The sequence below is a fragment of the Variovorax sucrosi genome (genome assembly GCF_051216635.1).
Lineage (GTDB): Bacteria > Pseudomonadota > Gammaproteobacteria > Burkholderiales > Burkholderiaceae_C > Variovorax.
In genome coordinates, this window is sequence record NZ_JBPJZU010000001.1 from 57,672 (window position 1) to 171,732 (window position 114,061).

At 67.2% G+C, this 114,061-nt stretch carries 99 protein-coding genes, 1 other RNA gene and 1 pseudogene (1 of these 101 running past the window's edge); 57 read left to right on the forward strand and 44 right to left on the reverse strand.

Annotation, left to right across the window (positions count from 1 at the left end):
- Positions 1–220: 220 nt before the first annotated feature.
- From ACSFBE_RS00255 to ACSFBE_RS00270, 4 genes are all read left to right on the forward strand, one after another.
- Entirely contained in the window at positions 221–3,670 is a 3,450-nt protein-coding gene (locus ACSFBE_RS00255) for an autotransporter outer membrane beta-barrel domain-containing protein (protein WP_435488363.1), read from the forward strand.
- Positions 3,671–3,848: 178 nt separating this feature from the next.
- On the forward strand, positions 3,849–5,099 hold the full coding sequence (locus tag ACSFBE_RS00260) for an NAD(P)/FAD-dependent oxidoreductase (protein WP_435488364.1): 1,251 nt from the start codon (positions 3,849–3,851) through the stop codon (positions 5,097–5,099).
- 31 nt (positions 5,100–5,130) lie between these two features.
- Positions 5,131–6,594: an N-acyl-D-amino-acid deacylase family protein gene (locus tag ACSFBE_RS00265; protein WP_435488365.1), complete on the forward strand. Its 1,464-nt coding sequence runs from the start codon at positions 5,131–5,133 to the stop codon at positions 6,592–6,594.
- A complete protein-coding gene (locus ACSFBE_RS00270) occupies positions 6,591–7,028 on the forward strand; it encodes a YybH family protein (protein ID WP_435488366.1) in 438 nt (145 codons plus the stop codon). Before ACSFBE_RS00265 ends, ACSFBE_RS00270 begins: the two co-directional genes overlap by 4 nt.
- A gap of 89 nt (positions 7,029–7,117) precedes the next feature.
- Here ACSFBE_RS00270 and ACSFBE_RS00275 read toward each other — a convergent pair whose 3' ends face one another.
- Positions 7,118–8,095 carry a GlxA family transcriptional regulator gene (locus tag ACSFBE_RS00275; RefSeq protein WP_435488367.1) on the reverse strand — a complete coding sequence of 326 codons (978 nt, stop codon included), beginning with the start codon at positions 8,093–8,095 and terminating at the stop codon, positions 7,118–7,120.
- Positions 8,096–8,177: 82 nt separating this feature from the next.
- On the opposite strand from ACSFBE_RS00275, the gene ACSFBE_RS00280 reads away from it, so the two are divergent.
- From ACSFBE_RS00280 to ACSFBE_RS00310, 7 genes and pseudogenes are all read left to right on the forward strand, one after another.
- Entirely contained in the window at positions 8,178–8,873 is a 696-nt protein-coding gene (locus ACSFBE_RS00280; RefSeq protein WP_435488879.1) for a DJ-1/PfpI family protein, read from the forward strand.
- 31 nt (positions 8,874–8,904) lie between these two features.
- Positions 8,905–10,131, forward strand: coding sequence for an ABC transporter substrate-binding protein (locus tag ACSFBE_RS00285; protein WP_435488368.1), 1,227 nt, complete (start codon positions 8,905–8,907; stop codon positions 10,129–10,131).
- Positions 10,131–10,892 (forward strand): ABC transporter ATP-binding protein, encoded by a 762-nt coding sequence (locus tag ACSFBE_RS00290; RefSeq protein WP_435488369.1) that lies wholly within the window; start codon positions 10,131–10,133, stop codon positions 10,890–10,892. Before ACSFBE_RS00285 ends, ACSFBE_RS00290 begins: the two co-directional genes overlap by 1 nt.
- Before the next feature lie 2 nt (positions 10,893–10,894).
- Complete coding sequence (locus tag ACSFBE_RS00295) at positions 10,895–11,605, forward strand: ABC transporter ATP-binding protein (RefSeq protein WP_435488370.1); 711 nt, start codon at positions 10,895–10,897, stop codon at positions 11,603–11,605.
- A 1-nt stretch (position 11,606) separates the two neighbouring features.
- Positions 11,607–12,485 (forward strand): annotated as a pseudogene (locus ACSFBE_RS00300) (branched-chain amino acid ABC transporter permease); the annotation flags it as partial.
- A 132-nt stretch (positions 12,486–12,617) separates the two neighbouring features.
- On the forward strand, positions 12,618–13,526 hold the full coding sequence (locus ACSFBE_RS00305; protein ID WP_435488880.1) for a branched-chain amino acid ABC transporter permease: 909 nt from the start codon (positions 12,618–12,620) through the stop codon (positions 13,524–13,526).
- The gene (locus tag ACSFBE_RS00310) at positions 13,513–14,130 is read left to right on the forward strand and encodes a YitT family protein (protein WP_435488371.1); all 618 of its coding nucleotides are present in this window, start codon (positions 13,513–13,515) and stop codon (positions 14,128–14,130) included. Before ACSFBE_RS00305 ends, ACSFBE_RS00310 begins: the two co-directional genes overlap by 14 nt.
- A 24-nt stretch (positions 14,131–14,154) precedes the next feature.
- Here the strand turns inward: ACSFBE_RS00310 and ACSFBE_RS00315 are convergent, their stop codons facing one another.
- The 8 genes from ACSFBE_RS00315 to ACSFBE_RS00350 form a co-directional block, all read right to left on the reverse strand.
- The gene (locus tag ACSFBE_RS00315; protein WP_435488372.1) at positions 14,155–14,850 is read right to left on the reverse strand and encodes a DJ-1/PfpI family protein; all 696 of its coding nucleotides are present in this window, start codon (positions 14,848–14,850) and stop codon (positions 14,155–14,157) included.
- 118 nt (positions 14,851–14,968) lie between these two features.
- Complete coding sequence (locus ACSFBE_RS00320; protein WP_435488373.1) at positions 14,969–15,610, reverse strand: LysE family translocator; 642 nt, start codon at positions 15,608–15,610, stop codon at positions 14,969–14,971.
- Positions 15,611–15,614: 4 nt separating this feature from the next.
- On the reverse strand, positions 15,615–16,307 hold the full coding sequence (locus ACSFBE_RS00325; RefSeq protein WP_435488374.1) for a VOC family protein: 693 nt from the start codon (positions 16,305–16,307) through the stop codon (positions 15,615–15,617).
- Between the two features lie 10 nt (positions 16,308–16,317).
- Positions 16,318–17,229, reverse strand: coding sequence for a PhzF family phenazine biosynthesis protein (locus ACSFBE_RS00330; protein ID WP_435488375.1), 912 nt, complete (start codon positions 17,227–17,229; stop codon positions 16,318–16,320).
- Positions 17,230–17,242: 13 nt separating this feature from the next.
- Positions 17,243–17,884, reverse strand: a complete 642-nt coding sequence (locus ACSFBE_RS00335) for a glutathione S-transferase family protein (RefSeq protein ID WP_435488376.1) — start codon at positions 17,882–17,884, stop codon at positions 17,243–17,245.
- Positions 17,885–17,893: 9 nt separating this feature from the next.
- Positions 17,894–19,108 carry an aminotransferase-like domain-containing protein gene (locus tag ACSFBE_RS00340; protein WP_435488377.1) on the reverse strand — a complete coding sequence of 405 codons (1,215 nt, stop codon included), beginning with the start codon at positions 19,106–19,108 and terminating at the stop codon, positions 17,894–17,896.
- A 62-nt stretch (positions 19,109–19,170) separates the two neighbouring features.
- Positions 19,171–20,103 (reverse strand): DMT family transporter, encoded by a 933-nt coding sequence (locus tag ACSFBE_RS00345; RefSeq protein ID WP_435488378.1) that lies wholly within the window; start codon positions 20,101–20,103, stop codon positions 19,171–19,173.
- Positions 20,100–20,699, reverse strand: a complete 600-nt coding sequence (locus tag ACSFBE_RS00350; protein ID WP_435488379.1) for a LysE family translocator — start codon at positions 20,697–20,699, stop codon at positions 20,100–20,102. Before ACSFBE_RS00350 ends, ACSFBE_RS00345 begins: the two co-directional genes overlap by 4 nt.
- Positions 20,700–20,796: 97 nt before the next feature.
- Here ACSFBE_RS00350 and ACSFBE_RS00355 point away from each other — a divergent pair, with 97 nt between their 5' ends.
- A complete protein-coding gene (locus ACSFBE_RS00355; RefSeq protein WP_435488380.1) occupies positions 20,797–22,206 on the forward strand; it encodes an aminotransferase-like domain-containing protein in 1,410 nt (469 codons plus the stop codon).
- On the opposite strand, the gene ACSFBE_RS00360 is transcribed toward ACSFBE_RS00355, so the two are convergent.
- Positions 22,203–23,327, reverse strand: coding sequence for an ABC transporter substrate-binding protein (locus tag ACSFBE_RS00360; protein ID WP_435488381.1), 1,125 nt, complete (start codon positions 23,325–23,327; stop codon positions 22,203–22,205). The two genes, ACSFBE_RS00355 and ACSFBE_RS00360, sit on opposite strands and share 4 nt — an antisense overlap.
- 55 nt (positions 23,328–23,382) lie before the next feature.
- Here ACSFBE_RS00360 and ACSFBE_RS00365 point away from each other — a divergent pair, with 55 nt between their 5' ends.
- Together ACSFBE_RS00365 and ACSFBE_RS00370 are read left to right on the forward strand one after the other, a co-directional pair.
- Complete coding sequence (locus tag ACSFBE_RS00365; protein WP_435488382.1) at positions 23,383–25,470, forward strand: molybdopterin-containing oxidoreductase family protein; 2,088 nt, start codon at positions 23,383–23,385, stop codon at positions 25,468–25,470.
- Entirely contained in the window at positions 25,460–26,578 is a 1,119-nt protein-coding gene (locus ACSFBE_RS00370; protein ID WP_435488383.1) for an aminopeptidase, read from the forward strand. The genes ACSFBE_RS00365 and ACSFBE_RS00370 overlap by 11 nt, the downstream gene beginning before the upstream one ends.
- Here ACSFBE_RS00370 and ACSFBE_RS00375 read toward each other — a convergent pair.
- The 4 genes from ACSFBE_RS00375 to ACSFBE_RS00390 form a co-directional block, all read right to left on the reverse strand.
- Positions 26,564–26,821 carry an acyl-CoA-binding protein gene (locus tag ACSFBE_RS00375; protein WP_435488384.1) on the reverse strand — a complete coding sequence of 86 codons (258 nt, stop codon included), beginning with the start codon at positions 26,819–26,821 and terminating at the stop codon, positions 26,564–26,566. The genes ACSFBE_RS00370 and ACSFBE_RS00375 overlap by 15 nt on opposite strands.
- Before the next feature lie 62 nt (positions 26,822–26,883).
- Complete coding sequence (locus ACSFBE_RS00380) at positions 26,884–27,726, reverse strand: tetratricopeptide repeat protein (protein ID WP_435488385.1); 843 nt, start codon at positions 27,724–27,726, stop codon at positions 26,884–26,886.
- 42 nt (positions 27,727–27,768) lie between these two features.
- Positions 27,769–28,443 carry a TetR/AcrR family transcriptional regulator gene (locus tag ACSFBE_RS00385; RefSeq protein ID WP_435488386.1) on the reverse strand — a complete coding sequence of 225 codons (675 nt, stop codon included), beginning with the start codon at positions 28,441–28,443 and terminating at the stop codon, positions 27,769–27,771.
- Positions 28,444–28,539: 96 nt separating this feature from the next.
- Positions 28,540–29,034 carry a phasin family protein gene (locus tag ACSFBE_RS00390; RefSeq protein ID WP_435488387.1) on the reverse strand — a complete coding sequence of 165 codons (495 nt, stop codon included), beginning with the start codon at positions 29,032–29,034 and terminating at the stop codon, positions 28,540–28,542.
- A 184-nt stretch (positions 29,035–29,218) separates the two neighbouring features.
- Here ACSFBE_RS00390 and ACSFBE_RS00395 point away from each other — a divergent pair, with 184 nt between their 5' ends.
- The 4 genes from ACSFBE_RS00395 to ACSFBE_RS00410 are packed head-to-tail and all read left to right on the forward strand — an operon-like array spanning position 29,219 to position 35,223.
- Positions 29,219–30,436: a protoporphyrinogen/coproporphyrinogen oxidase gene (locus ACSFBE_RS00395; RefSeq protein ID WP_435488388.1), complete on the forward strand. Its 1,218-nt coding sequence runs from the start codon at positions 29,219–29,221 to the stop codon at positions 30,434–30,436.
- Positions 30,433–31,119, forward strand: coding sequence for a glycosyltransferase (locus ACSFBE_RS00400; RefSeq protein WP_435488389.1), 687 nt, complete (start codon positions 30,433–30,435; stop codon positions 31,117–31,119). Before ACSFBE_RS00395 ends, ACSFBE_RS00400 begins: the two co-directional genes overlap by 4 nt.
- Before the next feature lie 25 nt (positions 31,120–31,144).
- Positions 31,145–32,140, forward strand: a complete 996-nt coding sequence (locus ACSFBE_RS00405) for a lysylphosphatidylglycerol synthase transmembrane domain-containing protein (RefSeq protein WP_435488881.1) — start codon at positions 31,145–31,147, stop codon at positions 32,138–32,140.
- Between the two features lie 2 nt (positions 32,141–32,142).
- Positions 32,143–35,223 carry a hypothetical protein gene (locus ACSFBE_RS00410; RefSeq protein WP_435488390.1) on the forward strand — a complete coding sequence of 1,027 codons (3,081 nt, stop codon included), beginning with the start codon at positions 32,143–32,145 and terminating at the stop codon, positions 35,221–35,223.
- An 85-nt stretch (positions 35,224–35,308) separates the two neighbouring features.
- On the opposite strand, the gene gmd is transcribed toward ACSFBE_RS00410, so the two are convergent.
- Together gmd and ACSFBE_RS00420 are read right to left on the reverse strand one after the other, a co-directional pair.
- A complete protein-coding gene (gmd, locus tag ACSFBE_RS00415; RefSeq protein ID WP_435488391.1) occupies positions 35,309–36,433 on the reverse strand; it encodes a GDP-mannose 4,6-dehydratase in 1,125 nt (374 codons plus the stop codon).
- Between the two features lie 8 nt (positions 36,434–36,441).
- Positions 36,442–37,878, reverse strand: a complete 1,437-nt coding sequence (locus ACSFBE_RS00420) for a mannose-1-phosphate guanylyltransferase/mannose-6-phosphate isomerase (protein WP_435488392.1) — start codon at positions 37,876–37,878, stop codon at positions 36,442–36,444.
- Positions 37,879–38,194: 316 nt separating this feature from the next.
- On the opposite strand from ACSFBE_RS00420, the gene rfbB reads away from it, so the two are divergent.
- The 7 genes from rfbB (at position 38,195) to ACSFBE_RS00455 (ending at position 49,282) form a co-directional block, all read left to right on the forward strand.
- Positions 38,195–39,274 (forward strand): dTDP-glucose 4,6-dehydratase, encoded by a 1,080-nt coding sequence (gene rfbB, locus ACSFBE_RS00425; protein ID WP_435488393.1) that lies wholly within the window; start codon positions 38,195–38,197, stop codon positions 39,272–39,274.
- Positions 39,271–40,164, forward strand: coding sequence for a dTDP-4-dehydrorhamnose reductase (rfbD, locus tag ACSFBE_RS00430; protein WP_435488394.1), 894 nt, complete (start codon positions 39,271–39,273; stop codon positions 40,162–40,164). The genes rfbB and rfbD overlap by 4 nt, the downstream gene beginning before the upstream one ends.
- A 15-nt stretch (positions 40,165–40,179) precedes the next feature.
- Positions 40,180–41,067, forward strand: coding sequence for a glucose-1-phosphate thymidylyltransferase RfbA (rfbA, locus tag ACSFBE_RS00435; protein ID WP_435488395.1), 888 nt, complete (start codon positions 40,180–40,182; stop codon positions 41,065–41,067).
- Positions 41,064–41,612: a dTDP-4-dehydrorhamnose 3,5-epimerase gene (rfbC, locus tag ACSFBE_RS00440; protein ID WP_435488396.1), complete on the forward strand. Its 549-nt coding sequence runs from the start codon at positions 41,064–41,066 to the stop codon at positions 41,610–41,612. The genes rfbA and rfbC overlap by 4 nt, the downstream gene beginning before the upstream one ends.
- A gap of 149 nt (positions 41,613–41,761) precedes the next feature.
- Positions 41,762–45,607: a rhamnan synthesis F family protein gene (locus tag ACSFBE_RS00445; RefSeq protein ID WP_435488397.1), complete on the forward strand. Its 3,846-nt coding sequence runs from the start codon at positions 41,762–41,764 to the stop codon at positions 45,605–45,607.
- Entirely contained in the window at positions 45,604–46,560 is a 957-nt protein-coding gene (locus tag ACSFBE_RS00450) for an NAD-dependent epimerase/dehydratase family protein (RefSeq protein ID WP_435488398.1), read from the forward strand. Before ACSFBE_RS00445 ends, ACSFBE_RS00450 begins: the two co-directional genes overlap by 4 nt.
- 997 nt (positions 46,561–47,557) lie before the next feature.
- Positions 47,558–49,282, forward strand: a complete 1,725-nt coding sequence (locus ACSFBE_RS00455) for a glycosyltransferase family 2 protein (protein ID WP_435488882.1) — start codon at positions 47,558–47,560, stop codon at positions 49,280–49,282.
- 9 nt (positions 49,283–49,291) lie between these two features.
- Here ACSFBE_RS00455 and ACSFBE_RS00460 read toward each other — a convergent pair whose 3' ends face one another.
- The gene (locus tag ACSFBE_RS00460) at positions 49,292–49,996 is read right to left on the reverse strand and encodes an ABC transporter ATP-binding protein (RefSeq protein WP_435488399.1); all 705 of its coding nucleotides are present in this window, start codon (positions 49,994–49,996) and stop codon (positions 49,292–49,294) included.
- Positions 49,997–50,006: 10 nt separating this feature from the next.
- A complete protein-coding gene (locus tag ACSFBE_RS00465) occupies positions 50,007–50,810 on the reverse strand; it encodes an ABC transporter permease (RefSeq protein ID WP_435488400.1) in 804 nt (267 codons plus the stop codon).
- Between the two features lie 247 nt (positions 50,811–51,057).
- Between ACSFBE_RS00465 and ACSFBE_RS00470 the strand changes: the two genes are divergently transcribed.
- Entirely contained in the window at positions 51,058–52,056 is a 999-nt protein-coding gene (locus ACSFBE_RS00470; protein WP_435488401.1) for a glycosyltransferase family 2 protein, read from the forward strand.
- A gap of 36 nt (positions 52,057–52,092) precedes the next feature.
- A complete protein-coding gene (locus ACSFBE_RS00475) occupies positions 52,093–53,148 on the forward strand; it encodes a glycosyltransferase family 2 protein (protein WP_435488402.1) in 1,056 nt (351 codons plus the stop codon).
- A gap of 21 nt (positions 53,149–53,169) precedes the next feature.
- On the opposite strand, the gene ACSFBE_RS00480 is transcribed toward ACSFBE_RS00475, so the two are convergent.
- Entirely contained in the window at positions 53,170–53,928 is a 759-nt protein-coding gene (locus ACSFBE_RS00480) for a glycosyltransferase (protein WP_435488403.1), read from the reverse strand.
- Positions 53,929–53,974: 46 nt separating this feature from the next.
- Between ACSFBE_RS00480 and ACSFBE_RS00485 the strand changes: the two genes are divergently transcribed.
- The 3 genes from ACSFBE_RS00485 to argB are packed head-to-tail and all read left to right on the forward strand — an operon-like array spanning position 53,975 to position 57,313.
- Positions 53,975–55,069, forward strand: a complete 1,095-nt coding sequence (locus tag ACSFBE_RS00485; RefSeq protein ID WP_435488404.1) for a glycosyltransferase family 4 protein — start codon at positions 53,975–53,977, stop codon at positions 55,067–55,069.
- Between the two features lie 25 nt (positions 55,070–55,094).
- Positions 55,095–56,423 carry a flippase gene (locus ACSFBE_RS00490; protein ID WP_435488405.1) on the forward strand — a complete coding sequence of 443 codons (1,329 nt, stop codon included), beginning with the start codon at positions 55,095–55,097 and terminating at the stop codon, positions 56,421–56,423.
- The gene (gene argB / locus ACSFBE_RS00495) at positions 56,420–57,313 is read left to right on the forward strand and encodes an acetylglutamate kinase (RefSeq protein WP_286648119.1); all 894 of its coding nucleotides are present in this window, start codon (positions 56,420–56,422) and stop codon (positions 57,311–57,313) included. The genes ACSFBE_RS00490 and argB overlap by 4 nt, the downstream gene beginning before the upstream one ends.
- Positions 57,314–57,335: 22 nt before the next feature.
- Here the strand turns inward: argB and galE are convergent, their stop codons facing one another.
- Positions 57,336–58,352, reverse strand: coding sequence for a UDP-glucose 4-epimerase GalE (galE, locus tag ACSFBE_RS00500; protein ID WP_435488406.1), 1,017 nt, complete (start codon positions 58,350–58,352; stop codon positions 57,336–57,338).
- A gap of 131 nt (positions 58,353–58,483) precedes the next feature.
- Here galE and slmA point away from each other — a divergent pair, with 131 nt between their 5' ends.
- Positions 58,484–59,137 carry a nucleoid occlusion factor SlmA gene (gene slmA / locus ACSFBE_RS00505; protein ID WP_435488407.1) on the forward strand — a complete coding sequence of 218 codons (654 nt, stop codon included), beginning with the start codon at positions 58,484–58,486 and terminating at the stop codon, positions 59,135–59,137.
- A 21-nt stretch (positions 59,138–59,158) separates the two neighbouring features.
- Entirely contained in the window at positions 59,159–61,717 is a 2,559-nt protein-coding gene (locus ACSFBE_RS00510) for a chemotaxis protein CheW (RefSeq protein ID WP_435488408.1), read from the forward strand.
- A gap of 136 nt (positions 61,718–61,853) precedes the next feature.
- On the opposite strand, the gene ACSFBE_RS00515 is transcribed toward ACSFBE_RS00510, so the two are convergent.
- The 6 genes from ACSFBE_RS00515 to ACSFBE_RS00540 all read right to left on the reverse strand — a co-directional run bounded on the left by ACSFBE_RS00515 (position 61,854) and on the right by ACSFBE_RS00540 (position 68,400).
- Entirely contained in the window at positions 61,854–62,912 is a 1,059-nt protein-coding gene (locus ACSFBE_RS00515) for a malate/lactate/ureidoglycolate dehydrogenase (RefSeq protein WP_435488409.1), read from the reverse strand.
- A gap of 37 nt (positions 62,913–62,949) precedes the next feature.
- The gene (locus ACSFBE_RS00520) at positions 62,950–64,476 is read right to left on the reverse strand and encodes a UxaA family hydrolase (protein ID WP_435488410.1); all 1,527 of its coding nucleotides are present in this window, start codon (positions 64,474–64,476) and stop codon (positions 62,950–62,952) included.
- A gap of 19 nt (positions 64,477–64,495) precedes the next feature.
- The gene (locus ACSFBE_RS00525) at positions 64,496–65,890 is read right to left on the reverse strand and encodes a TRAP transporter large permease (RefSeq protein WP_435488411.1); all 1,395 of its coding nucleotides are present in this window, start codon (positions 65,888–65,890) and stop codon (positions 64,496–64,498) included.
- Between the two features lie 24 nt (positions 65,891–65,914).
- Positions 65,915–66,472 (reverse strand): TRAP transporter small permease, encoded by a 558-nt coding sequence (locus tag ACSFBE_RS00530; RefSeq protein ID WP_435488412.1) that lies wholly within the window; start codon positions 66,470–66,472, stop codon positions 65,915–65,917.
- A gap of 154 nt (positions 66,473–66,626) precedes the next feature.
- Positions 66,627–67,634, reverse strand: coding sequence for a sialic acid TRAP transporter substrate-binding protein SiaP (locus tag ACSFBE_RS00535; protein WP_435488413.1), 1,008 nt, complete (start codon positions 67,632–67,634; stop codon positions 66,627–66,629).
- A 52-nt stretch (positions 67,635–67,686) separates the two neighbouring features.
- Positions 67,687–68,400, reverse strand: a complete 714-nt coding sequence (locus ACSFBE_RS00540) for a FadR/GntR family transcriptional regulator (RefSeq protein WP_435488414.1) — start codon at positions 68,398–68,400, stop codon at positions 67,687–67,689.
- Between the two features lie 140 nt (positions 68,401–68,540).
- Between ACSFBE_RS00540 and ACSFBE_RS00545 the strand changes: the two genes are divergently transcribed.
- The 10 genes from ACSFBE_RS00545 to ACSFBE_RS00590 all read left to right on the forward strand — a co-directional run bounded on the left by ACSFBE_RS00545 (position 68,541) and on the right by ACSFBE_RS00590 (position 79,334).
- Positions 68,541–69,275 (forward strand): SDR family oxidoreductase, encoded by a 735-nt coding sequence (locus tag ACSFBE_RS00545; RefSeq protein ID WP_435488415.1) that lies wholly within the window; start codon positions 68,541–68,543, stop codon positions 69,273–69,275.
- Positions 69,272–70,027, forward strand: a complete 756-nt coding sequence (locus ACSFBE_RS00550) for an SDR family NAD(P)-dependent oxidoreductase (protein WP_435488416.1) — start codon at positions 69,272–69,274, stop codon at positions 70,025–70,027. Before ACSFBE_RS00545 ends, ACSFBE_RS00550 begins: the two co-directional genes overlap by 4 nt.
- 44 nt (positions 70,028–70,071) lie before the next feature.
- Positions 70,072–70,920 (forward strand): fumarylacetoacetate hydrolase family protein, encoded by an 849-nt coding sequence (locus ACSFBE_RS00555; protein WP_435488417.1) that lies wholly within the window; start codon positions 70,072–70,074, stop codon positions 70,918–70,920.
- A gap of 179 nt (positions 70,921–71,099) precedes the next feature.
- Positions 71,100–71,783, forward strand: a complete 684-nt coding sequence (locus ACSFBE_RS00560; protein WP_435488418.1) for a TetR/AcrR family transcriptional regulator — start codon at positions 71,100–71,102, stop codon at positions 71,781–71,783.
- 62 nt (positions 71,784–71,845) lie between these two features.
- Positions 71,846–73,642, forward strand: a complete 1,797-nt coding sequence (locus tag ACSFBE_RS00565) for an acyl-CoA dehydrogenase C-terminal domain-containing protein (RefSeq protein ID WP_435488419.1) — start codon at positions 71,846–71,848, stop codon at positions 73,640–73,642.
- Positions 73,642–74,046: a DUF2147 domain-containing protein gene (locus ACSFBE_RS00570; RefSeq protein ID WP_435488420.1), complete on the forward strand. Its 405-nt coding sequence runs from the start codon at positions 73,642–73,644 to the stop codon at positions 74,044–74,046. The genes ACSFBE_RS00565 and ACSFBE_RS00570 overlap by 1 nt, the downstream gene beginning before the upstream one ends.
- A gap of 15 nt (positions 74,047–74,061) precedes the next feature.
- Complete coding sequence (locus tag ACSFBE_RS00575) at positions 74,062–76,461, forward strand: 3-hydroxyacyl-CoA dehydrogenase/enoyl-CoA hydratase family protein (RefSeq protein WP_435488421.1); 2,400 nt, start codon at positions 74,062–74,064, stop codon at positions 76,459–76,461.
- 14 nt (positions 76,462–76,475) lie between these two features.
- Positions 76,476–77,675: an acetyl-CoA C-acyltransferase gene (locus tag ACSFBE_RS00580; RefSeq protein WP_435488422.1), complete on the forward strand. Its 1,200-nt coding sequence runs from the start codon at positions 76,476–76,478 to the stop codon at positions 77,673–77,675.
- 46 nt (positions 77,676–77,721) lie between these two features.
- Positions 77,722–78,552: an acyl-CoA thioesterase gene (locus ACSFBE_RS00585; protein ID WP_435488423.1), complete on the forward strand. Its 831-nt coding sequence runs from the start codon at positions 77,722–77,724 to the stop codon at positions 78,550–78,552.
- 2 nt (positions 78,553–78,554) lie between these two features.
- On the forward strand, positions 78,555–79,334 hold the full coding sequence (locus ACSFBE_RS00590) for an enoyl-CoA hydratase (protein WP_435488424.1): 780 nt from the start codon (positions 78,555–78,557) through the stop codon (positions 79,332–79,334).
- A gap of 19 nt (positions 79,335–79,353) precedes the next feature.
- Here ACSFBE_RS00590 and ACSFBE_RS00595 read toward each other — a convergent pair whose 3' ends face one another.
- Positions 79,354–79,779: an acyl-CoA thioesterase gene (locus tag ACSFBE_RS00595; RefSeq protein WP_435488425.1), complete on the reverse strand. Its 426-nt coding sequence runs from the start codon at positions 79,777–79,779 to the stop codon at positions 79,354–79,356.
- A gap of 39 nt (positions 79,780–79,818) precedes the next feature.
- On the opposite strand from ACSFBE_RS00595, the gene ACSFBE_RS00600 reads away from it, so the two are divergent.
- The 8 genes from ACSFBE_RS00600 (at position 79,819) to ACSFBE_RS00635 (ending at position 87,852) form a co-directional block, all read left to right on the forward strand.
- On the forward strand, positions 79,819–81,660 hold the full coding sequence (locus ACSFBE_RS00600; protein WP_435488426.1) for an ABCB family ABC transporter ATP-binding protein/permease: 1,842 nt from the start codon (positions 79,819–79,821) through the stop codon (positions 81,658–81,660).
- Positions 81,661–81,711: 51 nt separating this feature from the next.
- Positions 81,712–82,653 carry a 2-hydroxyacid dehydrogenase gene (locus tag ACSFBE_RS00605; RefSeq protein ID WP_435488427.1) on the forward strand — a complete coding sequence of 314 codons (942 nt, stop codon included), beginning with the start codon at positions 81,712–81,714 and terminating at the stop codon, positions 82,651–82,653.
- Positions 82,654–82,662: 9 nt separating this feature from the next.
- Complete coding sequence (locus tag ACSFBE_RS00610; RefSeq protein WP_435488428.1) at positions 82,663–83,640, forward strand: LysR substrate-binding domain-containing protein; 978 nt, start codon at positions 82,663–82,665, stop codon at positions 83,638–83,640.
- A gap of 350 nt (positions 83,641–83,990) precedes the next feature.
- On the forward strand, positions 83,991–84,890 hold the full coding sequence (locus tag ACSFBE_RS00615) for a transporter substrate-binding domain-containing protein (protein ID WP_435488429.1): 900 nt from the start codon (positions 83,991–83,993) through the stop codon (positions 84,888–84,890).
- 94 nt (positions 84,891–84,984) lie between these two features.
- On the forward strand, positions 84,985–85,713 hold the full coding sequence (locus ACSFBE_RS00620; RefSeq protein ID WP_435488430.1) for an amino acid ABC transporter permease: 729 nt from the start codon (positions 84,985–84,987) through the stop codon (positions 85,711–85,713).
- 1 nt (position 85,714) lies between these two features.
- Complete coding sequence (locus ACSFBE_RS00625; RefSeq protein WP_435488431.1) at positions 85,715–86,383, forward strand: amino acid ABC transporter permease; 669 nt, start codon at positions 85,715–85,717, stop codon at positions 86,381–86,383.
- 12 nt (positions 86,384–86,395) lie between these two features.
- On the forward strand, positions 86,396–87,133 hold the full coding sequence (locus tag ACSFBE_RS00630; protein ID WP_435488432.1) for an amino acid ABC transporter ATP-binding protein: 738 nt from the start codon (positions 86,396–86,398) through the stop codon (positions 87,131–87,133).
- A 305-nt stretch (positions 87,134–87,438) separates the two neighbouring features.
- A complete protein-coding gene (locus tag ACSFBE_RS00635) occupies positions 87,439–87,852 on the forward strand; it encodes a GreA/GreB family elongation factor (protein ID WP_435488433.1) in 414 nt (137 codons plus the stop codon).
- Between the two features lie 28 nt (positions 87,853–87,880).
- Here ACSFBE_RS00635 and ACSFBE_RS00640 read toward each other — a convergent pair whose 3' ends face one another.
- The 10 genes from ACSFBE_RS00640 to ACSFBE_RS00685 all read right to left on the reverse strand — a co-directional run bounded on the left by ACSFBE_RS00640 (position 87,881) and on the right by ACSFBE_RS00685 (position 98,739).
- Positions 87,881–88,918, reverse strand: a complete 1,038-nt coding sequence (locus tag ACSFBE_RS00640) for a DctP family TRAP transporter solute-binding subunit (RefSeq protein WP_435488434.1) — start codon at positions 88,916–88,918, stop codon at positions 87,881–87,883.
- A gap of 32 nt (positions 88,919–88,950) precedes the next feature.
- Positions 88,951–90,249, reverse strand: a complete 1,299-nt coding sequence (locus ACSFBE_RS00645; RefSeq protein ID WP_435488435.1) for a TRAP transporter large permease — start codon at positions 90,247–90,249, stop codon at positions 88,951–88,953.
- Positions 90,246–90,800, reverse strand: a complete 555-nt coding sequence (locus ACSFBE_RS00650; protein WP_435488436.1) for a TRAP transporter small permease — start codon at positions 90,798–90,800, stop codon at positions 90,246–90,248. Before ACSFBE_RS00650 ends, ACSFBE_RS00645 begins: the two co-directional genes overlap by 4 nt.
- A 117-nt stretch (positions 90,801–90,917) precedes the next feature.
- Complete coding sequence (locus ACSFBE_RS00655) at positions 90,918–92,099, reverse strand: amidase (RefSeq protein WP_435488437.1); 1,182 nt, start codon at positions 92,097–92,099, stop codon at positions 90,918–90,920.
- Positions 92,100–92,151: 52 nt separating this feature from the next.
- Positions 92,152–93,141, reverse strand: coding sequence for an ABC transporter ATP-binding protein (locus tag ACSFBE_RS00660; RefSeq protein WP_435488883.1), 990 nt, complete (start codon positions 93,139–93,141; stop codon positions 92,152–92,154).
- 28 nt (positions 93,142–93,169) lie between these two features.
- Positions 93,170–94,207 (reverse strand): ABC transporter ATP-binding protein, encoded by a 1,038-nt coding sequence (locus ACSFBE_RS00665; protein ID WP_435488438.1) that lies wholly within the window; start codon positions 94,205–94,207, stop codon positions 93,170–93,172.
- Positions 94,204–95,097: an ABC transporter permease gene (locus tag ACSFBE_RS00670; protein WP_435488439.1), complete on the reverse strand. Its 894-nt coding sequence runs from the start codon at positions 95,095–95,097 to the stop codon at positions 94,204–94,206. Before ACSFBE_RS00670 ends, ACSFBE_RS00665 begins: the two co-directional genes overlap by 4 nt.
- 3 nt (positions 95,098–95,100) lie before the next feature.
- Positions 95,101–96,054 (reverse strand): ABC transporter permease, encoded by a 954-nt coding sequence (locus tag ACSFBE_RS00675; RefSeq protein WP_435488440.1) that lies wholly within the window; start codon positions 96,052–96,054, stop codon positions 95,101–95,103.
- 62 nt (positions 96,055–96,116) lie between these two features.
- Positions 96,117–97,778, reverse strand: coding sequence for an ABC transporter substrate-binding protein (locus ACSFBE_RS00680; RefSeq protein WP_435488441.1), 1,662 nt, complete (start codon positions 97,776–97,778; stop codon positions 96,117–96,119).
- A gap of 139 nt (positions 97,779–97,917) precedes the next feature.
- Positions 97,918–98,739 (reverse strand): IclR family transcriptional regulator, encoded by an 822-nt coding sequence (locus ACSFBE_RS00685; protein WP_435488442.1) that lies wholly within the window; start codon positions 98,737–98,739, stop codon positions 97,918–97,920.
- A gap of 77 nt (positions 98,740–98,816) precedes the next feature.
- Here ACSFBE_RS00685 and pyrC point away from each other — a divergent pair, with 77 nt between their 5' ends.
- The 4 genes from pyrC to htpX are packed head-to-tail and all read left to right on the forward strand — an operon-like array spanning position 98,817 to position 102,356.
- Positions 98,817–99,848 carry a dihydroorotase gene (gene pyrC / locus ACSFBE_RS00690; RefSeq protein WP_435488443.1) on the forward strand — a complete coding sequence of 344 codons (1,032 nt, stop codon included), beginning with the start codon at positions 98,817–98,819 and terminating at the stop codon, positions 99,846–99,848.
- A complete protein-coding gene (locus tag ACSFBE_RS00695; protein ID WP_435488444.1) occupies positions 99,845–100,651 on the forward strand; it encodes an NYN domain-containing protein in 807 nt (268 codons plus the stop codon). The genes pyrC and ACSFBE_RS00695 overlap by 4 nt, the downstream gene beginning before the upstream one ends.
- On the forward strand, positions 100,648–101,427 hold the full coding sequence (locus ACSFBE_RS00700; protein ID WP_435488445.1) for a DUF3025 domain-containing protein: 780 nt from the start codon (positions 100,648–100,650) through the stop codon (positions 101,425–101,427). Before ACSFBE_RS00695 ends, ACSFBE_RS00700 begins: the two co-directional genes overlap by 4 nt.
- 53 nt (positions 101,428–101,480) lie before the next feature.
- Positions 101,481–102,356 (forward strand): protease HtpX, encoded by an 876-nt coding sequence (htpX, locus tag ACSFBE_RS00705; RefSeq protein ID WP_435488446.1) that lies wholly within the window; start codon positions 101,481–101,483, stop codon positions 102,354–102,356.
- A 76-nt stretch (positions 102,357–102,432) separates the two neighbouring features.
- Here htpX and ACSFBE_RS00710 read toward each other — a convergent pair whose 3' ends face one another.
- From ACSFBE_RS00710 to ACSFBE_RS00720, 3 genes are read right to left on the reverse strand one after another with little or no spacing between them, the layout of a single operon-like run.
- Entirely contained in the window at positions 102,433–103,398 is a 966-nt protein-coding gene (locus ACSFBE_RS00710; RefSeq protein WP_435488447.1) for a ProQ/FINO family protein, read from the reverse strand.
- A gap of 58 nt (positions 103,399–103,456) precedes the next feature.
- Positions 103,457–104,080 (reverse strand): flavin reductase family protein, encoded by a 624-nt coding sequence (locus ACSFBE_RS00715; RefSeq protein ID WP_435488448.1) that lies wholly within the window; start codon positions 104,078–104,080, stop codon positions 103,457–103,459.
- 18 nt (positions 104,081–104,098) lie between these two features.
- Positions 104,099–105,778: an NAD(P)/FAD-dependent oxidoreductase gene (locus ACSFBE_RS00720; protein WP_435488449.1), complete on the reverse strand. Its 1,680-nt coding sequence runs from the start codon at positions 105,776–105,778 to the stop codon at positions 104,099–104,101.
- A gap of 169 nt (positions 105,779–105,947) precedes the next feature.
- Between ACSFBE_RS00720 and ACSFBE_RS00725 the strand changes: the two genes are divergently transcribed.
- Positions 105,948–106,133, forward strand: coding sequence for a hypothetical protein (locus ACSFBE_RS00725; protein WP_435488450.1), 186 nt, complete (start codon positions 105,948–105,950; stop codon positions 106,131–106,133).
- Here the strand turns inward: ACSFBE_RS00725 and cysK are convergent.
- Positions 106,130–107,059 carry a cysteine synthase A gene (cysK, locus tag ACSFBE_RS00730; RefSeq protein ID WP_435488451.1) on the reverse strand — a complete coding sequence of 310 codons (930 nt, stop codon included), beginning with the start codon at positions 107,057–107,059 and terminating at the stop codon, positions 106,130–106,132. The genes ACSFBE_RS00725 and cysK overlap by 4 nt on opposite strands.
- A 64-nt stretch (positions 107,060–107,123) precedes the next feature.
- On the opposite strand from cysK, the gene rnpB reads away from it, so the two are divergent.
- Positions 107,124–107,465: RNase P RNA component class A (gene rnpB / locus ACSFBE_RS00735), an RNA gene on the forward strand.
- A 133-nt stretch (positions 107,466–107,598) separates the two neighbouring features.
- Here the strand turns inward: rnpB and ACSFBE_RS00740 are convergent.
- A complete protein-coding gene (locus tag ACSFBE_RS00740) occupies positions 107,599–107,766 on the reverse strand; it encodes a hemagglutinin repeat-containing protein (protein ID WP_435488884.1) in 168 nt (55 codons plus the stop codon).
- On the opposite strand from ACSFBE_RS00740, the gene ACSFBE_RS00745 reads away from it, so the two are divergent.
- A complete protein-coding gene (locus ACSFBE_RS00745; RefSeq protein WP_435488452.1) occupies positions 107,708–107,842 on the forward strand; it encodes a hypothetical protein in 135 nt (44 codons plus the stop codon). The two genes, ACSFBE_RS00740 and ACSFBE_RS00745, sit on opposite strands and share 59 nt — an antisense overlap.
- Before the next feature lie 107 nt (positions 107,843–107,949).
- On the opposite strand, the gene ACSFBE_RS00750 is transcribed toward ACSFBE_RS00745, so the two are convergent.
- The gene (locus tag ACSFBE_RS00750; protein ID WP_435488453.1) at positions 107,950–108,228 is read right to left on the reverse strand and encodes a YrhB domain-containing protein; all 279 of its coding nucleotides are present in this window, start codon (positions 108,226–108,228) and stop codon (positions 107,950–107,952) included.
- Positions 108,225–114,061 carry the 3' portion of a two-partner secretion domain-containing protein gene (locus tag ACSFBE_RS00755; protein WP_435488454.1) on the reverse strand. 2,680 nt of this gene lie beyond the right edge of the window, so 5,837 of the gene's 8,517 nt are visible here — the last part of the coding sequence; its start codon lies off the right edge, out of view; the stop codon is at positions 108,225–108,227. Before ACSFBE_RS00755 ends, ACSFBE_RS00750 begins: the two co-directional genes overlap by 4 nt.

The following is a 114,061-nucleotide window of genomic DNA, read 5'->3' on the forward strand; positions in this document are numbered from 1 at the left end:
GCCGGCGATTCTGGGCAGGCGAAAGGCTGACGACCGTCCCCGGAGGGACTGGCGCCATCTGTTGGTAGCGAACTCGCGTGATGGATGTCACGAGATGGTGCGTTGATGCGGTGTTACACGAAGCACAAAGTTCTAATCATGAAAGAATTGAACACTTTCGTATCAATGTGTCTCGCGGTAATTGCACCGTTTCGGGGCACTTCAACAGCAGGAGCCTATCGTGAACAAGTCTTATCGCAGTATCTGGAATCATGCCCTCGGCGCTTGGGTGGCCGTGTCGGAAGTCGATCGGGCGCGCAGTGGCGGCCGCGGCGCCTCCGTCGTGGTGCTGGCTGCCGCACTGCTGACCGGCGGCAGTGCCGGCGCGCAGATCGTCTATGCCGCCGGCAGCGACAACGCGGCCCCCCTGCCCCTCGTTGCCGGGACCGACACCGCGCTGGAAGTGACCGCGGCCGGCACCCGAGCCACGCAGTCCGGCGTGATCAGCGGCGCCGGCAGCAGCGTCACCAAGACCGGGGACGGCCTGCTGGTGCTTGGCAGCCGCGACCTGTCGGTTCCGGAGGTCGTCAACACCTATTCCGGGGGCACGACCCTCGCGGCCGGGGCGCTCGAGGTCACCAGCGGCGGGTCGCTCGGCACCGGCACGCTCACCGTCAACGGTGGCACGCTGCGCGGCGGCGTCACGCTGCAGAACAACGTGGTGGTGAACGGCAACTTTGCCGTCGATCCGCTCGACACGCGCTCCGATTCGATGCCGCGGGCGCGCGAGAACGGGCTGACGCTCAACGGCAACATGGCGCTGAACACCGATGCCACGATCAGCTTCGTCGGCCCGTCCTCGGTGACTTACCTGCTGACGCTGGGTGGGGTGGTGTCCGGCAACCACGGCATCACCTTCGAAGCACCGCTTTCCAATCAGTACTGGGGCGACGTCGACATGGTCGGCAACCAGTCCAACACCTATACCGGCCTGACCACGGTGCGGGGGCGCATGGTGCTGGCCCTGATGCGCACCGGCGGCGCCACCGCCATCCAGGGCGACCTGCTGGTGGAGCCGACCGCGACGGTGGCCCTGCGCGAAAGCGAACAGATCGCCGACACCTCGACCGTGACGGTGAACAGCCCCTTCGGCCCGACTGTCAGCGGTATCACGCTGCCCGGCCTGGCCTTTGTCGCACCCAACCTGGTCGAGACCGTCGGTACCCTGAACGGCACCGGGACCATCGGCCTGGGTTCGAGCACGCTGCGCACCGGCGCGGGCGACTTCTCGGGCGTGATCTCCGATGGCTTCGTCCCGGGGGGCAACGGCAGCATCGTCAAATACGGCAGCGGCACCTTCAGGCTCTCCGGCGCGAACACCTACGCGGGCGGCACGTGGATCGAAGGCGGCACCTTGCAGGTCGGGAACAACAGCGCGCTGGGCAGCGGCCGCGTGACGATGTCGGCCGGCAGCACGCTCGACTACGACAGCACCTCGGTCACGGACATCGCCAACCCCATCACGCTCGCCGGCAATGCCGCGCTGAACGTGTCGGCCGGCCGTGTGCGCCAGAGCGGCACGATCGATGAAAGCGGCGGCAGCCAGGTGCTGGTGAAGACCGGCGCCGGCCTGCTCGAACTCACGGCGGCCAACAGCTACAGCGGCGGTACCGCCATCCAGGGCGGGGTGCTCGACATGAACGGCGCCAATGCGCTGGGCAGCGGTGCGGTGCAGGTCGCCGCCGGCGCCGGCCTGCGCATGAGCAATGCGGCTTGGCTGGCTGGGCAGGCCGTCACCAGCCAGGGCACGGTCGACGTGTCGAACGTCGCCGCCGGGACGGCGATCGGCTCGCTCAACGGCAGCGGCGACGTCCTGCTCGGCGGTCGCATCCTCACCCTGGGGGCACTGAATGCGAACGACGCCATCGGTGGCGTGATCCAGGACGGCGGCGTGGCCGGCGGCACGGGGGGCAGCCTCGTCAAGGCCGGCACCGGCACGCTGACGCTGACCGGCGCCAACCGCCACACCGGCGCCACCACCGTGGCGAGCGGCACGCTGCGCACCGGCGCGGTCGACACGCTGAGTGCGGCGTCGGCCCACAGCGTGGCAGCGGGCGCCACGCTCGACCTGGCCGGCGCGAGCCAGACGGTCGCGTCGCTCGCCAACAGCGGCACCGTGTCGCTCGTCGGCACTGCACCCGGCACGCGGCTCACCGTCACCGGCGCCTACGTCGGCAACAACGGCACGCTGCACCTGGGCACCGCGCTCGGCGACAGCAACAGCGCGACCGACCGCCTGGTGCTCAATGGGGTCGGCGCCAGCGCCGGCGGTCGCACCACGGTGCAGGTGACCAACCTCGGCGGCCTCGGCGCACGCACCACCGGCAGCGGCATCGAAGTCGTGAGCGCGCTCAATGGCGCAACGACCACTGCGCAGACCACCAGGAGCGCGTTTGCGCTGGCCGGTGGCCACGTCGATGCGGGGGCCTACGAGTACACGCTGCATGCGGCGGATGCCAGCGGCAGCGGTGAGAACTGGTACCTGCGCTCGGAAACCACCGCAGCACCGCCACCCGCACCGGCACCCGCACCCGCACCCGCACCCGCACCCGCACCCGCACCCGCACCCGCACCCGCACCGGCACCGGCACCGGCACCGGCACCGGCACCGGTACCTCAGGCCGTCGAAATCGTGCCGGTCGGCGCAACGCCGGTGGCCAGCCCTGCCACCGTGCCGACCTACCGCGCCGAAGTTCCGCTCTTCGCCGCGCTGCCGCAGCAGTTGCGCCAGGCCGACTGGGCCATGCTCGGCAACCTGCACCAGCGCATCGGCGACGAGCCGGTGGCCGGCGCCGCCAGCACCGGCAGGCGCAACGCATGGGGCCGTGTCATCAGCACCGGCATCGAGGTCAAGCAGCAGGGCGACGCCGCACCGGACAGCAAGGGCCGCCTGGACGGCTTCCAGGTGGGCACCGACCTGTGGGCCGACGGCAACTGGCATGCCGGCATCTACGTCGGCCAGCTCGACGGCAATGTCAGCGTGAACGGCTTCGCCCGCGGCGTGTATGGCAGCGTCGGCCGCAACGACCTGCGCTCGCGCTACCTCGGTGCCTATGCGACCTGGTACGGTGACAACGGCTTCTACGCCGACGCCGTGCTGCAGGCCGGCGACCACCGCTACACCGTGCAGCCAAAGGGCAACGCCTTCGCGTCGGGCAAGGGCGACAGCCAGACCGCATCCATCGAAGTCGGCCAGTCGCTCGCACTCGGCCGGGGCTGGACCATCGAGCCGCAGCTGCAGCTCATCTACCAGCGCGTCGACCTCGACGACGTGTCGATCTCCGGCGCCCGCGTGCAGCAGAACAGCGACAACGGCTGGGTCGCCCGTGCCGGTGTGCGCGTGAAGGGCGCGATGAGCACCTCGCTCGGCGCCCTGCAACCCTACGGCCGCCTGAACCTGTACCGCGCCTCGAGCGGCACCGACATCGCGCGCTTCGTCGGCCCGGCCGCGGCCACCGACATCGCCACCCGCACCGGCGGCAGCTGGGGCGAAGTGGCCGGCGGCATGACGCTGGCCCTGAACCCGACCTGGAGCGTCTACGGCGAAGTCGGCCAGATGTTCGCCGTCGGCGGCAGTGCACGCATCAAGAGTGGCGTGCAGGGGTCGATCGGCGTCAAGGCACGCTGGTAGGCACCGGGGTGCGGGGTGTACGGCGGCATCGCCCTGTACACCGTGCGCACCGTGCGCTGCGCGGCTTCGGCAGCAGTCGGAAGCATCCGGCAGCAGGTGGCGGTTATTGACGCGTTATTGTCATTCCCGCCAGTCGTCGGGAGCGGACAATGACCTGTCTTGACACCGATGACTCACCATGCAATCCACCGCGATCGGCACTGACGTACTGGTTCTCGGTGCGGGCATGGTCGGCACCTGCACCGCGCTGCAGTTGGCCCTGCGCGGGCACTCGGTCGCGTTGGTCGACCGACGAGCGCCCGGCAACGAGACCTCCTATGGCAACGCGGGGATCATCCAGCGGGAAGCGGTCGAGCCTTACGCATTTCCTCGCGCCTGGTCGGCGGTGCTCGACGTCGCGCTGAAACGGGGCATGGATGTCGACTATCACTGGAGTGCCTTGCCATCGATGGTGTCGCCACTGGCGCGCTACTGGCATGCCTCGGCGCCGTCGCGCTATGCACCCATCGCATGCGACCACCGTCGCCTGATCGAACACTGTTTGAACGAGCACCAGGCCCTGATCGCCGAGTCAGGCGCCGGTGCGCTGGTGCGCAAGGAAGGCTACCGATTGGGCTTTCGCAGCCAGGCCGCGATGGACAGCATGGCGGCCCGCGCTGTCACGCTTCAGGCGCAACACGGCATCCGACACACCCTCCTGGACGGTGATGCGCTGGCGCAAGCAGAGCCCGGTCTTCATAAGCGGTTGGCGGGGGCGGTGCATTGGCTGGACCCGTGGTCCGTCAGCGATCCCGGCGCTCTGGTACAGCACTATGCCGATCGATTCGTCGCGCTGGGTGGCCATGTCGCCGAGGGCGACGCGACCACCTTGACTGAACGGGCCGGTGGATGGCAGGTGCAGTCGGCGAGTGGCCCGTTGAGCGCACGCCATGCCGTCATCGCCCTGGGGCCGTGGGCGAAGGAACTGACCTCCACGCTGGGGTACAAGCTCCCACTCTTCGTGAAGCGCGGCTACCACCGCCACTACCGCGGCGGAGCGGGTCTGCGGCTTCCGCTGCTGGACGCCGAGCGTGGCTTTGTCATGGCACCGACGGCCCAAGGCATGCGCCTCACGACCGGGGCGGAGTTCGCTCGCCTCGGGGCGCCTTCCACCCCTGTTCAGCTGGAGAAGGTCGAACGTGCGGCGCGCGAGTTGATCGACTTGTCGGAGCCGGTGGAGGCTGAACCCTGGCTGGGCAACCGACCCTGCACCGTGGACATGAAGCCGGTGATCGGTCCGGCACCGAGGCACCCGGGCCTGTGGTTCAACTTCGGGCATGCCCACCAGGGCTTCACCCTGGGGCCGGTCAGTGGCCGGTTGATGACCGACATGATCGAAGGCACGACGCCTTTCGTCGACCCCGCGCCTTACTCGCCGCTGCGGTTCTGAACGCCGACCTTTGCCCATCCCAGGAATGCACATGACCGAGAAGCGTCCCCACTATGACCTGCTGATCCGCGGCGGCAGCGTGATCGACGGCACCAAGGCGCCGCGTTTCCACGCGGACATCGGCATCACCGACGGCCGCATCGCCGCCATCGGCCGGCTCGATGGCCACGGCGCCGACGAGACCATCGACGCCACGGGCCTCATCGTCGCGCCGGGCTTCATCGACTCGCACACGCACGACGACCAGGCGGTGCTGTCGCAAGCGCTTATGCCCTTCAAGATATCCCAGGGGGTCACCACCGTGATCACCGGCAACTGCGGCATCAGCGCGGCACCGTTGCGGGCCGACATGGAGCTGCCCATGCCGCTGAACCTGATCGACGCACCGGCGGAGGGGCGCTTCACGACCTTTGCGGCCTATCTCGATGCGCTGCGACACACGCCGTCTTCCGTCAACGTTGCTGCGATGGTGGGTCATTCGACGCTGCGTGGCGTCACGATGAGCGACCTCGACCGGCCCGCCAGCAGCGCAGAGATCGCGGCCATGCGTGCCCATGTCGAAGAAGCGATGGAGGCCGGCGCCATCGGCATGTCGACCGGCACCTTCTACGCGACGGCCGCGCACGCAACGACCGAGGAGATCATCGAGGTCGGTCGACCGCTCGGTGCATGCGGTGCGGTCTACGTGACCCACATGCGCGACGAGTCCGACAAGATCATGGAGGCGATGGAGGAGTCCTTCGCCATCGGCCGCGCGCTGGGCGTGCCGGTGGTGCTGTCACACCACAAGGCCATGCATGCGCCTAACTTCGGCAAGACGAAAGTGACGCTTCCCTACATCCAGGAGACCATGAAGCACCAGTGCGTCTCGCTCGACTGCTATCCCTATACGGCGGGTTCGACCATGATCCGCGCCGACCGCGGCATGCTCGACGGCCGCGTGCTCATTGCCAGCAGCGAACCCCACCCCGAATGCGCCGGCCGCGATCTCGCCGACATCGCCGCGGACTGGGGTGTGTCGAAGCACGACGCAGCGCTCCGGCTCCAGCCGGGCAGCGCGATCTATTTCATGATGGACGAAGACGACGTGCAGCGTGTGCTGGCTTTCGACGAAACGATGATCGGTTCCGACGGCATCCCGCTGGGCGACAAGCCGCACCCGCGCCTGTGGGGGACCTTTCCGCGCGTGCTCGGCCATTACAGCCGCGACGTCGGCCTGTTCCCGCTCGAGACGGCCGTGTGGAAGATGACAGGGCTGACCGCACGAAACTTCGGTCTGCGCCGCCGCGGCACCTTGAAGATCGGGCAACACGCGGACGTGGTGCTCTTCAACGCCGCGACGATCCGCGATGCGGCGAACTACGAAACGCCGGCCCAGCCGGCCGAGGGCATCGACACCGTGATCGTCAACGGGGCGGTCACCTGGCGGCAAGGCGCGCACACCGGCGCGCGCAGCGGGCAGGTGATCACGCGCATGGACCAGGTGGCCGGATGAATGCGCCGGGCGGGACGAACGAGCACACGATTCGTGCGGCGCGGGCCTTCTCCAATCTGGCGATCGCGAACCAGGACATCGACGGGATCTCGAGCATCTGGATGGCGGACATCCTCGTGCTGACATCGACCTCTGTGCAGCTCCTGGGCGCACAGGCCAATCGCCACTACTACCAGGCCCAGTTCGCGCTCCGCCCCGATACGCTGTGGGTTCGCACACCCTCGTCGGTTTGCGCCCCGTCTTCCTGGCGCATTGCTCAGGAAGAGGGTCACTGGACGGGCCAATGGACCGAGCCCGACGGACGGATGGAACTGCGCGGACGCTACATGGCGCAATGGGTTCGCGCCGAAGGCGATTGGCGCATTCAAGGCGAGCTCTATGTGCCGACGTCTTGCATCGATGGCGTCTATAGCGCCGGACTTCAGGGACGTTAAGCGCAACGCGCAGGTGTTTTTCTGCAGCGATGGGGGCATGCCACCTGCAGGGGATCTTGCAGGCGGAAGCGACATCAGCTGTGCAAAATCTATTCAGCATCGCTGCGGCAATGCAGCTCCCTGAACAGCAGCGGCGTCATGCCGAATCGGCGGTCGAAGGCCTTCGACAACTGGGCACCGGTCGAGTAACCCGTTCGTACCGCGATCTCCTTGAGCGACATGCCGGCCGCGAGAAGGTTGCGGGTCTGGTCCAGTCGCAGGGTCTCCACGAAATGCGCCGGCGTCTCGCCGGTGCTCTTCGTGAACCGTCGCAGAAAGGTGCGTTCGGACATCGAGACCCGCTCCGCCAGGCGCGGCACGTCGAGCGTCTGCGACAGGTTCTCGCGCATCCAGTGGACCAGGGCAGCGAACGGCGCGTCTGCATCGGATTGCGCGCTCAGCACGGCGCTGAACTGCGACTGGTAGCCGGGGCGGCGCGCGTACAGGACCAGGCGCTTGGCGATGGTGTTCGCCACCGCATTGCCCAGGTCGGCGGCCACCATCTCCAGGCTCATGTCGATCCCGGTCGTCACACCCGCGGAGGTCCACAGCCGGCCATCGTTGACGAACAGCGCGTTGGTGTCGACCTCGATGTCCGTGCATCGGTCTGCGAGGTCGTTGCATGCCGACCAGTGCGTGGCAACGCGCTTGCCGCTCAGCAGCCCGAAATGGGCCAATGCGAAGGTGCCCGTGCAGATGGAGCCATAGCGGCGCGCGTTCTTGCTTGCTCGCACCGCCCATTTGCGCACCGCGTCGTTGTCCGCCAGAAGCTTGAGCCCCGATTCGTCACCGCCGGCGATCAGCAAGGTGTCGATGGTGCCGGGCGACAGATCCTCGATCGACTTGGTCACCAGCGCCACCGCGCTGCTGGTCTGAATCGTGCCGCCTTCGGGGGAGCAGATGTGGACCTTGTAGTGGGCTTTGCCCAGCGCATCGTTGCCCGCCTCGAACACCATCGCCGGCCCGGTGACGTCGAGAACCTGGCACCGCGGGAAGCTGAGGATGGCGACGTTGAGCGGCTTCGGCATTGGCGAATATTAGCCTGTGATTGTCATTTACGCCAAGTTCGGCGACTCACACAATCTGTCATCGATTCGACTCTACACCTCAATGAACGACACCATTCACATCGGATTCCTGATCTTTCCCCAGGTCACCCAACTGGACCTCACCGGCCCGGCGCAGGTGCTGAGCCGTGTCCCGGGCGCCAAGGTGCATCTGGTGTGGAAATCGCTCGAGCCCTTGATGACGGATGTCGGGTTCACCATCAATCCGACCGTGACCTTCGACGATTGCCCGCGACTCGATGTGCTGTGCGCACCGGGTGGTTTTGGCGTGGTGGAACAGTTGAGTGATGCCCGCACCTTGGCGTTCCTGCGGGATCAGGGGAACACCGCGCGCTATGTGACCTCGGTCTGCAACGGTTCGCTGCTGCTCGGCGCCGCGGGGCTCATCGATGGCTACAAGTCGGCCTGCCACTGGATGTGGCGGCACTACCTGCCGCAATTCGGTGCCGAGCCCGTGGCGGCTCGCGTCGTGCGCGATCGCAACCGCCTGTCGGGGGGCGGCGTGACATCTGGCATCGATTTCGCTTTCACCCTGGCCGCCGAGCTGGCGGGAGAAGAAGCCGCGCGAATGATCCAGCTGGGCCTCGAATACGACCCGCAGCCGCCGCTCGACTGCGGGTCACCCGAGAAGGCCGGTGTCGAGCGCGTGGCCCGCGCTCGCGCCGCACAGGCCCCCTGGATCGAAGGCGTCGAAGCCCAGATCGCACAGGCGGCACAGCGCCTTTCGCTTCAGCGTTGAACACGATCCTCCACTCTCCCAAGGAAGTCCCATGAAACCCAGCCTCTGCAAATGGACCCTCGCGGCCGCCTCCGTCGCGGCGCTTCCGGCTTTCGGCCAGATTTCCGACGGGGTCGTCCGGTTGGGGGTCATCAACGACCAGTCGGGGCCCTATGCCGCACTGACCGGGCCGGGTTCCGCGCTGGCGGTGCAGATGGCGGTGGAGGACATGAAGCAGCAACTTGGTGCGATCAAGGTGGAGGTGCTCGTCGCCGACCATCAGAACAAGCCCGACATCGGCTTGACGGTGGTGAAGCGCTGGTTCGACGTGGACAAGGTCGATGCGGTACTCGACATCGCGAATTCCGCCGTGGCCCTGGGCGTTCAGTCGGTCATCAAGGAGAAGAACAAGATCGCGCTGTACGGCATCATCGGAACGACCGAGCTGACCGGAAAGCAATGCGCGAAGACCGGCTTTTCCTGGGTGCACGATGCCTATGCGCTGGTCTCGGGCCCCGTCAAGACGCTGACCAAGAGCGGGCTCGACACCTGGTACTTCGTCGGCGCCGATTTTGCGTTCGGCAAGAACATGGTGCAGGAAGCCAAGGCGCTCGTGGCCGCCAGCGGCGGCAAGACATTGGGCGAGGCTTTCCACCCGATGGGTGCCTCGGACTACAGCTCGTACCTGCTGCAGGCGCAGAGCTCGGGCGCGAAGGTCGTGGCATTCGCCAACGGCGGCGGTCAGCTGGTGAACTCCATGAAGCAGTGGAAGGAGTTCGGCATGCAGGACGGCAAGCAACGCCCGGTCGCCACGCTGCTATCGGTCGCGGACGTGCATGCGGCCGGGCTCGACGTGATGCAGGGCCTGTCGGCCACCACCGCGTGGTACTGGGATCTGAACGACGACACCCGTGCCTTCTCGCGGCGCTTCTTCGAGCGCTTCAAGGCGATGCCGACCGAGTCGCAGGCAGGCATGTATTCGGCCACCAGCCACTACCTGAAGGCCGTGGTCGCCACCCAGACCGACGCCACGGACCCGGTGGCCGCGAAGATGCGCAGCACGCCGGTGAACGACATGTTCGCCAAGAACGCGCCCCTGCGCGATGACGGCAAGCTGTCGCATGATTTCCTGTTGGTCACCGTCAAGACCAAGGCGGAGTCCAAGGCGCCGTGGGACTACTACAAGGTCAACGGTGTCATTGCCGCCGGCGACGCCTTCACGCCCTTGAGCGCAAGCGAATGCCCCCTGGTCAGCAGCGCCGTCGGCAAGGCCAAGTGATGGCGCCTGGCATCGAGGGCGCGCCCGCCATCCTCACTGCGCGTGGTCTCACGCGCAGCTTCTCGGGCTTCACGGCGGTCAAGCAGGTCGACCTGACCGTTCGCCGAAACACGGTCCATTCCGTGATCGGGCCCAACGGCGCCGGCAAGAGCACGCTGTTCAATCTGCTCACCCGCTTTCTGGAGCCCGATGCCGGCAGCATTCTCTACAACGGTGCAGACGTCACGCGCACGCCGCCCGCGCAGCTGGCCCGGCAAGGGGTCGTGCGCTCGTTTCAGATCTCGGCCGTCTTTCCGCACCTGACCGTGGCGCAGAACGTGGGCGTGCCCCTGCAGCGACTGTCGGGGCTGCAGAAGGTGTTCTGGCGTTCCACCGCGTGCCTCAGCGAACTCGATGACCGGGTGCATGCGCTGCTGCGCCAGTTCGGACTGAGCGAGTGGGCCCACATCGCGGCCGGGGAGTTGCCTTACGGACGCAAGCGGGCACTGGAACTGGCGACCACCTTCGCCCTCGAACCCGACTTGGTGTTGCTGGACGAACCGATGGCGGGCCTGGGCATCGAGGACGTGACCCGGGTCGCCGATCTCATCGCCGAGCTCGCCGAGCAGAAGACCATCGTCATGGTCGAGCACAACCTCAAGGTGGTCGAACGGCTTTCGGACACCGTCACCGTTCTTTGCCGTGGCGAAGTCCTGGCGGAGGGCCCCTATGAAGAGGTCGCCGCCGATGCGCGCGTCCTCGAAGCCTACATCGGCCACTGACCATGGATACCACCAACACCGTCCTCGATGTCAAAGGCCTGAGTGCGGGCTACGGCGGCAACCAGGTGCTCGACGGCGTCAGCTTCACGCTGCAGCGCGGTGAAGTCGTCACGCTGCTCGGGCGAAACGGGGCGGGCAAGTCCACCACCCTCAAATGCCTGATGGGCTTCATCACCGAGAAGACCGGCGCCATCGACTTCGAGGGCGCGCCGATCGTGCGGTGCCTGCCCGAGCAGATCGCCAGGCTGGGCATGGCGTACTGCCCGGAGGAGCGCGGCATCTTCTCGCAACTGAACGTGCTCGAGAACCTGACCTTGCCGCCGGTGCTCCGCGAAGGCGGACTCACGTTGCACGAGGTCTACGAACTGTTCCCCAACCTCCGCGAACGCGCCGCCAGCCAGGGCACCAAATTGTCGGGCGGCGAGCAGCAGATGCTGGCGATCGGGCGAATCCTTCGCACGGGCGCCAAGTGCCTTCTGCTGGACGAGCCGAGCGAAGGGCTCGCGCCGGTCATCGTGAAGCTCATCGCCCAGACCGTCCATGCGCTCAAGCGCCGCGGCTTCACCATCCTGCTGGTGGAGCAGAACCTTCGCTTCGCCACCGAACTGGCCGACCGCCACTACGTCATGGAGACCGGGCGCGTGGTCGACATGCTGACCCGTGACGACATGCACAACGGCAACGCGCGCGTCGAAGCCTACCTGGGAATTTGAAATGCTCGAATCGCTGGGACTCCTGTCTCCGTCCCCCGCCCTGTTCGGGCAGCTTCTGCTGGGGCTGATCAACGGCTCTTTCTACGCCATGATGAGTCTGGGCCTGGCCATCATTTTCGGGCTGTTGAACGTCGTCAATTTCATGCACGGCGCGCAGTACATGATGGGCGCGTTCACCGCATGGATGCTGCTGCAGTGGCTCGGCATCGGTTACGGGTTCGCGCTGGTGCTGGCGCCGCTGATCGTCGGCGTGAGCGGCATCCTGCTGGAGCGGCTCTTCGTGCGCCGGCTCTATCACCTGGACCATGTCTATGGGTTGCTGCTGACCTTCGGCCTCACGCTGATCGTCGAAGGCCTCTACCGAAAGGCCTTCGGCTCCGCCGGCCTGCCCTATGCGAACCCCATGCCCGGCGGCTTCCGCACGGCCCTGGGGTACCTGCCTTACTACCGGCTGTGGGCCTTGTTCGCCTCGCTCCTGGTGTGCCTCGCCACCTGGTACATGATCGAGAAGACGAAGCTCGGGGCCTACCTGCGCGCCGCCATCGAGCGTCCGGACCTGGTGCGCGGCTTCGGCATCAACGTGCCGCGGATGGTGACGCTGGTCTACGGATTCGGCGTGGGCCTGGCCGGCCTGGCCGGCGTGTTCGCCGCACCGATCTACAACGTCAGTCCGACGATGGGCTCCAACTTGATCATCGTGATCTTCGCGGTGGTGGTGATCGGCGGCATGGGTTCCATCAAGGGCGCCATCATCACCGGCTACCTGCTGGGCCTGGCGGAAGGCCTGATGCGCTATTACTACCCGCCCCTGTCCGATACCGTCGTCTTCATCATCATGGCCGGCGTGCTGCTCATCAAGCCTGCGGGGCTGTTCGGCAAGGGCGTGATCAGTCAGCACGCGGCTGCCGCCATGGAAAGCCGCGCCGGCATCGAGCCGAAGAAGCTGCGTGCGGGCCTGAGCTGGGTGCTCCTGGTCGTGTCGGTGGCAGCGCTCGTCGCCGCGCCCTTCGTGATGTACCCGGTGTTCCTCATCAAGGTGCTGTGCTTCGCGGTGGCCGCGAGCGCAGTGAATTTGCTGCTGGGCTACATGGGCGTGCTGTCGTTCGGCCACGCCATGTTCTTCGGCTTCTCGGCGTATGTGGCGGGCCATCTGGCCAAGGTGTGGGGGCTGTCGCCCGAGTTGGCGATCCTGGGCGCGACGCTTGCGTCGGTCGCGCTCGGCGGCATCGTCGGCCTCATCGCGATCCGCCTGCAGGGCATCTACTTCGCGATGTCGACCCTCGCGCTGGCTCAGATGGTGTACTTCTTCTGCCTCCAGGTGCCGTTCACGAACGGCGAAGACGGCATCCAGAACATTCCACGTGGTGTGGCCTTCGGCGTGTGGGACCTGAAGAGCGACCTCTCCGCATACTTCTTCGTCCTGCTGATCTGCGGCGCTGCCATTCTGGCCATCGCTCGGCTGGTCCACTCGCCGTACGGGCGCATCGTCGCGGCGGTGCGCGACAGCGAACCCCGGGCGATCTCGCTGGGCTACAACGCCAATCGCTACAAGCTCGCGGTCTTCGTGTTCTCGGCGGGCATCACCGGCCTCGCGGGCGCGACCAAGGCCATCGCGGTGCAGATCGCCACGCTCACCGACGTGGGCTGGCAGATGTCCGGCGAGTTTCTGTTGATGACGCTCGTCGGCGGCCTCGGCAGCATCACGGGCCCGATCCTCGGCGCGCTCGCCCTCATCAGCATGGAGACCTACATGTCCGAACTGCAGGACTGGGTCACGGTGGCACAAGGCGTGGTCTTCTTCGTGGTCGTGCTGGCCTTTCGCGAAGGCATCGTCGGGAGCCTGTCCGGCATCTGGCGCAAGCAGGCCGCTGCGCGCACGCACGTGAAGCTGAAACTCGAACCGTCCGATGGACCGACCTAGCGCCGCGCTGCGGCTTCGTCCGCACAGCCGGCGCGAGGACTTCTACGGGGTGGCGCTCGGCATCTTCTTCTGCGCTGTCGGGATCGGTCTCCTTCACCGCGGCGGAATGATCACCGGTGGGATCGCGGGCCTGTCGCTGCTGGTCGCCCTCTTTGCACACCAGCCGGTGGGCGCGCTGGTCTGGGTTCTGAACGTGCCGTTCGTCGCGTTCGCATTCGCCGCCATGGGCCGAGGATTCGGCGCCAAGACGCTGGTCGTCAGCGCTGTCCTGGGTGCATCGATCGAGTTCGTGAGCCGTTCACTGAACGTCTCGGGGATCTCTTCCGCGTTTTCGGCCATCGGTGGCGGCACCCTGCTCGGCACGGGCATCCTTTTTCTGGCTCGACACAACGCCTCGCTGGGCGGAACGGGCGCGGTCGTTCTCTGGCTGCAGAAACGATACGGCCTGAATGCCGGCATGAGTCAGCTGGGGATCGACGCCGTGCTCTTCGTTGTCGCTTCGGCGCTGCTGCCATGGCCGACCGTGGTCTGGTCGCTCTTGGGCACGCTCGCGATGAATGCCATGGTCATCGTCTGGCACAAGCCCGGGCGGTACCACGGCTGATGTCTGCGCGGCTCGCGCCGCCCGTCAGTGGCCGAGCGTGCTGGCGACGCGCGTCGAGACCTCGCGGCGCTGCCGAAGCATCTCCTGCGCCGACAGACGTACCTTCTCGACGAGCTCCGGCGCCGCCACGCGCGGGTGCCCACTCTGAAACGGCGGCGCCGGATCGTATTCGAGCATGAGCTGAAGCGACTTCGCCGCCTCGGCCCCACGGAGCACTTCAAGCACGGTGAAGGCGAAATCGAGCCCGGAGGTCACGCCGGCGCCGGTGATTCGGTTGCCATCCACGACGACGCGCTCGGGCACGATCTCGACGCCGAAGAGCGCCAACTGGTCGATGGAAAGCCAATGACACGTGGCCTTGTGTCCTTGCAGCAGGCCGGCGGCGGCGAGCAGCAGCGAGCCGGTACAGACCGAGGTGACCCACTCGGCGCCGATCGCCTGTCGACGCAGGAACTGCAGCACCTCGGCGTCTTCCATCAAGGGCGTCTGTCCCGGGCCGCCGGGCACCACCAGCACGTCGTATTGCGGCGCGTCGTCGAAGCTCTGGTCGGGAACGATCGTGAGCCCGGTGTCGCCCTTGATCGGCTGTCGATCCTTCCAGACCAGTTCCGCATGGCAGTCCGGCGCGCGTGCCAAGACTTCGAAAGGTCCGAGGATGTCCAGTGAGGTCATCATCGGGAAGACGAGCATGCCGATCCGGGTTTTGGGTTTCAGGTTCATGCGATCACTGTGCCCGGCGCGTCCGCATCGCGTCGGACAAAAAGCAGTTGTTTACCGACAGGATTCGGCTGCTGCGAAGACGGTGCGCTGCGCGGCCTCGATCGCTGGCCCGTTCAGTTCATGCGCTCGCCTTGCGCGTGTCGACCGCGATGCGCACCGCCAGCAGCGCGAGCACGCTGCCCATCACGTAGCGCTGCGCGCGCAGCCAGCCTTCGCTGTGCGAGAGCAGTGCGGTGATCGACGCGGCGCCGAGCACCAGCATCAGGTTGACGAAGCCGCTGACCGAGATCTGGATCGCGCCGAGCGCCGCGCTCTGCCACAGCACCGAGCCGCGCTCGGGGTGGAGGAACTGCGGGAAGAAGGACAGGTAGAACATCGCGACCTTCGGGTTCAGCACGTTGGTCAGGAAGCCCATGCGGAACAGCTTGGCCGGCGGGTCGATCGGGAGCGTGCGCGCCGCGAAGGGCGCATGTCCGCCAGGCTTGACGGCTTGCCACGCCATCCACAGCAGGTAGGCCGCGCCGGCCAGGCGCACCGTGTCGAAGGCGAAGGGCACGGCCGCGAGCAGTGCGGTAAGGCCCAGCGTCGCAGCGACCAGATGCACCAGAAAGCCGACCAGCACGCCGGCCAGCGACACGATGCCGGCGCCGCGCCCCTGGCACAGCGCGCGCGACACGCAATAGATCATGTTCGGCCCGGGCGTCAGCACCAGCAGCAGCGAGGCGAGCGCGAACCAGGCGAGTTCGGCGGCGGTGAGCATGGTGTCAGATCCCTTCCGATTCGAGCGTGACCGGGCCGCGCGGCGTTTGCAGCACAGCCACCAGGTTGGGTGGGCCGGCCTGTACCTCCATCGACGCGAGGCCCAGCGCGGCGAGCGCCTCCTGCAGCACCGCGGGCCGAGGGTGGCTGGCATGCAGCGCGCTCAACGTGACGCCCGACGACGGCATCGTGTCGGTCGGATGCACGGCCCCCCATTCGATCACCGTGGGCAGCGCGCCGTAGAGCAGGCGCTGGCCGTCGTCGCGCACGCTGATTTTCCAGTCGAGCCGGCCGGCGGCCGTGTCGCGCGAGGCTTCGATGAGCAGCCCGCGGTCCAGGGGCGCGGGGCCGGCGGCGAGCGCGTGCAGTGCGGCGGCGGCATCGGGCACGCGGGCGACGAAATGGATCAGCCGCGGCCCGTGCTGCGCAAGCGCGGCCTGGAGCGCCGCGTCGTCCAGGTCGAACCAGCGGTGCAGGCCCGCGGCACGCGTGGGTTGCTTGGCGGGGTCGATGGCGAGGATCTCCAGGTAGGCCCGAGGAAACGCCGCCGTCGCGATCGCGATGAGCCGGTTGTGCGTGCCCATCAGCGGGTGGGTGCCACCCGGGCCGGGCGTCACGCCGAGCGTGGCTTCGCACCACGCGACGCCCTCCTCGAGCGTGCGAGCGGCGATGACGAGGTGATCGATCTGTGCGGACACGGGCCGGGCCTCAGAGATGCACGCTGCCTTCGATGCAGGTGACGGCATCGCCGCCAACCCACACCTGGCCGTCGGCATCGCGCTCGATGTGTACCCGGCCATCCCGCCCCATGCACTGGCCTTGCCCCGCGACGTAGCGTGCCGGCAGGTGGCCATCGGCGATCAGCCACTGGGCGATGCTGGCGTTGAAGCTGCCGGTGACCGGGTCTTCCTCGACGCCGATGGGCGCGGCGAAGGCGCGCACCTCGAGGCCGACCGATGCCAAGGCCGCGCGCTCGCCGAAGGCGCGCGCTTCGCGGTTCGAGCGGCCGATGAGGGCCGGCGCTTCGTCCGGCGCGTTCGTCAGCGCCGCGACACCCACCTTCTGGCGCAACTCCTTGAGGGCGCGGTGGTCGGGCTTGAGCGCCAGCACCGTGTCGACGTCGTCGAGCAGCAGCCCCAGCCATACCGGCCCGTTGTCGAGCATCTGCGCCCCGCGGATCTGCGCCGCCTTCAGGCCGAGCGCGGCGGCCACGCGCGCCAGCACGCTCGGGCTCGGCGCGCTGCGCGTCACCGGCGGTGCCGCGAAGGCGAGGCGCTCGCCATCGCGGCGAATCGGCACCAGGCCGACGGCGCTCTGTTGCACGATGCGGTCGGGCGACTTCGGCGTGCCACCAGCGCGCAGCCAGGCATGGCAACTGCCGAGCGTCGGATGGCCGGCGAAGGGCAACTCGCTGCCGGGCGTGAAGATGCGCACGCGGTAGTCCGCGGCCGGGTCGGTCGGCGGCAGCAGGAAGGTCGTTTCCGACAGGTTGGTCCACTGCGCGAAGCGCTGCAGTTCGGCGTCGTCCAGGTCGCTGCCATCGAGCACCACTGCGAGCGGGTTGCCGCGGTAGGGCACGGCGGTGAACACGTCGACTTGTTGGAAGGGGCGGGTCTTCATCGTCTTCTCTGCATCATTCCAAAGGGAGGTCGAGCACGCCGCGCGCGGTGGAACGTGCCTTCAGGTCGGCGAACCAGCGCTCGACGTTCGGCCATGCCGGCCGGGTGTACTCGGTGGGCGGAAGGCCGAACCAGCGGTGTGCCTCGCAACCGACCGGGATGTCGGCCATGGTGAAGTCGTCGCCCATCATGAAGGCGCGCGTGGCCAGGTGCGCGTCGAGCAGCGCGAACAGCGGCTCGGTGGCGCGCACCGAGCGCTCGATCAGCGCGGCGTCGCGCTCGGCCGCGGGCGTGCGGATCCACTGCTTGAAGGCGCCGCCGCTCGCCGGGTTGAGCGTGGTCTGCTGCCAGTCCATCCAGCGCTCGGCGTCGAAGCGCGCGTACAGCGGTTCGGGGTAGAGCGTGCCCGGCGCATGCTTGGCAGAGAGGTAGCGCACGATCACGTTCGACTCCCACAGCACCTGCTGCGTGTCCCCGTCGCCATCGTCGATGCAGGGCACCAGCGCATTCGGATTGAGCGCCAGGTACTCCGGCGTCTGCACCACGCCGAACTTGCCGCCGGCCTCGGTGCGCTGGAAGTCGAGCCCGAGCTCCTGCGCGCACCAGACCACCTTGCGCACGTTGATCGAACTGATGCGGCCCCAGATGTTGAGCATGGGGGTCCTTCAGGTGGCGGCCAGCTCGCGCTGCACGCGGGCCGCGGCATCGTGCGCCAGTTGCTCGCGCAGCGTTGCCGCGAGCGCGGCGATGGCGATGTCGATCTGCTCGACGCTCGCGGTCACGAAGGACAGGCGCAGCGTGCGTGGATCGCCCTGACCGTCGGCATAGAAGGGTGCACCGGGCACGAAGGCCACGCCGCGTTCGACCGCCTTGGGCAGCAGCTTCACCGTGTCGATGCCTTCGGGCAGGCGGGCCCACATGAACATGCCGCCGATGGGTGCGTTGAAGCTCACGTCCAGGCCCTTCATCTCGCGCGTCAGGGCCGCGGCCATGGCGTCGCGCTGGCGCTTGTACAGGGCGCGGATGGTCGGCACATGGCGCGCCAGGAAGCCGTCCTTCATCACCTCGACCACCATGCGCTGCGTGAAGATCGGCGTGTGCAGGTCGACCGCTTGCTTGGCCTGCAGCAGCTTCGGATAGATCGCCTTCGGCGCCACCAGGAAGCCCAGGCGCAGGCCCGGCGCCAGCACCTTCGAGAAGGAGCCGAGGTAGATGCAGCCTTCGGGGTTGCGCGCGGTCAGCGGCAGCGGCGGCGCTTCGTCGAACCACAGCTCGCCGTAGGGGTTGTCTTCGATGATCGGCAGGTTGGCGGCTGCGGCAGCCGCCGACACGGCGGCGCGGCGCGCCTCGCTCATGGTGCGGCCGGTGGGGTTCTGGAAGTTGGGCAGCAGATAGATGAAGCGTGCCTCCTTCGATTTGGCGATGAGGTCCTCGACGATCACACCCTCGTCGTCGCTCGCCACGCTCACCGGCGTCGGCTCCATCGGCGAGAAGGCCTGCAGCGCTCCGAGGTAGGTCGGCGTCTCCACCAGCACCCGGCTGCCCGGGTCGATCAGCACCTTGGCCACCAGGTCGAGGCCTTGCTGCGAGCCGGTGGTGATGAGCACCTGGGCCGGGTCGACGTTCCACGGCAGCATGTCGGCCACCGCCTGGCGCAGCGGGCCGTAGCCTTCGCTGGCGGCGTACTGCAGCGCGGCCGGGCCGTCGTTGGCCAGCACATGGGCGCAGGCGTCGGCGAAGGCGCTGATGGGGAAGGTCTTGGGCGAGGGCAGTCCGCCCGCCAGGCTGATGATGCCGGGCTGGTCGGCCAGCTTGAGGATCTCGCGCAGCACCGAGGGGTTCATCTTCTCGGCCCGTGCGGCCATCTTCCATGTCGTCATGTTGCTTCCTTGAATGCGAGGCGGTTGTCGTTGTCTTTGCGGGGATCGAAAAGTGTGCCGCGTCAGCGCGCGGGCTGGGAGAGTTTTTTGCCGATCAGCACGGTCGCGACCACCGCGAGCGCGAAGCCGAACGTCACGATGTCAAGCGGTTCGCCCAGCAGCGGAACGGCGGCCAGGATGCTCAGGAAGGGCTGCAGCAACTGCGCTTGGCTGACCCGCAGCGCGCCGCCCATGGCGAGGCCGCGGTACCACGCGAAGAAGGCGATCCACATCGAGAACACGCCGACGTAGGCCAGGCCGACCCAGGCCGAGAAAGCGACCGGTTGCTGCGGCCAGGTCAGGAGCGCGCCGGGCAGCGTGATCGGCAGCGCCATCACGCAGACCCAGCAGATCACCCGCTCGGCACCGAGCGAGGGCGTGACCTGCGCGCCGTAGATGTAGCCGAAGGACGCCGCGAGCACCGCGCCGACCAGCAACAGGTCGGCCCATTCGAAGCCGAAGCCATGGCCCTGCTGATACGCCCGCAGCAGCGAGAAGGCCACCACCAGCAGGCTGCCCACGATGGCGCAAACCCAGAAGCCGAGCCGTGCGCGTTGGTGCAGCACCCACGCCGCCACGGCGGCCGTGGCCAGCGGCAGCAGCGCGGTCACGACCGCCGCATGGCTGGCGGTGACGGCGCGCAGCGCATAGCCGAGCAGCAGCGGATAGCCGATCACATTGCCCAGCACCGCCATGCCGAGCGGCTTCCATTCGTGCGGCTGGGGCCGCGGTGCGCGCATCGCGACCAGCACGACGATCGACAGCAGGCCCGCCAGTGCCGCGCGGCCGAAGGTCACGAACCACGGCGACAACTGCGGCGCGGCCTGCGTGCCGGTGGCCAGGCGCGTCATCGGCAGCGTGACCGCGAAGAAGGCGACGCCGAGCACGCCCAGCCACATGCCGAGCGTCTCGCGGCGCATGCCGAGGGTCTTGGGCTCCGCCGCGACGGCGCTCATACCTTGACCATCCAGAGTGCGGTCAGCACCAGCACCGCAGCCATCGCGCGGTTGAACCACAGCAGCCGCCGGCCGGTGGCCAGCCAGCCGCGCAGCAGGGCGCCGACCAGCGCGTAAGTGAAGTTGCTGGCAAAGGCATACACCAGCATGACCGGCGCGACGATCGCGAAGCGGTGCAGCGCATCGGCATGGCCGGCGATCCAGCCGGCCACTAGCGTCAGGGCCAGCAGCCAGGCCTTGATGTTGAGGAATTGCAGCATCACCCCCTGCCCGAAGCCGACGCGGACCGCGGCGTCGCCGGCCTTGCCGAAGGTGGCGCTGCCGCTCAGCTTGAAGGCCAGCCAGAGCAGGTAGGCGATGCCAAGCCCCTTGATGACCCAGCGCAGCGCGGGTGCCGCCACCACCAGCGCACCGATGCCGGCAGTGCACAGGGCGAGCAGCAGGGTCCAGCCGATCGGCACCGCCAGCACGAAGCGCATGGCGCGCCGCAGGCCGCCGTTGGCGGCGAGCGTGGTGGACAGCGTGGTGTTCGGGCCCGGCGAGAAACTCATCGCCGTGGCCAACGCCAGCAGCGCCGTGAATTCTTGCCAGGTCATGGCACACACTCTAGACTGGTGACCATTACAGTGCCAATACAGTTGAGCAAACGAAAATGTCGACTGTATCGGTCCGATGCGCGACACAGAGACCGCCATGCTGACACGAACCTCGACCCAGTCCCTCACCGCCCAGTTGGCCGACCGCTTCGCCGAGCGCATCCGCACGCGGCTGCTGCCGCCGGGCGCTCGCCTGCCGTCGGTGCGCGAATGCGCGCGTCAGCAGGGCGTGAGCCCGCACACGGTGGTGGCTGCGTACGACCAGCTGCTGGCGCAGGGCCTGGTGGAGGCGCGGCGCCAACGCGGGTTCTTCGTGCGCGATGCGACACCGGCCCACGAGCCTCCCGCCGTGCGGCAACGCCTGCCGTCGCGCGACAGCCTGGCCTCGGGCGTGCCGGCCGATGCCAGCTCGCTGATCCGCGGCATGTTTCACCGCCAGAGCGACAAACCGCAGCCGGGCATGGGCGTGTTCCCGCCCGACTGGATGGACTCGACCTTCATGCCGACGTCGCTGCGGCGGCTGACGGGCACCCGCGCGCTGCAGGAGATCTCGCTGCAGTACGGCGAGCCGGCCGGCGACGGCGCGCTGCGGCGCAGCCTGTCGCAGAAGCTGATGGGCATCAACATCCCGGCCGCGCCGGAGCAGATCCTCACCACCATCGGCGCCACCCATGCGCTCGACATCGTGAGCCGCACGCTGCTGCGCGCCGGCGACCCGGTGATGGTCGAGGAGCCGGGCTGGGCCATCGAGTTTGCCCGGCTGGAGGCGTTGGGCATGCGCATCCTGCCGGTGCCGCGCCGCGCCGACGGACCCGACCTGGCGGTCATGGCGCAGTACTGCGAAACCCACAAGCCCAAGCTCTTCGTCAGCGTGAGCGTGCTGCACAACCCGACCGGCTACAGCCTCACGCCGGGCAGCGCGCACCGGGTGCTGCAGCTGGCCAACCAGCACGATTTCCACATCGTCGAGGACGACACCTACAGCCATCTGGCGCCCGAGCATGCGACCCGGCTGTGTGCGCTCGATGGACTGCAGCGGACCATCTACGTGAGCGGCTTCGCGAAGATCCTGGCGCCCAACTGGCGCATCGGTTTCCTGGCTGCGGCGCCGTCGCTGTTCGGGCGACTGCTCGAGACCAAGCTGCTGGCCACCTTGACCACCCCGGCGCTGTTCGAACGGGCGCTGGCCTGGTGCATCGACCAGGGGCAGTTGCGCCGGCATGCCGAGCGGGTGCGCCTCCGGCTGGACGGCGCGCGCTCGCGCACGGTCAAGCTGGCGCTGGCGCACGGCTGCCGCTTCGAGTCGGAGCCGGCGGGGCTGTTCGGCTGGGTCGACACCGGCGTCGACACCGACGCGCTGACCCAGCGCATGCTCGACGAAGGCTACCTGCTGGCGCCCGGTTCGCTGTTCCATGCGCGCCGGCCGCCGAGCACGCTGATGCGCATCAACTTCGCAACGGCGCAGGACGCCACCTTCTGGAAGGTGTTCGCGAAAGTGCGCGGTTAGGTCCGGATGCGTCCGTCGCCCGTGATCATCGACAGCTCGACGAACTTCGAGCCCACGTGGTTCTTCGGCGAGAAGGACACCTCGAAGCCGCCGAACTGCTGGCGGTCGATGCTCTCCAGGCCCTGGATCAGGCCGTCGCGCGTGAGCTTGCCCGGCGCGCGGCGCAGGCCTTCGGTCAGCACCTTGGCGGCGAGATAGCCTTCCATGCTCGAGAAGTTCGGCTTGGTGGCGCCGCCGGACTTCTTCGCTGCGTCGCTGAATTCGCGCGTGATCGCATTGGCCGGGCTGTACGGCGACGGCACCACCTGGGTCACGACGACGCCGGCGCCTTCCTTGCCGAGGGCATCCGACAGGGCCTGGGTGCCGACGAAGGACACGTTGTAGAAGGTGCCGCCGAAGCCGGCCTTGCGCGCTTCGCGGATGAAGGCGGCGCAGGAGTTGTAGGCGCTGACCTGGATCACCGCATCCGGCTTGGCATCGACGATGGCCTTCACCGCCTTGGCCACGTCCACCGAATTGCGCTCCACCGTCGCCAGCGCGGCGGGCTTGAGGTCGAGCTGCGCCAGCGCCAGCGTGGCGCCGTCCAGGCCGGCCTTGCCGTAGGCGTCGTTCTGGTAGAAGACCGCGATCTTCTTCAGGCCCAGGTTGGTGAGTTGCCTGACGATCAGCGCGGTCTCGTCGTTGTACGACGCGCGCAGGTGGAACACGTTGCGGTTGAAGGGCTCGCGCAGCGCCATGGCGCCGGTGAACGGCGCGATAAAGGGCACGCGGTCCTTCACCGCCAGCGGCAGCGCCGCCAGGCTGGTGGGCGTGCCGATGTAGCCGAAGAGCGCGAAGGCATCTTCAGAGATCAGCTTCTGGGTGTTGGCGACGGTGCGTTCCGGCTCGTAGCCGTCGTCGAGGAACTTGATCTCGACGTCGCGATGGCCCGCGACCGCGTTGTACTGGTCCAGGTACAGCTTGGCACCTTGGTAGAACTGGATGCCCAGCTGGGCCGCCGGGCCGCTGAACGGGGCCGACTGGCCGAGCACGATCGGCGTTTCGCCCTGCGCGCGTGCGAGCTGGAAACCGCCCAGTGCCGCGGCACCGGCCGCCATCGAGAAATGCCTGCGATTGATCATGTGTGGAACCTCCGCGCGTGCTCGCGCTGACAACGACTGGAACTAGACTCGGCCGATGGTCGTCGCCACCGTTTCTTCTTCGATGCCTCCCTCGCCCTCGATCACCGTGCTTGGCGCCTGCCCGCACGACTGTCCCGACACCTGCGCACTGGTCACCACCGTGCAGGACGGCCAGGCCGTCAAGCTGCAGGGCAACCCCGACCACCGGCACACCGGTGGCGTGCTGTGCACCAAGGTGTCCCGCTACCTCGAGCGGACCGCGCATCCCGACCGGCTGCTCTATCCGATGAAGCGCGTCGGCCCCAAGGGCTTCGGGCAGTTCGAGCGCGTCGACTGGGACACCGCGCTCGACGACATCGCACGCAAGTTGCAGAATTTAACCCAAGGTAACAGTTCGGAAACGATTTTGCCCTACAGCTATGCCGGCACCATGGGTTTGGTGCAGGGCGAATCGATGGACCGTCGTTTTTTCCACAAGCTCGGCGCGTCGCTGCTGGACCGCACGATCTGCTCCACCGCCGGGGGTGAGGCCCTAAGTCTTACCTTGGGTGGCAAGGTCGGTATGCGGGTCGAATTCTTCGCCGAGTCGAAGTTGATCCTGATCTGGGGCAGCAACGCGATTGCCAGCAACCTGCACTTCTGGCGGCATGCGCAGGCGGCCAAGCGCGCCGGCGCGAAGCTGGTGTGCATCGACCCGCGCAAGACCGAGACGGCCGACAAATGCGACGAGCACATCGCGCTGCTGCCGGGCACCGACGGCGCCCTCGCGCTGGCACTGATGCACGAGCTGATCGTCCACGACTGGCTCGACCACGATTACATCGCCCGCCACACGGTCGGCTGGGACGCGCTGCGCGAGCGCGCGCTGCAATGGCCGCCCGAACGCGCGGCCGCAGTGTGCGGCGTGCCCGAGGCGCAGATCGTCGCACTGGCCCGCGACTACGGCACCACCCGGCCCGTCGCCATCCGCCTCAACTACGGCATGCAGCGGGTGCACGGCGGCGGCAACGCGGCGCGCGCCATCGCCTGCCTGCCGGCGCTTGTCGGCGCTTGGCGGGATCGCGCGGGCGGCCTGCTGCTGAGCAGCTCGGGGTCGTACCCGGTCGACCGCGCCGCGCTGCAACGGCCCGACCTGCTGGCGGGGCGTCGACCGCGCACCGTCAACATGGTTCGCATCGGGGATGCGCTCACCGGCGATGCGTCCGCGCTGTCGGGCGGGCCGTCGGTGAAGGCGGTCGTGGTCTACAACAGCAACCCGGTCGCGGTGGCGCCCGAGTCGGCCAAGGTGGCCGCCGGCTTCGCCCGCGACGACCTCTTCACCGTCGTGCTGGAGCAGTTCCAGACCGACACCGCGGACTACGCCGACTACCTGCTGCCGGCCACGGTGCAGATCGAGCACTGGGACATCCACACCAGCTACGGCCACACCGACGTGCTGCTCAACCGCCCGGCCGTGGCGCCGCGCGGCGAGGCGCGCAGCAACGCCTGGGTGTTCCGCGAGCTGGCGCGCCGCATGGGCTTCGACGAGCCGTGCTTCCGGGATGACGACGAGGCGCTGTGCGCCGCCGCCTTCGCGCCCGGCGCCATCGACCTCACGCAGCTGCACGCGCAGGGCTTCACGACCGTGCGCCTGCCCGATGCCCCCTATGCCGAGGGGAATTTCCCCACCCCCTCGGGTCGCTGCGAGTTCTTCAGCGAGCGCCTCGCCGCCCAGGGCCTGGACGGCCTGCCCGACCATGTGCCGAACCACGAGGCGGTCGGCACCTCGACCCAGTTCCCGCTGGCCATGATCTCGCCGCCGGCGCGCAACTTCCTCAACTCGACCTTCGTCAACGTGACCAGCCTGCGCGCCATCGAGGGCGAGCCGCTGCTGGAGATCCACGCCGACGACGCAGCCGCCCGCGGCATCGCCGACGGCGCGATGGTGCGTGTGTTCAACCAGCGCGGCGAGCACCGCTGCCGTGCCGAGGTGTCGCGCCGCGCACGGCCGGGCGTGGTCCATGGCATGGGCATCTGGTGGCGCAAGCTCGGCTTCGACGGCACCAACGTCAACCAGCTCACCAGCCAGCGGCTGACCGACATCGGCCGCGGCCCGACCTTCTACGACTGCTTGGTCGAAGTCGAGCAAAGCGATGCTGGCTAAGGCCGTGGCGCGGCGCGTCGTCGCCGCCCTCATGCTGGGGGCAACCTGCCTGCTCGCCGGCTGCGCCGACCTCGGCTACTACTGGCAGTCGGCCAGCGGCCACCTGGGCGTGATGCGCGCGGCGCGGCCGGTGCCGCAGTGGCTCGACGACCCGGCCACGTCGCCCACGCTCAAGGCCAAGCTCGAGCTCACCCAGCGCATCCGCCGCTTCGCCGTGAGCGAGCTGCACCTGCCGGACAACCCCAGCTACACCGAGTACGCGGACCTGCACCGCGGCGCGGCCGTGTGGAACGTGGTGGCCGCGCCGCCGTATTCGCTCACGCTCAAGACCTGGTGCTTCCCGGTGGCCGGCTGCGTCGGCTACCGCGGCTACTACGACGAGGCGCAGGCGAAGGCCGAGGCCGACGCGCAGCGCGCGCAGGGGCTGGAGGCCGCCGTCTACCCGGTGCCGGCCTACTCCACGCTCGGCTGGCTCAACTGGGCCGGCGGCGACCCGCTGCTGAGCACCTTCATCAGCTACCCCGAAGGCGAGTTGGCGCGGCTGATCTTCCACGAGCTGTCGCACCAGCTGTTGTACGTGTCGGGCGATACGCTGTTCAACGAGTCCTTCGCCACCGCGGTCGAGCGCCTCGGCGGCGCGCGTTGGCTGGCAACGCAGGCCGGCGATGCGGCGCGGAGCGACTACGCGCAGTACGACGCCCGGCGCCAGCAGTTTCGCGCGCTCACCTTCGCCACGCGGCGGCGGCTGCAGGCGGTCTACACCTCGCCACAGGCCCAGGCGAAGGACTGGGCGGCGGTCGAGGCCATGAAGCGCGAGGCGATGGCGGCCTTCCGCGCCGACTTCGCCGCCTTGCGCAACGACTGGCCGCCGCAGCGTCAGGCGGCGTACGACGCCTGGGCGGCGCGGGCCAACAATGCGACCTTCGGTGCGCAGGCCGCGTACGACGACCTGGTGCCGGGCTTCGAGGCATTGTTCGAGCGCGAGGGGCGCGACTGGCCCCGCTTCTATGCCGCGGTCAAGCAGCTGGCGGCGCTGCCGAAGGACGAGCGCCACGCGGCCCTGCAGGGCCCGACGGCGCACGCGGCGCAGCGCTCAGGCGCGCAGTGATTCGATCAGGTCCACGTACTTCTGCTTCGCCTCGTCCGCCGACAGGCCCTTCTGCGCCGTCCACGCGTCCCACTTGGCGCGCGCAACCACGTCGCTGAAGCTCGGCCGTTTGGCCGCGTTGTCGCCTTCGGTGGCCTGCTTGAAGAAACCGTAGATCTTCAGCAGCGTCGGATTGTCCGGACGCTCGGCAAGCAGCTTGGAATTGGCCTGGGCGGCCTCGAATAGGGATTGCAGGTCGGACATGTCGGGGCGTTGGCGAAAGGGCTGGGCATCTTAAGTGAGGCCACCGCTGCTGACGGCGGCGCTCAGTCCGTCAGCCCGGCCCGTGCGAGCTCGACGTCGAGGCGCTCGCGCGCGTCGGCCGGCACCACGGCCGCCGCCTTCTCGTAGAGCCGCATGGCATCGGCCAGCCGTGGCTCGCCGCCGAGCATCAGCAGGCCCCGTGCGTATTCCATCCAGCCGCTGGCCGAAGCCGGGTGGAGGGCGACGCCGCGCTCGAACAGCGCCAGCGCGGCATCGGCGCGCACGTCGTACGTCATGCGCCCGACCAGCGCCCCGACCTTGTCGATCACCTCGGCGTGGAAAGCGCCGAGCGCGATGTGTGCATCCGCATGCCGCGGCTCGAGCGCGATCACCCGTTCCAGCGCCACCTTGACCTTGTCGCCGAGCCCTTGCGCCAGAGCTCTCGCCACACTGATGCCCTGGGCGTAGCGGCCGAGCGCATAGGCCTCCCAATAGAGCGCGTGGGCGTTGTCGGGCTCGACGGCTGCCTGCCCGGCGGCGCGCTCGGCGACCTGCAGGAAGAGCGCCAGCCGCACCGCCTCGCGCGGCTCGAGGTAGTTGGCATAGATCGCGGTGGCCTGGTTGGCCAGCATCAGCCCCTCGGCGCCGTGCTGCAGCCCGATCGCCGCGGCACGTTCGAACTCGCCGTTGTGGTAGCAGACCCAGCCGTCGGCCAGCGGGCCCGGCGCGGGCGGCGGCAGGGGCAAGGGATTGCCGGCCCGCAGCCGCGGCCAGGCGTCGAGCAGCCGCTGGGTGTCGAAGCGCGGCACATCGGCATACGGCAGCGAGGCCCATCGACCGCACTGCGCGATCGGCGCGTGGCAACCGGGCGGCAGCAAGGACAGGGGGCGCAATTCGGGAGGCATGGTCGGTGGCTCCTGGTGTGCCGTGCGGTGGGGGAGGTCGCGTCAGGCCGCGATGGCGAGATCGTCGCGCTCGTAGGCGCTGCTCAGCGTCAGGAGATGCCGGCGCTGCTCCGGCCCGAGATAGGGCGCCAGCAGGTGCAGCGTGTGGTGCGCGCCGCGCATCAACGCGCTCTGCGCATGGGCCGGCTCGAGCGCCTCGCGCGGGTTGCGCACGTACTCGTAGCTCAGCCAGTAGGTCAGCACCACCACCATGCTCTGCGCCAGCGTGTCGACCTCGCGCGCATCGATCCCGAGGTGGCCGGCCTTGCCGAGGCCCGCGAGCAGGGTGCGGATCGCCGTCGCCTTCTTCTGCAGCACGAGTTGGAACTGGGTTTCCAGATGACGGTTCTTGCTCAGCAGGTCGTTCAGGTCGCGGTAGAGAAAGCGGTAGCGCCACAGCAGCTCGAACAGGCTGTGCATGAAGAACCAGGCGTCTTCCACGTCGCGCACGCCGTCGCTCGCGTGCAGCAGCTCGTCCAGCTCGGCCTCGTACTGGCTGTAGAGGCGGTTGATCAGCTCATCCTTGGCGGGATAGTGGTAGTAGAGGTTGCCCGGGCTGATGTTCAGCTCGCCGGCCACGAGCGTGGTCGACACGTTCGGCTCGCCGAAGCGATTGAACAGGTCCAGCGCTGCTTCGAGGATGCGCTCTGCAGTGCGGCGCGGAGCCTTTTTGGCCATGTGTGAGCCCCGGTTGTCTCTTGGGGGCCACTCTAGCGCAAAGGGGCGGGTGTTGGGATGCGGGTCGTACCCCGGATCTGGTTCGCAGACGCTTGATCAGGGTTTGTCTGCACGCGGAGTGCGGCGGCGCGATGGCTTCGCAGCCTCGGCAGCTGCGGCAGCCTTGGCCGAGCCGCGGCTCGGCGGCTTGCGTGGCGCAGCCGCAGTGGGCTTCTGCGTGGCCAGCAGCGCCTCCAGTTGTTCGACCCGCGCCTGCAGCGCAGTGAAATCGGCGGCCGAGGGCGCGCCCAAGTGTTCCAGCGCCCGCGCCACCCGTTCCTCGAAGATGTTTTCGAGCTTGCCCCAGCCGGCGCTGGTCTTGGCGCCGAATTCGCTGGCGAGCCCGGCCATGCGGGTCTGGGTTTGGCTCAGCGTTTCTTCGGCCGCCTGCTGCGTCTTCTTCTGAAGGCCGGTGCCGTCCTTCACCAGCGCCTCGAAGGCTTTGCTGCCCTCTTGCTGCATCTTGGCGAAGGCGCCCAGCCCGGCCAGCCAGATCTGCTGGGCCGAGTCCTTGATGGGGTCCTTGGGTTTGTCTTGATCGGGTGCAGCCATGCGTTCGGTTCCTGTGGGGTGCGAAGCTGCGATTTTCGCAGGACTGCGCGGTTCCCGGACTGGCGGATGGCAGGGCGGCTGAGACAATTGTTTCTCTATTCCGCAGTCCGTTATCCTTGCGGGTTCGGCTGCCTCTTGCGGGCCGTGGCCGATGCACGCTCCGTGCCAACGAACATCTGATCCAGTGAAAGACTATCAATACATCATCCTGGGCGCCGGCCCCACCGGGCTCACGCTCGCTCATTCGCTCATCGACGCGGGCGTGCCGAAGGCCGCAGTGCTCGTCATCGAGAAAGAAAACGTCGCTGGCGGGCTCTGCCGCTCCGAGCCCGTGGACGGCGCGCCACTCGACATCGGCGGTGGGCATTTCCTGGACGTGAAGCGCAAGGAAGTGCTGGACTTCGTCTTTCGCTTCATGCCGGAATCGGAGTGGGACACCTACGCCCGCGTGTCGAAGATTCGCATCGGCGGCACCGAAGTCGATCACCCTCTTGAAGCCAATCTCTGGCAGCTGCCGAAGGCCGAGCAGGTCGACTACCTGGAATCGATCGCGCAGGCGGGCTCCGTCCGCGGCGAGCCGATGCCGGAAGCTTTCGCCGACTGGATCGTCTGGAAGCTGGGCACCCGCATCGCCGAAGACTACATGCTTCCCTACAACCGGAAGATCTGGTCGATGGACCCGAACGAGTTGGGCACCTACTGGCTCTACAAGCTGCCGAACGTGTCGTTCCGCGAGACCTTGCGCAGCTGCCTCGAGGGCGCCCCGTTCGGCGCGTTGCCGGCGCATGGCGTGTTCCTGTACCCGAAGGCGCACGGCTACGGCGAAGTCTGGCGGCGGATGGGCGAGGCGCTCGGCGAATCCCTGGTGCTCGACACGCCGGTCAGCACGATCGACCTCGACGCTCGCGTGATCAACGGCACCTGGCGTGCGCAGACGATCGTCAACACCGTGCCCTGGACCCTGTGGGACAAGTTCTGCACGCTGCCTGCCGAGGTCACGGCCGACATCAAGACGCTGAAGAATGCATCGATCGATGTCGACTACCACCCCGAGACGCTCGACAACCCTTCGCACTGGATCTACGAGCCCAGCGAGGAGGTCGCTCACCACCGCCTGCTGCTGCGCGCCAATTTCGCCCGTGGCGCCCGGGGCTACTGGACCGAAACCAACTCGTCGCGGGCGCTGGAGCCGGGTACATGGCGGCACCGCAACGAGTTCGCCTATCCCGTCAACACCCTTGGCAAGCCCGAGGCGGTCGAGCGCATCTGCCGTTGGGCCGCATTGCACGGGATCGTCGGTGCGGGCCGCTGGGGCAAGTGGGAACACATGAACTCGGATGTTGCAGTGGCCGAAGGCCTGGTGCTTGCCAAGACCCTGGCAGAGGGTGGCCGATCGCAATGAAAATCTCTCTTTGCCTCGTCACCTGGAACGAACTGCAGGGCTGCCAGATCGATGTTCCACAGCTGCCACGCGATCAGTTCGACGAGATCTATGCGGTCGACGGCGGCAGCACGGACGGCACCATCGCCTATCTGGAATCGCAGGGCATTCCGGTGCATATCCAGCCGAAGCGGGGCTTGAACGCGGCCTACGTGCATGCGAACGACGTTTCGACCTGCGACCATGTGGTCGTCTTCTTCCCGAAGGCGACGACGCCGGTGGGCGACCTGCTCAAGTTCCGGCCGTTGTTCGAGCGGGGCAACGAACTCGTGGTCGCCAGCCGGCAGATCCGCGGCTCGGTCAATGAGGAAGACGTGAGCCTCTGGCGTCCCCGGAAATGGGCAGTCTGGCTGCTGTCGCTGCTGGCCGCGATCGTGTGGCGGCGCGAGGGCGACTGGGTGCGCGATGTGCTGCACGGGTTCAAAGGATGGTCGCGCAGTGCCTTCGCCCGGATGAAGGTGCTGGACCACGGGCTGTCGATCGATATCGAAATGGTCGTGCGCGCGTACAAGCTCCGCATTCCTCGGACCGAGTTCCCGACCTCGGAGGTCGGGCGCGCCTACGGCACCACGCACTTCAAGATCTGGCCCACGGGCAAGCGCTTGCTCCAGTACCTGAAATTCGAGTTCTTCCGGCGTGATTGACAACGATTCGAATCCGACACCACGGGTGCCGGGCCGGCTGAAGCGCATCCTGAAGTCGACCGCGCTGCGTGTCCTGCTGGCGCTCTTGGTGCTGGCACTGTTGGTGTACTTCAACCGCATCGACTCCCGCGCCTTCGAGGGCATGGGCGGGCGCTGGCCTTGGCTCGTGCTCGCTTTCGTTCTGATGCTCCCCACCTATTTCATTGTCTCGTGCCGCTTCTGGCTCGTGCTGAGGAACCAGGGGATCGACGTGCCGCTGTCGCTGGCCGTGCGCTGGACCATGATCGGGTCCTTCTTCGATCTCGCCATGCCCAGCAACTCTGGCGGCGACCTCATCAAGGGCGCGTACGTGGTCAAGCATGTCGGGCCGGGCGCGCGCACGCGCGGGGTGATGGCCGTTGCCTTCGACCGCATACTCGGGTTGATCGGCTTGTTCCTGCTGGCGAGCTTCGCCGTGATCGGGGGCTGGCGGTATGTGAGCCAGATCCCGGGGAGCAGCAAGCTGCTGGTGCTGCTGCCACTGGTCACGCTCGGTTCGCTTGCGTTCTTCCGCGTCTTCGGCTCGCGACGGCTCTATCGCAACGAACGAATTGCCAGGTTCACGCTGAAGTTGCCGGCTGGCGCCTTGCTGCGCCAGGTGATCGGCAGCTTCAATTCGCTGCGGGAGCGCCCGAAACATTTCCTGATGGTGATGGCGCTCTCCGTCACCAACCACGCATTCTGGTGCGCCGCCTTGCTGTGCATCAGCGCGGCCTTCGGCCTGTCGATCGGTGTGTTCCAGGGCTTCGCCGTTTTCCCGCTGGCCATTTTCGGCAACACCTTCGGGTTCGCTGGCGGCTTCGGCGTGGGCACCGCAGCCTTCGACCTGGTGTTCTCGTCGCTCCTGCATGTATCGGTCGGCGCGGCAGTCGGGCTCACCTTCCAGGTGTTGACGGCCGCATCCCGTCTGGCCGGGCTGCCTTTCTATCTGCACGACCCGGACCGGGCGTCGCGCGCCGAGCCCGATCGAGTTCGCAATTGACCATGAAATCAATGGATGGATTCCGCGCCACAGCCCTGCAATGGGGCCGCGATGCTTCCGGTGCGCTGACCGCTCGTTACTGGGGATTTTTCCTCGCGGCCTTCGTGCTCGCGGCCGGCGTCGCAGAAAAGGTCTACAAAGGTCTGAACCTGCCCCAGCGCTATGCCGAACTGATCGTCGGCAGCATCACCTGGTCTTACGAGAACAAGTTCCACGACTATGCGGTTCTGTATGCGGTGATCGGCGCCTTCCTGGTGGCCGTGGTGGTCATCGGGTCGGTCGCGGCGTCGCTGTCGAGGTGCGTCGGGAGCGGCGGTGCGGACCGCCTGCACGACTTTGTTCTCATCCTGTGCCTGCCGGCCGTGTTGTGGTTGGCAGGCCTGCTGACGACCAAGAACACGTCGCTGGACCTGGTGCACCTGTCGCAGTCGTTGCTCGTCGTCGGCTTGGTACTGGCGGCGGCGCTCGTCTGCCGCGGGCCCGGGTTCTGGGGCGGTGCGCTCGATCGCTTCTCGGCGGCCCTGTATCACGCCCTTCTCTTCATCGTATTAGCGGCCCTTGGCATCGCAGCCCTGGGCGTCGCATGCAATCGCCTCGGTGCCTACCTGCATCTGGAGCGCTGGATGGGTGCTGGCTTGACGGCGCAGGGGATGGCGCTGGCGACGTGCGGTGCCCTGGCCACCTGCCTGTGGCTGATTTGGCGCGCCCCGAGTCCGGAGCGCCTGTTGGTGGCCATGCGCCGGCTTGTCCTGTGTGCGCAATGTTTGCTCCCGCTGTTCCTCCTCTGCCTGATACCGCCCGCTTGGACCACGCCGGCGGTGGGAACGCTGGAGGCTGGCTTTCAGCTCAGCGCTTTCGCGATCCTGCTGGTGATCGGCTGCGTGGCCGCAGCCTACGTGGAACTGTATGTGCGGATCCGGCGGACTGCCGGCGCATCACCGGAGGGCGCGGCACCGCTGCAACTGCTGACGGTCGGCAGTGCCGTCGGCCTGCTGCTGTTCTTCAAAACGACGCCTTACTCGCTGCCCGAGCTGATGTCGGACGACTACCACTTCGGAGAGATGCTGGTGCCTTGGTGGAGCTGGTTCAGGATGGGGCTCGTTCCCTTCTGGGACTATGCCCCCGCACGCGGCCTGATGAATTATTTCCCCGGCCTCCTGGCCTCGTCGTTGTTCGGCGGGGCACCGGCGCCCATCGGCGCGACCTATCCCTTCGTCTACGCCGCGCTGGCAGTCGTCGCGATCCCGGTGCTGCGCCCGGTGCTGGGCATGAGCGGCGTCATGGTGGCGCTGCTGCTGGGCCCCTTCGCCAACGGCATCGGTGAGATCGATCTCGCGGTGTCGATTTTCTTTTTCGCGTTCTGCTGGGGTTGGCTGCACTGGCGGCGCGATCGCTGGCTGGCCGGGCTCGCGGTCGCGACCGTCCTGCTGCTGCTCTATGCGCCAGGGCAGGGGGCACTGGCACTGCTGGCCTGCGCGCCGCTGGCCCTTGCTGCCTTGTGGAATCTGTACCTGACCGATCGCCGACGACTTGGCTTTGTGCTGTTTGCGATCGTGGGTGTGCTGGCCCTGCTGTTCGGCCTGACGCCCCTCGGAAAGATGTTCTACGGGGCGCTGCGCTATGGCGCCGAGCAGTCGCAGATCAATTCCATCGCGCACGGAATTCAGTGGAGTGCGAGCTTTGGCGCCGAGGGGCTCAATCCCTGGGCATTCGAGCTGATGCGCGCCTCCTTCGTCCTGGTCGCGCTGTGGGCCGGCGTTGTGGTGTTCAAGGCCGCTTTCATGGCGGACGTTGCAGCCCGGCGTCGAATCCTGGCCTATGCAGTGCCGGTGCTGCTGGTCACCTCCCTGTTCGTGATTCGTGCGGCCGGTCGCATCGATCCCGGCGGCAGTCGACTTGGCATTGCCAGCGTGTGGGCCCTGTCGCTGCTGTTGCCGATGCTGCTTTTCGTCGCTCAACGTCCACGGGTCGTCCATTTCGTGGTGTGGATCGGGATCATGGGCTTGCTGATGCCCTATGCCGGAAGCCTTTCAGCAGCGGGCTACGCCGGGAACTTCGACCCGCCCGACGCGACAGCGCTGCTGCGTGCGCCGAACGCGGGCAGCATCGAGAACGGCCGACTCGGGAGCGCCCTTGCGAATCCGGCGCACCTTGCGCGCATCGTGGCCGTACGGAAGGTGCTCGATCAGGTGCTGGATCCGCAGGAAACCTACCTCGACCTGAGCGGCCGCCATGCGATGTACTACTACGTGGAGCGCAAGCCCGCGGTGGAGTCCGCGTCGCCCTACAACCTGGTGGGCGAGAAGCAGCAACTGCGTGCGATCCGGGCGTTTCGCGCCGCGCCACCGCCGGCGATCTTGCTGAGCGCCGACAACATCGTGCACGACGGCGGCCCATCGAGCTTGCGGTCCAATCTGCTTTATCGGGACGTCCTGCTGGCGAAAGGGTACAAGCTGGTCAGCATCGACAAGCAGGTCTGGCTGATCCGGCCAGACCGGGTCGGCCGCTTGACTGCAGGGCCGGCCATCGTCGCGGTCGACCTTGATTCGGCGGCAGCCGTGGCGGTTCTGGACCCGATCTTCCACCTACAGAACCTTGAATCCCTGCCGGCGTCCTGGGGCCGGTCGGCAAAGACATTGGAGAACGGGCTGGCGCCGGTCCTGCGTATTCAGGCAGATGCGCCGAGCAGCATGAGCGCGGTCCGCCCGGTGGGCGACGGGCGCTATGCGATCACGGGCGAGGACCCGCATGTGCGCTTCGACCTCTCGGGCAGCAAGCCGAGCGGACGACAGGCGGGGCTTCTCAGCTTCGAGTTTTCCTGCACATCACCGCAGGCGGTGCCGATGGTTGGCGTCTACTGGTCCACGCCCGACCAGCCTGAAGGCGCTACCACGTTCATGACCTTCCGGGGTCGGCAGGGACGGTTGATCGTTCCGGTGGACAGTGCGCCTTCCTGGCTGCTGGCAGAGCGGATCGACACCATCCGCTTCGATGTCGACGGCAGCGTCGCGGGCTGCGAGACCTTTTCCATCCGTGATGTGGCGTTGCTGGCACGCACCGCCACGCAGAAGGCCGCTGACTGAGCTCTCCAACAAAAACAGCGGCCTCGGCCGCTGTTTTCTGAACGCCGGCAACACCGCCGGTCGAGCGGCCGGCCTGCCGCGCGGCTCAGTTCTCCCGGCTCACCGAGACGTTGTATCCGTGCCGCTTCAGCAGCGAATGCTGACGCGACGCTTCGAGGTCGCTCGCCACCATCTCGGCAATCATTTCGTCCAGCGTGATCTCTGGGATCCAGCCCAGGTCCTTCTTGGCCAGGGCCGGATCGCCCAGCAGCGTTTCGACTTCCGCCGGACGGAAGTAGCGCGGGTCGACCGACACGATCACGTCACCGGGCTTCACCGACGGTGCCGCGTCGCCCTCGATGCTGCGGACGACCGCCTTCTCTTCCACACCGGTGCCGACGAAGTCGAGCGTGATGCCGAGCTCGGCCGCAGTCTTGCGCACGAAGTCGCGCACGCTGTACTGCACACCGGTGGCAATCACGTAGTCCTTGGCCTCGTCTTGCTGCAGCATCATCCATTGCATGCGGACGTAGTCCTTGGCATGGCCCCAGTCGCGCAGCGCATCGAGGTTCCCGACGAACAGGCATTTCTCCAGGCCTTGGGCGATATTGCAGATGCCGCGGGTGATCTTGCGCGTCACGAAGGTCTCGCCGCGGCGGGGGCTCTCGTGGTTGAACAGGATGCCGTTGCAGGCGTACATGCCGTACGCCTCGCGATAGTTCTTGGTGATCCAGTAGGCGTAGAGCTTGGCCACGCCATAGGGGCTGCGCGGGTAGAACGGCGTGCTCTCGCGCTGGGGGATTTCCTGCACCAGGCCGTACAGCTCGCTGGTGCTGGCCTGGTAGAAGCGGGTCTTGTCCTGCAGGCCGAGCAGGCGCACGGCCTCGAGCAGGCGCAGGGTGCCGATGGCGTCGACGTCGGCCGTGTATTCGGGTGCCTCGAAACTCACGGCGACGTGGCTTTGCGCGCCCAGGTTGTAGATCTCGTCGGGCTGCACTTGCTGCACGATGCGCGTCAGGTTGCTGGTGTCCGTGAGGTCACCGTAGTGCAGGTGCAGCTTGCGGTTCTGCTCGTGCGGGTCCTGGTACAGGTGGTCGATGCGCTCGGTGTTGAACGACGAGGCCCGGCGCTTGATGCCGTGGACTTCATAGCCCTTTTCCAGAAGGAACTCGGCGAGGTAGGAGCCGTCTTGCCCGGTGATACCGGTGATGAGTGCTTTCTTTGCGGTCATGGGTTGCGTCATTTGGTTTTTGCGGTGATGGGGGTGACACGGCCATAGGTGTCGTCGAAGCGGACGATGTCGTCTTCCCCGAGGTAGCCGCCGGACTGCACCTCGATGACCTCGAGCATGATCTTCCCGGGGTTCTCCAGGCGATGCACTGCGCCCAGCGGGATGTAGACCGACTCGTTCTCGCGGACCAGGATCGTCTCGTCGTCGCGCGTCACCTTGGCGGTGCCCTTGACGACCACCCAGTGTTCGGCGCGGTGGTGGTGCATCTGCAGCGACAGCTTGGCGCCTGGCTTGACAGTCAGTCGCTTGACCTGGAAGCGCTCGGCGGCGTCGACGCTGTCGTAGGCGCCCCAGGGGCGCGCCACGCGGCGGTGCTCGGTCGCTTCGAGGCGGCCTTCGCGATTGAGCATGTTGACCACGTCTTTCACCTGCTCGACGCAGGCGGTGCTGACCACCAGCACGGCGTCTTGCGTGTCCACGATGATGAGGTCTTCCGTGCCCAGGGCGACCACGGGTCGGATCGGCGCGTGCACGAACGTGTTGCGCGCATTCAGGGCGCTGGCCATGCCGCTGAGCCGGTTGCCGTCGTCATTGGCCGGGTAGAGGTTGGCCACCGCGTTCCAGCTGCCCACGTCGCTCCAGGCGCCGGCGAAGGGAATCACTGCAATGTGGTCGTGCTTCTCGAGCACCGCGTAGTCGATGCTGTCGCTGCGGCAGGCCGCGAAGGCTTCGAGGTTCAGCCGCACAAAGCTGCCATCGACGGCAGGCGCGGTGGTCGCTTGCTCGCAGGCGGCCAGGATGTCGGGGGCGTGCTGGCGCAGCGCGTCGATCAGCACGCGTGCCTGCACCAGGAAAATGCCGGCGTTCCAGAAATAGCCGCCCTTGAGCAGCAGGGCCTGCGCCACGTCGGCGGTCGGCTTCTCGACGAAACGGACCACCGCGCGGCCGGCACCGTCTGCCGCACCCGTCAACGTTGCGCCGGACTCGATGTAGCCATAGGCCGTGCTGGGAAAGCTCGGCACCACGCCGAAGGTCACGATGTTGCCGGCCAGCGCCGCCTCGGTGCCGCTGCGCACGGTCTGGGCGAAGAGGGCTGCGTCGGGGATGTGGTGATCGGCCGGCGCGAACAGCAGCAGGTCTTCGGGGTCCGCCAGCAAGGCGGCGGCGGCCATGGCGGCCGCGGTGTTGCGAGCCACCGGCTCCAGAATCTGCCGCCCCTGGACCTTGGCCGCGTCCAGTGCTTCCTGCACCAGAAAACGATGTTCGTCCGACGCCACGCAGCAGATGTCGCCGTTGAGTTCGCGCAGCCGCTCGAGCGTGAGTTGGAGCAGGCTCTTGTTGTCGATCAGGGGCGCAAATTGCTTGGGCAGCGCCTTGCGGGACAGAGGCCAAAGCCGGGTGCCGCTACCGCCGCAGAGAACGACGGGATGAATGGATGTGGTCATGGTGTGAGCCTGGGCCCGCAGGCCCTGGAAACGCCGCAAGAGATCGTGGAAATCACGATGCACTCGACAGCGGGATTAAAACTAAAGCAAACAGACTGTAGCGCGAGATTGTTTCCAATCGTGTTGACCGTTTCACAGTTGAGGACGAAATTTTGTGGCTTTGTACGCGAATCATGCCGCGTGGGTGGCAGCGTTTCTTTCGGCTACATAGATCATAGACACGGCAGGGCAGCGTCCTGTCATGCGTCCGTCATGAGGCATGGATAATCGCATGTTGCCCAAGAGCGGGCTCTTTCAACAGACCACGACCTCTCCAATGATCCTCGTTACCGGCGGCGCCGGCTTCATCGGCGCCAACTTCGTTCTCGACTGGCTTGCCCAAAACGACGAGCCGATCGTCAATCTGGACAAGTTGACCTATGCCGGCAACCGCGAGACGCTGGCGTCGCTCGAGGGCGATGCTCGTCACGTGTTCGTCCAAGGCGACATCGGTGACAGCGCCCTTGTCGAACGGCTGTTGACGGAGTATCGCCCGCGTGCCGTCGTCAACTTTGCGGCCGAGTCGCATGTGGACCGCTCCATCCATGGGCCCGAAGACTTCGTCCAGACGAACGTGCTGGGCACGTTCCGGTTGCTGGAGTCGGTGCGCGGGCACTGGGGCGCGCTGCCGTCGGCCGAGAAGGGCGCCTTCCGCTTCCTGCATGTGTCGACCGACGAGGTGTACGGCTCGCTGTCGGCCACCGACCCGGCCTTCACCGAAGAGAACAAGTACGAGCCCAACAGCCCCTACTCGGCCAGCAAGGCCGCCAGCGACCACATGGTGCGGGCCTGGCACCACACCTATGGGTTGCCGGTGGTGACGACGAACTGTTCGAACAACTACGGCCCGTACCATTTCCCAGAGAAGCTCATCCCCCTGATGATCGTCAATGCACTGGCTGGCAAGCCCTTGCCGGTGTATGGCGACGGCATGCAGGTGCGCGACTGGCTGTATGTGAAAGACCACTGCAGCGCCATCCGGCGTGTGCTTCAGGACGGCCGACTGGGCGAGACCTACAACGTCGGCGGCTGGAACGAAAAGCCCAACATCGAGATCGTCAACACCGTGTGCGCATTGCTCGACGAACTGCGCCCCCGGACCGATGGCAAGAGCTACCGCGAACAGATCAGCTACGTGACCGATCGCCCCGGCCACGACCGGCGCTACGCCATCGACGCGCGCAAGCTCGAACGCGAGCTGGGCTGGAAGCCGGCCGAGACTTTCGACACAGGCATCCGCAAGACGGTCGAGTGGTACCTGGCCAACGGCGAGTGGGTGGCCAACGTGCAGAGCGGCGCCTATCGCGACTGGGTGCAGAAGCAATACGAGGCACCTTCGGCAAAGGTGGGCGCATGAAACTGCTGCTGCTGGGCAAGGGCGGCCAGGTGGGGTGGGAACTGCAGCGCAGCCTGGCACCGCTGGGCGAACTTGTCGCCCTCGATTTCGACAGCACCGAGCTTCACGCCGATTTCAGTCGCCCCGAGTCGTTGGCCGAAACCGTGCGCAAGGTCCGCCCCGACGTGATCGTGAACGCCGCTGCGCACACTGCCGTCGACAAGGCCGAGAGCGAGGTCGAGTTCGCGCGCACGCTCAACGCCACGTCGCCAGGCATCGTGGCCCAGGCCGCGCACGAAATCGGCGCGCTGATGGTGCACTACTCGACCGACTACGTCTTCGACGGCAGCGGCAGCACGCCGCGGATGGAAGACGATGCGACAGGCCCTCTGAGCGTCTATGGGCAAACCAAGCTGGAAGGCGAGCAACTGGTCGCGCAGAACTGCCCGATGCATCTCATTTTTCGCACCAGTTGGGTGTACGCGGCGCGCGGAGGCAACTTCGCGAAAACGATGCTCCGCCTGGCCAAGGAGCGCGACCGGCTGACCGTCATCGACGACCAATTCGGCGCGCCGACCGGTGCAGAATTGCTGGCCGACGTCACGGCCCACGCGATCCGCACCACCTTGAACGATCCAGGGAAGGCCGGTCTTTATCACCTGGTCGCCGGCGGCGAGACCACCTGGCACGGCTATGCACGCTTCGTGATCGAGCATGCCCGAGCGGCCGGTGTCGATATCAAGGTCGCTGCCGATGCGATCGCGCCGGTACCGACCACCGACTTCCCGACGCCGGCCCAGCGGCCGCACAACTCGCGGTTGAACACCACCAAGCTGCAGTCGACCTTCGGCCTGGTTCTGCCGCAGTGGCAAACCGGCGTGGCCCGGATGCTGAACGAGACTCTCGGATAACAAGGGGCATCAAGAATGACAAAACGCAAGGGAATCATCCTAGCCGGTGGCTCCGGCACCCGGCTGCATCCGGCCACGCTGGCCATCAGCAAGCAACTGCTGCCGGTGTACGACAAGCCCATGATCTATTACCCGCTGAGCACGCTGATGCTCGGCGGCATGCGCGACATCCTCATCATCAGCACGCCGCAGGACACACCGCGGTTCCAGCAATTGTTGGGCGATGGCAGCCAGTGGGGCATGAACCTTCAGTATGCGGTGCAGCCCAGCCCGGACGGGCTGGCGCAGGCCTTCCTGATCGGCGAGGAATTCCTTGCAGGGGCGCCGTGCGCCCTGGTGCTGGGCGACAACCTGTTCTACGGACACGACTTCGCCCAACTTCTCTCCGATGCCGATGCACAGCCGTCGGGCGCCACGGTCTTCGCCTATCACGTGCAGGACCCTGAGCGCTACGGCGTCGTTGCCTTCGACAGCAGCGGCAGGGCCAGCAGCATTGAAGAAAAACCCGCGAAGCCCAAGAGCAGCTATGCGGTCACTGGCCTGTACTTCTATGACTCCAAGGTCGTCGAGATCGCCAAGGCCGTCAAGCCCAGCGCGCGGGGCGAACTGGAAATCACCGCCGTCAACCAGGCCTACCTGGACGCCGGCGCGCTCAACGTGCAGATCATGCAGCGTGGCTATGCGTGGCTGGACACCGGTACGCACGAGAGCCTGTTGGAGGCGGGCCAGTTCATCGCCACACTGGAGCATCGGCAAGGTTTGAAGATCGCCTGCCCGGAAGAAATTGCCTGGCGTGCCGGCTTCATCGACACCGAGCAGCTTCGCAAGCTCGCCGCGCCGCTGCAGAAGAACGGATATGGGAAGTACCTGAACCATCTGCTGGCCGAGGGGGTGCGCTCGTGAAGGTGACGCCCACCGCCATTCCCGACGTGCTGGTGTTTGAGCCGAAGGTTTTTGGCGATGCGCGGGGGTTCTTCATGGAGAGCTTCAACAGCAAGGCGTTCGACGATGCCGTCGGCAAGCACGTCGAATTCGTTCAGGACAATCACTCGCGCTCGACGCAAGGCGTGTTGCGCGGGCTGCATTACCAGATTGAGCAGCCGCAGGGCAAGCTTGTGCGGGTCACCCAAGGCGCCGTGTTCGACGTCGCGGTGGACATTCGTGCCTCCTCGTCGACCTATCTGCAGTGGGTCGGCGTCGAGCTCAACGAATCGAACCACCGGCAGTTGTGGGTGCCACCGGGCTTCGCACACGGGTTTCTCGTACTCAGCCAATCCGCCGATTTCCTCTACAAGACCACCGACTACTACGCGCCCCAGCACGAGAAGGTGATTCTCTGGAACGACACGGACATCGGCATCGACTGGCCTGACACGGGTGTCCCTCCGCTGTTGTCTCCCAAGGATGCTGCTGGCGTAGCTTCCACCTCGGCCAACGTCTACCCGTAGTGTGGTTTGGGCGCTGAGGTGATGGTCGCGCTGAGACGCGCAGCCGGCTGGTTGGAGGGAGTGCGTTGTCTGCAAGATGGGCTCGGACTGCGGCCTGCCGAACGAACCCCGCAAAAAAAATGTGCCCACCGGGCCACTGGGACCGAACGATGTCAGATGAATTTTTGTCGGTGAAGACGCTGCTGTCCGACGACCTCGATACCTTTTTCTGGCCGACGTCGCGGCCGGGCGTGATGAGCGCATGGTGGGGGCACGTGCCCTTCGCCCACTGGCTGGTCGGTGCCGCGGAGCCCCGCGTGATCGTCGAACTCGGCACCCATAACGGAGCATCCTTCGCCGCGTTCTGCGAAGCGGTCCACCGCCGCAACGTCGCCGCCAAGTGCTTCGCCGTCGACACCTGGCAGGGCGACGAGCATGCCGGGCACTACGGCGAAGAGATCTATCAGGACCTGGCGCGGTTCGTGGACGCGCGCTACGCCGGCTTCGCCGAACTGGTGCGAAGCACCTTTGACGACGCCCTGTCGTACTTTGAGCCCGGCAGCATCGACCTGCTGCACATTGACGGCCTCCACACCTATGAGGCCGTTAAGCGCGACTTTGAGAACTGGTTCCCGAAGCTGTCGGACCGTGCGGTGGTTCTCTTCCACGACACCAATGTTCGGGAGCGTGACTTCGGCGTCTGGCAGCTCTGGGCCGAACTCCGCTCGCGGTATCCCGGCATGGAATTCAGCCATGCACACGGTCTGGGGGTGCTGCTCGTCGGAGCGCATCCGCCAGGGCCGCTGGTGGAGTTCTGCCGCCTCGCCGCCGCCGATCCGGCCGCACTGCATCGCATGCACGAGCGCTTCTCTCAGCTCGGACTCGCCTTCGTGCAAACGGACATGGCCCGGCGCTACATGGACCATGCCCGTCAACTGGAAGTCGCGAACGTCCATCTGAATGGGGTCACGGCTGAACGCGACAAGACGCTGGCCGATCTGAACCGAATTCTCTCGGAGAAGAACGAAGCCGTCGCCGAGCGAGACAGGTCGCTCGGCAATCTGGTTCAGAAGCTCGAGGCGCAGAACGAGGCCATGGCCCAGCTGAGCCGGGTCGTCGCAGAGCAGGGCGAAGCCGTTGAGCAGCGAGAGGGTTCTCTCCGCTTGCTTCATCTGCAACTGGCGCACGTCACGCAGCAGTTGAATGCGGCGGAGACTCGGCAGCTGGCAGCGGATTCGGCCCTCGGTGTCCAACTGGATGCGGCGCTTGCCGCCAATGATGCGATGCGACGTTCGACGTCGTGGCGCGTGACGCGGCCGTTGCGGGCCCTGAAGCTGAGAAGCTTGGCGACACGGCTCCGTCGGCATCTGGCGCAAAGCCATGACCCCGCTGCAGTGGCGCCGGAGCCGCAGGGCGCTCCGGCAACGGACTTGGGGATCATTGAGCAGAGAGATTTCGCATTGGCGCCGACGGCGCAAGCCACCGACGCGGACGACGCCGCGCTCGTCGAGCGCAGCGGGCTGTTTGACCCCGCCTTTTACGCCGGATCGGAAGACGCGTACCGGCTGGGCCAGTCTCCTATCCAGCATTACCTCGCGTCGGGAGAACCCGCCGGACTCGCGCCGTCCCGGGACTTCAACCCAGTGTTCTACCGCCGGCTCCACGACGATCTCGCGAACGTGCCGCCGGGAGGCCTTTTGCTCCACTACTTGAAACATGGGCAGGCGGAGGGCCGGCTCGGCCGTTCGAAAGTGGAAGGCTTGTCACTCCCGCGTGCCGCGTTCGACCCGTCCAAGCCATGCATGGTGCTGGCGGCGCACGAAGCAACCCGCACCGGCGCTGCCATCCTTTCATGGAACCTCGCGGCAGAGTTTTCGGCGCGCTACAACGTGGTCGTGCTGCTGCGCCGCGGCGGGCCGCTGGCGCAGAGCTTTCAGGAGGTCGCGGCAGCCTGCGTGGTGATGCCGGACGATGCTTCTCTGCATTTCATGGAGCTGGAAATCCTGGCGGAGCGAATGCTCGAGGCGTATCAACCGGTCTTCCTGATCGCGAACAGCGTGGAAAGCCGCTGCTTCGTGCCTGCATTCGAGCGGCGTCGGGTCCCATGCGCCGTGCTGGTTCACGAGTTCTCCGCATCCATCCGGCCGCTCGGTGTGCTCAACGAAATGTTCGAGCAAGCGAGCCTGCTCGTCTTCTCCGCGCAGATCGTGGCCGATGCGGCCCTGCGCGACTACGCCAGCTTGGCCGCCCGCGCCTACCATGTGCTTCCCCAGGGCGCCTCGAAGCTGCCCTTGGGCAAGGATGCGCCGGTCACCGACATCGTCACGGATGGCGTGCCGGCGCGCTTGGCGCCGATGACGAGCGACCTCGGCTCAGTCGATCCGGACGCTTTCCTGGTGGTCGGCCTCGGCACCATCACTGCGCGAAAGGGCGTGGAGTTCTTCATCGCTGCGGCCGACCGTGCGCGGCGGCGCATGCCGGCGCGCAAGGTCGTGTTCGCGTGGATCGGCAAGTGCTATGACTTCGACGCGCCGTACCTGCAGTCGCTCCTGGAGCAGGTCGAGCGCGCAGGACTCCAAGGCGCCTTTGCCTTCTGGGGAGAGCTCGCCGATCTCGATCCGGTGTACCAGCGTGCGGACGCGTGCTTCCTCTGCTCGCGCCTGGATCCACTGCCAAATGTCGCCATCGATGCGTCGCTGGCTGGCGTGCCGGTGGTTGCGTTCGCCCAGGCAAGCGGCTTCTCGGACGTCCTCGCCGAATCGCCGGACACCGCCCGGTTGGTGGTGCCGTATCTCGATGCGGCTGCGGCCGCCGATGTGGTTTGCGCGATGGCGGAAGATGCCTTGCTGCGCGACCAACTCGGTACTTCCGTGCAGCGGATGGCCCGGCAGCATTTCGACATGCGCGGGTATGTGATGCGTCTCGAACAACTGGCGCTGGCCGAGGTCGATGCTGTCACGCGGATGGATGCCGACCAGGCCTTCCTCATGCTGCCGGGGAACTTCAATGCGCCGCTCTATGCGGGCAAAGCGCTCGACAGCCGCTCGGTCGAGGGCCATGTGGCGCATTATTTGCGCAGCTCACGGTTGGTGGCGCCGCGCGGTCGGGCCCGCACCGGGCGGCTGTTGCGTCGACCCTTGGAAGGCTTTCACCCCTTGATCTATGCCGGCGAGGCGCCAGGCTTCGACGAGGCGCGCGACCCGGATCCGCTGGTCCATTTCCTCCAGGCCGGCAAGCCGGAAGGCCGCTGGAAGCATGCGGTCATCCGCCCGATGACGGGGCTGCCGCCCCGTACCGGATTGAGCGTCGCGCTCCATGCGCACTTCCATTACCCGGAACTGTTCCCGGACTTCGCTCGACGCTTGAAGTGCAATGCGACCCCAGTGGCCCTTTACCTGACCGCGACCGGTGAGGCCCAAGCCGCCGAACTGCGCCGCATGGTGGCTGCCGAGGGGCTGCCCGACGCCCATGTTCTGCTCGTGGAAAACTGTGGGCGTGACATCGGTCCAATGCTCATACAGCTGCCGGCCGAGGTTTTCGACGCGCATGAGGTCGTTGGTCACTTTCACAGCAAGCGCAGTCCGCACGTCGACGAGACCATCGGCGGCGCCTGGCGGGACTTCATCCTGGAGCATCTGCTTGGCGACGCCAGCCCGATGCTGGACACCATCCTGAATGCGTTCGCGGACGACGAGCGACTGGGGCTTGTGTTCCCGGAAGACCCGCATTTGAATGACTGGGACGCCAACCGGACGCATGCCGAGGCGCTGGCGGTGCGCATGGCGCTCGATCCGCTGCCGCGGCACCTGGATTTCCCGCAGGGCACGATGTTTTGGGCGCGCGCAGCGGCTTTGAGGCCGTTGCTCGACATAAGGCTCAGCGCCGAGGACTTCCCGAAGGAACCGCTGCCGATCGACGGCACGATGCTCCATGCGCTGGAGCGGCTTCTCCCTTTCGTCGCGGCGAAGGCGGGCTATGCCTACGCCACCACCCATGTGGACGGTCACCGTCGATGAAGAAGCATCTGGTGGTTGGCGGTTGCGGCTTCCTCGGGCGCCATCTTGGCCGGGCGCTGGCAGCGCGCGGCGATTCGGTGCGGGTGGTGGATGTTGTGGCCGAAGGGGCGCCGGCCCTGCCGGGCGTCGAGACCCGCGTGCTCGACGTGGCGCGGCTGGAGGCGCCGGGCTTCGACGACCTCGTGGCTTCAGTCGATGTGGTGCATCACTGTGCTTGGTCGACCATCCCCGAATCCGCCAACCTCGATCCCCGCGCCGATCTCACGGTCAATCTCGGCATCACGCTGGGCTTGCTCGATGCGCTGAAGCGTCGGGGGTACGGTCGGATCGTCTTCTGCTCGTCGGGCGGCACGGTGTACGGCCCGCTGCGCAGCACGCCGGTGTCGGAGGACCATCCACTCGACCCCATCACGGCCTATGGCGTCTCCAAGCTGGCCGCGGAAAAGTACCTGCAGCTCTACCGCCGCCTGCATGGCGTCGACGCGCGCGTGGCCCGCATCGCCAACCCGTATGGCGCTGGCCAGAACCCACGTCGGCCCCAAGGACTGATCGGCACCGTGGTGCATCGCGCGCTGGCGCGACAGACGATCGAGATCTGGGGTGACGGTACCTTGATTCGAGACTTCATCCACATCGCCGATGTCGCTGCTGGCCTGGTCCGGCTGGCGGACGCGGACGACCTGCCAAGCGACACCATGCCGATCTTCAATTTCGGCAGCGGCAGCGGCAGCAGCGTGAACGAGATCGTCGCGCACGTCGAAGCCACGGATGTGCCGCCCCTCGATGTACATCGCGGTCCCGGGCGTGCTTTCGATGTGCCTGCGAGCGTCCTGGATATCCGCAAGGCAGAAGAGCAGCTGAAGTGGCGGCCGCAAATCGCCCTGCAGCGCGGCATCGTGCAGATGGTTGCCGATCTGAAGGCCGATCCCGACCGGGCGTTCTCGTCTTGGTAGCGCGCCCACTCTTACCGGCTCGCAACACGGTGCCTTCCACCCGATCAGACACCGTACCCGAGCGGACCATCGAATGACGAATGAATTCATACTGAACCTGTGCGCGGCGCGGCGAGATGACGGGGCGGCCGCTGCCGTCTCGACCGACGCCGTGGCGACGGCGCTTGCGACCGGGGCGTCACACGCGCGGCGCGTCCTTGGCCTCGGGGTGGGCCTGCACGGCATGGCCAGTCTGTGGCTTGGATTCTTCTCAGCGGCCGAGCGGATCGTTCTCTGCGATTCAGCCGTCGCTTGCGTCTCGGCCGAGCAGGCCGTGGCCGGCGACGGGCGCGTCCTGCTGATAGCCGATGCAATCGACCGTGAGGCTGCCGCCGTCGCGGTGCGCGCATCGAGCCCTGCATTCGACCTCGTGCTCGACGATGGCCGTCGCGGCGACGCCGAGCGACAAGAGGCGTTCGTCCGTTACCTTCCCCTGGTGGCTGCGGGCGGCGCCTACGGTCTGGTCGACATCGGCCCCGCCGTTGTTGCCGCGATGCTGGCACGCCTGGGCGATGGCGAGAGCGCCAAGGTCCGGACGATCGAGTTCGTCGGAGGCATGTGCATCATCAGGACGACGACCGAGCTGGCGGGCGGTGAGGCCGAGCGCCGGACGACGCCGCAGGGTTCGATCGATCCCGTCGAGCGCACGCGCATCGCCGGGCTGCAACGCGAGGCCTTCCGACGCTCCCACGAGCTCCTGAGGCTCCAGACCCGGCTCGAGCAGGTGCTCACGACGTCCGCCCGGGAGGCGGCCGTTCATGCGGCCCAGATCGCGGAGATCCACGCCTCGACCAGCTGGCGCGCGACCGTTCCGCTGCGCTGGGCCGGTGCAGCGCCACGGCGTTTGCGCACCTTGCTGCGCCGCATCCGCGAGGCGAGGCAGCGGCACGGCACCGTCGGCGCCTTGAGCCTCGCAGCGGCGAGGTTGCGCGCACGCGGGCCGGCGCAATCCGACGCGATGCTCGCGCAGCAGGGCGGACGCGACTACGCCGAGTGGGTGCGTCGCTACGACACCATCGGGGAGGCGCAATGCGCCCTGCTGAGCGGGTTTGTCGACACGATGCCGCGCAAACCCCTCATCTCCATCCTGATGCCGGTCTACAACCCGGACCTCGTGTGGTTGTCGCGCGCCATCGCGTCGGTGCAGGCGCAGGTCTATCCGCACTGGGAGCTGTGCATTGCGGACGACGCCTCGCGCGATCCGGGGTGCCGGAAAGCGCTCGACGACTTCGCTGCCCAGGATGCGCGTATCAAGGTGGTGTATCGCGCGTCGAACGGCCACATCTCCGAGGCGTCCAACAGTGCGCTCACCCTCGCGACCGGAGAGTGGACGGCGCTGATGGACCAGGACGACCTGTTGCCCGTGCATGCGCTCTTCTGGGTGGCGCAGGAGATCAACGAGCATGCACAGGCGCGGCTGATCTACTCCGACGAGGACAAGGTCGGCCCGGACGATCAGCGTTTCGATCCCTACTTCAAGTCGGACTGGAACCCGGACCTTTTCTACTCCCAGAACATGTTTTCGCATCTGGGCGTGTTCGAGACCGCGCTGTTGCGCGAGATCGGTGGCTTTCGCACCGGTTTCGAAGGCGCGCAGGACTACGACCTGGTGCTCCGCTGCCTGGAACGGGTGCGCGCGGATCAGATACGGCACATTCCGAAGGTGCTCTACCACTGGCGGGTGCATGCCGAAAGCACGGCGAGTTCAAAGGACGCCAAGCCGTACGCGCAACTCGCCGGCGAACGGGCACTGAACGAGCACTTCGTGCGCGCTGGCATCCGCGGGCATGTGACCTACGCCGGGAACGGCTACCACGCACACTACGACCTGCCCGATCCGGCGCCCCTGGTGTCGCTGATCATTCCCACGCGCAATGCAATGCAGCTGGTGCGTCAGTGCGTCGACAGCATCGAGGCGCGGACGACCTATCCGAACTACGAGGTCATCCTGGTCGACAACGGGTCGGACGACCCGGAATCGCTCGCGTATTTCGAGACACTCAAGCAGCGGCCCAACTTCAGGGTGATCCGCGACGACAGTGAGTTCAACTATTCGAAGCTGAACAACCTGGCCGTTGCGGAGGCCCGGGGCGAAGTCGTGGGACTCATCAACAACGACATCGAGGTCATCTCACCGGATTGGCTGAGCGAGATGGTGGGCATCGCCTGCCAACCCGGCGTGGGCGCCGTCGGCGCGCGCCTTTGGTATCCGGACCACACCCTGCAGCACGGCGGCGTTGTGCTCGGCATCGGCGGGGTGGCCGGCCATGCGCACAAGCGCCTGCCGATTGATCGCGGTGGTTACTTCGAGCGTGCGGCGTTGATCCAGTCGTTCTCGGTCGTTACCGCCGCCTGCCTGATCGTTCAGAAGAGGCACTACTTCGCGGTGAGCGGCCTCAACGAAACCGAGCTCAAGGTGGCGTTCAACGACGTGGATTTCTGCCTGCGCTTGCGCGAGGCCGGGCTGCGCAACGTCTGGACGCCCTATGCGGAACTGTTTCACCACGAGTCCGCTACGCGCGGCGAAGACACCGACCCCGAGAAGCAGCAGCGCTTCGCCGGGGAGGTGCGCTACATGATGGCGCGATGGGGCGACGCACTCACCCGCGATCCGGCCTACAACCCGAACCTGACGCTGGTCCACGAGGACTTCAGCCTCGCTTGGCCGCCTCTGGACCGTTAAAGCCAACCGTCAGGAGACTTCGACGATCCGGCCGTGCTCGAGGTGGATGACGCGGTTGCACTCCTTGGCGATCAGGTCCGGGGAGTGCGAGGCAAGCACCAGGATGCCGGCATTGGAGACGACGTCCTTCATGCGCTTCTCGGCCTTCTCGGTGAATTCCGCATCACCCACCGACAGCCATTCGTCCATCAGCAGGATGTCGGCTTCAACACTGGTGGAGATGGAAAAAGCCAGTCGCATCAGCATGCCGGTGGAGTACGTACGCACCGGCATGTTCACGTACTCGCCCAGGCCACTGAACTCGCAGATCTCGGGCGTCAGCCTGTCCAGCTGTTTCTTGCTCATGCCCATGACCAGGCCGCGCAGCATGATGTTCTCGATGCCCGTGGCGTCGGGCTCGATGCCCAGCGACGGATCGATCAGGCTCGCCACCGAGCCCTGGCGGACGAATTCGCCGCCGGAAGGCTCGTAGACGCCGGCGAGTGTCCTCAGCAACGTCGACTTCCCGGCGCCGTTGTGACCGATCAGGCCCAGACGATCCCCGCTCTTCAGCTCGAGGTTGATGCCGCTCAGCGCCTGCACGACATTGACCCCGGTTTCCTTGCCGAAGCGCCCGCCGGTGACAGATGCAGCCAGTGTCTTTTTCAGGGATACCGAGCCTGCGCCATAGATGGGAAAGCTCACCGAAACATTTTTGAGAGAGATGAAAGTCATGCTCGAATGCTCACAGCCAATAGACGACGCGGCGGCGGTACTTCGCGAAGAGCAGGCCCGCGGCGATCACACAGCCGGCCGTCCAGCAGCCGATGCCGATCCAATCGTGCAGGCTTGCCACGCCGCCCATCAAAGGCTTGCGCAGAAGCTCGAGCATCTGCGCCAGCGGATTCCAAAGAAGGTATTTCGCGCGGCCCGGCAAGCCTTCTGGTAGCCAGAACACGGGGGTCAGAAACATCGCCATCTGCATCACGCTCGTGACGATCTGGGTAACGTCCCGGAAACGCGTGCAAACCAGACCCAAGGCAAGCCCCAGCGCGTGGCCGTTCACCAAGAGCAGCAGGAATGCAGGCACGACGAGCACCGCTGACCAGGACAAGGAGACGCCCGCCCAGAGCGCAACCGGCACGTAGAGCACGATATGGTGGGCAAACTGGATCACATTGCGTGACATGCTGCGCCACACGAAGAGACTGATCGGGAAGTAGCCTTGCTTGAGATAGTTGCCCGCCCCGACGAAGGCGTTGCAAGATTCCGTCACGATGCTCGAGAACAGGCTCCAGAAGATCAGCCCCAATGCAAGGTGGGGGAAGAACTTGGAGAGTTCAGTTCCGAACAGAGAGCTGTACAGCGGCCCCATGCCGGCAATCATGGCCCCCATGCTGAGCGTGATCCACCAGGGCCCCAGCATCGACCGGCGGTACCGCAACACGATGTCGAACCATGCGAGGGTCCACCAGATGTCGGTGCGACGGGTGCCTTCCCACCAGTCACTCCAGGGGCCGCGATGCAGGTTCGAATGGGTTGTACTCATGGATGGATTGCCAGCTACGAGGGTCAGGAGGCTGCGGATCGCCTGTGCGGGCCGCATGGACAGGGAACTGCCCAACCTGAGTCGAAGCCTACTGTTGTTGTATGACGGAGAGGGGCGATTTTAGGCTGCTGCCGAGCGCGTTCCTCGGCGGTCTGCGGCCATCGATAATCCTGGGCGCGACCTGCCAGACCGAGCGGGCGTCCGTGGGGTCCCCAGTCGGATTGCATGCGCCATTCTGCGACTCATGATGACTTCAAACCTGCCGATCTCTGCTGCGCTTTGTACATACAACGGTGCCCGGTTCATCCGTGAGCAGGTCCGCAGCATATGCCTGCAGACCCATCCGCCGGTAGAGATCGTCCTGTCCGACGATGGTTCCACGGACGATTGCGTCGCTGTGGCGCAAGAGGCATGGCGCGCCTGCCACCTCGAAAGGCCAGGGCTGGACATCCGATTGCAGGTCCTGCAGAACGCTCGCTCCCTCGGCGTGACCCGCAACTTCCAGCAGGCCGTGTCGGCCTGCCGCGGCCCATTGATCGCGTTGAGCGATCAGGACGATGTCTGGGACGCGGGTCGCCTCGAAGCCATGTCCCGGGTCTTCTCGGCGCGTGATGACCTGCTTCTTCTGCACTCCGACGCACGCCTGATCGACGAAGGCGGGCGCGACCTCGACCGGTCGCTGTTCGGCGCGCTGGGCGTGCGTGCATCCGAGATCTCATGCATCCATGAAGGGCAGGCCTTCGACGTGCTGCTGCGGCGCAACCTCGCGACTGGCGCGACCATCGTGTTTCGGCGGGAGCTGCTGCAGCGCGCCTTGCCCTTTCCCGATGAATGGCTGCACGACGAATGGCTCGCGGTGATCGCCGCCATCACCGGAGGCGTCGAGGTGCTGGAGCAAGCGACGATCGGGTACCGACAGCATGCGGCCAACCAGGTCGGCGCGCCGCAGGGTTCCGTGCTTCGGCTGGTTCGCAAGCTGTGGACTGCGCGTGGCGACACCCACGGTCGTCGGGCGGCCAGGGCACGTGTGCTGTGCGATCGTCTTGCCACGGAGCCTTCGCCCGCGATCGCGGCACTTCGACAAAAGGCGAACGAGAAACTGAGCCATGAATTGGCCCGTGCCGCACTGCCCGAAGGGCGCCTGGCGCGTGTACGCCCGGTTCTGGAAGAGTTCGTGAAGGGCCGCTATGCCCGGTTCGGATATGGGGTGCGCGGTGCGATTCGGGACATCCTCGAACCCGTATAAGCTTTCGGTCGATCCGACGAGCCACAGCACCAGCCAATGAACGACGCCACAACGAGCCTGCCCGGTAACCCCCCACCGCACATCGCGGATGTGGCCGTGGTGATCCCGTTCTACAACGGGGCCTCGTTCATCGAACGAGCGCTGCGCAGCGTGTTCGTGCAGACGCTTCCCGCGGCGGAGGTCATCGTCGTCAACGACGGCTCGGCGCCGGAACAGCGTGCGGTGCTGGACGGCCTGGCCCAACGCTTTCCATTCAGGGTCATCGACAAGGAGAACGGTGGGCAAGGTTCCGCACGCAATGCAGGCGTGGCCGCCTCGACCGCCGGTTTCATCTGCTTTCTCGACCAGGACGACTTCTATCTCGAGACGCACATCGAGACGTTGGTGAACGCCGTTCCCACTCGTGATCCCCGCTTCGGGTTCGTCTACGGCGATCTCTTCGAGGCCGATGCCGACGGGCAGATCATCCGCATGGCGATGGTCAAGGACCATGCGCGGGATCATCCAAAGCGCTCCGTCCTGGAGATGATCGCCGCCGACATGTTCGTGCTGCCTTCTGCCGCACTCGTCGCGCGCCGGGCGTTCGAAGCCGTGGAGGGCTTCGACGCGCAGTTCATGGGTTACGAAGACGATGACCTGTTTCTTCGGCTGTTCCGCGCCGGGTACACGAACTACTTCGTCGACCAACCGGTGACGGTGTGGTGCATTCACACGGCCAGCACCTCGTTCGGCATTCGCATGAGCCGCAGCCGCTTCAGGTACTTCACCAAGCTGGCCGGCATGTTTCCGGACGAGCCCTTGCGCAACCGCTTTTACATGCGCGACTTTTTGGTGCCGCGCTTTGGGAAGCTTTTCATCAACGACGTGATCAAGCGTCGACTGCGCCGAGACCCCGATCTGACGGAAAGCTGCAAGATGCTTGACGCCTACGGCGCGCTCATTCTGGCCAATCCCTCGATCGGCACTGTCGCCAAGCTGAAATTCCGGATCACGGCGTGGCTGCTGAAATACATGCCAGACGTTGTGCTGCTCGGCACATTTCGCTTGGTGGACGGCCGCATTTTGTCGAGCATCCGGCGCCTGCTGCACTGAGCCACAGCCAGTGCTTCGGCCTCAATGGGGCGTTCGATGCAGGTAGTGCCAGAACGTACGCGAGCACCAGACCTTGAGCAGGCTGCTCACATGCCACCACAAATGTCGCGTGCTCCGATGGCTCGCCCGCTGCGCATCATGCAGCGCTTGCAGGTCTTCCCCCACCTGCAGCCGCCACCCCGCCAGCCGCGTCCGCGCGCAGATGTCGAAGTCCTCCCCATACATGAAGAAGCGCTCGTCGAATCCGCCCACGGCCGCATAGGCCTCGGTGCGAAAGAGCATGAACAGGCCGGGGATCCACGCCGGCACTGCCGGACGCACGTAGCCCGGGCGGCGTCGCCGCAGGATCTCCAACGGCGTGATGATGGCCCGGTGCTGCTCCGGCTCACTTTTGCCGGGCTCCAGGATGCGCGGCGCGAGCAGGCCGCTGCCCGGCGCGGCCTGCGCGACCAGCGGCGCGAGCACGTCGCGGTCGAAGCGGATGTCGGGGTTCAGCACCAGGAACCACGGGGTGCCGCAGCGTCGGAAGGCCTGGTTGTGGTTGGCGCCGAAGCCCTTGGCCGCAGCGTTTTCGATGCGCTCCACCGGAAAGCGCCACGTGGCGTCGCCGAGCACCTCGGCTTCGGGCACGTTGATGGTGAGCACCACCTTGTCGATGTTCGCGTGGCTGAAGCGATCGAGCTGTTCCAGCAGCGGCCGGATCAGCTCCAGTTGCCCATGGCTCACGATCGAGACGGTGATGCGGTGGGGTGGAGGCAGGGAAGGCGACAAGGGCGGCATGGTCTAATTTCGCTCGGGAATTCTAGGTTCCTTCACTTCCCTCTCCATGATTGCCCTGATCGTCATCAGCTTCGTCTTCTCCGCCTTGGCCGTGCTGGTGTTCATGCGGCGCGCGCGCAAGCATGCACGCCGCTACGCAGCCGACATGCCGCAGCGTTTCCACAAAGGCCATGTGCCGCGCCTGGGCGGGGCCGGCGTCTTGCTGGGCATGGGCATGGCGTGGCTTGCCGGTGGCTTGTTCGGCGACCCCTTCAACATCCGCTGGCCCGTCGCTGCCTCGGGGCTGGTTCTGGCGTGCATCGCGCCAGCGGTGCTGGGCGGCATCGCCGAAGACGTGACTCAGCGGCTGTCGGTGCGCTATCGACTGGCCCTGACCATCGGTTCGGCGCTGCTGCTGTGCTGGGCGCTCGGGCTTGGCGTGCACCGAACCGGGGTCGAGCTGGTCGACAGCTGGCTGCGCATGGCGCCCTGGCTGGCGGTGCTGATCGCGGTGCTCGCGATCGGTGGGTTGCCGCATGCCTTCAACATCATCGACGGCTACAACGGCCTGGCGGGCACCGTGGCCGTGCTGGTGTGCCTGGCGATCTCCCATGTGTCGCTGCAGGTCGGCGACCGGCAGCTCGCGGCGATGGTGATCTGCCTGGTGGGCGCAACCCTGGGCTTCCTGATGTGGAACTACCCGAGCGGCAAGATCTTCGCGGGCGACGGCGGCGCCTACGTCTGGGGCATGGTGATCGCGGTGGCCTGTGTCTCGCTGGTGCAGCGGCATCCGACCGTGTCGCCGTGGTTCCCGATGCTGCTGCTGATCTATCCGGTCTGGGAGACGCTGTTCTCCATCTACCGCAAGCTCGCGCGCGGTCAGTCGCCGGGCACGGCCGACGCACTGCACTTCCACCAGCTGATCTTCCGGCGGATCGTGCGGGTCGCCTTCAGCGACGACGAAGCGCGCCAGCTGCTGGCCCGCAACAACCGCACCTCGCCCTACCTGTGGATGTTCGCCGCGCTGTCGGTGGTGCCCGCGGTGCTGTTCTGGAACAACACGCTGGTGCTGATGGGGTGCACGGTCCTTTTCGTCGCCACTTACGTGACGGCCTACCTCATGATCGTCCGCTTCAAGGTACCGCGCTGGTTGCGGCCTTGAGCGCGATCTCGCCGCTCGGCCGTTGATGTCCCTGCGAAGCAACGTGCTCTGGAACCTGGCCGGTGCCGGGCTTCCTCTGCTGGTCGGTGCGGCGCTCATTCCGTATCTGGTCCGGAACATCGGCGTCGAAGCCTTCGGCATCCTCACGCTCATCTGGGCACTCATCGGCTACTTCAGCCTGTTCGATCTGGGGGTGGGGCGTGCCCTGACGCAGCAGGTCGCGCAGAAGCGCGTAGCCGGTCGCTCGGACGAGGTGCCGGCCCTGGTAAAGACCGGGCTGCTTTTCGCGGGCGCGATGGGCGTGCTGGGCGGCGTCGTGCTGGCGCTGGCGGTCGAGCCACTCGCCGCGCGGGGCCTGAAAGTGTCGCCGTCGCTGCATGCGGATGTCGTGCAGGCCTTGCTCATCGCGGCTGCAGCGGTGCCGCTGACGACCGTCACGGTGGGGCTGCGCGGCGTGCTCGAGGCCTACGAGGATTTCCGTGCGGTCAACATCCTGCGCATGGTGCTCGGCATCGCCACCTTCGGCTTGCCGGCCCTGAGCGTGATGCTGTTCGGGCCCTCGCTGACCTGGATCGTCGCCGCGCTCATGCTGGCGCGGCTGGTCTTCGTGGTGGCGCACTGGGTGCCCGTGCGCCGACATCTCGGCCGCGGCATCGGTGGCGTGCGTGCCGGGCGACGGGAACTGCGCCAGCTGCTGTCGTTCGGCGCCTGGATGACGGTGTCGAACGTGATCAGCCCGCTCATGGTCACGGCCGACCGTTTCGTCATCTCCGGCGTGCTGGGCGCCGCCGTCGTGGCGTACTACACCGTGCCGTCCGAAGTGGTGGTGCGGGTGCTCATCCTCCCGGGTGCGCTCACCAGCGCGCTGTTCCCGCGGCTGGCGTCGCTGATGGCCACCGACATGGCAGCCGCTAGGCAGGTCTACCGCCGGTCGCTCCTGCTCGTGGCCGTGGTGTTGGTGCCGATCAGCGGGGCGCTGGCCTTCGGCGCGCACTGGGGCATTTCGCTGTGGCTCGGCGAGGCGTTCGCCGACCGTGCCGCGCCGGTGACTTCCATCCTCGCCCTCGGGCTCCTGCTCAACGGCGTGGCCTTCGTGCCCTTCGCGGCCGTCCAGGCGGCCGGCCTGGCGCGCATCACGGCGCAGTTGCACGTGGCCGAGGCCTTCGTCTACTTCCCGCTGCTGATCTTCGGACTGCATGCGTTCGGCCTGGCCGGCGCCGCCTTCGCCTGGACCGCACGCGTCGGCATCGACCTGGTCCTTCTGCTCATCGTCGCGCGCCGGTCGGTGTTCTTCCGACCACCGGGTGCGCCCATGCGGCACAATTTGCCCACCTCCGAACCGGAACGTCCATGACCGATCCCGTCCTCAATATTCCTCCCCGCGACAAGGCCGAGATCCTGGCCCAGGCGCTGCCGTACATCCGCAAGTTCCACGGCAAGACCATCGTCATCAAGTACGGCGGCAACGCCATGACCGACCCGGCCCTGCAGGCCGACTTCGCCGAAGACGTGGTGCTGCTCAAGCTCGTGGGCATGAACCCGGTCGTGGTGCACGGCGGTGGTCCGCAGATCGAGGCCGCGCTCAACCGGCTCGGCAAGAAGGGCCACTTCATCCAGGGCATGCGCGTGACCGACTCCGAGACGATGGAAGTCGTCGAATGGGTGCTGGCCGGCGAGGTGCAGCAGGACATCGTAGGCCTGATCAACCAGGCCGGCGGCAAGGCCGTGGGCCTGACCGGGCGCGACGGCGGCCTGATCCGCGCGCAGAAGCTCAAGCTGGCCGACCGCAACGACCCGGCGCTGATGCACGACGTCGGCCAGGTCGGCGACATCGTCTCGATCGACCCGAGCGTGGTCAAGGCGCTGCAGGACGATGCCTTCATCCCCGTCATCAGCCCGATCGGCTTCGGCGAGGAGAACGAGAGCTACAACATCAACGCCGACGTCGTGGCCGGCAAGCTGGCCACCGTGCTCAAGGCCGAGAAGCTGATGCTGCTGACGAACACGCCCGGCGTGCTCGACAAGGCCGGCAATCTGCTGACCGACCTGAGCGCCCGCGAGATCGACGAACTCTTTGCGGACGGCACCATCTCCGGCGGCATGCTGCCGAAGATCGAGGGCGCGCTCGACGCCGCCAAGAGCGGCGTGAACGCGGTGCACATCATCGACGGCCGCGTGCCGCACGCGATGCTGCTCGAGATCCTGACCGACCAGGCCTACGGCACCATGATCCGCGCGCGCTGAAGCCGCGCGGCGCCGGCGTCACTCACTCGTAGCCGCGCGGATTGCCCTGCTGCCAGCGCCAGCTGTCGGCGCACATCGCATCCAGGTTCCGCTTGGCGCGCCAGCCCAGCGTGGCCGCGGCCAGCGACGGGTCGCCCCAGTAAGCCGGCACGTCCCCGGCGCGGCGGGGGCCGATCTCGCACGGGATGGTGCGGCCGCTGGCCCGTTCGAAGGCCTTCACCACGTCGAGCACCGACGCGCCGGTGCCGGTGCCCAGGTTCAGCGTGACCAGGCCCGGCGCCTTCTCGGCATGGCGCAGGGCGGCGACATGGCCTTCGGCCAGGTCCATCACATGCACATAGTCGCGCACGCCGGTGCCGTCGGGCGTCGGGTAGTCGCCGCCGTGCACCGACAGCTTGTCGCGCAGGCCGACGGCGACCTGGCACACGAAGGGCATCAGGTTGTTCGGCTTGCCCTGCGGATGCTCGCCGATGCGGCCGCTCTCGTGCGCGCCGACGGGGTTGAAGTAGCGCAGCAGCGCGATGCGCCAGTCGGGCTCGGCCAATTGGAGGTCGCTCAGCGCCTCCTCGACCATGCGCTTGGAGCGGCCGTAGGGGTTGGCGGGACGGCAGGGCGCTCCTTCGGGGATGGGCGAGCGCTCGGGTTCGCCGTACACCGTGGCGGAGGACGAGAAGATCAGCGTCTTCACGCCGGCCGCCTGCATCGCGGCGGTCAGCACCCAGGTGCCGTGCACGTTGTTCTCGTAGTAGGTGATGGGGTCGGCCACCGAGTCGCCCACCGCCTTGAGCCCGGCGAAGTGGATCACGCCTGCGATGTCGCGCGAGCGGAAGACCTCGTCCAGCAGCGCGCGGTCGCGAACGTCACCCTGCACGAAGGCTGGCGCCGTGCCGATGATGGCGGCCAGCCGTTCGAGCACGCGCACGTCGCTGTTGCCGAGGTTGTCGAGAATGATCGGCGTGTAGCCGGCCTCGGCCAATGCGACGCAGGTGTGGCTTCCGATGAAGCCTGCGCCGCCCGTCACCAGAATGTTCTTGCTCATCGGATTCCCGGTCGCGATATCGAAGCCTCTATTCTGCGCGAGGGCGCCGGCCGTCACACGGCGGCGCGCCCGTTGGCACGCGCTCACGTCGCTGTGCGAGAATCATTTTTTTACATATGCGCGCGCCGCCCATGCAAAACGAAGAGTCCAGCGCCCCGGCCACCGATCCTGCCCCGGCGCCGGACGCGCCCGCCGCCCCGGTCGTTCGCAAACGGCCCAAGCCCGGCGAGCGCCGGGTCCAGATCCTGCAGACGCTCGCGGCGATGCTGGAGCGCCCGGGCGCCGAGCGCGTGACCACCGCTGCCCTGGCGGCCCAGCTCGATGTGAGCGAGGCCGCGCTGTACCGCCACTTCGCGAGCAAGGCGCAGATGTTCGAAGGCCTGATCGACTTCATCGAGCAGAGCGTCTTCACGCTGGTCAACCAGATCGTCGAGCGCGAAGGGGCCGGCCGCGAGCAGGCGGCCCGCGTGGTCACGATGCTGGTGCAGTTCGCCGAGAAGAACCCCGGCATGACGCGCGTCATGGTGGGTGATGCGCTGGTCTACGAAAACGAGCGTCTGCAGAACCGCATGAACCAGTTCTTCGACAAGATCGAGTCGACGCTGCGCCAGACCTTGCGCGGTGTGGCCGAAGCCGACGGGTCCGCCACGCCGACGGTGGACGCGCAGGTACGGGCGTCGGCGCTCACCGCCTTCGCGGTCGGCCGGCTGCAGCGCTATGCCCGCTCGGGCTTCCGGCGGATGCCTTCGGAGCACCTGGAAGCCGCCCTCGCCTTGATGCTCTGAAACCGATCGAGCACCTGCCGCATGAACAAGGTGTCCGTCGTCAAAGGGGTTCGCTTCAGCGCCGTCGTGGCGCCGCTGGTGTCCCGCATGGAGCTGGTCAACGACCACCGCGAATCGCTCCAGCGCCTGGAGGACACCTGGGACCAGCTCGCGCTGCTCGGGCAGATGAGCGACAACGGCACCGACATCGCGTCGACCGGCGCGCAGTTCCATGCGCTGACCGGCACGCTGCTCGATTCGCTGGCGTGCCGCCTGCTGCAGGACGCGCAGCGCACGGCGCGCGCCACGGCGCAGACCTGCATCGACATCCTGGTGCGCAATCTCTACGAGCGCACCGCCGATGTCGGCTTCCTGGCCACCGACGATGCCTTGCGTGAACTGCTGGCCACCGCGCGCCGCGGCGAGCCGGCGCCGGTCGACGCGGTGCGCGAGCGGCTGCGCGCCTATGCCAGCAAGTACAGCGTCTACGACGACGTGGTCGTGCTCGACCTCGAAGGCCGCGTCGTGGTGCGGCTCGATGCGCTCGCCGCCGCGGCCGGCGCGGAACCGTCGCTGCTGCGGGCGGTGATCGACAGCAGCACCCCGTTCGTCGAGGCCTTCGGCCATTTCCAGGTGCTCGACGGGCGTCGTGGCCTGCTCTATGGCGCGCCGGTGCGCGCCGCCGGTTCGGGCCCGGTGATCGGCGCGCTGTGCCTGTCCTTCCGCCTGGAAGACGAGATGCGGGCGATCTTCGGGGCCCTGGTGCCGCACGACGATCCGTCCGTGGCCTTGCTGCTCGACGCGAAGCGCACCGTGGTCGCGAGTTCCGATCCGCACCAGGTGCCGGTCGGCACCGTGCTGGCTGCCGCTTCCGGTGCCGCCGGCACCTTGCGTTTCGGTGGCCGCGAATACCTGGCGGTGCAGACGCGGGCTGCGGGTTACCAGGGCTATGCGGGGCCGGGCTGGGACGCCTGCGTGCTGGTGCCGGTCGACCTCGCCTTCCAGGCCGACCCTGCGCGCGCCGCGCCGCCGGTATTGGCCGAGGCGCTGGTTGCCGGCAGCAGCCTGTTCGGTGCCGAGCTGCAAGCCATCCCGGCGCAGGCCCGCAGCATCCAGCGCGGGCTCGAGCGGCTGGTGTGGAACGGTCAACTGCGCATCCGTCGCGACGCCGCTGGTGCCGCCGGTGCCGCCGGTGGGGCGGGCGCGCCCATCGACACGCGCTTCGCCGGGGCGCTGCTCGAACGCGTGACACGCACCGGGCAGCGCATCAGCGCCGTCTTCGAGACCGCCATCGGTGACCTGCAACGTTCCGCGGTGGCGTCGGTGCTCGAAGAGGTGCGTGCCTGTTCGGCGCTCGGCGTCGACATCCTGGACCGCAATCTCTACGAGCGCGCGAACGATTGCCGCTGGTGGGCCCTCGACAGCAGCCTGCAGAACGCAGCGCGTGCCGGCGATGCACGCGCCAGCGCAGAGGCGAAGGCGGTGCTGCAACGCATCCATGGCCTCTACACCGTGTACGCGGAGCTGCTGCTGCTCGACGCGCAAGGCCGGGTGCTGGCGGCGTCGGCGGGCGGGCAACCGGCCGTGTCCGTGGCCGAGCCCTGGCTTCCCGCGGCGCTGGCGCTGCGCGGCGACCAGGCCTTCGTCCGCTCGACCTTTGCCGCCTCGCCGCTTTATGGCGGCCAACCCACCTATGTCTTCGCTGCGCCGGTGCAGGGCAACGGCGGCGGCGGCGGCGCCAACGCGGGCTGCGTCGCCGTCGTGTTCGACAGCGCGGTGCAGATCGCCGCCATGTTGCGCGACGTGTTGCCCGTCGATGCCGAGGGCTGGCCCCTGGCCCAGGCCAGCGGGCTCTTCGTCACCCGCAGCGGGACGGTGGTGGCCAGCACGCACGACAGCTGGACCGTGGGCGCGCGCGTGCCCTTCGCCGATCAATTGGCGGCGCTGCCGCGGGGCGCGTCGCACGGGCTGGCGCTCAGCGTCGACGGCGTGACGCATGCCGCCGGTATCACGATGTCGTCCGGCTACCGCGAATACGAGAGCACCGATGCCTGCGGACCGGAGGACGTGGCCTGCGTGGTCTTGATCGCCATCGGTGCCGAAGGCGGGCGGCAAGAGGCCGGGGCGGTCGCCCGCTTCGTCCCGCCGGCGCCGGTGGCCAAGAGCGCCGAGCGTGTCGTCCTTGCAAGCGTTCGCGTGGGCGACCAATGGCTCGGCCTGCCGGCGGTGCAGGTGGTCGAGGCGGTCGCCATGCCGCCGTCGGCCGGCGCTGCGGCCATCGTGATGCACCAGGAGCAGCCGCTGGCCATCATCGACGTCCAGCAGCTCCGCGGCGAGCGCGTCGGCCATGGCGCACGCGCCGACGGCATCCTGGTGGTGTGCCAGGACGGCGCGGGCAGGCGCTTTGCGCTGCGGGTGGACGAAGTCGGCACCGTGTTCGACCTGCCGCGCTCCGCACTGCGCGAACTTCCGCCCGGCGTGGCTTCGCACGACCCGATCGCCACGGCGGTGGTGCGCGGCGAGGACGGCTCGGAAGAGCGCCTGCTCACCGTCATCCGGCTTGACACCGCGGCCGCTTCGGGTGCACGCGCGGCGCCCTGAAACGTCGTTCGCGGACCGCCGTGCCGGACGGTGCCTGCTCAGCAGGCAATGTGGTGGGAAGCCTTGTGGCGTCAGGCCCCGGCGTCATCGCTCCCGGCCCTACGCACAGCGTTATCCACAGATTCGCGGCACAACTTCACGAAACTGTCACACCGACTTTTCGCCCCGCCTGCACGATTTCGGCCCAGGTGGCGTCGTCGATCGAGATGCCATCGCGATTTCTTTCGGACCGGGCGCGCCGTTCCGGCTCGCCGGCGATCTGCACGGCGTCGAAGCCGGCGCCCGGCGGGCTCTGGCGCAGCCAGTCGACGAAGCTGCGCGCCTCGGCCTCGAAGCGGGCCTGCGTGCCGAGCTTGGCCGGGTCGATCAGCACGGTGAGCATGCCGTTGACCACCGAGCGCGTCGCGTCCGCCGGCCGGTGCCAGGTGCCGCTGCCGGTCAAGGCGCCGCCCAGCAGCTCGCATGCGATCGCCATGCCGTAGCCCTTGTGCTCGCCGAAGGTCATGAGCGCGCCGAAGAGGCCGTTGGACTGCGGCACCACCACCACGCCCGGGTCGTCGGTCGGCTCGCCTTGCGCGTCGATCAGGTAGCCCGGTGGGATGCGCTCGCCCTTGTTGTGGGCGACGCGCATCTTCCCTTGCGCCACGCGGCTGGTCGCGAAGTCGAGCACGAAGGGCTCGGCGCCGGCCAGCGGCACGCCGATGCAGCAGGGGTTGGTGCCGAAGCGCCCGTCGCCGCCGCCCCAGGGCGCGACCACGGGTCGCGAGAGCACGTTCACGAAGTGCATCGACACCAGGCCTTCGGCCGTCGCCATCTCGGCGAAGTGGCCGATGCGGCCCAGGTGGTGCGCGTTGGCGAGCGACAGGATGCAGCTGCCCTGTGCTTTCGCACGCGCGATGCCGAGCGCCATCGCCTGCACGCCGACGACCTGGCCGTAGCCGCGCTGGCCGTCGAGCGCGAGCATCGCGCCCGCATCCATCTGGACTGCGACCGCGGCGTTGGGCGTCAGCCCGCCTTCGGCCACCGCATCGACATAGCGCGGCACCATGCCCACGCCGTGCGAGTCGTGCCCGCTCAGGTTGGCCAGCACGAGGTTCGCCGCGACCTGCTCGGCCTCGGTGGCTGAACTGCCGGTGCCGGCAATGACGGCGGCCACTTGCCGGCGCAGGTCGGCCGCTTGAAGAATTTTCGACATGGGTGCGGGGTGCTCGATGGTTCGTTTCAGGAAAAGGCTACATCACCGCGCCGACTTGCCATGGCACGAACTCGTTCTGGCCATAGCCGTGCCGTTCGCTCTTCGACGCTTCGCCCGAGGCGGTGGCCAGCACCATCTCGAAGATGCGCTGGCCCATTTCCTGGATCGAGACCGTGCCGTCGACGATCTCGCCGCAGTTGATGTCCATGTCGTCTTCCTGCCGCTTCCACAGCGCGGAGTTGGTGGCGAGCTTGAGCGACGGCGAGGGCGCGCAGCCGTAGGCCGAGCCGCGGCCGGTGGTGAAGCAGATGAGGTTGGCACCGCCGGCCACCTGGCCGGTGGCGCTCACCGGGTCGTAGCCCGGCGTGTCCATGTAGACGAAGCCGTGCGCCGTCACCGGCTCGGCGTACTCGTACACCGCCTCGAGGTTGCTGGTGCCGCCCTTGGCCACCGCGCCCAGCGATTTCTCCAGGATGGTGGTCAGCCCGCCCGCCTTGTTGCCGGGCGAGGGGTTGTTGTTCATCTCGCCTTCGTTGATCTCGGTGTAGTGCTCCCACCAGCGGATGCGCTCGACCAGCTTCTCGCCGACTTCGCGCCGCACCGCACGGCGCGTCAGCAGGTGCTCGGCGCCGTACACCTCGGGCGTCTCGCTCAGGATGGCGGTGCCGCCGTGCGCCACCAGCAGGTCGACCGCCGCCCCCAGGGCTGGGTTGGCGCTGATGCCCGAATAGCCGTCCGAGCCGCCGCACTGCAGGCCGATGGTGATGTGCGCCGCGCTGCACGGCTCGCGCTTCACCGCATTGGCGCGCGGCAGCATTTCCTGGATGAGCGCCACGCCTTTCTCCACCGTCTTGCGGGTGCCGCCGGTGTCCTGGATGTTGAAGGTGCGGAAGTTCTCGCCCTCGGCCAGATGACCGGTGGTGAGCCAGGCGTTGATCTGGTTGGCCTCGCAGCCCAGGCCGACCACCAACACCGCCGCGAAGTTCGGGTGCGTGGCGTAGCCGGTCAGCGTGCGTTCGAGGATCTGCATGCCCATGCCCTGCGTGTCCATGCCGCAGCCGGTGCCGTGGGTGAGCGCGACCACGCCATCGACATGGGGGTAGTCGGCCAGCGCCGCCGGGTTGGTCTTGCGCGAGAAGTGGTCGGCGATGGCGCGAGCCGCGGTGGCCGAGCAGTTCACGCTGGTCAGCACGCCGATGTAGTTGCGTGTCGCCACGCGGCCGTCGGCGCGCCGGATGCCCATGAAGCTCGCCTCGCGCGGGGCGGGCGCGGGCTTCACGTCGGCGCCGAAGGCGTAGTCGCGCTCGAAGTGGCCCTTGTCCGGGCCCATGTCGAGGTTCTGCGTGTGCACATGCTCGCCGGGCGCGATCGGCCGGCTGGCGAAGCCGATGATCTGGTTGTAGCGGCGCACCGGCTCGCCCGGCGCGATGGGGCGCATGGCGACCTTGTGGCCGGCCGGGATCAGGCCGCGCACGGCCACGCCTTCGACCGTGGTGCCGCCCACCAGCTGGGCGCGCGCGATCACCACGTCGTCGGCGGGATGGAGGCGAATGAAGGGAGTCATCGTGGTTCTCGTTGTCGGGCTAGAAGAACATTTTCGGCAGCCACAGTACCAATGACGGCACATAGGTGATCACCACCAGCGCCAGCAGCAGCGGTATCAGCCACGGCAGGATCGCGATGGTGGTGCGCTCGAAGCTCAAGCCTGCCACGCGCGCCAGCACGAACAGCACCATGCCCATGGGCGGGTGCAGCAGGCCGATCATCAGGTTCAACACCATCACCAAACCGAAGTGGATCGGGTCCACGCCGAGCTGCGTGGCGATGGGCAGCAGGATCGGAACGAGGATGGTGATGGCAGCCGTCGGCTCCAGGAAGCAGCCGACGAAAAGCATCAGCAGGTTGGCCAGCAGCAGGAAGACCCAGGCCTCCTTGGTGAAACCGAGCACCCAGGCGGCGATGTCGGTGGTCACGCCGGTGGCGGTCAGCATCCAGCCGAAGATGGAGGCGGCGGCCACGATGAAGAGCACCGTCGACGTGGTCTCGATGGTGTCGAGGCAGACCTTGACGAACATCTTCCACGACAGCGTCTTGTACCAGGCGAAGCCCAGAATGAGCGCCCACACGCAGGCCGCGATGGCGCCTTCGGTCGGCGTGAACAGCCCGGTGGTCATGCCGCCGATGAGCAGCACCGGCGTCATGATGGGCAGCAGCGCTTCGAACTTGAAGATCTTGTCCAGCACGAAGAGCGACGCCAGGCCTGCGAACACCGTCAGCTGCGGCGGCGTGCCCAGCTTGTCGACCAGCAGCCAGATCAGCAGCGGCCAGCCGATGACGACCGCCAGCTCGGTCAATGCCTTGAACAGGCGCGTGCTCGAAAACTTGACGTCGGCGCCCCATTTGTTCTTGTGCGCGAAGTAGGCGACCGTGATCATCATCAGGATGGCCAGCATCACGCCCGGCAGGATGCCGGCGAGGAACAACGCGCCCACCGACACGTTGGCCATCATTCCGTAGATCACGAAGGGCAGGCTCGGGGGAATGATCGGCCCCAGCGTGGCCGACGCGGCCGTCACGCCCACGGCGAACTCGGTCGAGTAGCCGTGCTCCTTCATCGCCTTGATCTCGATGGTGCCCAGGCCGGCCGCGTCGGCGATGGCGGTGCCGCTCATGCCAGCGAAGATCACCGAGCCCAGCACGTTCACGTGGCCGAGCCCACCCTTCATCCAACCGACGAGCGCGAGCGCGAAGTTGTAGATGCGCGTGGTGATGCCGGCGTTGTTCATCAGGTTGCCGGCCAGAATGAAGAAGGGCACGGCCAGCAACGGGAAGCTGTCGATGCCGCTCACCATCCGGTGGATCACCACGAAGGGCGGCAGCGAGCCGGTGAACAGGATGTACACCAGCGAGGCGCCGGCCATGGCGACGGCGACGGGGATGCCACCGGCCATGAAGATCAGGAAGAATATTTTCAGCATGTCGTGGGCTCGTTCAGTGGTCGGTCACTGGTCGGTCAGGGTGGATTCGGGGCGCTCGAGCACGCTGTAGCCGCGGCGCCAGTGTTTGAGCGCGACCTGGGCCGAGCGAAAGGTCATCGCCAGGAAGCCGAACAGGCAAATGCCGTAGACGATGTTCATCGGCGCATCGACGATGGTCATGCGCGTCTGGTTGCCGATCTTTTCCATCATTTGCCAGGTCATTACCACCGCTGCGGCGAAGAAGGCGGTGCGCAGCACGTCGACCGCACGCGACACCCAGCGGCCCATCGCTGCCGGCATGTGGCGGTAGAAGAAGTCGACCTGGATCTGGCTGTTCTTGGCCACGCCCACGGCAGCGCCGACGAACACGACGCTGACCAGCATGTAGCGTGCGATCTCCTCGGTCCAGGCGGCAGAGTCGTTCAGCACGTAGCGCGTGACGAATTGGTAGAAGACGGTCAGGCCCAGCGCCCAGAAGAGCGCCAGGGAGATCCAGCCTTCGGCGATGGTGTCGGAGAGGTCGACGACCTCGTCCTCGGCATGGAAGTGCCCCTCGTCGTCAATGATCTTCTGATCTGTCATGTGAAGTCTCGTGAGTAAAGCGGCCGCAGCACAAGCGCAAGGCCCGAAGCCGCAGTCCAGAAACACCGCGGCGCCGGCTCAGCCGGGCCGCTGGTGTTGCCCCCGGCAGGGGCTGGCGAGGGCGAAACGCAGTGCGCCGCAGGCTGGGGGCGAGCTATTTGATGGCGATGATGCGGTCGTAGTCCGCTTGCCGGTAACCGTGGTCGGTCGGCTTGGTGTTCTTCAGCACCGCCTCGCGGAAGGCCGCCTTGTCCACCGTGATCACGTTGTTGCCGCGCTTCTTGAACTCTTCCACCAGCCGCGCTTCCGACGCGATGATTTCGCGGCCGGTCTTGTCGGCGGCTTCTTCCATCACGTCCGAGAAGATCTTCTTTTCATCGGCCGACAGCTTGCCCCACAGCTGGCCCGACACCACGGTCAGCAGCGAGTCGACGATGTGGCCGGTGAGCGAGATGTTCTTCTGCACCTCGAAGAACTTCTTGGCCTCGATGGTCGGCAGCGGGTTCTCTTGCGCGTCGACCGTGCCGTTCTGCAGCGCGAGGTAGACCTCGGCGAAGGCGATGGGCGTGGCGTTGGCGCCGAGCGCCTTCGGGAAGGCAAGGTAGGCCGGCGCGTCGGGCACGCGGATCTTCAGGCCCTTCATGTCTTCGGGCTTGCTCACCGGCTTGGCCGCGCTCGACGTCACATGGCGCGCGCCGTAGTAATTGAGCGCAGTGATGTGGTTGCCCGTCTTGTCGTCGTAGCCCTTGGCGAGTTCCTTGAAGACGTCGCTCTTCGCGTACTTCAGCTGGTGCTCGGCGTCGCGGAAGATGAAGGGGAAATAGGAGATCGACAGCGGCGTGTAGCTGCGCCCGGCGAAGCTGGCACCCGTCAGCACGATGTCGACCGTGCCCAGCGTCATGCCCTGGTTGATGTCCGCTTCCTTGCCCAGGCTGGAGGCCGGGAACACCTGGATGTCGTACTTGCCGTTGGTGCGCTTCTTGATCTCCTCGGCGGCCCACACCGAATACTTGTGGAAGGGCTCCGAGGTCTCGTAGACGTGGGCCCATTTGAGCTTGGTCTGCGCGTTGGCGATGCCTGCGGCACCGAAGGCCGTGGCGGCCATGGCGCCGAGCACCAGGGTCTTCAGGGCGAGTCTCTTGCTCGTGGTCTTGCGGTTCATCGGTTTGTCTCCGTTGTGGCTGAAGGAAGGAAAAAAGAAAGGTGCTGGCGCGTCAGGCGGACCTTCTTGCGCGGCGCCAGCTCGCGCTGAATCGTTGGTGGGCCTTGTCCATGTGGGTGTGCATCGCTTCGCGGGCGCCCGCCACGTCGTGCGCGGCGATCGCGTCGCGCACCGCCTCGTGTTCGACGATGGCGGCGCGCCAGGAGGGCAGCGTCTCGAAATGGCCACCCAGACGCGAAAAGATCGGGCCCTTGCGTGAGTCCCAGAAGCTCTGCACCGTCTCTGTCAGCACCGCGTTGTCGCAGGCCTCGACGACGGCCAGGTGAAAGGCGCGGTCGCCTTCGAGCGGCATGACGTTCCGGTCGGCCAGTTCGCGCATCTGCAAGATGGCTTGCGTCATCGCGTCGACATGCTTGCGCCGGCCCAAGGCAGCGGCCAGCGCCGCGGTCTCGCCTTCGACGACGCGCCGGGCGCGGATGAGCTCGAGCGGGCCCCACTCGTTGCTGGCTGTGGTCGGTGCGGCCTGGCGCTGCGACCGGTCCTGCACGTACACGCCCGAGCCGGTGCGCACTTCGACCCAGCCTTCGACTTCGAGCGCGATCAGCGCCTCGCGCACCGACGGGCGACTCACGCCGAATTGGCCCGCCAGGTCGCGCTCCGCAGGAAGACGCGCGCCTGGGGCGAACTCGCCCTGTGCGATGAGCGCGCGCAGCTGGTCGGCGATCTGCCGATAGAGGCGCTGCGGTTCGATGGATTGCAGGGGCACGAGAGGAGCAGAGGCTTTAAGGGTTGTCCTGAATTGGACAGGTGGTCAGGCCAATTCAGAATACGGCGCGCATACCGCAGCGGCCATCCGGCGAAACCCTGAACACGCTGCACCACCTTCCAACGACACCAGGACACCGCATGAGACTCCAGGGAAAGACCGCCCTCATCACCGCCGCCGGACAGGGCATCGGCCGCGCCACCGCACTCGCCATGGCGGCCGAAGGCGCGCAGGTCTGGGCCACCGACGTCAACGCCGCGCTGCTGGAGAGCTATGCCGGCACGCCCAACATCCAGACCGCGGTGCTCGACGTGCTCGACAAGCAAGCCATCCACGACCTGGTCGCGCGCATGCCGGCCGTCAACGTGCTGTTCAACTGCGCCGGCGTCGTGCACAACGGGCCGATCCTGAGCGCGACCGACGACGACCTCGACTTCGCCTTCCGCCTCAACGTGCGTGCGCAGTTCTGGTCCATCCAGGCGGTGCTGCCGCGCATGCTGGCATCGGGCGGCGGCAGCATCATCAACATGGCGAGCGTGTGCTCGAGCATCAAGGGCCTGCCCAACCGCAACGTCTACGGCACCACCAAGGCGGCGGTGCTGGGGCTGACCAAGAGCGTGGCGGCCGACTATGTGACGCAGGGCGTGCGCTGCAACGCGGTGTGCCCGGGCACGGTCGACACGCCCTCGCTCGGTGAGCGCATCAACGCCAACCCCGACCCGGTCGAGGCCCGCAAGGCCTTCATCGCGCGCCAGCCGATGGGCCGCCTGGCGCAGGCGCACGAGATCGCGCCGGTGGTCGTCTTCCTGGCCAGCGACGAATCGATCTTCGCCACCGGCCAGTCCTTCTCGGTCGACGGCGGGATCACGATATGAATCGGCTCGACTTTCAAGGCCGCCATGCGGTGATCACCGGCGGTGCGACCGGGCTGGGCTATGCCATCGCGGCGCGCCTGCTGGCCTCGGGCGGCGTGGTCACGCTGTGGGACCGCGACCTGCCTGCCGCCGAAGCGGCCGCCGGCCGGCTGGGCGCCGGTGCCAAGGCCGTCGGCGTCGACGTGAGTGACGCGGCGGCGGTGGCGCAGGCCGTTCAGGCCACGCTGGCGCAGGGCGGCGCACATGCGCAGGCCGATGCCCTGGTCAACTGCGCCGGCATCACCGGGCCGAACACGAAGCTGGCCGACTATCCGGTCGAGGCCTGGCAGCAGGTCATGGCCGTCAACGTCAACGGCGTCTTCCACTGCTGCCGTGAATGGACGCCACACCTCACGACGCGGCCGTGGGCGCGCATCGTCAACATCGCGTCGGTGGCCGGCAAGGAGGGCAATCCCAACGCCAGCGCCTACAGCGCCAGCAAGGCGGCGGTCATCGCGCTGACCAAGTCGCTCGGAAAGGAGCTCGCGACCGGCCCGGTGCGCGTGAACTGCGTGACGCCGGCTGCGGTGAAGACGGCCATCTTCGACCAAATGACGCCCGAGCACATCGCCTTCATGCTGTCGAAGATCCCGATGGGGCGCTTCGGCACGCCCGACGAGATCGCGGCCATGGTGGCCTGGCTCTGCACCGAAGACTGCGCGTTCTCGACCGGCGCGGTGTTCGACCTCTCCGGCGGCCGTGCGACCTACTGACGCCGACCCGCGAGAATCCACGTTCAACTGAAAGGAAGCTACCCATGAAACTTGTGCGCTACGGCAACCCCGGCAAGGAAAAGCCCGGCCTCATCGACGACAACGGCCAGCTGCGCGACCTGAGCGCCGTGGTCAAGGACCTGGGCCCCGATCAACTCGGCGATGCCGCGCTGGCCAAGCTGCGCAAGCTCAAGACCGACAAGCTGCCGCTGGTGCGGGGCAAGCCACGCTTCGGCAGCCCGATCGCCAACGTCGGCAAGTTCATCGCCATCGGCCTGAACTACGCGGACCATGCGGCCGAGTCGGGCCTGCCGATCCCTGCGGAGCCGGTGGTCTTCATGAAGGCGACCAGCTGCATCCAGGGCCCGAACGATCCGGTCATGTTGCCCAAGAACTCGGTCAAGAGCGACTGGGAAGTCGAGCTCGGCGTGGTCATCGGCACGCGCGCGCGCTATGTCTCGCAAAAGGATGCGCTCAACTTCGTGGCCGGCTACTGCACCATCAACGACGTGAGCGAGCGCGAGTTCCAGATCGAGCGCGGCGGCACCTGGGACAAGGGCAAGGGCTGCGACACCTTCGGCCCGCTCGGCCCCTGGCTGGTGACGCGCGACGAAGTGCCCAACCCGCAGAAGCTGTCGATGTGGCTCGACCTCAACGGCACGCGCATGCAGACCGGCAACACCAAGACCATGATCTTCAGCATCGCCAAGATCGTCAGCTACCTGAGCCAGTTCATGACGCTCTTGCCCGGCGACGTCATCACCACCGGCACGCCGCCCGGCGTCGGCCTCGGCATGAAGCCGCCGCTCTACCTCAAGAAGGGCGACGTGATGACGCTGGGCATCGAAGGCCTAGGCGAGCAGCGCCAGGAAGTCGTGCCTTTCAAGCTCTGAGCCAGGCAGAAAAGCGTCTCGACGGGGCACGGTGCCAAGGCGCCGTGCCCCGTTTTTCATGGTCGTCCGACCCGGCGATTTTCGGGCAAGCCCTGAAGCGGCGCGGGACATTCCGCTTGCCAGCGCCTGCGGAAGTCCTGCAAAATAGAACGATCGTTCTTTTTTAACGCAGGCCGACCATGACCTTCGCCGCATCGACCAAGCCCGCCCGTGCCCCGCAGAAGGGCCAGCAGACCAAGGCCGCCATCATCGATGCGGCGCTGGGGCTCGCCGCACAGATCGGGCTCGAGGGCCTGTCGATCGGCGCCATCGCCGAAGTCACGCAAATGAGCAAGTCGGGCGTCTTCGCCCACTTCGGTTCGCGCGAAGAACTGCAACTGTCGGTGGTGCGCGAGTACCACCACCGCTTCGAGCAGGAGGTGTTCTACCCGGCGCTCGATGCACCGCGCGGCCTGCCGCGCCTGCGGGCGATGTTCGCCAACTGGATGAAGCGCACCTCGGCCGAGATCGACTCCGGCTGCATCTACATCAGCGGCGCGGTGGAATTCGACGACCGGGTCGGCCCGGTGCGCGACGCGCTGCTGGAGTCGGTGAACATCTGGCTCACCGCCATGACCCGCGCGGTTGTGCTGTCGCGGGCAGAAGGCCATCTGCGGCCGGATGCCGACGAGAAGCAGATCGCCTTCGAGATCCACGCGCTCATCCTGGCGTTGCACTACGAAGCACGCTTCCTGCGCATGCCCGGCTCGATGGAGCGGGCGCGGCTCGGCTTCGAGAACATCCTCACGCGCCATGGCGCGACCCCGACAGCGGAACCGGCCGCGCCGACGCCGGTGCCGCGCCGCCTGAAGCCCGTGCGCTGATCACTCCCTCCCTCCGTTTTTCGTCTCTTCCTCCTACTCTTTTTCCCTCATCGGAGTCATCGATGCCGCTCTACACCCCGCCGCTGCGCGACATGCAGTTCGTCCTGCACGAAGTCCTTCGCGTCACCGACGAATTCAAGGCCTTGCCGGCCCACGCCGAGACCGATGTCGACACCGTCAATGCGGTGATCGAGGAGGCCGGCAAGTTCGCGGCCGAGGTCACCTTCCCGCTGAACATCGGCGGCGACGAAGAGGGCTGCGTGCTCGACAAGGAAACGCACGAGGTCAAGACGCCGACCGGCTTCAAGGACGCCTACGCCAAGTTCGTCGAAGGCGGCTGGGCCGCGCTGTCGTGCAAGCCCGAGTTCGGCGGCCAAGGCCTGCCCTTCGTGCTGAACCAGTGCCTCTACGAGATGCTCAACAGCGCCAACCAGGCGTGGACGATGTACCCGGGCCTCTCGCACGGCGCGTACGAAGCGCTGGTGGCGCATGGTACGGAAGCGCAAAAGAAGACCTACCTGCCCAAGCTCGTGACCGGCGAGTGGACCGGCACCATGTGCCTGACCGAAGCGCATTGCGGCACCGACCTGGGCCTGCTGCGCACCAAGGCCGAACCGCAGGCCGACGGGAGCTACAAGCTCACCGGCAACAAGATCTTCATCTCCGCCGGCGAGCACGACATGGTCGCCAACATCGTCCACCTGGTGTTAGCCCGGTTGCCGGACGCGCCGAAGGGCAGCAAGGGCATCAGCCTGTTCGCGGTGCCGAAGTACCTCGTGAAGGCCGACGGCTCGCTGGGCGAGCGCAACCCGATCTACTGCGGCGGCCTGGAGCACAAGATGGGCATCCATGGCAATGCCACGGCGCAGATCGTGATGGACGGTGCGGTGGGCAGCCTGGTCGGCGAGCCGAACAAGGGCCTGGCCGCGATGTTCGTGATGATGAACGCGGCACGGCTGGGCGTGGGCAACCAGTCGCTCGGCCTGACCGAGGTGGCCTATCAGAACGCGCTGGCCTACGCCAAGGACCGCGTGCAGATGCGCTCGCTGTCGGGCGTGAAGGCCAAGGACAAGGAAGCCGACCCGATCATCGTGCACCCCGACGTGCGCAAGATGCTGCTCACCGCCAAGGCCTATGCCGAAGGCGGCCGGGCGCTGCAGATCTTCTGCACGCTGCTGCTCGACAAGGAACACCACCACCCCGACGAGAAGGTGCGCAAGGACAGCGGCGAACTCGTCGCCCTGCTCACGCCCATCGTCAAGGCTTTCATCACCGATAACGGCCACATCGCGACCAACGCCTGCATGCAGGTCTTCGGCGGCCACGGCTTCATCAAGGAATGGGGCATGGAGCAGTTCGTGCGGGACAACCGCATCAACATGATCTACGAGGGCACCAACACCATCCAGTCGCTCGACCTGCTGGGCCGCAAGGTGCTGGGCAACAACGGCGCCACGCTGAAGAAGTTTGGCAAGCTGGTGGGTGCGCTGGTTGCCGAAGAGGGCGTGAACGAGAAGATGAGCGAGTTCATCACGCCCGTCGCAGTGCTGGGCGAGCAGCTGACCAAGTTCACGATGGAGATCGGCTTCAAGGGTTCGCAGAACCCCGACGAAGTAGGCGCGGCCGCGGTCGACTACCTGCGCGTGGCGGGCCACTTCGTCTTCGGCTACCTGTTCGCCCGCATGGCGCAGGTGGCGCTGCGTGAGATCGCGGCCGGTAACAACGACCCGTTCTACGTCGCCAAGCTGCAGACCGCGCGCTTCTACTTCGCCAAGCTCTTCCCCGAGACGGCGACGCTGATGCGCACCGCCCGTGCCGGCAGCAAGGCGCTGATGGACACCAACGAGGCGCTGGCGTGATGAAGGCCGGGTTCGCGTTCTTGGCCTTGCTGCTGCTTGTGAGCGCAGGCGCGGCGATGGCACAGACGTCGCCTGTGGGCCTGTGGCGCAGCATCGACGACAAGACCGGCGAGGCCAAGGCCGAGATCCGCATCGAGGAGGCCGGCGGCACGCTGGCCGGGCGCATCGAGAAGACGCTCAAGAAGGACACGAAACCCGATGCCGTCTGCGACGAGTGCACAGACGACCGCAAGGGCAAGCCGATCGTCGGCCTCGAGATCATTCGCGGCAACAAGATCCTCGACCCCGAGAACGGCAAGGAATACCGCGCCGGCTTCACGCCGATCGACGGTGGCCGGAAGCTGGAAGTGCGCGGCTACCTGGGCCCGTTCTGGCGCACGCAGGTGTGGACGCGCGTGCAATAAACACTGGAAGAAGCCATGTCCCGATTCAATGTGAAGAAAGTCGCCGTGCTCGGTGCCGGCGTGATGGGCGCGCAGATTGCGGCCCACCTGGTGAACGTGCGCGTCCCTGTGGTCTTGTTCGACCTCGCCGCGAAGGAGGGGCCGAAGAACGGCATCGTCCTGCGCGCCATCGACAACCTCAAGAAGCTGAAGCCCGCGCCGCTGGGCGACGTGGCCGATGCGGCGCTGATCGAGGTGGCGAACTACGAAGACGACCTCGCCAAGCTCGGCGACTGCGACCTGGTGATCGAGGCCATCGCCGAGCGGATGGACTGGAAGCTCGACCTCTACAAGAAGATCGCGCCGCACGTCGCGAAGAACGCCATCCTGGCCTCGAACACCTCGGGCTTGTCGATCACGAAGCTCAGCGAAGCACTGCCGGAAGCACTCAAGCCTCGCTTCTGCGGCATCCACTTTTTCAATCCGCCGCGCTACATGTTCCTGGTCGAGCTGATCGACACGCCGACCACCGAGCCGCAGGTGCTCGACCAGCTCGAGGCCTTCGTCACCAGCACGCTCGGCAAGGGCGTGGTGCGCGCGCACGACACGCCCAACTTCATCGCCAACCGCGTCGGCATCGCCGGCATGCTGGCCACGCTGAAGGAAGTCGAGACCTTCGGGCTCACGCCGGACATCGTCGACGACCTCACGGGCAAGAAGCTGGGCCGCGCGAGTTCGGGCACCTTCCGCACGGCCGACGTGGTCGGTCTCGACACGATGGCGCACGTCGTGAAGACGCTGCAGGACACGTTGAGCGCGGAGACCGATCCGTTCTACGGCAACTTCGCCACGCCGCCGGTGCTCGCCAAGCTGCTGGAGCTCGGCAATCTGGGCCAGAAGACCCAGGCGGGCTTCTTCAAGAAGGTCGGTCGCGACATCCTGCGTTTCGACCTGCAGAGCGGCGACTACGTGGCTGCCGGCGAGAAGGCTGACGAGGTGTATGGCCGCATGCTCAAGCGCCCGGCGGCCGAGCGGCTGAAGCTGCTGCGCGACAGCGAAGGGCCGCAGGGCCAGTTCCTCTGGGCCATCCTGCGCGACGGCTTCCACTACGCGGCGGTGCACTTGGCGACCATCGCCGAAAGCGCGCGCGACATCGACTTCGCCATGCGCTGGGGCTTCGGCATGCAGCAGGGTCCGTTCGAGCTGTGGCAGGAAGCCGGATGGACGCAGGTCGCCAAGTGGGTGCAGGAAGACATCGATGCGGGCAAGGCGCTCAGCAGCGCGCCGCTGCCGACCTGGGTGTTCGAGGGCCCGGTGGCCGAGGCCGGTGGCGTGCACACGCCGGAAGGCTCGTGGAGCGCTTCGCTCGGCAAGTTCGTGCCGCAGCGCCGGCTGCCCGTGCATGCGCGCCAGCTATTCCCCGAAAGCATGCGCGGTGCCAGCGCGGTCGATCCGACGACGGCCGGGACCACGCTCAGCGACGACGGCGACGTGCGCGTCTGGACGCTCGACGGCGATGTGCTGATCGCCAGCATCCACTCGAAGATGAACGCCATCAGCCCGGACGTGGCCGAGTCGCTCGCCGCTGCGGTCGAATTGGCCGAGGCCGAGTACCAAGGCCTGGTGATCTGGTCGCCCGACGACAAGTTCTCCGTCGGCGCCGACCTGCAGGCGATGCTTCCGGCCTTCGTGGTCGCGGGCATCGGCGCAGTCGAAGGCGCAGAGGAAGAGCTGCAGAACACGATGCTCAAGATCCGCTATGCCAGCGTGCCGGTGGTCTCGGCCATCCGCGGCCTGGCGCTGGGCGGTGGCTGCGAACTCGCCGTCTACTCGGCGAAGCGCGTGGCCGCGATGGAAAGCTACATCGGCCTGGTCGAGGTCGGCGTGGGCCTGGTGCCCGGCGCGGGCGGCCTGACCTACATCGCGCGCCGCGCGGCCGAGAACGCCGCCGCCACGACGGGCACCGATCTGTTGCCCTTCCTCACCGAAGGCTTCACCGCCGCGGCGATGGCCAAGGTCGGCACCGGCGCGCTGGATTCGAAGAAGCTGGGCTACCTGCTCGACGGCGACGTGATGGTGCCGAACAAGGACGAGCTGCTCTACGTCGCGCTGCAGCAGGCCAAGGCCATGGCCGACGCCGGCTACCGCGCCCCGCTGCGCCGCAGCTTCCGCGTCGCGGGCCGCAGCGGCGCCGCAACCATCAAGGGCCAGTTGGTGAACATGCGTGACGGCGGCTTCATCAGCGCGCACGACTTCCACATCGCGAGCCTGATCGCCGAGGTGGTGACCGGCGGCGACATCGACGCGGGTTCGCTGGTGACCGAGGAGTACCTGATGGCGCTGGAACGCAAGGCCTTCTGCTCGCTCATCGTGCATCCGAAGACGCAGGAGCGAATCATGGCGATGCTCAGCACCGGCAAGCCGGTCCGGAACTGAAGAAAGAACACATCATGAGCAAGCAAGTTCAAGACGCCTACATCGTCTCCGCCACGCGCACGCCCATCGGCAAGTCGCACCGCGGCTACTTCCGCAACTACCGCCCGGACGACCTGCTCGCCACCACATTGCGTGCCGCGCTGGCTGCCGTGCCGCGGCTCGATCCGAAGGCCATCGAGGACATCATCTGCGGCTGCGCCATCCCGGAAGGCAGCCAGGGCCTGAACATCGCGCGCATCGGCGCGGTGCTGGCGGGGCTGCCGAACAGCATCGGCGGCATCACGGTCAACCGCTTCTGCGCCTCGGGCCTGTCGGCCGTGCAAATGGCGGCGGACCGCATCCGCGTCGGCGAGGCCGACGTGATGATCGCGGCCGGTGTCGAGAGCATGAGCATGGTGCCGATGATGGGCAACTCGCCTTCGCTGTCGCCCTCGATTTTCGAACGCGAGGGCGACGTGGGCATTGCCTACGGCATGGGCCTGACGGCCGAGAAGGTCGCACAGCAGTGGAAGGTGAGCCGCGAGGCGCAGGATGCCTTCGCACTGGCCTCGCACCAGAAGGCGCTGGCCGCGCAGGGAGCCGGCGAGTTCGCCGACGAGATCACGCCGATCGAGGTGACCGACCGCACGCCGGACCTGGAAACCGGCGAGTCGATCGCGAAGAGGCGCACCGTGGGCCTGGACGAAGGCGCGCGGCCCGACACCAGCCTCGAAGGGCTGGCCAAGCTGCGCACCGTCTTCGCCGCGCGCGGCACGGTCACCGCGGGCAACAGTTCGCAGACCTCCGACGGCGCCGGGGCGCTGATCCTCGCGAGCGAGAAGGCGTGCCGGCAGTACGACCTGACGCCGCTGGCGCGCTTCGTGAGCTTCGCGAGCAAGGGCGTGCCGCCGCACATCATGGGCATCGGCCCGATCGAGGCGATTCCCGCGGCGCTGCGTTACGCAGGCCTGAAGCACGAGGACATCGACTGGTTCGAGCTCAACGAGGCCTTTGCCGCGCAATCGCTGGCCGTCATCAACACGCTGGGCCTTGACCCGAGCAAGGTCAATCCGATGGGTGGCGCCATTGCGCTGGGTCATCCGCTGGGCGCGACCGGCGCTATCCGCTCCGCGACAGTCGTGCATGCCTTGCGGCGCAAGAATCTGAAGTACGGCATGGTCACGATGTGCGTGGGCATGGGGCAGGGCGCGGCAGGCATCTTCGAGCGGGTGTGACGAAGGAATCTGCGGCGCTGGGTACAGGAGCCAGAGGAGACAGGCAGTGACGCAACACATCTTCGACGAGGCGCTCGCGCTGCACCACAGCGACATTCGCGTGGGCCATTTCACCGGCATGACGAGCCCGGACTACTGGAACATGGTCGGCCCCTTCGGTGGTACGACGGCGGCGGTGGTGCTGCAGGCGGTGCTGCGACATCCCGATTTGCTCGGCGCGCCGATCGCGCTCACGGTGAACTACGCGGCCGCCATCGAGGCCGGCGCCTTCGACGTGCAGGCGACGGCCGTGCGCACCAACCGCTCGACCCAGCACTGGACCGTGCAGATCACCCAGGCCGGCGTCGGCGATGTGCCGCAGCTGACGACCACGGCCACCGTGGTCACGGCGGCCCGTCGCGAGACCTGGAGCACCAACGACCTGCCGAGGCCGCCGGTGCCCGGCCCCGCGCAGGCCGAGCGCATGACCATCGGCCCGAAGGGCGTCGCCTGGATCGGGCAGTACGACATGCGGCCGGTGCGCGGCAGCATTCCCACGCAATGGGATGGCGGCGGCGACCACAGCGAGACGATGCTCTGGCTGCGCGATGCGCAGCCGCGGCCGCTCGATTTCCCGGCGTTGGCGGCGATGAGCGACATGTTCTATCCGCGCGTCTGGCTGCGGCGCGCCACGCCGGTGCCAGCCGGCACGGTATCGATCACGACCTACTTCCACGCCGACGCGTCGCATCTGGCCGAGGTCGGAACCGGCTATCTTCTGGGACGCGCGGTCGGACAGCAATTCCAGAACGGCTTCTTCGACCAGAGCGCCCAGCTCTGGAGCGAGGCCGGCGCGTTGCTCGCCACGTCCAACCAGATCGTCTATTTCAAGGAATGACCATGAGCGACATCCTCGTCCACACCGAAGCCGGTGTGATGACCCTCACCTTCAATCGCGTCGCGCGCAAGAACTCGATCACCGGCGCGATGTACGACGCCCTGTCGGCGGCACTCGACCAGGCATCGGAGGATGCGGCCGTGCGCGCCGTGCTGATCCAGGGCGACCCGACCATCTTCAGCGCGGGCAACGACATCGCGGACTTCATGGCGACCGCCGCCGCGCCGGCCGCCACGCCGATGAAAGAGTCGCCTGCCATCCGTTTCCTGCGCACCATCGCGGCCTTTCCCAAGCCGGTCATCGCCGCGGTCTGCGGCCCGGCGGTGGGCATCGGCACCACGCTGCTGTTCCATTGCGACCTGGTCTACGCGGGCGACAACGCCGCCTTCTCGATGCCCTTCGTCAATCTCGGCCTGGTGCCCGAAGCCGCGTCGAGCCTGCTGGCACCGCGGATGTTCGGCTACCACCGCGCGGCGGAGGCGCTGATGCTCGGCGAGCCCTTCATGGCCGAGGCCGCGCTCGAGGTCGGGCTGGTGAATCGCGTCGTGCCGCCCACCGAATGCAACGCCATCGCGCAGAGCCAGGCGCGCAAGCTGGCGGCCAAGCCAATGTCGGCGCTGATCGAGACCAAGCGTCTGATGAAGATGGCGCAGCAGCCGGCGGTGCTGGAGCGCATCGACGCCGAGAGCGTGAGCTTCGGTCAGGCGATGCGTTCGCCAGCGGCGAAGGAGGCCTTCAGCGCCTTCTTGGAAAAGCGCAAGCCGGATTTTTCGCAGCTGTGAACGCCCGCGAGCACAGCTGTCAGGGTTGCGTCGCGATGGCCCGCGGCCGGCCGTTGTCGTCGATGGCGACGTAGGTGAAGGTGGCTTGGGTCACCTTGATGTATTGGCCCTGCGCCTGGAAGCGTTCCGCAAACACCTCGACCGTCACCGTGACCGAGGTGCGGCCGACGCGCACCAGCTTCGAATAGAAGGACAGGATGTCGCCGATGCGCACCGGCTGCTTGAAGATGAATTCGTTCACCGCCACGGTCGCCATGCGGCCCTGGGTGTAGCGCGCCGGAATCACCGAGCCGGCCAGGTCGCACTGGGCCATCACCCAGCCGCCGAAGATGTCGCCGTTGGCATTGCAGTCGGCAGGCATCGGGATGACCTTGAGCACCAGCTCCATGTCGGTGGGCAGGCTCTTGAGGACGGCGGCCGTGTTGGCACTCGGAGAATCGGACATGGGCACAATCGAAGGCAATAACAGCCACGATTGTCCCCCATGCGCCGCAGCGGCGAAGCCCTTTCCTCTCCCCACCACACGCCGGGCGGCGCCCCCGAGCGCAGCGACCGGTCCGACTGGGCCACCCTGCGCCGGCTCTTTCCCTACCTGTGGGACTACAAATGGCGGGTGCTGGCCGCGCTGAGCTTCATGATCGGCGCCAAGGTCGCCAACGTGGGGGTGCCGGTGCTGCTGAAGAACCTGGTCGACACCATGACGCCGAAGCCAGGCCTTCCGGACATGGCACAGGCGCTGCTCGTCGTGCCGATCGGTCTGCTGCTGGCCTACGGGTTGCTGCGATTGTCGACCTCGCTTTTCAACGAGTTGCGCGAGCTCGTGTTCGCCAAGGCGACCGAGGGCGCGGCGCGCCGCATCTCGCTGGAGGTGTTCCGCCACCTGCATGCGCTGAGCCTGCGCTTTCACCTGGAGCGCCAGACCGGCGGCATGACCCGCGACATCGAGCGCGGTACGCGCGGCGTGCATTCGCTGATCTCGATGTCGCTCTACAGCATCGTGCCGACCATCGTCGAGCTGGTGCTGGTGCTGACCATCCTGGGCGTGAAGTTCGATGCGCTCTTCGTCTGGATCACCGGCGCCGCGCTGGTGCTCTACATCACGTTCACCGTGACGGTGACCGAGTGGCGCACCCAGTTTCGCAAGACCATGAACGAGCTCGATTCGGTGGCGCAAAGCCGCGCGGTCGATTCGCTGCTGAACTACGAGACGGTCAAGTACTTCAACAACGAGGAGTTCGAAGCCGGCCGCTACGACGCCAGCCTCGACCGGTACCGCAAGGCCGCCATCAAGAGCCAGCGCACGCTGTCGATGCTCAACACCGGCCAGCAACTGCTGATCGCGGTGAGCCTGGTGCTGATGCTGTGGCGCGCGACGGCGGGTGTGGTCGAAGGGCGCATGACGCTGGGCGACCTGGTGATGGTCAACGCCTTCATGATCCAGCTCTACATCCCGCTCAACTTCCTGGGCGTGATCTACCGCGAGATCAAGCAGAGCCTGACCGATCTCGACAAGATGTTCGTGCTGATGGAGAAGGAGCGCGAGGTGCGCGATGCACCCGGCGCGCAGCCGCTGTCGCACGCCGAGGGCGCCGTGCGCTTCGAGGACGTGAGCTTCGCCTACGAAGCCGCGCGGCCCATCCTGAAGCACGTGAGCTTCGAGATCCCGCCCGGCAAGACGGTGGCGGTGGTCGGTCCGTCGGGCTCGGGCAAGTCCACGCTGGCGCGCCTGCTCTATCGCTTCTATGACGTCCAGAACGGCCGCATCACCATCGGCGGCGAGGACATTCGCGTTGTCACCCAGGCCAGCGTGCGCCAGGCCATCGGCATCGTGCCGCAGGACACGGTGCTGTTCAACGACACCGTCGAATACAACATCGCCTACGGCCGGCCGAACGCCACGCGCGACGAGGTGGAAGCCGCGGCGAAGGCGGCACGCATCCACGACTTCATCACCGCCACGCCCAAGGGCTACGACACGCCGGTGGGCGAGCGCGGGCTCAAGCTGTCGGGCGGTGAGAAGCAGCGCGTGGCGATCGCGCGCACGCTGCTCAAGAACCCGCCGATCGTCATCTTCGACGAGGCCACCTCGGCGCTCGATTCGGCGAACGAGCGGGCGATCCAGCACGAGCTCAAGAACGCCGCGCAGAACAAGACCACCCTGGTGATTGCGCATCGGCTGTCGACGGTGGTCGACGCGCACGAGATCCTCGTGCTCGAAAGCGGCGTGATCGTGGAGCGTGGCACGCATGCGGCGCTGCTGGCGCAGCAGGGGCGCTACGCCCAGATGTGGGCCATGCAGAAGATCGAGGCCGCACCGGTGCTCTGAGCGGAGCAGGCCGCAACTATTTTTTTGAAAACCGATTCAGGAGCGATTCGAATGACCGGGAAGATTCCCCTGCTGGTGCTCAATCTGCAGACTGAGGAGCACCTCGCCATCCTGCGTGCGCACTACGACGTGACCTATGCCATCGACCGCCCGAGCCGCGACGCGGCCGTCGCCGCGAAGGGCGCCACCTTTCGCGCCGTGCTGACCAACGGCGGCACCGGCGTGACGGCCGAAGAGATCGCGGCCATGCCCCAGCTGGAGCTGATCTGCGCCATGGGCGCGGGCTACGAGAACATCGCGCTGGAGGCGGCGCGGGCCCGCGGCATCGCCGTCGCGAATGGCGCGGGCACCAACGACGACTGCGTGGCCGACCATGCCTTCGGCCTGCTCATCGCCGCCGTGCGCGGCCTCGTCAAGCTCGATCGCCAGTGCCGCGAGGGCGTCTGGCGCGACGTCATCCCCTTCCCGCCGAACGTGTCGGGCCGCAGGCTCGGCATCGTCGGGCTCGGCACCATCGGCCAGAAGATCGCCAAGCGCGCCGGTGGCTTCGACATGGACATCGGCTATCACAACCGACGCCCGAAGGAGGGCGTGGCCCACCGCTACTTCGAGAGCCTGCTCGAGCTCGCAACCTGGGCCGACTTCCTGGTCGTGGCAACGCCGGGCGGCGCGGGCACGAAGCATCTGGTCGACCGCCAGGTACTCGATGCGCTCGGGCCGCGCGGGGTGCTCGTCAACATCGCGCGCGGCAGCGTCGTCGACACCGATGCGCTGGCCGCGGCACTGCGCGAGCAGCGCCTGGGCGGCGCCGGCCTCGACGTGTACGAAAGCGAACCGCACCGGCCCGAGCCGCTGGTCGGCCTCGGCAACATCGTGCTGACGCCGCACGTGGCTGGTTGGTCGCCGGAAGCGGTCACCGCATCGGTGAACCGCTTCCTCGCTAACGCCGAGGGGCATTTCTCGGGGCGCGACCTCGTCTCGCCGGTCCCATAATCCCGGCCCATGGAAACCAAGTGGCTCGAAGACTTCGTCAGCCTGGCTGAGACCCGCAGCTTCAGCCGCTCGGCCCAGTTGCGCCATGTGACGCAGCCGGCTTTTTCGCGACGCATCCAGGCGCTGGAAGGCTGGGCCGGCACCGACCTGGTCGACCGCTCGTCCTATCCGACGCGCCTGACGCCCGCCGGACAGACGCTCTACAGCCAGGCCATCGAGATGCTGCAGGGCCTGCAGAGCACCCGGGCCATGCTGCGCGGCCACTCGGGGACCGCCCACGACGTGATCGAGTTCGCGGTGCCGCACACGCTCGCCTTCACCTTCTTCCCGGCCTGGGCGACGATGCTGCGGGAGCATTTCGGTCCGCTCAAGACCCGGCTGATCGCCCTCAATGTGCACGACGCGGTGCACCGCCTGGTCGAAGGCAGCTGCGACCTGCTGATCGCCTACCAGCATCCGTCCCAGCCGCTGCAGCTCGACACCAACCGCTACGAGATGGTGCTGCTGGGCCACGAGGTGGTGGCGCCCTGGGTCAAGCCCGATGCCGAAGGCGCGCCGCGCTATCGCCTGCCCGGGCGCCCCGGCCAGCCGCTGCCCTACCTCGGCTACGCGCCGGGCGCCTATCTCAGCGGTGTGGTCGACCAGCTCATCAAGGACTCGGGCACCGCCATCCACCTCGACCGGGTCTATGAAACCGACATGTCCGAGGGCCTGAAAGCCATGGCGCTCGAGGGCCATGGCATCGCCTTCCTGCCGCAGAGCGCCGTGCGCCAGGAGGTGAAGGCGCGCAAGCTGGTCAGCGCGCTGCCACCGGAGATCGACAGCCTCGAAGCGACCATGGAAATTCGCGCCTACCGGGAGCGTCCGATGGCGGCGCCGGCCAAGGGCGCGCGCAGTGGCAAGTCGGCCGACGAGGCGTCCACGCGCAAACGCGCGGTCGATGCGCTGTGGGCCTACCTGGTCGGCGCCCAGCCTGCCGCCACCTGATGCTGCATTGCAAAAACTATGACGTGCGCGCATGACGACGCCCGCATCCGGCATTGGTCACGCGCTTGCACGCCGCATACAGTCCGCGGGGTGCTGTCACATGGAAGAGTCATGGTCGAAGCGTGTGATTTTTCACGCAAGGGGTGGGTCGGTCGGGAGGCCGGGCACAAAGGCTGCTTAGTACCCTTCGATCGACGCAAGATAGACGGTCCGCACCAATGCGGACCGCGCATTTGGGCCCGGGTAAATCTGGTGCGCGCAGGCGCCCCAACTTGGGCCGGGTAAGCCCGTAGATGCGGATGTCTAGAATTTCGTTGTATTCCTCTCAGTCAATTTCAGGAGTTTTCCCTATGAAGAAGCAAGCAGTGGCGCTGATGATCTCGGCGCTGGCCGCCGGTGGCGCGTTCGCGCAGGCCACCGACACCCTGGCCAAGATCAAGGCCTCGGGCGTCATCACCGAAGGCGTTCGGGAATCCTCCGGCCTCTCCTACACCCTGGGCAATGGCCAGTACACCGGCTTCCATTACGACATTTGCGCCAACGTCATCAAGGACCTCGAAAAGGCCGTCGGCAAGAAGCTCGAGACCAAGTACCAGCCGGTGACCTCGCAGAACCGTATCCCGCTGGTGCAGAACGGCACCGTCGACATCGAGTGCGGCTCGACCACCAACAACGCCACGCGCCAGAAGGACGTGGCCTTCGCCGTCACCACCTACGTCGAAGAAGTGCGCATCGCCGTCAAGGCCAACTCGGGCATCACCAAGATCGCCGACCTGAATGGCAAGACCGTTGCCACCACCACCGGCACCACCTCGGTGCAGACGCTGCGCAAGAACGAGCGCGCCACCGGCGTCGACTTCAAGGAGCTCTACGGCAAGGACCACTCCGACAGCTTCCTGCTGCTCGAGTCGGGCCGCGCCGATGCCTTCGTGATGGACGGCTCGATCCTCGCCTCCAACATCGCCAAGTCGAAGAACCCGGCCGACTTCAAGGTCGTCGGCGAAGTGCTGAGCGTCGAGCCGATCGCGATCATGATCCGCAAGGACGACCCGGCCTTCAAGAAGGCGGTCGACGACAGCATCAAGGCCCAGATCAAGTCTGGCGAGCTGAACAAGCTCTGGGACAAGTGGTTCCTGCAAGCGATCCCGCCAGCGAACGTGAAGATCGGCCTGGCGCTGTCCGACGCGACCAAGGACGCCTGGGCGAACCCCAACGACAAGCCGATGGAAGAGTACGCAGTCAAGAAGTAAGTCAACGCCGGTCAACGCGCCAACGCCCGCCACTTTCGGCGGGCGTTTGTTTTCGCGATCGGCATAACAACAGTCGACGAGAAGGAGAAACCCGATGGGATCGAATTGGGATTGGCAGGTCTTCTTGCAAGACCCGGGCGGGAAATTCCCGACCTATTGGCAATGGATGCTGTCGGCCTGGGGCTGGACGCTGTCGGTCGCGCTGCTGGCGCTGATCGTGGCGCTGGTGCTGGGCTCGCTGATCGGCATCATCCGCACGCTGCCCGACAGCCCGTGGCTGGTTCGCCTGGGCAACGCGTGGGTGGAACTGTTCCGCAACATTCCGCTGCTGGTACAGATCTTCCTCTGGTATCACGTCATCCCGGCGATGATTCCCGTGATGAAGGGCGTCCCGAGCTTCGTGCTGGTGGTGCTGGCGCTCGGCTTCTTCACCTCGGCGCGGATCGCCGAGCAGGTGCGCTCCGGCATCCAGGCGCTGCCCAAGGGCCAGCGCTACGCGGGCATGGCAGTGGGTTTCACCACCGTCCAGTACTACCGCTACGTGATCCTGCCGATGGCCTACCGCATCATCATTCCGCCGCTCACCAGCGAGACGATGAACATCTTCAAGAACTCGTCGGTCGCCTTCGCGGTGTCGGTGTCCGAACTCACCATGTTCGCGATGCAGGCGCAGGAAGAAACCTCGCGCGGCATCGAGGTCTATCTCGCGGTCACCGGGCTCTACGTGATCTCGGCCTTCGCGATCAACCGCCTGATGGCGCTCATCGAGAAGAAGACGCGGGTGCCGGGCTTCATTGTCTCGGCCAGCGGCGGAGGCCACTGACATGATGAGTCTCGATTTTTCCTTCTACAACTGGGAAGTCATCAGCAACTTCGTGCTGAAGGGCTTCTACTTCAGCATCTTCCTGACGGTGGTCGCGACCATCGGCGGCGTGCTTTTGGGCACGGTGCTGGCGCTGATGCGGCTGTCGGGCAAGAAGTGGCTGGACATGCCGGCGGCCGTCTACGTCAACGGCATGCGCAGCATTCCGCTGGTGATGGTGATCCTGTGGGTCTTCCTGCTCGCGCCGTTCCTGATCGGCCGGCCGATCGGGGCCGAAGTGTCGGCGGTCGTGACCTTCATCGCCTTCGAGGCGGCCTACTTCAGCGAGATCATGCGCGCGGGCATCCAGTCGATCCCACGCGGCCAGGTGAACGCCGGCCAGGCGGTGGGCATGACCTACGGCCAGAACATGAAGCTGATCATCCTGCCGCAGGCCTTCCGCAACATGCTGCCGGTGCTGCTCACCCAGACCATCATCCTGTTCCAGGACACCTCGCTGGTCTATGCCATCGGCGCCTACGACATGCTCAAGGGCTTCGAGACCGCCGGCAAGAACTACGGCCGCCCGATCGAGGCCTACCTGCTGGCAGCCGTCGTTTACTTCATCATGTGCTATGCGCTCTCGTACCTGGTCAAGCGCCTGCACAAGAAGATTGCCATCATCCGTTGAGGAGAGATTGAAATGATTGAAATCAAGAACGTTTCCAAATGGTACGGCCCGGTGCAGGTGCTCAACGATTGTTCGGTGAGCATCAAGAAGGGCGACGTCGTCGTGGTCTGCGGCCCCTCGGGTTCCGGCAAGTCGACCCTCATCAAGACGGTGAACGCGCTCGAGCCTTTCCAGAAGGGCGAGATCACCGTCAACGGCATTCCGCTGCACGACCCCAAGACCAACCTGCCCAAGCTGCGTTCGAAGGTCGGCATGGTGTTCCAGCACTTCGAGCTGTTCCCGCATCTGTCGGTGACCGAGAACCTCACGATCGCGCAGATCAAGGTGCTCGGCCGCAGCGCGGACGAAGCCAAGGTGCGCGGCCTGAAGATGCTCGACCGCGTGGGCCTGATGGCGCACAAGGACAAGTTCCCTGGCCAGCTCTCGGGCGGCCAGCAGCAGCGCGTGGCCATTGCGCGTGCGCTGTCGATGGACCCGATCGTGATGCTGTTCGACGAGCCCACCTCGGCGCTCGACCCCGAGATGGTGGGCGAAGTGCTCGACGTGATGGTGGCCCTGGCCAAGGAAGGCATGACCATGATGGTGGTCACGCACGAAATGGCCTTCGCCCGCAAAGTCGCGAGCCGAGTGATCTTCATCGACGTCGGCGGCAAGATCCTGGAAGACTGCCCGAAGGACGAGTTCTTCAGCCATCCGGAGAACCGGCAGCCGCGCACCAAGGATTTCCTGAACAAGATCCTGCAGCACTGAGCTGCCAGCGCCGCGAACGACAAGCCCCGCACTGCGGGGCTTTGTTTTTGGCGAACCCGCATGGCCGGCAGGTGTATGCATGCCACCGGCGCCGGACCGGCCTACGATGGGGCCATGCGTCCTTTCGCGCCCTCCCTTGCCTGCGTTTTCGCGGTGCGGCTGCGCGCGGAACCTCATCGCATGCCGGGTCGACGTGCCGTTGCACAGTCCTGAGCCCGGCGATCCCTTTCCCCCTTCTTCTATCGCGCCGCTGGATCACCGGGCACCCGCTGTCCCGGCGTTTTTCTTCCCAGGAGCGATCCCTCATGAACCCAGATGCCATCGCGGTGCTCGCGGCCCGTACCCTCACCGACCTCGACCATGCCCGGCTCGGCAAGTACGCCGACGGCCTGCCGGCCAGCGCCATCCAGAGCGTGCTCGACAACGCCGAACTCGTCGCGCCCAGCGAGATCGCAGCCGACGTCGTCACGATGCGCTCGCGCGTCGAGGTGGTCGAGCCCATGGGCGTGCGCCACCGGCGGACGCTGACGCTGAGCTACCCGTCTGACGCCGACCCCGCCACGGGCTGCATTTCCGTCCTGTCGCCCGTCGGCACCGCGCTGCTCGGGTTGCGGGTAGGCGACGTGGCGAGTTGGGTCGCCCCCGATGGCTCGGGCGGGCAGCTGCAGATTGCCGCCATTGCCTACCAGCCGGAAGCCAGCGGCGAATACCTGCTGTAGATCCGCGCCGCGCCCGCCATCGATCGCCTCAGGGCTGCTTGCGCGCTGCGATCGCCTTCTCGGCCTTGTCGACCAACGCGTTGCCGACCGTCGGCTTCCACTTGGCGTAGACCGACCGCGTCGCCGTCACGAAGGCCTCGCGTTCGGCCGGCGACAGCTGCGTCACCGTCACGCCCATGCCGGCGATCTCTTTCAGCAGCGGCTTGTCGGCTTCGATCAGGCCCTTGCGCGCAATGGCGATTTCCTGCTTGCCGGCATCGATGGCCGCCTGCCGGACGATCGCCTGGTCGGCCGGTGTCCACGAGGCCCAGATCTCCTTGTTGACGACGAAGATCAGCGGGTCGGCCACATAACCCCAGGCAGTGAGGAATTTCTGGCCAACGTTCTGCATCTTCAGCACGGTGAAGAGGAACAGCGGGTTCTCCTGCCCATCGACGGCGCCGCTGGCCAGCGCAGGCTGCGCATCGGCCCAGCTCATCTGCGTCGGATTGGCGCCGAGCGCGGTAAACAGGTCGGCGAACAACGGCGAGCCGACCACACGGATCTTCATGCCCTTCAGGTCGGCCGGCGACCGGATGGCGCGCTTGGAGTTGGTGAGCTCGCGGTAGCCGTTCTCGCCCCAGGCCAGCGGCAGCACGCCCGCCTTGTCGATCGCGGCGAACAGCTCCTTTCCGACCTCGCCCTGGGTGAGCGCGTCGATCGCCGCATAGTCCGGCATGAGGAAGGGCATCGAGAACAGGTTCAGCTGCTTGACCTGCGGCGACCAGTTGATGGTCGAGCCGACCGCCATGTCGATGACGCCCTGGCGCAGCGCGCTGAACTCGCGCGTCTGGTCGCCCTGGATCAGCGACGTGCCCGGGTACAGCTTGATGTTGATGCGGCCCTGGGTGCGCTCTTTCACCAGGTCGGCCCAGATCTTCCCGGCCTGGCCCCAGGGCGTCGGCGGGCCGAGCACCAGCGACATTTTGTATTCGGGCTTGTAGGCGGCCTGCGCCATGGCACCGGTGGTGAAGCCCATGGCCGTGGCGACGAGCGCGAGGCCCAGCAGGGTGCGGCGGAATTTCATGACCTTGTCTCCTTGTTGTGAACGAAAGCGAATCAGTAGCCGAGGCGGGCCGGCAGCCACAGCGCCAGCGGCGGCCACGCGATCACCGCCACCATCACCAGGAACATCGCGAACAGCATCCAGCCGACCCAGCGCACGGTCTCTTCCATGCGAACGTTGGCGATGCGGCACGACACCATCAGGTTCACGGCCAGCGGCGGCGTGAACTGGCCCAGCGCCACCTTCAGCGTGAGGATCACGCCGAACCACACCGGGTCCCACTTGTAGAACTGCACGATGGGCCACAGCAGCGGCACGAAGATGAGGAAGATCGACACGCCATCGAGGAACATGCCCACCGTGATCAGCATGACGATCAGCAGCGCCAGCACGCCGTATTCGCCGAGGCCTGAATTGGTGATGGCCTTGGCCACCGGGTCGATCACGCCGAGCGTCGACAGCGAATACGCGAAGATGCCCGCGAGCGACACCACCAGCAGGATCACGGCCGACAGCTCGCCCGCTTCGCGCAGGATGACGAACAGGTCGCGCACCTGGATCGTTCGGTAGATCACCATGCCGACGAAGAGCCCGTAGAACACCGCGACCACCGCCGCCTCGGTCGGCGTGAACCAGCCGGCGCGCATGCCGCCGAGGATCAGCACCGGCGCGGCCAGGCCCCAGGTCGCTTCGCGAAAACTCTTCCAGAATTCAGGCCGCGGCATGCTGGCTTCGAGCGCGCCCATCTTGTGCTTGCGCGCCATCCACACCGCCGGAATGATGAGCGCGAACCCGGCCAGGATGCCGGGGATCATGCCGGCTGCGAAAAGCGCCGGCACCGATGCGCCCGGCACCAGCACCGAGTACACGATGAACGCGACCGAGGGCGGGATCAGGATGTCGGTCGCCGCCGCCGCGCCGACCACGCTGGCCGAGTAGGCCGGTGGATAGCCGGCGCGCGACATCGCCGCGATCATCACGGCGCCCACCGCGGCCGCATTCGCCGGGCCCGAGCCCGAGATGCCGCCGAGGAACATCGCCACCAGGATGGCCACCATCGGCAGCATGCCGGGCCCACGCCCGACGATCGCCACCGCGAAGTTCACCAGCCGCAGGGCGACGCCGGAGCGGTCGAAGATCGAGCCGACCAGCACGAACATCGGGATCGCCAGCAGCGGGTACTTGCCGAGGCCGGCGTAGAAGTTCTGCGGCACGGCCAGCAGGCCGAACCATTGGGCGTCGGCGTTGGCCAACGCGATGCAGGCGGCACCGGCCAAGCCCAGCGCCGCGCCGATCGGCACGCCGACCAGCATCAGCACCACGAAGGCGACGAAGAGCAGCGTCGCGATCATTCGGCGCCCCGGTCGTCACGGCGGCCGCGGCGGATGAAAAGCCCGATGGCCCGCAGCGCGATGGCGGTCGACACGATCGGCAGCCAGATCGAATACCACCAGGCCGGCACGCCGATGCCCGGCGAGGTCTCGTCGAAGCGGTAGTCGTCCCACACCATCCGCACGCTCAGCGCGGCGATCAGCAGGAACAGGGCGGCCACCAGCACCGCGCCGAACTGCGACAGCCGCTTGCGCCGCGCCATCGAGCCGCTGTCGGAGAAGTATTCGATGCGGATGTGCCGGTCGCGCGCGACGGCCGCGGAGCCGGCCACCATGGCCAGCAGGATCATCAGGAAGACGGAGAACTCCTCCGTCCACGCGAAGGACGAGTCGGTGAAGTAGCGCACCAGCACGTTCGCGAAGGTGATGCAGGCCAGCAAGCCCATGATGATCACCGTGGCCCAGTCCTCGATGGCGAGCGGCACCTTGGCCGGCTCGTCGGCTGCTGCAATCTGTGGGGGGAGGGGGCTGGCGGCGTCCAGCGTCGGGCCGGACTCGGGGGGGAAGGACATCGGGAAGAAGCGCAGAAGCAGCACGGAACGGGCTGCGGCGATCCTAGCCACTTGTGCCCGTGCGCCTCATGGGGGTTTTCCGGGGCCGCAGCGCAGGCGGCCGCCGTCCGCGCCGCACTAACCGCCGATGCGCTCGGCCAGCGCCACCAGCGAGCGGTCCGAGCCGGCCGGGCCGAGCAGCGAAATGCCCAGCGGCGCGCCGTCGCGCTGCGCCAGCGGCATCGACAGCTGCGGAAAGCCGCTGAGCCCCGCCACGCACAGCATGCGGATCGAATCGTTGCGGTAGTCCTCGAGCGTGCTCTCGGCCGCGCTGCGCAGCGGTGCGATGTCCGGCATGGTCGGCATCAGCAGCACACCGTCGTCGCCCAGCAGGGCGGCGAGCTTTTCTCGGAAGGCGATGCGGAAGGCGCGCGCGGTGTTGACCTGCGCGTCGGTCACCTCGCGCGACCAGGCGAAGCGCTCGGCCACGCCGGGGCCCAGCGGTGGCGCGAAGCGTTCGATCATCGGGCCATCGGTGAGCCACGATTCGCGGCCCTGGATGTAGCGGAAGTTCCAGTACATCGCATCCCATGAGTCGAGCGCGATCTGCGCGACGGGCGCCGCTTGGCCCAGCACCGATTGAATGCGCTCGGCCGGCACAGCCAGCGCCTGCGTCACCGGCGCGCTCAGCATTGCCCACACGTCCTGCGGCCAGAGCAGCCGCGGCTTCGCGGGCAGCGGTTTCGCATCGGTGCCCAGCAGCACGTCGGCCACGCGTGCGAAGGTGCCGATGTCGCGCGCGAACCAGCCGCAGGTGTCGAGGCTGGGCGCGAGGTCGAGCACGCGCTCCAGGCTGATGCGACCGTGCGTCGGGCGCAGGCCGTACAGATTGCAGTGGTTGGCCGGCGCGCGCACCGAGCCGCCGGTGTCGGTGCCCAGCGCGAAGTCGCACAGGCCGGACGACACGGCCGACGCCGAACCCGACGACGAGCCGCCGGTGATGCGGTCCTTCGCGGCGCCGTTGATCGGCGCGCCGAAGTGCGCGTTGTTGCCCGTCATCGAGAAGGCGAGCTCGTCGGTCACGGTCTTGCCGACGAAGTGCGCGCCGGCGTCGAGCAGCGCCTGCACCGCGGGCGCGGTCTGCGTCTTGATGCCCGACATCGCCAGCACGATCGGGCTGCCGCCGCCGGTCGGATAGCCGGCCACGTCGAACAGATCTTTCGCCGCGAAGCGCAGGTCCGACAGTGGGCCGGTGGCGGTGGTCTTCACCGGCACGTCGGGGTAGGGGACGAAGGCGTGAGCGGGGTCGTGCAGGTGCATGGGGGCTGTCTCGGAGCGGAGGTTGAAGGGGCGGCGCGCGCCGCTTCGCAGGTTAAGCGACCAGCACCGGCGCGATGGCCGCGGCCGCATCGGTGCGGATGCAGCGGGCGCGATGGCCCGGCGCCAGTTCGATCGCCGGCGGCTGCTCGGCGCGGCAGGCGTCGATCGCCAGCGCGCAGCGCTCGGCGAAGGCGCAGCCGGGCGGCAGCGCGGCGAGATCGGGCGGGGCGCCGCCGATCGTCTCCAGCCGCGTGCCGCGCGCCATCGCGCCGTGTGCGCGGCTCTTGAGCAGGGCGATGGTGTAGGGGTGGCGCGGCGAACGGATCAGCTCGCGCGCCGTGCCTTCCTCGACGATGCGCCCGGCATACATCACGGCGATGCGGTCGGCCACTTCGACGGCGGCGCCGATGTCGTGCGTGACGAACACCACCGACAGGCCGAGGTCGCGCTGCAGCTCGCGCAGCAGCAGCAGGATCTGGATCTGCACCGTCGCGTCGAGCGCGGTGGTGGGCTCGTCGGCCAGCAGCAGTTGCGGGCGGCAGGCCAGGGCCAGCGCGATCATCGCGCGCTGGCGCATGCCGCCCGACATCTCGTGCGGGTAGGCCTGCAGGCGGCGCTCGGGGCTGGGGATGCGCACGCGCTCGAACAGTTCGAGCGCGCGCTTGTGCGCCTCCGCGGCCGTGACCTTCTCGTGGCGGCGGATCGATTCGACGATCTGCGCACCGACCGAATACACCGGGTCGAGCGCCAGCAGAGGCTCCTGGAAGATCATCGACGCGACCTTGCCGCGGAAGTCGTTCAGTTCGCCCTGCGACATCGCCAGCACGTCGCGCCCGGCCACGCGCACCTGGCCGCCCATGCGGGTGCGGCGCTCGGGGTGCAGGCGCAGCATCGTGCGCATGGTCACGCTCTTGCCCGAGCCCGATTCGCCGATCAGCGCGACCACTTCGCCGCGCTTCACGTCCAGGCTCACGCCGCTGACCGCATGCACCGGCTTGCGCCCGCCGCTGAAGGTCACGCTCAGGTCGCGCAGGCTCACCATCGGCTCGTTGTCGTCCGTCGTGTTCATGTCATGCGGCCTTCAGAAGAGGCGCGGCGTTCGGGTGACCGCTGCCGGGTTCGTACATCAGGCAGCTCACCGCCTGCTGAGCGCCCGCCAGAACGCGCGCCGGCACGCGCTCGCTGCACACCGGCGCGGCCATCGCGCAGCGCGGGTGGAAACGGCAGCCCGACGGCGGGTTGATGGGGTTGGGCGGGTCGCCCGCGAGCGCGGCCTCTTCGGTGCGGTTGTCCGGGTCCATCGAGGGCATCGACGACAGCAGCGCGCGGGTGTACGGGTGCGCGGGCTGGTCGTAGAGCGCATCCGACGGGCCGATCTCGGCCACCTGCCCGAGGTACATCACCATCACGCGGTCGCTCATGTAGCGCACCACGTTCAGGTCGTGGCTGATGAAGACGTAGGTCAGCCCGAACTCGGCCTTCAGGTCGAGCAGCAGGTTGATCACCTGCGCCTCGACCGACTTGTCGAGCGCCGATACGGCCTCATCGAGGATCACCATGCGCGGCTGCAGCGCGAGCGCGCGCGCGATGTTCACGCGCTGGCGCTGGCCGCCCGACAGCTCGTGCGGATAGCGCTCCGCGAAGCGCTGCGGCGCCAGGCCGACCCGCGCCAGCAGGTCGCGGGCACGCGCGACCGACGCCTTCTGCGAGACGCCGTGCACCTGCGGCCCGAAGGCCACCGAGTCCTCGATGGTCAGCCGCGGGTTGAGCGATGCGTAGCTGTCCTGGAACACCATCTGCACCTGGCGGCGGAACTCCTTCAGCGGCAGCTCGCGCCCACCGACGAGGCGGCCGTCGTACACGACCTCGCCGGCGGTCGGGTCGATCAGCTGCATCAGCAGGCGCGCGGTCGTCGACTTGCCGCAGCCCGATTCGCCGACCACGCCGAGCGTCTCGCCCTTGAGGACTTCGAAGTCCACGCCGTCGACCGCGCGCACCACGCCGCCGCCGCGACCGAAGGGGTCCTTCTTGAGCGGGAAGTGCTTTTGCAGGCCGCGGATGGTCAGCAGCGGCTGCGCCGGTCCGCCGATGTCGTCGTGAAGGCTCATGACTTGTTGTCCATCGCCGAACGCAGCCCGTCGGACAGCAGGTTGAAGGTGATCGAGGTGATGAAGATCATCAGCCCCGGCAGCGCGGCGACCCAGGGCTGAACGTAGATGGCGGTGCGCAGCGTGTTGAGCATCAGGCCCCACTCGGGTTCCGGCGGCTTCACGCCCAGGCCCAGGAAGGACAGGCCCGAGGCCAGGATCATCGACACCGCGATCAGGCTGGTGGCGTAGACGAAGATCGGGCCGAGCACGTTGCCCAGCACGTGCACCCGCACGATGGTGAAGGCGTTGGCGCCCGAAGCGCGCGCCGCTTCGACGTAGTCGCGCCCGCGCACCTGCGTGGTCACGCTCTCGGCCACCCGCGCGATCTGCGGGATGAAGACGATGGTCAGCGAGATCAGCGAATTGAAGATGCCCGCGCCCAGCACGCCCGACAGCGCAATGGCCAGCAGCACCGAGGGGAAGGCGTAGAACACGTCGATCGTGCGCATGATCAGCGTGTTGACGATGCCGCCGGCATAGCCCGCCACGATGCCGATCACCGAGCCCGCCATGAAGGCGCAGATCACCGGCGTGATGCCGATGAACAGCGACAGCCGCGCACCGACGATCAGGCGCGACAGCATGTCGCGGCCGAGTTCGTCGCTGCCCAGCGGCAGGCCCTCGGTGCCGATCGGCTTGAGCCGCTTGAGCATCGACGACTGGTAGGGGTCGGCCGGCGCGAGCCAGGGGCCGAACACCGCCAGGCCGATCAGCAGCAGCACGACGAAGGCCGCGCCCATCGCAACCGGGTCGCGCGTGAAGCGCAGCATGGCCGAGGTCCAGTAGCCGCGCGAGCGTTGCGCCGGCAGCGGCGCCACGTCGGCCGGAGAAACAGTCAGGGTCGCCATGCGTCAGGCCCTCGCAATGCGCGGGTCGAGCAGCGTCTGCAGCACGTCGACCAGCAAATTCAACACGACGAAGAAGAGCGCCAGCACGAGGATCGTGCCCTGCAGCAGGGGCAGGTCGCGCTGGAAGATGGCGGAGTTCAGCAGAAAGCCGGTGCCCGGCCAGGAGAACACCGTCTCGATCAGGATCGAGCCGCCCAAGAGGTAGCCCAGCTGCAGGCCCATCACGGCCAGCGCGGTGGGTGCTGCGTTCTTCACCATGTGCCGGAACACGCCGAGGTGCGTGAGCCCCTTGGCGCGCAGGCCCACGATGAATTCCTGGTCGAGGATGTCCGACACCAGCGCCCGTACGGTGCGCGCGATGATGCCCATCGGGATCACCGACATCGTGATGGCCGGCAGCACCAGGAACTGGATGTGCTCCCAGCCCCACTTCCAGTCGCTCGACCCGCCCGGGCCGGCGCCCGTCGCCGGCAGCAGCATGAGCTGCGAGCTGAACACGATGACCATCACCATGCCCAGCCAGTAATGCGGCACGCTCACGCCCAGCACCGACAGCATCGACGCGGCACGGTCGAGCCAGGAGTTGCGAAAGTAGCCGGCCACGAAGCCGAACAGCGAGCCCAGCACGAAGCCGATGAAGGTCGCCACCACCGCCAGCCGCAGCGTGTTGCCCACCGCGGTCATCACCTCGCCGGCGACGGCGCGGTTGCTGGCGATCGACACGCCCAGGTCGCCGTGCATGGCGCGCCAGACCCACATCGCGAACTGCTCGGGCAGCGAGCGGTTGAAGCCGTAGAGCTCCCGCAGTTGCGCCTGCAGGTCGGCCGAGGCGTCGGGCGGCAGGATCGACACCAGCGGATCGCCGGGTGCGAGATGGACGAGCAGGAAGCACACGAGTGCCACGCCGATCATGATCGGCACGGCATAGATCACGCGGCGCAGGAGGTAGGCGAACATGGGCTGGCTTCGAAGGCTGGCGAGAAGAACGCCCTTTCCTTTGCCGGAAAGGGCGGGCGCGATCAGTCCATCGTCATCGTGGCGATGTCGATGAACCAGCTTTTCGGCTGCACCACGTTCTTGACCTTGGCCGACATCGCGCGCGGGCCCACGTCGTGCGCGATCCACACGAAGGGTGCGTCGTCGACGATGTGCGCATGCAGCTTGGCGAGCGCGGCGTCGCGCTGCTTGTCGTCGAAGCTCGTGCGGGCATCGGCCACCAGCTTGTCGACCTCGGCGTTGCCGTAGTAGCCCCAGTTGTTCGACACCGGCGGGAAGGCCTTGGTGCTCACGAAGCGGACCATCGCGAAGAACGGGTCCATGGCCGCGAAGCTCACGTTGGTCGCGTTCGCGCCGTTGGCCGACGGGTCCTTCGCGCCCTTGCGCCAATTGGTGAACAGCGTGTTCCATTCGATGACGTCGAACTCGACGTCGAAGAAGCATGCTTTGAGCGACTGCTGCGCGAATTCGTTCATCGGCAGCGGCTGCATCTGGCCCGAACCGGAGGCCGAGATCTGCACCTTCACCTTGATCGGCTTGGCGGCCGAGTAACCGGCCTGCGTCATCAGCGCCTGCGCGGCCTTCACGTCGTACTTGATGTCGAACTTCGGGTTGCCCCACCACGGGTGGCCCGGCGGCACCGTGCCCTTGGGCTCGGCCATCATGCCGCCCAGCAGCTGCTTCATGCCACCGCGGTCGATGCACAGGTTGGCGGCCTGTCGCACGCGCTTGTCGAGCCACGGGGAGCCTTCGGCGAAGGACAGCTGCCACGGCCACACGTGCGGCTGCGCGTTGGAGTAGATCTTGAAGCCGCGCTGCGTGATCTGCGGCATCGCATCGGGTGCCGGCGCCTCGATCCAGTCGACCTGGCCGCCGAGCAGTGCCGCGGTGCGGGCGTTGGCTTCGGGCATCGGCAGCATCACGACCTTGTCGATCTTGGGCACGCGCTTGGCGTCCCAGTAGGTCTTGTTCGCGGCCAGTTCCAGCCGCTCGCGCGCCACGAAGCGCGTCACCCTGAACGGGCCGGAGCCCGACGGGTCGGCCGCGAAGGCGGTCCATGCGGCTTTCGACTTGTCGGCCGGCGTGGTGCCGCTCGCAGCGTCGAACTTCTTCTGCCAGGCGGCCGGCGAGGCCATGAACAGGTTGGTCAGGTTGATCGGCAGGAAGGCATCGGGCTCGCTGGTGGTGAGCTCGACGGTCAGGTCGTCGATCTTGCGGGCGCTGCGCAGCGTGGGCATGCGCGAGGCGGTCACGCCGACCTGGCTGGCGTCGAACTGCGGCGCTTCCTTGTCGAGCACCTTGTTCACGTTCCAGACGATGGCATCGGCGGTGAGCGCGGAGCCGTCGTGGAACTTGACGCCGGGGCGCAGCTTGAAGACCCACTTGGTCTTGTCCTTCGCATCGACCGCCCACGAGGTGGCCAGCGCGGGGATCAACACGCTCGGCGCGTCGGCCTTGGACAGGTCCCATTGCGTGAGCGAGTCATAGATCGGGATGCCGGTGAAGCGGTTGCCTTCGAAGCCCTGGTCGGGCTGGCCGAGCGTGCGCGGGATGTCCGCGGCCGTCATGGCGATGCGCAGGGTCTTCTCCTGCGCCAGCGCGGCGCTGCCCGCGAACAGGGCGAGCGTGGCCAGCACGCCGGCGCGCAGGCGGTGGGAGCGGAGCGAAGACGAAATCGGGTTCATGGGGCAGCCTTCAGATGTTGGATGGGGTCGAAAAGACGACCCAGAAGTTTAAGCAAAGGCTGTGCCACGGAACGTGTTCGGCGGGATCGACTATAGATTCAATCGAATCGTTTATCGATATGTCCGGCTGCGCTGCGTTTCAGGGCGCCAGCGCGCTGGAGATCGCCCGGGCGCACTCGATCACCATCGGCGCCAGCTTCTTCTGGGCCGCGTCGAGCGTCCAGCGGCTCGTCGGTGGTGCGACATGCACCGCGCCGTGCGGGCGTCCGTAGCGGTCGACGATCGGGGCGGCGATGCCCATGTCGCCGAGGAACAGCTCCTCGGCGTTGTACGCATAGCCGGTCTTGCGGCAGGCGACGATGCGGGCCTGGATGGGGCCGATGCCGGTCAGCGTGGCCGGCGTGCGGGCGACGCGGTTCGAGGCACGCAGCACCGCCTTCACCTCCTCGTCCGGCAGGCAACTGAGCCAGGCCCGGCCCGAGCTGGTGCAGTACATCGGGATGCGCATGCCCACCGGCGTGAGCACCGGAATGAACTGGCTTGTCATGCGCTGGGCGATGTAGAGCATGTCGAGCTCCACCGGCTCGGTCAGGCTGGCCGTCTCGCCGCTGGCGTTGGCCAGTTGCGTGAGATAGGGGCTGGCGGCTTGCACCAGCGGATGGCTGGCGACGTAGTTGAAGCCGATGTCCATGATCTTCGGCAGCAGCCGGAAGCGGCGGGTCTGCGCATGCTTGCCGACATAGCCCAGCACCTGCAGCGTGTGCACCGTGCGCTGGGCCGAGCCCTTGCTCATGCCGGTGCGCTCCGCCACCTCCTGGAGCGTCATGGTGCGGTGGGCGCCGTCGAAGGCGCGCAGCACGGCCAGGCCCTTGTCGAGCGACAGGTTGAACAGCGGGTCGGATGACGCCGGCTCGGGCGGGGGCGCGGCGGGCGCTGCCGCGCGGGTCTTGGGGGTCGCCATGGCTGCTGTGTGTTGGTATCGGCAATCGATTCTATGAAGGGCGCTGCGATCCGGCAGGCCGATGGGAGAATCGCCGGATGACTTCTTCCCTGACGATCACTCGCCCCGACGACTGGCACCTGCACGTGCGCGACGGCGCTGCCCTCGAAGCCGTCGTGCCGCATTCCGCCCGCCAGGTGGGCCGCGCGCTGATCATGCCGAACCTGCGCCCGCCCGTGACCACCGCCGAGCAGGCGCTGGCGTATCGCGAGCGCATCCTGGCCGCCATGCCTGCCGAGCGCGGCTTCGAGCCCGTGATGTCGCTCTACCTCACCGACAAGCTGCCCGCCGACGAGATCGCACGGGCCGCGGCTGCCGGCGTGAAGGCCCTCAAGCTCTACCCCGCGGGCGCCACCACCAACAGCGACGCCGGCGTGACCGACATCCGCAAGACCTACGCGACGCTCGAAGCCATGCAGAAGCACGGCCTGCTGCTGCTGGTGCACGGCGAGGTGACCGATCCGAGCATCGACCTGTTCGACCGCGAGGCCGTCTTCATCGACCGCGTGATGATCCCGCTGCGCCGCGACATGCCCGAACTCAAGATCGTCTTCGAGCACCTGACCACGAAGGAAGGCGCGCACTACGTACGCGACGCCGGGCCCTTCACCGGCGCCACCATCACCGCGCACCACCTGCTCTACAACCGCAACGCGCTCTTCACCGGCGGCATCCGCCCGCACTACTACTGCCTGCCGGTGCTCAAGCGCGAGACGCACCGCGTCGCGCTGGTCGAGGCCGCGACCAGCGGCAGCGACCGCTTCTTCATGGGCACCGACAGCGCGCCGCACGCCGCGCACCTGAAGGAACACGCGCTCGGCTGTGCCGGCTGCTACACCGCGCTGACGGCGATCGAGCTCTACGCCCAGGCCTTCGACAACGCCGGCGCGCTCGACAAGCTCGAAGGCTTCGCCAGCTTCCACGGCGCCGACTTCTACGGGGTGCCTCGCAACACCGACACCATCACGCTCAAGCGCGAAACGTGGACCTTGCCCGACACCGTGCCCTACGGCGACGCGACGCTCAAGCCGCTGGGCGGTGGCGAAACGCTCAACTGGAAACTGCAATGAACAGCACCACCCCCAAGGTCATGCTCCTGATCGACGCCGACAACGTTTCGGCCGACGTCATCGAGCAGGCCATGCAGCGCACGTTGAGCGAGCACGGCGCTGTGCACCTGCGCCGTGCCTACGGCAATGCCGAGACGGCGCTGAAGCACCAGGGCCTGTTCAAGCGGCTGTCGGTACGCCCGATGGTCAACCTCTCGGCCGGCAAGAACAGCACCGACATCGCACTGGCCGTCGACGCCATGGCGCTGGCGATCACCGAGCGGCCCGACGTGGTGGTGCTGGTGTCGTCGGACTCCGACTTCGCGCCGCTGGTGATCCGCCTGCGCGAGACCGGCTGCCGCGTCTGCGGCATCGGCCAGCGGGGCAAGACCGGCGAGGAAACGATGGCGGTGTACGACGAGTTCATCGACCTCGAGCACCACGGTGCGCGCATCGCATCGAGCGCGCCCGCGCCGGCCCGCAAGAGCGCTGCGGCACCGGCCGCCAAGACCACGCGCGCCAAGGCTGCGCCGGCCAAGAAGACGGCCGCGCCGGCCGCCAAGAAGACGGCCCGCAAGACGACGAAGGCGACCAAGCCCCCCGCACCGCCGGTGTCCGAGGCCGCCGAATTCATCCTGCAGGCGGTGCCGAACCTGCGCAAAGGCAACGATGTGGCGCTGAACGACGCGGCGCAGGCGCTGCGTGCCGCCGGCCTGCTCGGCAAGCACGGCAGTTCGCTCAAGCTGTTCGACAAGCTGACCGAGGAGTTCGCCGTGCTTCAACAGCCCGATCGCATCCGCTGGCTGGGTGCCTCTGCCGCTTGAACGGGCCGAGCGTCGACTGGGCGCGCCCGTGGCTGGCGCACTGCCGGGCGCTCGGTGCACCTGCCGAGCGGGCTGCGCGGCAGCACGGCGTCGCCACCGCATTGCAGGCCAGCACCGCATCGCCGCCGGTGCGCTTCGTGCCGCAGGACGCGTTGCCGCCTGGTGAAGCCTACGAGGCCCACATCTTCCGAACCGGCGAGGTGCCGACGCGCGACAACCTGCACGACTTCTTCAACGGCCTGGCCTGGCTGCACTTCCCGCAGACGAAGCGCCGCCTCAATGAATGCCAGGCCGCCGAGATCGACCAGCGCGGCGTCGGCGCCCACCGCGGCCCGCTGCGCGACGCGCTGACGCTGTTCGACGAGAACGGCGCGGTGCTCGATGCGCCGCCGGTGCTGTGGGATGCACTGGTCGCCCGCGACTGGCACCGCCTGTTCGTCACCGAGCGCGGGCGTTGGGAGGAGGCGCGTCTGCTCCTTTTCGGCCATGCGCTGCTCGAAAAGCTGACCGTGCCGCGCAAAGGCCTGACGGCGCATGTGCTCTTCGCCCCCGGCGCGCGCCAGTCGATCTACCCTCGCGACGACTGCATGGCCGATGCGCTCTCGGCGGCGCACTTGGCCACCAAGCCTTTCGTGCCGCTGCCGGTGCTCGGCGTGCCCGGCTGGTGGCCCGAGAACACGAACTTTTGCTTTTATGATGACTCGGACGTCTTTCGTCCGCGCCGGCCTTCAGAACCCACAACAACGCCACCGGGGCCGCGCCGTCAAGCCTCTTGAAGCGGGTGGCCCAGCCCCCACCTGAGCGACAGTTTCCCCACGGAGAAATCAACTTGAAACGCATTCTTCTGTTCGTCCTGACCAACGTGATGGTGGTCGCCGTGCTGGGCGTGGTCGCCAGCCTGCTGGGCGTCAACCGCTTCCTCACCGCCAACGGACTCAATCTCACGGCCCTGCTGGGCTTTGCGCTCGTCATGGGCTTCGGCGGCGCGATCATCTCGCTGCTCATCAGCAAGCCGATGGCCAAGTGGACGGCCGGCCTGCGCATGATCGACAACCCCCAGTCGCCCGACGAGGCCTGGATCGTCGCGACCGTGCGCAAGTTCGCCGACAAGGCCGGCATCGGCATGCCCGAGGTCGCGATCTTCGAAGGCGAGCCCAACGCCTTCGCCACCGGCGCCTTCAAGAACTCGTCGCTGGTCGCGGTGTCCACCGGCCTGTTGCAGGGCATGACGCGCGAAGAGGTCGAGGCCGTGATCGGCCACGAGGTCGCTCACATCGCCAACGGCGACATGGTCACCATGGCGCTGATCCAGGGCGTGATGAACACCTTCGTCGTGTTCCTGTCGCGCGTGATCGGCTATGCGGTCGACTCCTTCCTGCGCCGCGGCGACGACCGCAGCTCGGGGCCGGGCATCGGCTACATGGTCAGCACCGTCGTGCTCGACATCGTGCTGGGCTTCGCTGCCGCCATCGTCGTGGCCTGGTTCTCGCGCCAGCGCGAATTCCGCGCCGATGCCGGCGCCGCCCAGCTGATGGGCCGCAAGCAGCCGATGATGAACGCGCTGGCGCGCCTGGGCGGCCTGCCGGCCGGCGAGCTGCCGAAGGCGGTCGAGGCGATGGGCATCACCGGCACGATGGGCAAGCTCTTTGCGACCCACCCGCCGATCGAAGAGCGCATCGCTGCGCTGCAGAACGCGCAGGGCTGAGCACCGGGCGGCATGGGCCGCCACGCCACGAAAAAAGCCGGCGCAGTGCGCCGGCTTTTTCTTGGGCGAGACGCGCTCAGGCGTCCGGCTTGGGGTCGGCCGTGGCGTCGTCGGCCGGCGGCGGTTCGGGCACGTCGATGCTCGCGTCCGGGACAGTGGCCAGTGCGGCCTCGGCAGCCCGCTTCTCGTCGTCCGCCTTGTCGCGGCGCACCCGGTTGAGCGTGCGCGCGACCTCCTTCGGGTCCATGCCGTACATGTCGGCGAACTCGGCCTCGGTCTTGCCGCTGGCTTCGAAGGCGCGCATCAGCGCTTCGCGCTTGGCCGCCTGCCGGGCCAACTCGGCCAGTGCGTCGTCGAGCGCGGCGTTCGACGCGTCGTCGCGGGCCCGCACGCGCTCGGCATAGGCGTCGCGCCCGACGCCCGAGGCTTCGATGGCCGCGATGATGCGCTCGCGCAGCTGGCCGCTCAGATCGTCCTTCGTGCGGCCCTGGCGGCGTCGGAACACTTCGAGGATGGCGTGGTGGATGTGCTCGGGTGCCACTGGTTCCACCGGGTTGCCCTGCAGGTCATGGCGCGGATGGCCGGCGGCCACGCATTCGAGGTAGCGGGTCGAGCGGGCGTGCAGGCCCATCGCGAGCTTGAGGTCCTCGGCCTTGAACTCGTCGCCGTGGGCGGCAAGCAGTTCCTGGTAGATGCCCAGCTTGAGCGGGCGGAAGCGCGCGCCGAAGAGCTGCGGGTACAGCTCGAACAGGCGCTCGAGCACCGGGTGCACCTTGCGCGGCGCGGGTGCGCCGTTCTTCCGTGCGGGCTGCTGGCCAGCCGGCTGTTGCGGCCTTTGCGCCTTCTGCGCTGCGGGCGCCTGGCCCGCTTCGCCAGCCGGGCGTTCGCCCTTGCCGCCACGGCGGCCGCGGCCACCGCGCGAGCGCTTGCGCGCGGGCGCGTCGGTCGATGGCGTTTCCGTCGATGGCGTATCGGCGACGGGCGCGGTCGCTGCGGGTGCGTCGCTCGTCGGTGCGGTGATGTGGTCGGGAGCTTCGGTCATCGTTCGGTTCGTGTGAGGCCGCGCATGGGGCGCAGCGTAGAGGGCGATGGCGCCGCGCTCAGCGCGGACGGAACATCTTGAAGAGATTGTCGCGGGTGACGGTGAAGTAGTCGGCCGGGCCGCCGGCACGCAGGATGGGTTCGGCCGCCGCCGTGTCGTAGATGCCGTCGTTCAGCAGGTGGCGCGCGATGTGCACGCCCACCACCTCGCCCAGCACCAGCCAGGTGTCGACCTTCGTGCCGTCGACGCCTTCGAGCTGCACGATCTGCGTCAGCTTGCATTCGAAGGACACGGGGCTCTCGGCCACGCGCGGCACCGCGATGCCGCGCGACGCGACCGGCGTCAGGCCGGCCAGCTCAAATTCGTCGACCTCGGGCGGCACCGCCGCGCAGGACGCGTTCATCCGCTCGGCCAGCGGCCGCGTCGCCAGGTTCCAGCCGAACTCGCGCGTCTCGCGGATGTTGCGCAGGCTGTCCTTGGCGCCGATGCTGGCGAAGCCGACGATCGGCGGCGTGTAGTTGAAGGCGTTGAAGAAGCTGTAGGGCGCCAGGTTGCGCATGCCCGACGCGCTCTGCGACGAGATCCAGCCGATGGGGCGCGGGCCGACCATCGCGTTGAAGGGGTCGTGCGGCAGGCCGTGGCCCTTCGCGGGTTCATAGAAGTGGAAGTCGTCGGTCGTCATCGGTGTTCCTGGGGGGTATCACGCCGGCACGCGCAGGGCTTCGGCGTCTTGCAGCACCGCATGCGCGACTGCCTCGGCCACCTTGATGCCGTCCACGCCGGCCGACAGGATGCCGCCCGCGTAGCTCGCGCCTTCGCCGGCCGGGAACAGGCCGCGCGTGTTGACGCTCTGGAAGTCTTCGCCGCGCGTCATGCGGATCGGCGACGAGGTGCGCGTCTCCACGCCGGTCAGCACCGCGTCGGGCGTGTCGAAGCCCTTGATCTTGCGGCCGAAGACGGGGAAGGCCTCGCGCATCGCTTCGATGGCATAGGCCGGCAGGGCCTGGTGCAGATCGGTCGGCGTCACGCCCGGCTTGTACGAGGGCTTGATGCTGCGCAGTTCGGTCGAGGGCGTGCCGGCGATGAAGTCGCCCACCAGCTGGCCCGGCGCCCGGTAGTCGCTGCCGCCGAGCACGAAAGCGTTGGATTCGAGCTGGCGCTGCAGCACCATGCCGGCCAGCGGCGAGCCGGTTTTGCCCTCTTCCCAACCGGGATAGTCCGCGGGTTCGATGCCCACCACGATGCCCGCGTTGGCGTTGCGTTCGTTGCGCGAGTACTGGCTCATGCCGTTGGTCACGACGCGGCCCGGCTCGCTGGTGGCCGCGACCACCGTGCCGCCCGGGCACATGCAGAAGCTGTAGACCGAGCGCCCCTTTCCTGCCCCGTTCGTGGCGTGGTGCACCAGCTTGTAGTCGGCCGCGCCCAGCAGCGGATGGCCCGCATGGCGGCCCCAGCGCGCGCGGTCGATCAGGCCCTGCGGGTGTTCGACGCGAAAGCCGATCGAGAAAGGCTTGGCCTCGATGTGCACGCCGCGTGCGTGCAGCATCTCGAAGGTGTCGCGTGCACTGTGGCCGAGCGCCAGCACCACGTGGTCGCAGCGCAGCTCGCTCGATGCGCCGGTCTGCTGGTCGCGCACGGTCAGGCCGCGCAGCTGGCCGTCGTCGATGTGCACGTCGGTCACGCGCTGCTCGAAGCGGATCTCGCCGCCCAGCGCGACGATCTGCGCGCGGATGTTCTCCACCACCTTCACCAGCTTGAACGTACCGATGTGCGGGTGCGCGACAAACAGGATCTCAGGCGGCGCGCCGGCCTTGACGAACTCTTCCATCACCTTGCGGCCGAGGAAGCGCGGGTCCTTGATCTGGCTGTAGAGCTTGCCGTCGGAAAAGGTGCCGGCGCCGCCTTCGCCGAACTGCACGTTCGACTCGGGGTTGAGCGTGCTCTTGCGCCACAGGCCCCAGGTGTCGCGGGTGCGCTGGCGCACCGTCTTGCCGCGCTCCAGCACGATCGGTCGGAAGCCCATCTTGGCGAGCATCAGCGCCGCGAAGATGCCGCAGGGCCCGAAGCCGACGACGACCGGGCGGATGGGCAGCTCTGCCGGTGCCTGCGCGGGCGCGTGGTACGACATGTCGGGCGTGACGGTCACGCGCGGGTTGCCCGCCAGCTTGGCGAGCAGCTTCGGTTCCAGCGATGGATCGACCAGCGTCACGTCGACGATGTAGACCTGCAGCAGGTCGACCTTGCGGGCGTCGAAGCTGCGCTTGTGAACGTGGATGTTGGCGATGGCATCGCCATCGACGCCGAGCAGGCCCTGCACCGCGTGCGGCAGCGCGTCGGAAGGCGGATCGAGGGGGAGCTTGATTTCGGAGAGGCGGAGCATGGCGTGCGGCCCGTGGTGATCGGGCAGGTGGCATTCGCGGAGGCACCTATTGTAGGGAGGCCGTCCGCGCCGCGTCCGCAGGGCAAAAGTCAGCGGGGAAACTACGGGTGCACCGCGCCTGCCATGGGTCTATCTTGAGTGCGTCGACCGATCACTGCAGGAGACATCCATGCTCATCGTCACGAAAGCGTTGGTGGCCAGCGGCGTCGCCGCTCTGGCCATGAGCGGAACGCCGTTGCCGGACAGCACGCTCGAAAGCCAAGTCGCCGCATTGGCCCCTGCCGTCGCGGCGAATCCGGCGCCGCCCTATTGCCCGGGTGGCTGCAACCTCTGGGGCACGCTCGGGTCGCGCTAGGCCGGCAGAAAGCCTTCGACCGACAGGTAGCGTTCGCCCGTGTCGTAATTGAAGCCCAGCACCACCGCATCGTCGGCGAGTTCGGGCAGCTTCTGTGCAATGGCTGCCAGCGTGGCGCCGGAGGAGATGCCCACCAGCATGCCCTCTTCACGGGCCGAGCGGCGCGCCATCTCGCGGGCCGGATCGGCGTCGACCTGGATCACGCCGTCGAGCAACGCCATGTCGAGAATCTTCGGCACAAAGCCCGCGCCGATGCCCTGGATGGGGTGGGGCGAGGGCGCGCCGCCCGACAGCACCGGCGACGCGACCGGCTCGACCGCATAGACCTTGAGCTTCGGCCACTTCGCCTTCAGCACCTTCGCCACGCCCGTGATGTGGCCGCCGGTGCCAACGCCCGTGATGATCGCGTCGAGGCCCTCGGGGAAGTCCGCCGCGATCTCTTCGGCCGTGGTGCGCAGGTGCACCGCCACGTTGGCCGGGTTGTTGAACTGCTGCGGCATCCAGCTGTTGGGCGTGTTCGCGACCAACTCTTCGGCCCGGGCGATCGACGCCTTCATGCCACCGGCGCGCGGCGTCAGGTCGAAGCTGGCGCCGTAGGCCAGCATCAGGCGCCGGCGCTCGACGGACATCGAGTCGGGCATCACCAGCACCAGCTTGTAGCCCTTGACCGCGGCGACCATGGCCAACCCGATGCCGGTGTTGCCCGAGGTCGGTTCGATGATGGTGCCGCCTGGCTTCAGCGCGCCCGACTGCTCGGCGTCTTCGACCATCGCGAGCGCGATGCGGTCCTTGATCGAGCCGCCCGGGTTGGCGCGCTCGGACTTGATCCACACCTGCTGCGTGCCCTTGGCCGTGTCGGCGAAGAGCCTCTGGACGCGGATGTGCGGCGTGCGGCCGATGGTCTCGAGGATGGTCTGGGCTTTCATGATTTCGGTCTCCTGGTGTGGACGAAAACGGGAAGGGTCATTGTCGCGAGATAATCCGACCCGTGAAGCACGCCAGACCGCCGCTGGTGCAATTCCCGAAAGGGAGCACTGGAGGAACGTCCGGACTGCACAGGACAGCGCAGGAGTTAACGACTCTCCACCGTGAGGTGAGGATCAGAGCAACAGAGACGAGTCGGTGAAGGGGCAACCCCGATCCGGGTGAAACGGGCAATCTCTGCGCGCAGCAACACCAAATAGGCCAGCGTTGACGTGGTTCCGCGGAGCTGGCGGGTAGGTGGCATCGAGCCGTCCGGGCGACCGGCGGCCCAGATTAATGGCGGTCACGCCGGCATCGTCGCAAGACGGCGCCGGTGCACAGAATCCGGCTTATCGGCGGGCTTCACACTTTATTTTCCAGGTTGCTGGCACGCGTGCGTGCTGCCGGTGTCCCGCAGGCTCTCGGCGGTGAAGCCGTTCTGCGCACTCGCCGCATAGCCCACGCCGATACTGCTGCCGCTGCTCTTGCTGCTGCCGTGTTGCTACCCGGTGTTCTGGCTGGCTTCCAGGCGGATGCCGCCGGCATCCAGGCTCAGGTCCTTGCCTGCGCTCAGGGTGGCGGCGCGGGCGGTGAGGTCACCCCCGGCGCTGATGGCCACGTTCGTGCCGCCGCTGACGGTGGTGCCGGTCTCGCTGCTGTTGCCGTCGATGCGCGAGTTACGGCTGCTCCAGCGGATGCTCTCGGACTGGCCTCCACCCTGCCTGCGACTGGCCGCATTTTTTTAAAGCCCGTTATGTTAATTTTGCGCAGCAAAGTTACCCCGCAGACCCTGCCAGGGTGGGCCGGGCTCGATGCCCGGACTGGCCTGACTTCGATGCTCTGCGCGCAGCGCCTAGCTTTGATCCTGCAACGGTGGCAACGCCATTCCTGGCCGACGTGGCCCAATGTAAGAGTCGCTACGGCGGAAAAATATCGGCCAATTTCCAACAAGCGAGTCACTAAAATTTCCCGTCATCACAAAGCTTGTGGACTGATACGGGAAATACCATCCTTCCTCGTCTTCTCGGATGCGCTCATCAAGAATGGTGTACGGCACCCCTCCCGGCTGAGCTTCAAGCGTGCGGAGATACGCCTCTACCATTTGCCTTGCATTTGCAAAATCGTTGCTCATGGAAGTATCCCAAATTGAAAGTTGGTGAATGCCTTGAAGTTGCTTGCGCCACTCCCGCCAATTTGTCCATCGATGTAGTTCACTTTCCCATTCTGAACGACCGCATTCCATACATGCCCCGTGGCTCCGTCCGTCCCATAAATCACCGCCCTTGCGCCATTTCCCTGGGCAAGTAACGTCGATTCAATATTTTGCTGCGATGTCCAGCCACTGAGCTTCGTGCCATACATTTGTCCAAGCTGATCGAAGGGGACCGGTGTAGGACGAGGCAATGCGCTTGCGGGGTTTCCAGTGGTTAGCAGGTTGTCAACCACAGCGACGCAGTTCGTACAGTTCTGAGTTGAGCCTGTCGGATTAACCCCTTTCACAGATCCTGCATCTACAGCTACTGCTCCCACTCCCCCATTTCCCCCGGCCTCTGCGCCCGGAGCAACAGCGCGACCCAAGACGCTCGAAGTAAGCGCGCCGACAGCCGCTCCTACTATTTGATTGCCCACCTCCAGAATAAGCCCGTCTGCCGTACTCTGCGCCATCTGCCCCGCAGTAGACGTCGTGAATGGTGACGTCACAGGCCCCGCGGTCGCAAACGACACCCCGTTGATCGTGATGTTCCCGTTGCCGTGCACGAAGACATTGTTCCCGGCCGCCTGTGCGATCTGCATCTGCGCCACACAGCCCGGACTGTTCGCCCCTGTGGCACACGCATCCCGAAGGGCCGAGTCTTTTCCTGCCGAGACCTGCGCCAGTTGGCGCATCGTCCCGCACGCAGCTTCGTCGCCCTTGCCACAAGCGGCAGATGCGGCAGCGTACCGTTCCTGATCCGACAGCCCAAGCAGTGACGGCCGTTTCTGGCTCAGCCAGTTGTTCTCCGCCGCATTCACCCCCGCCGACGCAGCGGTGGACACCCCTTGCCCGTTCGCGCTCACAAAGGCACCGGCCAATCCCGCCATCAACTGCGACGCTTGCAACGTCTCATTGGCCAGCGCGGGGTCTCCGGTGGGGTTGACCGCCTGCGCAGTCAGATGCCCGATCACGGCCCCGAGCGCGCCCGGCGCACAGCCTGCACCGCTGCCCGATCGTCCTGCACCGACGGCACAGCCGACGATCGCATGAGCTGCTTCGGCCGCAAAGGCGTTCAACGACTGGTTGCCCTGAGGCCCGTTCTGTCCAATCCAGTTCGCCCCTTGGGCCGCTGCGGTATTCAGGAACGCCGTCAGGATGCCTTGCTGCAGTTCGCCCTGCAGGCTCGTGCCGTTGATGCCGCTGCGGATCACTGCCGCAGCGGTGTTGTCGATCAACTGACGCTGCAGTTGGTCGGTCCACGTTGCAGTGCCGTTCGTCGCGCTTGCCAGGTTCTCCGGCAGCAAGCCCGATGTGCTGAGCCCTTGCAGCACACCCGCCGTGACCATCGCCGTGGCCAGATTCTGCAGGCTCTGGCTGCTGACGAGTTCGTCGAAGACCTTGCCGAGGTTGCCTGCGTTGTTCATGAACGAGACGGTGGCCTGGCCTGCCAGCGTGGTGATGCCCGCTTGCATCGCGCCTGCAAGGATGGCGGTCTGCCCGGCCGTCAGCCCCATGGCTCCAGCCATGCCGGTGCCTACCGTCGCCGCGCTTGTGGCGGTCGCCGTGGTGCCGGCCGTACCCGCAGCGGCCGTGCCCGCCCCCGCAGTCGCCACAGCCACCACCAGCATCACCAGCGCCGAACTCACCGGCCCCAGGCCGCTCTGGTCGGTCTGCCACTTCTGGTGCGCTTCCTCGACCGTCCGCCACTGGGTGCTGTTCACCAGGGCCGGGTCGCTGATGAGTTGATTGACCCACGCCATGCCCGGCTGCTGGGCCAGGGTCGCCAGGTCCGTGCCCTTGGCCACGTTGGCGTTGATGCCGCCTGCGGCCTGCAGGTGCACGCTGGCCACGTTGAACTGGTTGTAGTTCGTCGTCTCGTCGATGTTGCCCTTCGTGCGGGCGTTGACGAACATCGCGTTGCCGTCGCTCTCGTTGCGGCTCCTGCTGCTGGTGGTGGTCTGGGTCAGCAGGTTGAGCTGGCCGCCGGCCTGGATGTCGAGGGTGTTCGCATCGACCTTGATGGCCCCCAGCGTGGTGTCGCCACCGCTGCGCAGCTTGACGTTCTGGGCCTCGAGCGTGGTGCGCGCCAGCGTGGTGTCCGAGCTCGATGCCTCGAGGCGGCGGTACGACATGCCGCTGCGTTGCGATTGCTCGGTCTGGGCGTAGGTCTGGTCCTGGCCCGCGTAGAGCACGAGCTTGCCGCCGGCGTCCAGGCTCAGGTCGGTGCCTGCGCTCAGGGTGGCGGCGCGGGCGGTGAGGTCACCCCCGGCGCTGATGGCCACGCTCGTGCCGCCGCTGACGGTGGTGCCGGTCTCGCTGCTGTTGCCGTCGATGCGCGAGTTGCGGCTGCTCCAGCGGATGCTCTCGGACTGGCCGGTGGTCACGCTGTCCAGGGTAACGTCGCCCTTGGCCGTCATGCCAACGCTGCCGGCACTGGTGATCTGCGCACCGGCGGTGTGGATGTTGCCGCCGGCGTAGACCTCGAGACTGCCGCCCGGATCGCTCACGTACAGGCCGGCCACGCGGTCGATGACGGTGCGCTGCTGCGCGATGCTGCCGCCTGCCGTGGTGGCACGGCTCGATGCGTCGCTGGTGGTGGTGATGACGTTGACGTTGCGTCCGGCCATGACGGCCAGGCTGTGCTGGGCGTCGATCACCCCGCCGATGTTGTTGAGGTCGGTGCCCGCCACCAGGGCCACGTCCTTGCCGGTGATGCGGCCACCGAGGTTGTGGATGTTGTCGGCGGTCAGCGCAACCGTGGTGCGCCCGGCGATGGTGCCGCCCTGGTTGCTCAGGTCGCCGGTCAGGTTCAGGTTCACGCTGCTGCCCGAGAGCAAGGCGCCGCTGCCGTCGATGTCGCCGGGCTTCACGCGCACGTACACCTGGGGCGCCAGCACGCGCTGCGTGCTGCCGTCGGGCAGGGTCACGGTTTGCTCGACCAGCCAGACGATGTCGCTGGTGAGTTGGGCCATCTGCGCCGCACTCAGCGCGATGCCCGGGGTCAGGTGGTATTGCTCGGCGAAGGTCACGCCGGCGTTCATCAGCGCGTTGTATTGCGCCTCATCGCTGTTGAAGCCTTCGAGGTAGCGGTAGCCGGTGAGCTGCGCCACCTGCTGGCGGATCAACTGCTGCTCGTAGAAGCCATCGCCCAGGCGCTTGAGGATGTTGTTCGGATCGAGCCCGAGGTTGTTGAGCAGGTAGTCGCTGCTGAGCCACTTGCGCTGGTTCGCGAAGCGCGGGTCGGTCTCGATCAGGTAGTGGCCGGTGCCCGTGGTGTTGAACAGGCTGGCCGAGGGAATGCTGGCATTGGGCGCGCTCGTGCGCACGACCATCTGCGTCGACCCGGTGTTTCCTGCGGTTGTCTTGCCGCCCGCGACCTCGGAGGCGACCTGGATGATCGGGTTCACGCGGTTGCCGGCGGTCACCTGCCCGCTGCCCTGCGCGGTGCCGCTCGCCTGCCCGACCGTGAGGGTGCCCGGCTGTGCACCGGTGCCTGCGACGGCCTGGTTGCCTTCCTGGCGCGCCGCTGCCAGCTGCACGGTGGTCGACACGGTGATGTTGTAAGGCGTGGTCTGATGCGCCCGAGAGCTGCTGCCGAACATGCCGCCGGTTTTCACATAGGAGTGCACGGTCGTGCCGCTCTCCGTGACATCGGCGTTCACGGACTCATTGTGGTTCGTGATGGTGCCGCCCCGCACCGTCAATGCGCCACCGGCCAGGATCTGGCTCATGTCGTTGGTGCCGCTGCCCACCGAAAGCGTCATGGCGCCGCCGGAAAGAATGCGGCCCGGCGCGGAGCTTTGCAGCACGGGGGTCGACGAGGTCTTTGTGTAGTCCCAGTAGTCCCAGGTGGAACTCAGACCCGGCCCCGTCATGTCGGGGAGCGGGCCGAACGTACCCAGGAAGGCCTCGATGAACTTCGAGGTGGCGGCATCCAGCGCGTTGTGGGCCTGCAAATACGCAGACCATTCATTGACTTCAGACTGAGTCACGGGGTGGTCGAACAGCACGTGGGCAAACGTTCCATCGCCGACGGCGACGTCATAGCCGTCCACGCCCACGCTGATGACACCGAGAACTCGGCCCGGGTGTGTGGCCGAAAGCTCCGCTGGCGGCGTCACGCCGAAGTCGGCCCAGATCGGGTCCGAAGAAGCGTACCAAGCGCCCGGCTTGACGGCCGGTCCGCAGGTCGTGGAGTCGCCCCCTCCCGAACAACTCTCGTAGCTGTAGTCGACGCTGTTGCTCGGCGTCATTGCGTAGTAGGCAGCGTACTTTGCAAGCGGGTATTCGGCCGGCGGAACGAAGATCTTGTAGCTGGACCTGGTTTCGACACTGGGATCGTCCGCCCGGACGGAGCCCACGGTGTCCCAGGGCGTGGAGTACCTCCAACCCAAGGTAAATACAACATCGGAGGCCGGCACGCGTTCGCCGCTGCCGGGCACCGCGTACTCGACGACATGCTCGCTGGGCCCGGCCACCGTCGTGTACGTCACGCCACCATTGGTGTTGTTGAGCACGGCGGCGCCGATCGTCACGTTGCCGATGGCTTCGATGGTGGCCGCGCGGTTGTTCACCGACCCGGCCATGCCGGTGGCCTTTCGTTCGCCGTCGAGCGCACCGCCGACGTACAGGTCGCCCGCGCTGAAGATCAGCGCCCCGTCGCGGTTGTTGATCGTTTGCGCACCGATGTCCAGCCGGCTGCGCGCGGCAATGGTGCCGGCCTTCGTCACGCCATCGATGGTCTCGGCGAGGTTGTTGAGCGTGCCTGCGGAGATCGACAAGTGGTCGCCGTAGATCCGGCCGGTACCGATGTTCGTCAACGTGCCGGCGTTGACTTGCGTCTCGCCACCGTCGATCAGCCCGCGGTTGGTGAGCGTGCCGCTGGCGTTCACGATGGTCGTGTCGCCCGCCATCTCGCCGGTCGCGGTGTTGACGATGTCGGTCCCGCTCACGGTGAGCACCTGACCTGCAGCGAGCTTGCCGCTGTTCGTCAGCGTGCCGGTCGTGCCGTAGCTGAGGTTGCCGTTGGCGCTGATCTGCGCATCGTTCACGACGTCGCCCGTCAGCGCAATGGCGAGGTTCTTCCCCGAGGTGAGCACGCCGTTGCCGTTCAGCGCCGCGGCATCGACCGCGACCGACTCGTTGCCGACCAGCATGCCGCCGCTGCCGTTGACCACGACCAGTTGCTTGGCACTGCTGTTGGCGTCCGCGATGCGCAGGGTGTCGCCGGCCGAGAGCAGGCCCGCCGTGTTGAGCACGCTGCCGCTGCTCGTGACCGTGACATTGCCATCGGCGCGGACGGCACCCCCGCTGTTGTCGAACTGGTTGGCGGTGATGGCGACTTCCACGCCCTCGACCCCTTGGTCCGTGCCTGCGGTGGTCCTGTTGGCCACGGTGGCCGCATTCAGCGTGGTGCGCGCTCCGGAGCGCACCAGGCCGGACGTGTTGTCGATCGCCGTGCCGGTCAGCGTGAGATCGCCGATGGCCAGCGTCTGCCCGCCGCGGTTGTCGTAGGTGCCGGCCCCGGCATCGACCGTCAGCTTCGATTGCCCGAGGACGAGGCCGCCATCGGCGTTGACCAGACCCTGCAGGCGCGCGTCGATGTCGCCGCTGGCGCCCAGAAAGCCGGCGCTGTTGTCGACGACGCCGGCTGCCAAGGTCAGCGCGCCACCGCTGGCGATGCCACCGGGCGTCGTCGCCAGAGTACTGCTGTAGCCGGCGGCGTTCCGGTTGGAAAGCGCGCCGCCGTGGGTGTCGATGGACATCGCGC

Bases quoted from the DNA above. Each gene is read 5' to 3' on its own strand.
- ACSFBE_RS00260 (WP_435488364.1), top strand. From the start codon at position 3,849: ATGCAATCCACCGCGATCGGCACTGACGTACTGGTTCTCGGTGCGGGC.
- ACSFBE_RS00265 (WP_435488365.1), top strand. From the start codon at position 5,131: ATGACCGAGAAGCGTCCCCACTATGACCTGCTGATCCGCGGCGGCAGC.
- ACSFBE_RS00270 (WP_435488366.1), top strand. From the start codon at position 6,591: ATGAATGCGCCGGGCGGGACGAACGAGCACACGATTCGTGCGGCGCGG.
- ACSFBE_RS00275 (WP_435488367.1), bottom strand. From the start codon at position 8,095: ATGCCGAAGCCGCTCAACGTCGCCATCCTCAGCTTCCCGCGGTGCCAG.
- ACSFBE_RS00280 (WP_435488879.1), top strand. From the start codon at position 8,178: ATGAACGACACCATTCACATCGGATTCCTGATCTTTCCCCAGGTCACC.
- ACSFBE_RS00285 (WP_435488368.1), top strand. From the start codon at position 8,905: ATGAAACCCAGCCTCTGCAAATGGACCCTCGCGGCCGCCTCCGTCGCG.
- ACSFBE_RS00290 (WP_435488369.1), top strand. From the start codon at position 10,131: ATGGCGCCTGGCATCGAGGGCGCGCCCGCCATCCTCACTGCGCGTGGT.
- ACSFBE_RS00295 (WP_435488370.1), top strand. From the start codon at position 10,895: ATGGATACCACCAACACCGTCCTCGATGTCAAAGGCCTGAGTGCGGGC.
- ACSFBE_RS00305 (WP_435488880.1), top strand. From the start codon at position 12,618: ATGTACCCGGTGTTCCTCATCAAGGTGCTGTGCTTCGCGGTGGCCGCG.
- ACSFBE_RS00310 (WP_435488371.1), top strand. From the start codon at position 13,513: ATGGACCGACCTAGCGCCGCGCTGCGGCTTCGTCCGCACAGCCGGCGC.
- ACSFBE_RS00315 (WP_435488372.1), bottom strand. From the start codon at position 14,850: ATGAACCTGAAACCCAAAACCCGGATCGGCATGCTCGTCTTCCCGATG.
- ACSFBE_RS00320 (WP_435488373.1), bottom strand. From the start codon at position 15,610: ATGCTCACCGCCGCCGAACTCGCCTGGTTCGCGCTCGCCTCGCTGCTG.
- ACSFBE_RS00330 (WP_435488375.1), bottom strand. From the start codon at position 17,229: ATGAAGACCCGCCCCTTCCAACAAGTCGACGTGTTCACCGCCGTGCCC.
- ACSFBE_RS00335 (WP_435488376.1), bottom strand. From the start codon at position 17,884: ATGCTCAACATCTGGGGCCGCATCAGTTCGATCAACGTGCGCAAGGTG.
- ACSFBE_RS00340 (WP_435488377.1), bottom strand. From the start codon at position 19,108: ATGACGACATGGAAGATGGCCGCACGGGCCGAGAAGATGAACCCCTCG.
- ACSFBE_RS00345 (WP_435488378.1), bottom strand. From the start codon at position 20,103: ATGAGCGCCGTCGCGGCGGAGCCCAAGACCCTCGGCATGCGCCGCGAG.
- ACSFBE_RS00350 (WP_435488379.1), bottom strand. From the start codon at position 20,699: ATGACCTGGCAAGAATTCACGGCGCTGCTGGCGTTGGCCACGGCGATG.
- ACSFBE_RS00355 (WP_435488380.1), top strand. From the start codon at position 20,797: ATGCTGACACGAACCTCGACCCAGTCCCTCACCGCCCAGTTGGCCGAC.
- ACSFBE_RS00360 (WP_435488381.1), bottom strand. From the start codon at position 23,327: ATGATCAATCGCAGGCATTTCTCGATGGCGGCCGGTGCCGCGGCACTG.
- ACSFBE_RS00365 (WP_435488382.1), top strand. From the start codon at position 23,383: ATGGTCGTCGCCACCGTTTCTTCTTCGATGCCTCCCTCGCCCTCGATC.
- ACSFBE_RS00370 (WP_435488383.1), top strand. From the start codon at position 25,460: ATGCTGGCTAAGGCCGTGGCGCGGCGCGTCGTCGCCGCCCTCATGCTG.
- ACSFBE_RS00375 (WP_435488384.1), bottom strand. From the start codon at position 26,821: ATGTCCGACCTGCAATCCCTATTCGAGGCCGCCCAGGCCAATTCCAAG.
- ACSFBE_RS00380 (WP_435488385.1), bottom strand. From the start codon at position 27,726: ATGCCTCCCGAATTGCGCCCCCTGTCCTTGCTGCCGCCCGGTTGCCAC.
- ACSFBE_RS00385 (WP_435488386.1), bottom strand. From the start codon at position 28,443: ATGGCCAAAAAGGCTCCGCGCCGCACTGCAGAGCGCATCCTCGAAGCA.
- ACSFBE_RS00390 (WP_435488387.1), bottom strand. From the start codon at position 29,034: ATGGCTGCACCCGATCAAGACAAACCCAAGGACCCCATCAAGGACTCG.
- ACSFBE_RS00400 (WP_435488389.1), top strand. From the start codon at position 30,433: ATGAAAATCTCTCTTTGCCTCGTCACCTGGAACGAACTGCAGGGCTGC.
- ACSFBE_RS00410 (WP_435488390.1), top strand. From the start codon at position 32,143: ATGAAATCAATGGATGGATTCCGCGCCACAGCCCTGCAATGGGGCCGC.
- gmd (WP_435488391.1), bottom strand. From the start codon at position 36,433: ATGACCGCAAAGAAAGCACTCATCACCGGTATCACCGGGCAAGACGGC.
- ACSFBE_RS00420 (WP_435488392.1), bottom strand. From the start codon at position 37,878: ATGACCACATCCATTCATCCCGTCGTTCTCTGCGGCGGTAGCGGCACC.
- rfbB (WP_435488393.1), top strand. From the start codon at position 38,195: ATGATCCTCGTTACCGGCGGCGCCGGCTTCATCGGCGCCAACTTCGTT.
- rfbD (WP_435488394.1), top strand. From the start codon at position 39,271: ATGAAACTGCTGCTGCTGGGCAAGGGCGGCCAGGTGGGGTGGGAACTG.
- rfbA (WP_435488395.1), top strand. From the start codon at position 40,180: ATGACAAAACGCAAGGGAATCATCCTAGCCGGTGGCTCCGGCACCCGG.
- ACSFBE_RS00445 (WP_435488397.1), top strand. From the start codon at position 41,762: ATGTCAGATGAATTTTTGTCGGTGAAGACGCTGCTGTCCGACGACCTC.
- ACSFBE_RS00450 (WP_435488398.1), top strand. From the start codon at position 45,604: ATGAAGAAGCATCTGGTGGTTGGCGGTTGCGGCTTCCTCGGGCGCCAT.
- ACSFBE_RS00455 (WP_435488882.1), top strand. From the start codon at position 47,558: ATGCTCGCGCAGCAGGGCGGACGCGACTACGCCGAGTGGGTGCGTCGC.
- ACSFBE_RS00460 (WP_435488399.1), bottom strand. From the start codon at position 49,996: ATGACTTTCATCTCTCTCAAAAATGTTTCGGTGAGCTTTCCCATCTAT.
- ACSFBE_RS00465 (WP_435488400.1), bottom strand. From the start codon at position 50,810: ATGAGTACAACCCATTCGAACCTGCATCGCGGCCCCTGGAGTGACTGG.
- ACSFBE_RS00470 (WP_435488401.1), top strand. From the start codon at position 51,058: ATGACTTCAAACCTGCCGATCTCTGCTGCGCTTTGTACATACAACGGT.
- ACSFBE_RS00475 (WP_435488402.1), top strand. From the start codon at position 52,093: ATGAACGACGCCACAACGAGCCTGCCCGGTAACCCCCCACCGCACATC.
- ACSFBE_RS00480 (WP_435488403.1), bottom strand. From the start codon at position 53,928: ATGCCGCCCTTGTCGCCTTCCCTGCCTCCACCCCACCGCATCACCGTC.
- ACSFBE_RS00485 (WP_435488404.1), top strand. From the start codon at position 53,975: ATGATTGCCCTGATCGTCATCAGCTTCGTCTTCTCCGCCTTGGCCGTG.
- ACSFBE_RS00490 (WP_435488405.1), top strand. From the start codon at position 55,095: ATGTCCCTGCGAAGCAACGTGCTCTGGAACCTGGCCGGTGCCGGGCTT.
- argB (WP_286648119.1), top strand. From the start codon at position 56,420: ATGACCGATCCCGTCCTCAATATTCCTCCCCGCGACAAGGCCGAGATC.
- galE (WP_435488406.1), bottom strand. From the start codon at position 58,352: ATGAGCAAGAACATTCTGGTGACGGGCGGCGCAGGCTTCATCGGAAGC.
- slmA (WP_435488407.1), top strand. From the start codon at position 58,484: ATGCAAAACGAAGAGTCCAGCGCCCCGGCCACCGATCCTGCCCCGGCG.
- ACSFBE_RS00510 (WP_435488408.1), top strand. From the start codon at position 59,159: ATGAACAAGGTGTCCGTCGTCAAAGGGGTTCGCTTCAGCGCCGTCGTG.
- ACSFBE_RS00515 (WP_435488409.1), bottom strand. From the start codon at position 62,912: ATGTCGAAAATTCTTCAAGCGGCCGACCTGCGCCGGCAAGTGGCCGCC.
- ACSFBE_RS00520 (WP_435488410.1), bottom strand. From the start codon at position 64,476: ATGACTCCCTTCATTCGCCTCCATCCCGCCGACGACGTGGTGATCGCG.
- ACSFBE_RS00525 (WP_435488411.1), bottom strand. From the start codon at position 65,890: ATGCTGAAAATATTCTTCCTGATCTTCATGGCCGGTGGCATCCCCGTC.
- ACSFBE_RS00530 (WP_435488412.1), bottom strand. From the start codon at position 66,472: ATGACAGATCAGAAGATCATTGACGACGAGGGGCACTTCCATGCCGAG.
- ACSFBE_RS00535 (WP_435488413.1), bottom strand. From the start codon at position 67,634: ATGAACCGCAAGACCACGAGCAAGAGACTCGCCCTGAAGACCCTGGTG.
- ACSFBE_RS00545 (WP_435488415.1), top strand. From the start codon at position 68,541: ATGAGACTCCAGGGAAAGACCGCCCTCATCACCGCCGCCGGACAGGGC.
- ACSFBE_RS00550 (WP_435488416.1), top strand. From the start codon at position 69,272: ATGAATCGGCTCGACTTTCAAGGCCGCCATGCGGTGATCACCGGCGGT.
- ACSFBE_RS00555 (WP_435488417.1), top strand. From the start codon at position 70,072: ATGAAACTTGTGCGCTACGGCAACCCCGGCAAGGAAAAGCCCGGCCTC.
- ACSFBE_RS00560 (WP_435488418.1), top strand. From the start codon at position 71,100: ATGACCTTCGCCGCATCGACCAAGCCCGCCCGTGCCCCGCAGAAGGGC.
- ACSFBE_RS00565 (WP_435488419.1), top strand. From the start codon at position 71,846: ATGCCGCTCTACACCCCGCCGCTGCGCGACATGCAGTTCGTCCTGCAC.
- ACSFBE_RS00570 (WP_435488420.1), top strand. From the start codon at position 73,642: ATGAAGGCCGGGTTCGCGTTCTTGGCCTTGCTGCTGCTTGTGAGCGCA.
- ACSFBE_RS00575 (WP_435488421.1), top strand. From the start codon at position 74,062: ATGTCCCGATTCAATGTGAAGAAAGTCGCCGTGCTCGGTGCCGGCGTG.
- ACSFBE_RS00580 (WP_435488422.1), top strand. From the start codon at position 76,476: ATGAGCAAGCAAGTTCAAGACGCCTACATCGTCTCCGCCACGCGCACG.
- ACSFBE_RS00590 (WP_435488424.1), top strand. From the start codon at position 78,555: ATGAGCGACATCCTCGTCCACACCGAAGCCGGTGTGATGACCCTCACC.
- ACSFBE_RS00595 (WP_435488425.1), bottom strand. From the start codon at position 79,779: ATGTCCGATTCTCCGAGTGCCAACACGGCCGCCGTCCTCAAGAGCCTG.
- ACSFBE_RS00600 (WP_435488426.1), top strand. From the start codon at position 79,819: ATGCGCCGCAGCGGCGAAGCCCTTTCCTCTCCCCACCACACGCCGGGC.
- ACSFBE_RS00605 (WP_435488427.1), top strand. From the start codon at position 81,712: ATGACCGGGAAGATTCCCCTGCTGGTGCTCAATCTGCAGACTGAGGAG.
- ACSFBE_RS00610 (WP_435488428.1), top strand. From the start codon at position 82,663: ATGGAAACCAAGTGGCTCGAAGACTTCGTCAGCCTGGCTGAGACCCGC.
- ACSFBE_RS00615 (WP_435488429.1), top strand. From the start codon at position 83,991: ATGAAGAAGCAAGCAGTGGCGCTGATGATCTCGGCGCTGGCCGCCGGT.
- ACSFBE_RS00620 (WP_435488430.1), top strand. From the start codon at position 84,985: ATGGGATCGAATTGGGATTGGCAGGTCTTCTTGCAAGACCCGGGCGGG.
- ACSFBE_RS00625 (WP_435488431.1), top strand. From the start codon at position 85,715: ATGATGAGTCTCGATTTTTCCTTCTACAACTGGGAAGTCATCAGCAAC.
- ACSFBE_RS00630 (WP_435488432.1), top strand. From the start codon at position 86,396: ATGATTGAAATCAAGAACGTTTCCAAATGGTACGGCCCGGTGCAGGTG.
- ACSFBE_RS00635 (WP_435488433.1), top strand. From the start codon at position 87,439: ATGAACCCAGATGCCATCGCGGTGCTCGCGGCCCGTACCCTCACCGAC.
- ACSFBE_RS00640 (WP_435488434.1), bottom strand. From the start codon at position 88,918: ATGAAATTCCGCCGCACCCTGCTGGGCCTCGCGCTCGTCGCCACGGCC.
- ACSFBE_RS00645 (WP_435488435.1), bottom strand. From the start codon at position 90,249: ATGATCGCGACGCTGCTCTTCGTCGCCTTCGTGGTGCTGATGCTGGTC.
- ACSFBE_RS00650 (WP_435488436.1), bottom strand. From the start codon at position 90,800: ATGTCCTTCCCCCCCGAGTCCGGCCCGACGCTGGACGCCGCCAGCCCC.
- ACSFBE_RS00655 (WP_435488437.1), bottom strand. From the start codon at position 92,099: ATGCACCTGCACGACCCCGCTCACGCCTTCGTCCCCTACCCCGACGTG.
- ACSFBE_RS00660 (WP_435488883.1), bottom strand. From the start codon at position 93,141: ATGGTGAGCCTGCGCGACCTGAGCGTGACCTTCAGCGGCGGGCGCAAG.
- ACSFBE_RS00665 (WP_435488438.1), bottom strand. From the start codon at position 94,207: ATGAGCCTTCACGACGACATCGGCGGACCGGCGCAGCCGCTGCTGACC.
- ACSFBE_RS00670 (WP_435488439.1), bottom strand. From the start codon at position 95,097: ATGGCGACCCTGACTGTTTCTCCGGCCGACGTGGCGCCGCTGCCGGCG.
- ACSFBE_RS00675 (WP_435488440.1), bottom strand. From the start codon at position 96,054: ATGTTCGCCTACCTCCTGCGCCGCGTGATCTATGCCGTGCCGATCATG.
- ACSFBE_RS00680 (WP_435488441.1), bottom strand. From the start codon at position 97,778: ATGAACCCGATTTCGTCTTCGCTCCGCTCCCACCGCCTGCGCGCCGGC.
- ACSFBE_RS00685 (WP_435488442.1), bottom strand. From the start codon at position 98,739: ATGGCGACCCCCAAGACCCGCGCGGCAGCGCCCGCCGCGCCCCCGCCC.
- pyrC (WP_435488443.1), top strand. From the start codon at position 98,817: ATGACTTCTTCCCTGACGATCACTCGCCCCGACGACTGGCACCTGCAC.
- ACSFBE_RS00695 (WP_435488444.1), top strand. From the start codon at position 99,845: ATGAACAGCACCACCCCCAAGGTCATGCTCCTGATCGACGCCGACAAC.
- ACSFBE_RS00710 (WP_435488447.1), bottom strand. From the start codon at position 103,398: ATGACCGAAGCTCCCGACCACATCACCGCACCGACGAGCGACGCACCC.
- ACSFBE_RS00715 (WP_435488448.1), bottom strand. From the start codon at position 104,080: ATGACGACCGACGACTTCCACTTCTATGAACCCGCGAAGGGCCACGGC.
- ACSFBE_RS00720 (WP_435488449.1), bottom strand. From the start codon at position 105,778: ATGCTCCGCCTCTCCGAAATCAAGCTCCCCCTCGATCCGCCTTCCGAC.
- ACSFBE_RS00725 (WP_435488450.1), top strand. From the start codon at position 105,948: ATGCTCATCGTCACGAAAGCGTTGGTGGCCAGCGGCGTCGCCGCTCTG.
- cysK (WP_435488451.1), bottom strand. From the start codon at position 107,059: ATGAAAGCCCAGACCATCCTCGAGACCATCGGCCGCACGCCGCACATC.
- ACSFBE_RS00745 (WP_435488452.1), top strand. From the start codon at position 107,708: ATGGCCACGTTCGTGCCGCCGCTGACGGTGGTGCCGGTCTCGCTGCTG.
- ACSFBE_RS00750 (WP_435488453.1), bottom strand. From the start codon at position 108,228: ATGAGCAACGATTTTGCAAATGCAAGGCAAATGGTAGAGGCGTATCTC.